The sequence below is a fragment of the Janthinobacterium sp. SUN118 genome (genome assembly GCF_030397695.1).
Classification (GTDB): Bacteria; Pseudomonadota; Gammaproteobacteria; order Burkholderiales; family Burkholderiaceae_D; genus Janthinobacterium.
The window spans coordinates 1,784,234-1,897,377 of sequence record NZ_JAPUBV010000001.1; the positions used below are offsets into that span (position 1 = coordinate 1,784,234).

Below are 113,144 nucleotides of genomic sequence, written 5' to 3' on the forward strand. Positions count from 1 at the left end.
ATGCCTGGCCCCGTGATTCGCGTCAGCAAGACGTCCAACCGCGGCAATGCCAACGTGGGCGACAGCATCATCTGGACGATTACCGCCGTCAACAGCGGCGGCGTGGCCAACCAGGGCGTGGTGACCCTGGCGGATATCCTGCCGGCGAACCTGACGGTGCTGGCGGTCAGCGCCGACGCCGGCGTGACGTGTCCGCCGCTGGCGAGCTGGGTGGCGAACAGCGTACAAAGCTGCAGCATTGCCGCAGGTCAATTGGCTATCGGCAATGGCACGCGCAGCGTGCGCGTGACGGCCACGGGCTTGCTGGAAGGCACGCTGTCGAACCGCGTCATGCCTGGCGGCCCCGATAATCCAGCCTGCGCGCAGGCGAGCAATTGCGAGTCCAGCATCGTGCTGACGGGACCCAAGGTGGCGGTGCGCAAAAGCGTCAACCGCGCGGCGGCCAACGTGGGCGATACCGTCGTGTGGACCATCACGGCCAGCAATACGGGCAGCGGTCCCACGCGTGCCGCGATGACCCTGGTCGACACCCTGCCGCCCGGCTTGACGAATGTGCAAGTGACGCCGCTGCGCGCCACCTGCGCAGCGGTGGCCGGCAATGTGCTGAACTGCAGCGTGCCTGCCGGCCTGATCGGCAATGGCGGCGAAGCCAGCGTGGAAGTGTCGGCCACCGTCACCCAGGCCGGCACGGCGCTCAACCGCGTCGTGCCGTCGGGTCCCGATGCGCCGCTGTGCCTGGCGCCGGCCGATTGCCAGACCAGCACCAATGTCACCAGCCCCAGCGTGATGGTGAAGAAAGTGGCGGACAAGGCCAATGCCAGCATCGGCGATACCGTCAGCTGGACGATTACCGCCACCAACGGCGGCAGCGGCGCCACCACGGCGGCCATCACCCTGACGGACGACCTGGCCGCCAGCCTGGCCGAGATCGTCGTCACGCCCGCCGCGCCCACCATTTGCGCGCCGCTGGCGTCGAACAAGCTGGTGTGCACGGTGCCGGCCGGCCTGGCGCCCAATGCCGTGGCCGCCGTCACGGTGAGCGCGAAAGTGGCCGCCAGCGGCGCCCTGAGCAACACCATCGTGCCGACCGGCACGGACCTGCCGCGTTGCGCGCAGGCATCCGACTGCACGGCCGTCACGGAAGTGGCCAATCCCGCCGTCGGTGCGGCGCTGGGCGTGGGCAAGGTGACCCAGCTGTCGGCCAAGGTCTTCAGCGTGCCGTACACGGTGGTGCTCAGGAACGTGGGCAAGGGCGCGGCGCAGAATGTGCAGGCGCTCGACAGCCTGCGCGCCGCCTTCCCCGAACCGGTGACGTGCCGCATCGCCACGCCACCTGCCGCGCCCGCCATTGGCGGCAGCAGGCAGCTGGCCGTCAACCCCGGCTTCGGCGGCGGTTGCGGCGGCAGTGACCTGCGTCTGCTCAGCGGCGACGCGGCCCTGGGCGAGGGCGAGTTCAGCGTCATCACCTTCACCGTGGAAATCACGGTGCAGGATGTGACCTTGCCGCAATATAACAACAGCGTGTTTGCCAGCGCACTGGCCGGCAATGTCGCCAATGCGGGCGGCAGCATCAGCGTGCCGCCGGCCCCGGCCGCAGGCGTCATCGCCGCCAATCCCGTCTATACGCCGCCCGTGGGCAGCCTCGTGTTTGACGCCTCCAACAATGGCGGCAGCCATGCGGGCGTGGTGGCGACGGCGGCCGACGTGGCCGCGCTGGTGGAAAAAGTCGATCCCAACCGCAACGGCAACGCCTCGGACACCGTCGGCGGCGTCGCCTTCACGGGCGAAGACACGCCCACGCCCGTGGTCTTGCTGCGGCAAGTGGTGGACGTCATCAAGGCGGTGTCGGCGCAACAGCAGGTCGATGCCAGCAAGTTCGAGATCAGCTACACCGTGCAGGCGGCCAACCGCTATCCTGCCGGTTACCCGACCTCGACCATGGTGCAGGTGGCGGAAAACCTGAAGGCGGTCTTCCCCACGGCCACCAGCGTCACCTTCAAGCCGGGCAGCCTGGCTGTCACGGCCCGGCCCGCCAGCGCCACGGCCTGCGTCGCGAATGCCGACTTCAACGGCGCCACCGTCTATGGCTTGTTGAACGGCAAGGGTGACTTGCAGCCGCAGGAAAGCTGCAACATCGTCTTCACGGTGCTGGTCGACTTCGGCAGCGTGGCGGCGATTCCCACCGTGCCGCAGCTGAACCAGGTATATGCGAGCACCATGCTGGGCACGGAAACGGGGGGCCGCAATATCGGCCACAGCTATAGCGGTACGGACGGCGGCAACACGCCGGTGGCGCCTGTCAGCGTGCTGGCCCTGGCCAGTTCGGCCGACACCTTGCTGCTGCCGGCCACGCCAGGCGCCACGCCGCCGAGCTTTACGCCCGTGGTGTTCAATACGACGGACAAGCCGATGTTATTGATCAGCAAGAGCGTCAACAAGACCCAGGCCGAGATCGGCGACAGCCTGCAATACACGATCGAGGTGAAGAACACGGGCGTGGCGACGGCGTTCGGCGTCAGCGTGCTCGATAAACTGCCGGCCGGCTTCCGCTACATCGACGGCACCACCACGCGCAACAATGTGGTGCAGCCCGACCCGGGCGGCAAGCCTGGCCCGCACCTGAGCTTCAAGCTCGAGTCGCTGGCGCCGAACGCCAGCGCCAGCTTCCGCTACCGCCTGCGCGTGGGCGTCGGCTCGCTGCAGGGCGACGGCATCAACCGCGCCCAGGCATCGACCACCAACGGCCCGCCCTCGAACGAGGCGCGCGCGAAAGTCAAGGTGACGGGCGGCGTGTTCACGACGGATGCCTGCATCGCCGGCAAGGTGTTTGTCGATTGCAACAACAACCACGTGCAGGACGCCGAGGAGCTGGGCATTCCGGGCGTGCGCCTGTACATGGAAGATGGCACGAACTTCACCACGGACGTGGAAGGCAAGTACAGCTATTGCGGCATCACGCCGAACAGCCATGTCATCAAGGTCGATGGCGCAACGCTGCCGCGTGCCAGCCGCATGATGGAAGCGTCGAACCGCAACCTGGGCGACCCGCACAGCCTGTTCCTCGATACCAAGAATGGCGAGCTGCTGCGCGCCGATTTCATCGAGGGCTCGTGCTCGAATCCCGTGCTCGAGCAAGTCAAGGCGCGCCGCGCGCAGGGCGAGGTGCGCAGTGTGGAAAGGGAGGACGGCAAGGGAGGAGGGGGCCTGAGTTTCAGCAGCCAGCCCGCCGCCGCCCCGGCGCAGGCGACGGACAGCGCGAACCAGCCCGTCGTCGCGCCGCGCGCCCCCGCCGCCACGCCAGCCACGGGAGGCAGCCATGCGCCATAAGCATCTTTCCCATCACTTGCCGCTTGCCAATGCTGCTAAAGAGAAACAGGCCATGAAGAGAACCCTCCCCGCGCCCCGGCGCATGGCCGCCGCGCTGGCCCTGCTGGCCTTCCCGGCGTTCGGCCACGCGCAGCTGCCCTTGCCGGACAATGCGGCAGGCTCCGCCGTGGCGGCGCCATCCTTCCTTGCCGGCAAGGTGGGCGGCACCGACTATGCGCTCAACCGCGGCGTGGCGCGCATCGCCGTCGAGACGGACCGCAACGACGTGCCGGCCGATGGTCAGAGTCCCGTCACGGTGACGGTCAGGCTGTACGACGAGCACGGCAAGCCCCTGGCGGGCACGGCCTTGCTCACCATCGAGGCCAGCGGCGGGCGCATCCTGCTGCCCGGCGCGCGTACGGACGAGCTGGGCCCCGAGCGGCGCGATGTCGACAGGGTCACGCCCGGCACGCAGCTGACGGTGGAGAACGGCGAAGCGAGCTTCAGCCTGCTGGCCCCTGCCACGCCGCAGGACGTGCTGCTGCGCGTGTCGGCCGGCAGCGTGGCGGCGCAGGGCACCATCAGTTTCCTGCCGGAACTGCGCGACATGCTGGCCGTGGGTTTGATCGACGGCATCATCAGCAAGCGCAGCCTGTCGAGCAGCGACATTGCGCCGTCGCGCTTCAATGACGGTTTCGAACGCGACATCGTGCGCTGGAGCCGCGCCTTCAACAATGGCAAGGCCAACGTCGCGGGTCGCGCGGCCATGTTCCTGAAAGGCACGATACGTGGCGACGCCTTGCTGACGGCCGCCTACGATTCGGACAAGGATACGCGCGCGCGGCTCTTGCGCGATGTCAATCCGGAAGAGTTTTATCCCGTGTACGGGGACAGTTCCGTGCGCAACTTCGACGCCCGCTCCAGCGACCGCCTGTACGTGCGCATCGACAAGCAGAAAAGCTATGTGCTGTACGGCGACTTTGCCACCGGCGACGGCTTCAGCCAGATGACGGGCGGCGGCGCCGTGGCCAACTTGCAGCAGAGAAAATTGGGCCAGTACAACCGCACGGCCACGGGCGGACGCGGCCATTACGAACACGATGGCATCGTCGCCAATGCCTTCGCCATCAACGATAGCCTGAAGCAGGTGGTCGAGGAATACCGCGCGAACGGCACCTCGGGACCGTTTGCCGTGCGCAACAACAACGCCATCGAAAACTCGGAAAAGATCGAGATCGTCGTGCGCGACAAGAACCAGAACGGCAATATCGTGCAGGTGACACAGCTGCGCCGTTTCGAGGATTACAGTTTCGAACCGTTCAGCGGGCGCATCCTGTTCAAGCAGGCGATCCCCGCGCTGACGCCGAATGGCGATCCGCAATCGATACGCATCAGCTATGAGGTGGACCAGGGCGGCGAGAAATTCTGGACCCTGGGCGTCGATGGGCAGGTGCAGCTGGGCAAGATGGTCTCGCTTGGGGGCTCGGCCGTGGAAGACAGGAACCCCTTGTCGCCGTACAAATTGCACAGCGTCAACGCGGGCCTGCGCTTCGGCGAGCACAGCCTGCTGGTAGTCGAGGTGGCGCGCACCACGTCCACCAGCTACAGTGCGGGCGGCAATATCTACACGACGCCGTCGGGCCAGGCGGGCGAGCTGCGCGATGAAGTGAGCGGCAATGCGGCGCGGGTCGAGCTGCAGCACAAGGATGAGAAGCTGGAAGCGAAAGCGTACTGGAGCCGCTCGGACCGGGACTTCAACAATACGGCGGCCGGCATCACGGGCGGGCGGGGCGAGGCGGGCGTGAAGGCTGGCTACAAGCTCAGTCCCGCCGTCACCGTGTATGGCGAGGCCATCCGCAGCGACGAGCGCAGCACGGACGCGCGCCGCGATGCGCAACGCCTGGGCGTGGCGTGGAACGCCAGCGAACGCTGGTTGTTCGACGTGTCCGTCCAGCACATGAAGGAGAGCGGCGGCATGCCGTCGACGGCCGGCATCGCGCCGAATACGTCGCCGCTGGGCACGGGCCTCAATCCCACGGGCGGCTTCTTCGGCAACGGTACGGCGAACACGGCCATCGACCCCGTGACGGGCGGCAGCATCACCACGTTTGCGCCGATCAATCCCGGCGCGGGCACGGGCACGACGGTGCCGCTGGACGCCACCACCGTGCGCCTGGGCGTGCAATACAAGGCCACCGAGCGCTGGACCCTGAATGGCGACGTGGAAAAAAGCGTCTCCGACACGGACCAGCACCGCTATGGCCTGGGCGCGCAATACCAGCTGGCCGAACGCAGCCGCCTGTACGCGCGCTATGAAAACCAGACGGGGCTGGCGTCCGCCTACTCGCTCAATCCGGCCGACCGCAGCACCAGCTTCGTCGCCGGCGCGGACACCGGTTACATGCCGGGCGGCACCGTGTTTGGCGAGTACCGCATGCGCGACGCCATGGATTACAGCCTCAGCAATCAGCGCGACCTGCAGCTGGCGTCCGGCTTGCGCAACACGTGGAACCTGGGCGAAGGGCTGGCGGCAAACACGAATATCGAATACCTGAAAGTCATGAACGGCCAGCAACAGCAAGCCGTGGCCGTGGCGGCGGGATTCGACTACTCGGCCAATCCGCTGTGGCGCGCCTCCGTCAAGCTTGAATACCGGCGCCTGTTCGACAGCGAGATTGCGCCGGGCAACCAGCGCCAGGATCAATGGCTCAACACCATCGCCTGGGCGCGCAAGCTGAGCCGCGACTGGACTTTCCTCGCCCGCAACTACCTGCTGTACACGCGCAACAACGACGACGCCAGCGGCGCGCCCGTCGGCAACGTGCTGCAGGACCGGGCACAGCTGGGCTTTGCCTGGCGCCCCGTGGACGACAACCGTTTCAACGGCCTGGCCCGCTACGAGTACAAGACGGTGCGCGACCAGTCGCAGATCGATGGCGACAATTACCGCGCGCATATCGTTTCCACCCACTTCGACTACCACCCCAGCCGGCCATGGTGGTTTACGGGCAGGGTCGCCGCCAAGCACAACAATGACAAGAACTTGCCTGTCGGGCAGGAAAAGTACACGGCGTGGCTGTTTTCCGGGCGCACCGTGTATGACATCAGCAAGAACTGGGACATCGGCGTGCTGGCGGCCGTGATGGGCAGTCCGCAGGGCGGCAGCCGCCAGTGGGCCAACGGCGTCGAAGTCGGTTATCTGCTGGCGCAAAACCTGTGGCTGTCGGCCGGCCACAACTGGTCGGGCTTTTCCGACCGCGACCTGACGGGCGCCGACTACACGGCGCGCGGCCCCTACCTGCGCCTGCGCTTCAAGTTCGATGAAAACCTGTTCAAAGGCAAAGACGCCACCATCAACCGTACCCTGGCCCGGCCATGACCTATACCATGCGAAAACTCTCCAATATGAAACTGACCCCGATACCGACGATGATGCTGCCGCTCGCCAGCCTGCTGGCCATGGGCCTGGCCCAGGCGGCCACGCCCACCTTGCCGGCGGCGCCGCTGGCCATGCCCGAGCTGCGCATCAGCGACCGGGCCGTCTCGGCCGACCAGCAGGCGTACCGCGTGCTGCAGGAACGCATCAAAAAGCTCAACGACGGCGGCGTGCGCGTGGGCGATTATTACCTGTCCAAGGCGCAATGCTGGCTCGACGTGTCGTTTCACGAATACACGCGCAACGACCGCTCGGCCTTTCCCCTGCAGGCGCTGCAGGAATCGGCAAAGATCGTTGCCGCGCTGGAAGACGGCAGCACGCCCAATCCCGGCGACGCCACGCCGCTGGTGAACGACGCCACGCGCTTGCGCGACGATTTGTGGCACAGCTTTACGCAGCTGCGCCAGTCGCCCGGTTTCGCCTGCGCGGCGCAGAAGGTGGCGTGCGGCGAAGTGGAGCTGGTGCATGCGGGCAATGAGTACAAGCAGCAGGGCTGGCGCCACGCGAACCCGTACGTGCAGCTGGCCGAGGATGCGCAGGCCGCCGCCCAGTCCGCCGCCGCCGCGTGCCCGGCCGACAAGCCGAAGCCGGAACCGCAGCCGGACATTTTGCCGCCGCGCATCGAGCATGAGCGCATCACGCTGGACATGGATGCCCTGTTCCGTTTCGACAAGGCGGGTGCTGCCGACATGCTGCCGCAGGGCATCGATAAAATCCGCGAACTGGCGGCGCGCCTGAAGCAGGGCTATGTGCAGATCGATACCCTGAGCGTGACGGGCCACACGGACCGCCTGGGTACGGACAGCTACAACCAGGCCCTGTCGGAGCGGCGCGCGCTGACGGTGAAGCAATTGCTGCGCGAGCAAGGCATCGCCAACGTCATCAGCGCATATGGCAAGGGCAAGGCGGAACCGCTCGTATCCTGCGAGAAGGTGGCGCCGCGCGCGGCCCTGATCGCCTGCCTGCAGCCGAACCGCAGGGTGGAGATTGAGTTGACGGGTATCAAGAGCGCGCGCAAGGACTGAACTTAACGCGTTTTCCCGTCGACAAACATCAGGATGGCGCCCGCCACGGCCTGCGGCGCTTCGCGCTGCGGGAAGTGGCCTATGCCTTCGAGCAACACGCGCTGGTAGGGGCCGCTGAAATGGCGCTCGCGTCCGGCCGAACTGTCCGGGTGGTTGCAGGCGTCGGCCGCGCCGTGCAGCACCAGGGTGGGCAGGTTGAGCACGGGCGCCGGCTGCAGTAGCGCTTCGTCGGCCGCATACGCGGGGTCGCCTTCGGCAAAGGCCCAGCGGTGGCGGTAGGAATGCAGCACCACCTCGGCCCAGTCGGGGCCGTCGAAGGCCTGGCTGGCCTGGGCGAAAGCGGCTTCGCCATACCAGCCGGCGGGCGACCAGCTATCCCACATCATGCGGGCAAAGGCGTGGCGGTCATGCTCGACCGCATGCCGGCCCCGGGGCGTGGCCATGAACCAGTGGTACCAGTAATTGCGCGCCTGCTGGTAGGACAGCGCTTGCCGCGGATCGTTCGTGCCATAGCCGACGGACAGCATGACCAGGCCGCAGGCCGCATCGTGGCGCAAGCCGCAGGCGTTGGCCACGGCGCGCGCGCCCCAGTCGTGCCCCACCAGCAAGGGCCGCTCCAGTCGCATGGCGTCGATAAAATCGAGCAAGTCGCGTCCCAGCGCGGCCAGCTGCCCGCTGCGCGGCGTGTCCGCCTGGCGGAAGCGCGTGGGCGCGAAGCCGCGCAGGGCGGGCGCCAGCACGCGGTAGCCGGCGGCCGCCAGCACCGTGGCCGTGCCGGCCCAGCTTTCCGGACTGTCGGGCCAGCCGTGCACGAGCACGGCGCAGCGCTGCCCGGCCGGGTTCCATTCCAGGTAAGCCACGTCCAGCAGCGGCGTGGCGATGTGTTGATAGTCTTGCATGGCATTTCCTGATGAAGGGTGAGCAGGTCTTCATCGTAGCGCCAGTAAACAATTTGATTCGTGATGAATTCGTCGATATTATGTTTATATCTTGATGAATTGGAGCAGCCATGCCTGGCTCGGAATCACTGACACTCGATATCGTCCTGCTGCGCAGCCTGCTTGAAGTGGTGGACGCCGGCGGCTTCGCGCTGGCCGCGCAAAACCTGGCACTGACGCCGTCGGCCGTCAGCGGCCATATCAAGCGCCTGGAGCGCAGCGCCGGTAAACAATTGCTGGTACGCACGACGCGCAGCCTGGAACTGACGGCTGCCGGCGAACTGCTGTATATGTATGCGCGCAATATCGTCGACCTGGAACGCGAGGCCCGTGCCAGGCTTGGCGGTGCATCGCTGCAGGGCCGGCTGGTCCTGGGGGCGTCGGAGGATTTCGCTGGCGCCTGGCTGCCGCAGGTGCTGCACACCTTCCAGCGCTGGCATCCGCAAGCGTCGATCGAATTGAAGGTGGGCATCACGGCCGACCTGCTGCGGCGCCAGGCGCACGAGCAGATCGACGTCATCTTCGGCAAGCAATGCAGCCGCACGGAAGGAGAAGGCGAGCTGTTGTGGTCTGAACCGCTGGTGTGGGCGTATGCGGCCGGCCGCTTGCCCGATGCCGCGCAGGCCTTGCCATTGGCATTGTTTCCCGCACCGTGCGTCTATCGCGAGGCGGCCATCGCCGCGCTGGCGCAGGCGGAGCATCGCTGGCGGCTGGCGTTTGACAGCGCCAGCATGGCCGGCTGCCTGGCGGCGGCGCTGTCCGGCTTTGCCGTGACGCCGGTGGCCCGTAGCCAGATGCGCGACGGCTTGCGCATCCTGGGCGCGGCGGAAGGCTTGCCGGCGCTGCCGGACGCCCGCTTTTATGCGTTTCCTCGCAACAAGACGCCCGCCGTGCTGGCGCTGGTCGAGGCCGTGCGCGGCGCCGGGCAGCGGCACCAGTTTCATGCCGCGTGAACACACCATTGTTTAGCCTGCGTCATGGGGCGGTCATATGCCGCTGTTATGATGTTCTTGTTGGCACACAGCATGCGTTGCGCAGATCACTACGCTCCGGGAGCGATAGGATGCAGGCATGACTCAACAGCTTAGCCGGTGAGCTCAACCATCGGCACCAGACAGGTCGGCGCGGCAAGAAATATTGCCGCGCTGACAAGCAAAACAGGGCAGGGCGGGGAAAAGACAGGAAACGGCCGGGGATTTAATGAAGTCCTAAGCCTGCTGCAGGGAAGGACTGGCATAGTGGATACATGGCGCACGGAAACCCCGGGCCCAAGGTTGCCGGACACCTCAATGACCGGCACGATTTCCACTTTTCAAGTGTTTTCCGTTTTATCCCTGCGCTCTGAAACAGCGTTTCAACCGGCTGCCGCGACTTGCGAAGCCGGTTTTTTTTGCCTGGATTTTCGTATGGGGAGGGAAAACGCCCGGCGCCGCTGGAGTGCGGTGCCGGGCATGGGGCCTTAGCCCGCCTGTTGCGCCAGCCACGCATCGACGGCCGGCAGGCGCTCGGCGCGCACCTTGATGCGGTACTTGATGCCGGCCACGGAGCTGTCGGCGTCGCCGCGCGCGCCTTCCGGCAGGTTCGCCTGCGCATACGCTTCCAGCTTGGCGATCATCTGCGGCTGCGCCGAGCCGGCGGCCAGGCGCGGGAAGTAGCGGCTGCGCGAGCTGGCGTCGACGCGCGCATTGACTTGCTCCAGGTGCGCCAGCGCAAAGTCGAAGGCCAGTTCCGGATGCGTGCGCGAGACGCGCGAGATCATGGCCGGGCTGTTGGTCACGCCCGGTTCATCCGTCAGCGCCAGCGCCAGCGCGCGCTGCGCCAGGGCCGTGTCGTCGCTGGAAGCGAGCAGGTCGTACAGCTGGTTCTTGATCAGCGGCGTCTTTTCCTGCTGCGCCTTGGCGCGCAGCTGCTCCCAGGTGGCGCTGTCGGCATGCTGCGCCACCACGCCCAGGATGGTGCGGCGCAACGGCGCGGGCATGGCGGCCGGATCCTGCTCGCTGGCCGCATAGCGACGGCGCGCTTCGGCGATCACGCCCGGCTCGCCCATGTCGCCGAGGATGGCGATCAGGCGCCCGCGCAGGGTCGCCACGCTCGACGCTTCGCCGGCGCGCGCTTCCCAGCCCGTCTGCGCCATCATCGGCGCCAGGCGCGCCATGGCGAAGCGGCCGAAAGCCTGCTGGCGCGCGGGGTCGCCCGCATACTGCTCATACAGGCCGTTCAGCGATCCGGCCACGCGGCCCAGCACCTGCGGGTCGGCCGACAGCGGCGTGGCTTTCACCAGTTCCAGGAAATCGGCCGGGTTTTGCACGCCCGCCATGCCCAGCGACTGGCTGTCGGCCAGCAGGCCCAGCTGGTCGATGGGCGCCAGGCGCGCGAAGCTGCCGGCCAGCGCGCGCGTGTTGGCCGGGGCGTACACGGTGCGGTAGTAGCCGCTCTGGCCAGCATTGACCAGCAGCGCGCCGCAACCGGGCACGTTCAGGGTCGCCTTGCCATCCTTGAGCACCACCTTGGCCAGCTTGCCGTTGCCGACCGTCGAGGCGATGACGGGCACGCGCCACGACAGCGGCTTCTTGTCCGGCTGGTCCTTGGAAAATTCCGTCTGCGTCAGGTTCACGCGCGTGCTGCCGTTCCTGCAGACGGCTTCGCCCACGGTGATCATCGGCACGCCCGGCTGCAGGGTGAAGTCGTGGGCGATGGCGCTGACCGGCTTGCCGGCGGCCGCGTCGACTTCGCGCCACAGGTCGTCGGACACCGTATTGCCGTAGGCATGCTTGCGCATGTAGCTGCGCACGGCCGTGCGCCACGTGTCGGCGCCCACATAGGCTTCGAGCATGCGGATCACCGCTTCGCCCTTCTGGTAGGTGATGCCGTCGAAGGCCTGGCTGGCCTGTTCCACGGTGGCGATGCGCTGCACCACCGGGTGCGTGGTGCGCAGCGCATCCTGGCTCATGGCCGATTCGCGGCCGGCCACGTTGGACAGGGCCGTGTTCCACTCCGGATGCAAACGCTCCGTGGTGCGGCTTTCCATCCACGAGGCGAAGCCTTCGTTGAGCCACAGGTCGTCCCACCAGCGCATGGTGACCAGGTCGCCGAACCACTGGTGCGCCATTTCATGCGACAGCGTGGTGTAGATGTTTTCCTTGTCGGCCTGGGTCGAGATGGCCGGGTCGAGCAGCAGCCCGTATTCGAAGGTGAAGACGGCGCCCCAGTTTTCCATGGCGCCGAAGAACTGGCTGCGCCCCGGCGCGGCGATGTTGTCGAGCTTGGGCAGCGGGTAGCGCACGCCGAAATAATCGTTGTATTCGCGCAGCAGGGCTGCCGATTCGTCGAGCGCGAAGCGGCTTTGCGCCAGCGCGCCTTTCTTCGTGATGACGCCCACTTCCGTGCCGTCGGAGATCGCCGTGGCGCGCTCGAAGTCGCCCAGGCCGAAGAACAGCAGGTACGTCGACATGCGCGGCGTGGTGGCGAAGCGCACGTGCTTGGTGCCATTGCCCAGTTCTTCGCTGCTGGCGATCGGCATGTTGCCGACGGCCATCTGATTGCTCGGCACGATCACGTCCAGCGCGAAGGTGGCCTTGTAGTCCGGTTCATCCCACGACGGCAGCATGCTGCGCGCGTCCGAATTCTCGAACTGCGTGTACAGCGCGCGCCGGCGGCCTTCGGGGGTGTCGTAGTCGAGCGAGAACAGGCCCGTGGCCTGCGTGCCGATCTTGCCGCTGTAGTCGATGCGCAGCAGGTACTCGCCCTTGGCCAGCGGCTCGGCGAAATGCACGGTGGCCGTCTGCTTGTCCGCATCGATATCGATCTTGCGCGTCACCTGCTTGCTGCCGCCCGCGCCTTCGATGGCGGCGGCGGTAAACGCCAGGTTCAAGGCATTGAAGGTGATGCTGCTCGTCGGCGCCTCGACGGCCACCTTGATGGCGGCTGCGCCCTTGAAGGTGGAGGCGGCGGCGTCCGGCGTGATCGACAGGATATAGTGCAAGGGCGTGACGCCGCGCGGCAGCTGCGTGGTGGTCGTGCTGGCGTGGCTGGCCGAGGCGTACCTGGCGGCGGGAGCGGCGTGGCCCGAGTTGAAGGCGGTGACTGCGGTCAGTGCGAGGACGCCGGCGGCCAGTTGGCTGCGGCGGAAGCGCGGAGTCGTTGTGCGATGCATGGTATGCCCTAGGTTCATGAGTAAAACGCCCGCCAGCCGGGTAGGCTGCGAGCGTCATGGCGGTTGGGGGACATCGCTGGAACTGAAAGCCAGCGTTCCCGTACAGCAATCTAAGACGAAATCCGGGCAAAGTCAACGCACTGTGGCCGGCGCGCCGCATCCTGGCGCTGGTATGATGGGCGCCTGACTTCATTCATGGGGGACGCATGACCGAACCGATGATCGACCTGTACACGGCCGCCACGCCGAACGGCCACAAGGTTTCCGTGGCGCTGGAAGAACTGGCGCTGCCCTATGCGCTGCACGCGCTGGAGCTGTCGCAGCACCAGCAAAAGACGCCGTGGTTCCTGGCCATCAATCCGAACGGCCGCATCCCGGCCATCGTCGACCGCGCGAACGACGATTTTGCCGTCTTCGAGTCGGGCGCCATCCTCGTTTACCTGGCGGAAAAGACGGGCCGGCTGATGCCGCAGGACGCCAAGGGGCGTTCGCGCGTGATGCAGTGGCTGATGTTCCAGATGGGCGGCGTCGGTCCCATGATGGGCCAGGCGAACGTGTTTTACCGCTATTTCCCCGAGAAGATCCAGCCGGCCATCGACCGCTACCAGGGCGAGAGCCGGCGCTTGCTGCGCGTGCTCGACACGCACCTGGCAAGCCACGAATACCTGGCGGGCGACTATTCGATCGCCGATATCGCCAACTGGGCCTGGGCGCGCACCTATAAATGGTCGGGCCTGGCCATCGACGACATGCCGCACCTGCGGCGCTGGATGGCCGCCATCTACGCGCGCCCGGCGGCGCAGCGCGGCATCCTGCTGCCACCGTCGCCCATCGACAGCGACGCCGATGCGCAAGCCACGGCCGCTTTTTCCGCGCGCGCCCGCGGCATGGTCGAAATGGGCAAGCCGCACTCCTGATTTTTCAACCACCATAACGATACCGAGACCAGCACATGAAACTGTATATCAGCCCCCGCACGCCGAATCCACGCCGCGTCACCATGTTCATCGCCGAAAAAGGCATCGCCGGCATCGAGGAAGTGGCGCTCGACCTGATGGCGGGCCAGCACCGCGATCCCGCCTTCCTGGAAAAGAACCCGATGGGCCGCGTGCCGGCGCTGGAATTGCCGGACGGGCGCGTGCTGGCCGAGACGCGCGCCATCTGCACCTACCTGGAAGGCCTGCAGCCGCAGCCCAACCTGATGGGAGAAGGTTTTGAAGAACGCGCCTTCATCGAAATGGCCGACCGCAGGGTGGAACTGCACCTGTTCATGGGTATCGCCAACTGCATCCGCCACAGCCATCCGGCCCTGGTGGCGCTGGAAAACCCGCAGTTCCCCGACTTCGGCGCGGCGCAGGGCGCGAAAATGCGCGAGACGGCGCAGTGGCTCGACCAGCTGCTGGCCAGCCAGCCGTATATCGCCGGCGACCGCTTCACCATCGCCGACATCACGGCCTTCTGCGCGCTGGAGTTTGCGCGCGGCCTGATGAAATACAAGCCGGGTGCGGAAGGCTTGCAGCATCTGCAGGCTTACCGCGACCGCATCGCCGAGCGTCCCAGCGCGCAGGCCAAATAAACGATTCCAGCAGAAAAAAACGCCTGCGCCGGAGGCTCCGGCGCAGGCGTTTGCGCGTACGGGCGGCGCGTCAGGCCGCGCGCGCCGGGCTTACTTCAGCTGCTTCAACAGGAAGGTGTAGGTCAGCGCCCACATCTGCGCCTGCTGGTCGTTGTTGGCGGCGCCCGCATGGCCGCCTTCCGTGTTTTCCCAGTACAGCACGTCGTGACCCTGCTCTTCCATCTTCGCCACCATCTTGCGCGCATGGCCGGGGTGGACGCGGTCGTCGCGCGTCGAGGTTGTCAACAGCACGCGTGGATATTTCTTGTCCTTGAAGACGTTCTGGTAGGGCGAGTACTTGCTGATGTAAGCCCATTGTTCGGCCACATCCGGGTCGCCGTATTCTCCCATCCACGAGGCGCCCGCCAGCATCTTGTTGTAGCGACGCATGTCGAGCAAGGGCACCTGGCTGACGACGGCGTTGAACAGGTCTGGCCGCTGCACCAGCACGGCGCCCGTCAACAGGCCGCCATTGCTGCCGCCCATGATGCCCAGGTGGCGCGGGCTGCTGACTTTGCGCTTGATCAAGTCCTGCGCCACCGAGATGAAATCGTCGTAGGCGCGCTGGCGGTTTTCCTTCAGTGCCGCCTGGTGCCAGCGCGGGCCGAATTCGCCGCCGCCGCGGATATTCGCCAGCACGTACACGCCGCCCTTGTTCAGCCATGCTTCGCCGATGATGCCGCTGTAACTCGGTTTCAGCGACACTTCGAAACCGCCATAGCCATACAGCACGGTGGGGTTGCTGCCGTTGAATTTCGTTGCCTTGTTCATGATGACGAAGTAGGGCACTTTCGTGCCATCCTTCGACGTCGATTCGAACTGCTCGACTTTATACGGCGCGGCGTCGAAGTAGGCGGGCAGCGACTTGATTTTCGTGCGCTGGTCGCTTTGCGCAGTGCCCAGGTACAGCGTGGTCGGATTGAGGAAGTCGGTCACCGTCAGGAAGTACTGGTCGGAGTCGACCGGGTCGAGCGCGCTGACGACCAGGGTGCCCAGCGCGGGCGCGTCGACGGCGCGGCGCAGCCACTTGCCATCCACATGGCGCAATTCCGTCAGGCGGTTCTTGACCTTGTCCAGGGTCGTCACTAGGATGGCCGATTTGGTCGCCGTGACGTTGTCCAGCGAGGACGTGGCGCTCGGCGCATACAGCACTTCCAGTTCCTGCCTGCCCTGCATGAAGGCATGGAAATCCGTGGCCAGCAGCGCGCCCTGCGGATAGGTCTTGCCGTTGACCTTCCATTCCGAGCGCAGGGTGATGACCAGCTGGTCGCGCACGGTGAAGGCCGTGGCGTCGTCCGGCTTCGGCACTTTCTTCAGGTTCGCGCCCTCGCGCAGGAACATTTCGCCGCTATAGAAATCGATCTGGCGCTCGATGAACTGGTGTTCGTAGCCGGGCGTGAAATCCTTGTAGGCGCCGGCGCTCAGGTCATCGGGTTTGGCTTCATACAGCATCTGCGCCTGCGCCAGCGGCGTGCCGCGCTGCCACTGCTTGATGATGCGCGGGTAGCCGGAGCTGGTCATCGAGCCGGGGCCGAAGTCGGTGGAGACGAACAGCGTGTCCTCGTCGATCCAGCTGGCGCTGCCCTTCGCTTCCGGCAGGCTGAAGCCGCCGTCGACAAACGCGCGTTTGGCCACGTCGTATTCGCGGATGACCTTGGCATCGCCGCCGCCGCGCGACAGGGAAATGAGGCAGCGCTCGCCCTTCGGATACAGGCAGGAGGCGCCGCCCCATACCCAGTTTTCCTGCTCGCCGGCAGCCAGCTGGTCGAGGTCGATCACGGTTTCCCACGCGGGTTCCGCCTGCTGGTACTGCGCCAGCGTGGTGCGGCGCCAGATGCCGCGCACGTGCTGGGCGTCGCGCCAGAAATTATAGTAATACGCGCCTTCCTTGCTGACGTAGGGGATGCGCTCCTTGGAATTGAGGATGGTTTTCAGGCGCGCCTGCAGGGCAGGGAAGCCGGGCTGGCTTTCCAGTTCCTTGACGCTGACGGCATTGTGCTGCTTGACCCAGGCCAGCGGCTTGTCGCCGAGGACTTCTTCCAGCCACAGGTAGGGATCGGCAGGGGCGGCGGCAGGGGCGGGCGCCTGTGCATGGGCGATGCCCGCTGCGGCCAGGCCGAACAGCATGCTGCGGGCGAAGGTGCGATATGACGACATATGGGGGTTCCTTGTTGGTCCGATGGAGGCCGCGTTGCAGGCAAAACGGCGCGCCCATGGTGCCACGGATTGCTGCGGGTAACCAGTATGTCGAGGATATTAGTAAAGAGAAGGCATGTTTTTCCTATAATATTTGCCGCTCGCCCGCCCAGCCGTATATTCTGCGGCTATTCTGCGGCGCGTATTTCCCGGCCTGCAGCGCTAGCTGGGCAACTTCGCCACCACCTTGATCTCGAACTGGAAACCATACAGCCACGTGACGCCCACGGCCGTGACGGTGGGATGGGGGGCGTCACCCCAGTACTCGGCCTGCACGATGTCCCAGATGCGCTGGAACGTCGCTTGCGGATCGACGATGAAGACGGTCACGTCGACCACGTCGTCGAAGGTGCAGCGGGCGGCGTGCAGGATGGCGTTCAGGTTGTCGAACGCCAGCCTGACCCGGGCTTCCAGTCCGGGTTCCGGCGTGCCGTCCGCACGGCTGCCCACCTGGCCGGAGACGAACAACAAGCCATTGGCCCGCACGGCGGGAGAATAGCGGTTTTTGTCGTACAGCGCCTGGCGTCCGGGCGGAAAGACGACGTCGCGTGTGGTCATTGCATTACTCATGGCATGGCTCCCTGGAGGTTGCCGCCCGACGGCGGCCTGGATGGAACTTTAGCGCCGGCAGCCGTACAGATAAAGGGGGAAACTCCCCCATGACTGTTTGTATAATCCAAACAATCGGGATGCGGAGGTGATGATGGACAAGTTGGATACGATGCGGGCCTTCGTGCGGGTGGTCGAGACGGGCAGTTTTACCCGGGCGGCCCATACCTTGCACATGAGCCGCACGAGCGTGACGCAGCTGGTGCAGCAGCTCGAGGCGCGGCTGCGCTTGAAGTTGCTGAACCGCACGACGCGCAAGGTCAATGTCACGGCCGATGGCGCCGCTTATTACGAGCGCATCGTGCAGGTGCTGGCCACCCTGGACGAACTTGAAGCCGGCTTGCCCGGCGCCGCGGCGCTGCCCCGCGGCCAGTTGCGGGTGGACGTGCCCAGTCCGCTTGCCAGCCTGCTGCTGGTGCCGGCGCTGCCGCAGTTTTACGCCCGCTACCCGGACATCCAGCTGGACATGGGCGCCAGCGACCGCATGGTCGACGTGATAGGCGATAACGTCGATTGCGTCATCCGTGGTGGCGAGTTGCGCGACCAGTCCCTGATGGCGCGCAAGATCGGCGACTTGCAGCTGGCCGTGTACGCCGCGCCCGCGTATCTGCGGCGCGCCGGCACGCCCAGCCATCCGCAGGAACTGGACGGCGCGCAGCACCGCATCGTGCGTTTTCGCTGGGGGCATGGCGGCAATGCTTACTGCGCCGTGATGCGGCAGGGTGGCAAGAGCGTGACGATCCGGGGCCAGTACGTGCTGTCGATAGACGATGGCAACGCTTACCTGGCGGCAGGGCTGGCGGGGCTGGGCGCCTTGTGGCTGCCGGACTATATGGCCAGGGCGCATGTGGCGACCGGGGCCCTGATTCCCCTGTTTGCCGGCTGGCAGATCGCTCCCATGCCGCTGTACCTCGCCTATCCGCCGAATCGCCATGTCAGCATGAAGCTGCGCGTCTTCATCGACTGGGTGGTCGAATTGATGGCGCGGCATGCGCCGCCGCAGTTCCATGAAACGGTGTCGGTGACGACACCAGGCACTCATTCGGGCAGTTGATTGACCCACACGGGCGCCGACCAGACGATATTGCCATCGTCCTGCGTCAGCCGCGCGTAATAGAAGTGGGGGCCGGGCGCGGGCGTGACGGTGAGCTCGGCCTGGTCCGATATTTGTGTGACGGAGCCATTGCCGCCAGGCACGCCGTGGAAAATGGCCACCACCGCCGCTTGCCGCCCCGCGCTGTTGCTGAAGCTGGTGGCCAGATGCAGCGGACCATGGCTGGCGAAGCGCTCGCCCATCAGCTTGCCATTGGCCGTGAACAGCAGTTGCGCGTGCTTGTCCATGGTGGCAAACACGCGGCGCGCGCGCAGCGCCTCGAGGAAACTGTCGCGTGACACGGGCGTGCCGGCAGCCGGGCTGGCCACCAGCACGGCCGTGCGGTTGCCATATGCCGCGCCCCAGTTGGCGCAGTGGTTGTCCTGGTTGCTGCTGAAGGCCACGTGGTAGCCGGCCGCCAGGGCCCGGTTGCAGGCCGCCTCGTAATTGCTGCGCCGGTTTTCCGTTTCCTGGTCATTCGTGGAAAACGCGGACGTGTTCATCACCTCGCACAACACCATGGCGGCATCGCCAGCGGGCGTATAGCCGAGCGGCTGGCCGTTGACGAGAAACTGGCCAGCGTAGGCAGGGTGGTTGAACTGGCCCAGCCAGCCGCGCTCGCGCATCAGCGCGTACAGGGCCGCGTAGTCGCCCTTGGGCGTCTCCACGTCGGCCAGCAGTTCGCCGCGGGCATTTTTTTCCCAGCCCAGCAGCTGGTCGCTGTTGAAGAGATTCAGGTGGCCGCCCTTGTTGATGACGCCCCATTCCATGCCGTACAGGGCCAGGAAGCCGGGGTGGGCGGCCGTATAGGCCGCCGCTTCGGCCAGGCCCGTCTGGTACAGGGCTTTCGCTTCGGCAGGATTGGCGAGTGGATTCGTGCCGTCCGAACCGTCATACATATGATTGTGCTCGGACGCCAGCAGCACGTCCAGCCCATGGTGTTGCGCATACAGATAGGCATCGATGGGGCCGAAGGGCGCCGTCTGCGGCTCCTGCGCGCCGCGGCAGGCGTCGAGTGCCGCGCCGCCATCGCTGTGGCGCGTCTGGCTGTGCAGGTTGGCGTAGACGATGCGGTAGTCCGCCTGGCCATCGAGGCTGGGCAACTGTTGCAGTCCGGTATGGAAGGCGGGCACGCGCGGTGCCGCGCTGCGTCCCCGCTGCACCTGGATTTGCCATTGCTGCTCCACCTGCGCTTCCTGCGGCGTGCCGGGATCGGCCACGGCCAGCAGGCGCAGCTGGTACAAGCCGTCGGCGACCTGCGCGCGCCGCCCGCGCGCATCGGCGTCGGCGCGGCCATCCCAGGACAGCGCCAGGCTCACGGTGCGGGCGCCGACGCTTGCGCGTCCCGACCACTGGCGCCGCACCGCCCCCTGCGGGCCGGGTCCCGACAGGGTCAGGCGCCAGGCGACCGGGTGTGCCATGTGTGCCGTGAGGGCGCCGGCGCTGCCCACGCTGCCGGCAGCGCCAGCACTGCCGACGGTGCCCCCGCCCGCCGCGCCCGCCGTGTCGCCAGAACCGGCAGCGCGGCCAGTGCCCCCTGTGTCGCCACTTTCAGCAGTGCGGCTGATGCCGCCAGGATAGGCGAGGCGCACGATGAAGGTGCGCGCCTGCGTGGCGCGGGCGCCGGGCGCGGCGTGGAAGGGCGCCTGCACCGTCGCATCGAGCTCGCTATGCTCGCCGGGCTCGACGCTGCCAGCAAGCGGTACCGGCGCCAGCGCCGCTTGCGCTGCGGCGCTATTGCTCCAGACAAGCATGAAGACGCCGATGCACGCGCACGCCACCCATTTGGCTTGCCGCCAGAGTTGCCCGCAGAGTTGGCCACGCATTTGGCCCTCCCGCTTCTTGCTGTTGATAATATTTAGACAAGCGTGATCCCTGGCGGTTCCCCGCATGCACCAACAAGTGGCGTGTTTGCACCGCCATCGGCCATGATCTGGCGCAAAGCCCGTGCAGATTGGGGCCAGAGCGCCTGGTTGCCCCGGAACCGATCTGGCACGGCGCTTGCTAAACAGGAGATACGGATCAACGGCGATCCCCTGAACACAACGGTCCAACGACGGACCACATGGACAACGGCGTCCGCCCAGGCTGATTCTCATCGGCAGGGGCGGGCGCCGTTTTGTATTTTTGTGATTAACGGGATACTTCGGGAACCATCATGGCCAGCCAAAAAGCAACGCGCATCGCGCTCTTCTCCCTCGCCACGCCGCCCATGCGCGCATTCCACCTGACGTGGATGGCATTTTTCGTGTGTTTCTTCGCCTGGTTCGCCTGCGCGCCCCTGATGCCCGTCATCAAGGGCGAATTCGGTCTGTCCCTGGCGCAAGTGGCGAATATCAATATCGCGGCCGTCGCCATCACCATCCTCGTGCGCCTGATCGTGGGGCCATTGTGCGACCGCTACGGCCCGCGCAAGACGTATACGGGCTTGCTGCTGCTGGGCGCCATTCCCGTGCTGGGCGTGGCCGCTTCGCAAAGCTATGAAAGCTTTCTGTTCTTCCGCCTGGGCATCGGCGCCGTGGGCGCCAGTTTTGTCATCACGCAATATCACACCTCCGTGATGTTCGCGCCCAGGGTCGTCGGCACGGCGAATGCGGCCGCCGCCGGCTGGGGCAATGCGGGCGGGGGCGCGGCGCAGGCGCTGATGCCGCTGCTGCTCGGTGCCGTGCTGATGCTGGGCGTGTCCGAATCGCTGGGCTGGCGCGTGGCCTTGCTGGTGCCGGGCGTCTTGATGCTGGTCATGGCCGCGCTGTACTGGCGCTATACGCAGGATTGCCCGGAAGGAAATTATTCGGATTTGCGCGCGGCCGGCACGGCCATCGAGGGTGGAAAAAAGGGCGGCTGGGACAGCTTCAAGGCGGCCAGCAGCAACTATCGCGTGTGGCTGCTGTTCGTCACCTACGGCGCCTGCTTCGGCATCGAGATCTTCATCCACAACATCGCCGCCGTCTATTACGTCGACCATTTCGGCCTGTCGCTCAAGTCCGCCGGCCTGGCCGCCGGCAGCTTCGGCCTGCTGGCCCTGTTTGCCCGCGCCCTGGGCGGCTGGCTGTCGGATAAATTGGCCCTGCGCGGCAACCTGAACAGCCGCGTGACCCTGCTGTTCATGCTGATGATAGGCGAAGGCGTGGGCTTGCTGTGGTTTGCCAAGGTCGACAGCGTCACCTGGGCCGTCATCGCCATGCTGGTCTTCGGCCTGTTCACCCACATGGCGTGCGGCGCCACCTACGCGCTGGTGCCCTTCATCGACAGCCGCGCCCTGGGCGGCGTGGCCGGCATCATCGGTGCGGGCGGCAACGTGGGCGCCGTGGCGGCCGGCTTCCTGATGAAGGGCACGGGCGACATCCGCCAGACCCTGATCATCCTCAGCGTGCTGGTCGTGCTCTCGGCCCTGTGCGCCATCGCCGTGCGCTTTACCCGCGAGGCGGCCGAACCAAACATGGCCGCGGCCTGAGGAGACAGTCATGAACCACCCCCTGAAGATCGTCGTCCTCGGCCATGGCATGGTCGGACACAAATTCCTCGAGCGCCTGGCGCTGGAGCATGCGCCGCAGCTGCAAGTCACCGTGCTGTGCGAAGAGCCGCGTCCCGCCTACGACAGGGTGCACCTGTCCGAATTTTTCAGCGGAAAATCGGCCGACGAGCTGTCGCTGGTGGCGCCCGGCTTCTTCGACAAGGACAACCTGATCCTGAAACTCAATGCGCGCGCCATCGGCATCGACCGCGCGGCGAAGACCGTCACGGCCAGCACGGGCGAGGTGCTCCCCTACGACAAGCTGGTATTTGCCACCGGCTCGACGCCGTTCGTGCCACCGCTGCCGGGCAAGGATCGCGACGGCTGCTTCGTCTACCGCACCATCGAAGACCTGCAAGCCATGCTGGCCTGGGGCGCCAAGTCCGCCACGGGCGTGGTGATCGGCGGCGGACTGCTGGGCCTCGAATGCGCGAAGGCACTGCGCGATTTGAAACTCGACACCCACGTGGTGGAATTCGCGCCGCGCCTGATGGCCGTGCAGGTCGACGAGGGCGGCGCGCGCGTCCTGCGCCGCAAGATCGAGGAACTGGGCGTGACCGTGCACACGCAAAAGAACACGCTGGCCATCGTCGACGGCGAATCCGCCACGCACCGCATGCAGTTTGCCGACGGCAGCCACCTGGAAGCGGACATGATCGTCTTTTCGGCCGGCATCCGCCCGCGCGACGAACTGGCGCGCGCCTGCGGCCTGGAAGTGGGGCCGCGCGGCGGCATCGCCATCGACGACAGCTGCGTCACCTCCGATCCCGACATTTACGCCATCGGCGAATGCGCGCTGTGGGGCGGCCTGGTCTTCGGCCTGGTGGCGCCCGGCTATGAAATGGCGCGCATTTGCGCGCGCCACGTGCTGCAGGAAGAGGGCGAGGCATCGTTCAAGGGCGCCGACATGAGCACCAAGCTCAAACTGATGGGCGTGGACGTGGCCAGCCTGGGCGACCCGCACGGCAATGCGCCGGGCAGCCGCTCCTACCAGTTCATGGACGAGCGCAAGCAGATCTACAAGAAGATCGTCGTCTCCGATTGCGGCAAATACCTGCTGGGCGGCGTGATGGTGGGCGACGCCAGCGAATACGGCACCTTGCTGCAGATGATGCTGAACAAGATCGAGCTGCCGGCGTCGCCGGAATTCCTCATCCTGCCGCAAGCCGATGGACAGCAAAAAGTCGGCCTGGGCGTGGACGCCTTGCCCGAGTCGGCGCAAATCTGCTCGTGCAACGACGTCTCGAAAGGCGCGCTGTGCGCGGCCGTCGCCGGCGGCGCCACCATGATCGGCGCCCTGAAAAGCTGCACCAAGGCGGGCACGGCCTGCGGCGGCTGCGTGCCCCTGGTGACGCAGATCATGAAGGCGGAAATGCAGAAGCAGGGTCTGGCCGTCAATAACCATGTGTGCGAGCACTTTGCGTATTCGCGCCAGGAGCTGCACCACCTGGTGCGCGTCGGCAAGCTCCGCAGCTTCGGTGCGCTGCTGGCCGCACATGGCCAGGGACTCGGTTGCGACGTGTGCAAGCCCGTGGCGGCGAATATCCTCGCCTCTTGCTGGAATGATTTCGTGCTGTCTCCCGTGCACGCCAGCCTGCAGGACAGCAACGATTACTTCCTCGGCAATATCCAGAAGGATGGCACGTATTCCGTCGTGCCGCGCATGCCCGGCGGCGAGGTGACGGCCGACGGCTTGATCGCCGTGGGCACGGTGGCGAAAAAATACGGCCTATACACCAAGATCACGGGCGGCCAGCGCGTCGACCTGTTCGGCGCGCGCGTCGACCAGCTGCCGGCCATCTGGGAAGAGCTGATCGCGGCCGGCTTCGAATCGGGCCACGCCTACGGCAAGTCGCTGCGCACGGTGAAATCGTGCGTCGGTTCCACCTGGTGCCGTTACGGCGTGGCCGACAGCGTGGGTTTTGCGATTCAACTGGAAAACCGCTACAAGGGCTTGCGCACGCCGCACAAGATCAAATTCGGCGTCTCCGGCTGCACGCGCGAATGCGCCGAGGCGCAGGGCAAGGACATCGGCCTGATCGCCACGGAAAAGGGCTGGAATCTGTACGTGTGCGGCAATGGCGGCATGAAGCCGCGCCACGCGGAACTGCTGGCGTCCGACCTCGATGAGGCGACCCTGGTGCGCTATGTCGACCGCTTCCTGATGTTCTACGTGCGCACGGCCGACCGACTGCAGCGCACCAGCGTGTGGCGCGACAACCTCGAAGGGGGGCTCGATTACCTGAAGCGTGTCGTCATCGACGACAGCCTGGGCGTGGCCCACGAACTGGAGGCGGACATGCAGCACGTGGTCGACACCTATGCCTGCGAGTGGCAAGCGGCCGTCACGGACCCCGCCGTGCGCCAGCGCTTCCGCCATTTCGTCAACAGCGACAAGAACGACGAGAACGTGGTGTTTGTCGAGGAGCGGGGCCAGATCCGTCCCGCCACGCCGGGCGAGCGCCGCAACGGCGTGATCCCCATCCTTGCCGTGGAGGCTTGAGCCATGAACGCGATTAACGAACTTTCCGGCGTCACCGCCGACAACTGGATGGCGATCTGCCCGCTGGCCGACATCGTGCCCGATACGGGCGTGTGCGCCTTGCTGAACGGGCGCCATGTGGCCGTGTTCCGCGTCGGCGATGCCGCGCCGCGCGTGTACGCCATCGACAATGTGGACCCGAACGCGGGCGCTTCCGTGCTGTCGCGGGGGCTGGTGGGCAGCATCGGCGAACGCATCGTCGTCGCGTCGCCCATCTACAAGCAGCATTTCGACCTGGCCAGCGGCGAGTGCCTGGAAGCGCCCGAGCATTCCGTCGCCACCTGGCCCGCGCGCGTGTTTGCCGACATGGTGTGGGTGGCGCTGTGAACGCGCCCGCGCGGCCGTCCCTGGTCGTCGTCGGCAACGGCATGGCCGGCATGCGCACGGTCGAGGAATTGCTGAAACTCGCGCCCGAGCTGTACGACATCACCGTGTTCGGCGCCGAACCGCACGGCAATTACAACCGCATCTTGCTGTCCCCGGTGCTGGCCGGCGAAAAGACGGTGGACGACATCATGCTGCACACGCGCGACTGGTATGCGCAGCACGGCATCACCCTGCACGCGGGCGACCCGGTGGTGCGCATCGACCGCCAGGCGCGCACGGTACAGGCCCTGTCCGGCATCGAGGTGCGCTACGACCGCCTGCTGCTGGCCACGGGATCGACGCCGTTCATCGTGCCCGTGCCGGGCCACCAGCTGCCGGGCGTGATCGGCTTTCGCGATATCGACGATGTCGACACCATGCTGCGCGCGGCGCGCCAGCACCGGCATGCGGTGGTGATCGGCGGCGGCTTGCTGGGGCTGGAGGCGGCCAACGGCTTGCAGCGCCAGGGGATGGACGTCACGGTGGTGCACATGAGCGGCAGCCTGATGAACCAGCAGCTGGATGCGCCCGCATCGATGCTGCTGAAAACGGCGCTGGAAGCGCGCGGCCTGCGTTTCCTGATGCACGCGAGCACCAGCGCGATCACGGGCACGCGGCGCGTCGAGGGCGTGCAGTTCGCGGACGGCAGCAGCATTCCCGCCGACCTGGTGGTGATGACGGCCGGCGTGCGGCCCAACATCGCGCTGGCGCAGGCGGCGGGCCTGCACTGCGAACGCGCCATCGTCGTCGACGACTGCCTGCAAAGCTACGATCCGCGCGTCTACGCCGTGGGCGAATGCGTGCAGCACCGGCGCGCCACCTTCGGCCTGGTGGCGCCCATCTGGGAGCAGGCGCGCGTCTGCGGCGCGCACCTGGCCGGCGCGGGCCACCGGCGCTATGTGCAGCAGGCCAGCGCCACCAAATTGAAAGTGACGGGCATCGACCTGTATTCGGCGGGCGACATCATCGGCGGCGAGGGCAGCGAAGACCTGGTGCTGCGCGATCCGCGCCGCGGCGTCTACAAGCGCCTGGTGGTGCAGGGCAGCCGCCTGGCCGGCGCCGTGCTGTATGGCGACGTGCAGGACGGCCCCTGGTATTTCGACCTGATCCAGCAGCGCCGCGACATCAGCAAGCTGCGCGCCCATTTATTGTTTGGCCAGGCCTTGTGCGCCCAGGCCGCATGACAGGAAACCCCATGACCAGCTGCATGCCCGTGAAAACCACCTGCCCGTATTGCGGCGTCGGCTGCGGCGTGGAAGCGACACGCCTGCCCGACGGCGCCATCCGCATCGCCGGCGACGGCAGCCACCCGGCCAACCTGGGCCGCCTGTGCGTGAAAGGCTTGGCGCTGGGCGATACCCTGGGGCTGGAGAACCGTTTGCTGCAGCCGCAGGTGCGCGTCGATGGCGAGTTGCGGCGCGTGTCCTGGGACGCCGCGCTCGACAAGGTGGCCGGAGGCCTGCGCGCCATCATCGACGCCCACGGGCCCGATGCGGTGGCCCTGTATGTCTCGGGCCAGCTGCTGACGGAAGATTATTACGTGGCCAATAAATTCATGAAAGGCTATGTGGGCAGCGCGAATATCGACACCAATTCGCGCCTGTGCATGTCGTCGGCCGTGGCCGGCCACAAGCGCGCATTCGGCGAAGACATCGTGCCAGGCTGCTACGACGACCTGGAGCTGGCCGACATGATCGTGCTGGTGGGGTCGAACACGGCCTGGTGCCACCCGATCCTGTTCCAGCGCATCGCGCGCCTGAAGGAACGCCGGCCCGAAGTCAAACTGGTGGTGATCGACCCGCGCCGCACGGCCACCTGCGAGCTGGCCGATGTGCACCTGCCGGTGAAGCCCGGCACGGACGTGTGGCTGTTCAACGGCTTGCTGTGCCATCTGGCGCGCGAAGGTGTGATCGACGATGCTTTCGTCACCCAGCACAGTCGCGGCCTGGACGAGGCGCTGGCGGCCGCGCACGTGGACTGTGGCGATCCGCTGCAGGTGGCGAAGATATGCAAGGTCGATCCGCACGCCTTGCTGGCGTTCTACCGCGACTTCGCCGCCACGCGCAAGGTCGTCACCGCCTTTTCGCAGGGCGTGAACCAGTCTTCCAGCGGCACGGACAAGGTCAACAGCATCATCAACTGCCACCTGGCCACGGGCCGTATCGGCCAGCCCGGCATGGGGCCATTCTCGCTGACGGGCCAGCCGAACGCCATGGGCGGGCGCGAAGCGGGCGGTCTGGCCAACATGCTGGCGGCGCACCTGGAGCTGGACAACCCGCTGCACCGCGACATCGTGCAAACGTTCTGGGATGCGCCGCGCATCGCCAGCAAGCCAGGCCTGAAGGCGGTGGACCTGTTCCACGCCATCGAGGCGGGCACGGTGAAGGCCGTGTGGATCATCGCCACCAATCCGCTGGTGAGCATGCCGGACGCGGAGCAGGTGCGCCGCGCGCTGGCCCAATGCGAGCTGGTGGTGGTGTCCGACATCAGCGAGCAGGCGGACACGAATGCCCACGCCGACGTGCTGCTGCCGGCCCTGGGCTGGGGCGAGAAGGATGGCACGGTGACCAATTCCGAGCGGCGCATCTCGCGCCAGCGGGCCTTCTTGCCGGCGCCGGGCGAGGCGCGCGCCGACTGGCAGGTGCTGTGCGCCGTGGCCACGCGCATGGGCTATGCCGGTTTCGATTTCGCGGCGCCGCAGGCCATTTTCGACGAGCATGCGCGCCTGTCCGCCTTCCGCAACGAGGCGGAAACGGCGCGCCTGTTCAAGCTGTCGCACCTGGTGGGGCTGAGTGACGCGCAGTACGATGGCTTGTTGCCGCAGCAGTGGCCGCAGGGCCGGGCGCGCCTGTTCGGCGATGGCCGCTTCGCGCATGCGGACGGCCGTGCGCGTTTCGTGCCGACGGCGCCGCGCGCGCCGCGCCATGCGCCGGACGAAGACTATCCGCTGATCCTGAACACGGGCAGGGTGCGCGACCAGTGGCATACCATGACGCGCACGGGCAAGGCGGCCAGGCTGTCGGACCATGTGGCCGAGGCGTTCATCGACATCCACCCGCAGGATGCGCTGCTGTACAGCGTGCGCGAAGGCGAGCTGGCGCGCGTTTCCAGCGCCTGGGGCGCGATGGTGGCCAGGGTCGTGCATGGCGGCGGCATCGCGCGCGGGCAGGTCTTCGTGCCGATCCACTGGAGCGATGCGAATGCCTCCGACGCGCGCGTGGGCGCCGTCGTCAACCCGGTGGTCGATCCGGTATCGGGCGAGCCGGAATTCAAGCATACGCCCGTGCGCATCGAGCAGTTCCGCGTGCACTGGCATGCGTTTGTCCTGAGCCGCACGCCGCTGAACCTCGACGGCGTGGCGCACTGGACGCGCATCCAGGGCGAGCAGTTCCTGCGCTACGAGCTGGCCGGGCGCCAGCGCGTCGATGACCTGGGCGCCTGGGCGCGTTCCCTGCTCGGCGTGGCGGACCCCGAGGCCGACTGGCTCGATTATGCCGACGCCAGCGCCGGCGTGTATCGCGCCGTGCACCTGGAGGCGGGGCGCATCGAACAGTGCGTGTTCATTTCGCCGCGGCCCGACCTGCCGTCGCGCGCCTGGCTGGCGGGCCTGTTTGCGCATCCGCTCATGGACGCGGCCGACCGCGCCGGCGTGCTGCTGGGCCAGCCGATCGGCAAGGGAGTGGACGCCGGTCCCACCGTCTGCTCGTGCTTTGGCGTGGGGCGCAACACCATCTGCGCCGCCATCCGCGAAAAAAGACTGACGACCGCGGCGCAGGTGACGGCTTGCGTAAAGGCGGGCGGCAACTGCGGTTCCTGCGTGCCGGAGATACGCCAGCTGCTGGCCGTCACCCTGGCCGAAACGCTGGCGCAGAGCGCGCCGTAGCGTTGCCGTAGGCCGTATGTATCGCGCTGCTCCCCGCGACTGTCTTTTTCCGGCTGCCTTTGTTATATTCGCCCTCACAGAGTCGGGGAGACAAGATGAGGGATTACACAGGGATGGCGCCGGCCACTGTCTGGCTGACGGGTCTGAGCGGCGCCGGCAAGACCAGTATCGCCCATGCGCTGGCACACCGCTTGCAAGCCGAGGGGCGCGCCGTCGCCGTGCTCGATGGCGACCAGCTGCGCCATGGCCTGAACCGCGACCTGGGTTTCACGCCGACCGACCGGCATGAAAATATCCGCCGCACGGCCGAAGTGGCCCGCCTGATGAACATGGCGGGCGTGCATGTCATCGCCGCCTTCATTTCGCCGTACCGCGCCGACCGTGCCATGGCCGCGAGCATCATCGGCGCAGGCAATTTCATCGAAGTGCATGTCAGCACGCCACTCGATGTGTGCGAGGCGCGCGATGCCAAGGGCCTGTATGCGAAGGCGCGCGCGGGGCAGATTGCGCAATTTACGGGCATATCCGCGCCCTATGAAGCGCCGCTGTCGGCCGCGCTGACGCTCGATACGCAGGCGCTGGCGCTGGACGAATCGGTCGAGCGGATTTGCCGGCACCTGCAGCGGCAATCGTGACGACCTGGCGAAAATGGCTGCGCCGGCGCTTGCCCGCCAGCCTGAAGGCGCGCATGAGCGTGGTCGTCTTCCTGCTGGTGTTGGGTGCCGTGGCGCTGCTGGCGCTGGCCACGCTGGCCGTGGCCGAACGCGGCATGCGCGACGTGACGGGACGGCAGCAGTACGTGTCGCTGGCCAGCGCCGCCGTTTTCATCGACGAGGAACTCAATGCCAAGCGCAACGTGCTGCGCGTGATCGCCGACAGCCTGGCGGCCAGCGGCGTGCATGACGGCGCCGGCCTGCAGCGCTTCCTGGCCGCGCAAACGGTGCTGGGGACGGAGTTTTTCACTGCCGGCGTGGTCGCCGCCGATGGTTCCCTGCTGGCCAGCCTGAGCCCCTTCAAGCCGCAGGCGGGGCTGAACCTGAAAGGCCGTTCTTATTTCGAGCAGACGCTGGCGACCAGGCGTTCCGTCATTTCCGCGCCGCTCAATGGCAGCATTTCCGGCATGCCCATCGTGGTCGTGACGCAGCCCGTGTTCGATGCGCAGGGCGCCGTGCGCTACGTGCTGGCGGCCAGCGTCAACCTGCGCCAGCCCGATTTCCTGGGCCGTCTCGAAGCGCTCAAGCCGGGCACGGGCGGCTACCTGTACATCATGACGGATGCCGGCATCATCGTCGAGCATCCCGACAAGTCGCGCATCATGCAGCATATCGAGGCGCATGGCCCGATCAGCATACCCACGCGGCGCGCCATGCAGGGCTACGAGGGCTGGCTGACCGGCACCACGACGAGCGGCGTCGACGCCCTGTTTGCCTACCAGCGCATCGCCTCGACGGGCTGGATACTGGCTTCCGTCTACCCCATGCGCGACGCCTTCGCGCCGCTGCATGCGATCCGCAGCAAGATCCTGCTGGCCGCCGTGCTGCTGGCGGCGCTGGCGGGGCTGGCCGGCTGGCGCGTGGTGCTGCGCCTGTTGCAGCCGCTGGAGCGCTTGCGCCGCCAGGTGCACCAGATCCGCCGCCAGCGTCTCGGCATCGAGGTGCTGCAAATCGAGCGGCGCGACGAAATCGGCGACTTGAGCCGCGATTTTTACTCGCTGGTGGCCGAGCGCGAAATCGCCGAGGCGCAGACGCGCGACAGCGAACGGCGATTGAAGCTGCTGACGGACCACGTGCCCGTGGTGATCGTGTACATCGACCGCGAGCACCGCTACCAGTTCATCAATGCGACGTTTGAAAAATGGTTCGGCCGCTCGCAGCAGGAAAGCCTGATGCAGTCGATCCGCGAGGTGCTGGGCGAAGAAGCCTACCAGCTGCGCGAGCAGTACCTGCAGCGCGCCTTTGCGGGCGAAGAGGTCGAATATGAATTCACCATCGATGGCGAGGGGGAAGGGGGGCGGCGCGCCTTCCAGACCAGCTATGTGCCCGATGTGGGCGAGAGCGGCGCGGTGGAGGGCGTGTATGGGCTGATCCACGAGATCACCAAGGTCAAGGCGGCGCACACGGCGCTGCAGTTTGCCGCCGCCACCGATACCCTGACGGGCATCGCCAACCGGCGCCGCTTCGATGAACAGCTGGCGCAAAGCATGCAGCGCACGCGCGCCACGCGCGCGCCGATGGCGCTGGCCTACCTGGACATCGACCGTTTCAAGGCCATCAATGACAGCCTCGGACACCATGCGGGCGACGAGGTGCTGAAGGAATTCGCGGCCCGCCTGGCGCGCAGCGTGCGCGCCAGCGACCTGGTGGCGCGCCTGGCCGGCGATGAATTCGTGATCGTCCTGGAAGGCGTGAAAAGCGCGGCCGAAGTGCGCCAGATCGGCGCCAAGATCATCGACGCCATCCGCCTGCCGTTCACCCTGGCCAGCGGCGCGCTGCCGGTGACGACCAGCATCGGCATCGCCATCTTCCGCGACGGCGCGCTGACGCCGGCGCAGCTGCTGGACCTGGCCGACCAGGCCCTGTACGAGGCCAAGGGGCAGGGCCGCGACAGCGTGGCGCTGATCGAGGCGGCCGCGCCGCCGTGATTGCCTACAGGCTGGCGGCCCAGTGGTCGAGCTGCTGCGCGGTGGCCGTCACGCCGCCGCAGACGATGACGAGCACATTGCGGTAGGGCGCCAGCTGCGGCGCCTTGCCGTAGACGGCCGCCAGGGCCGCGCCGCAGGCCGGCTCCACCACCAGGCGCTGGTCGCCGATGAAGCGCCGGCAGGCGTCGACGGCCGCCTTGTCCGACACCACCACGCTATGCAGCGGGCGCGTCTGGCTGATGGCGAACGCCTGGGCGCATACCTGGCGCGCGCCCAGCGAGGTGGCGATGCTGGTCACGGCCGGCAAGGCCACGTGTTCGCGCGCGGCCACGGCGGCGGCCAGGGAGGCCGCGCCTTCGGTTTCCACGGCCACCAGCGCCACGTCGTCCCAGCCATTGCGCCGCAAACCCTCGGCCACGCCGGCCAGCAGGCCACCGCCGCCCACCGACAGCACGACGGCGTCCGGCTTCAGGCCCGTGCGGGCCACTTCGTCGATCATGCCGGCATGGCCTTGCCACAGCAGCGGATCGTCGAACGGGTGCAAAAAGGCGTCCTGCGGCGTGAGCATCGATTGCGCCAGCGCGTTCGCTTCCTGCCAGGCGGCGCCATGCACGATCACTTGCGCGCCTTCCTGCACGATCAGCGCTTTGGCCCGCTCGCTGGTCGTTTCCGGCACCACCACGATGACGGGGATGCCCAGCTGGCGTCCCGCGTAGGCGACGGCGATGCCGGCATTGCCGCCCGACGAGGAAATGAAGCGGCTGGCGCCGCGCCGCGCGTATTCTTCGCAAGCCAGGCCGATGCCGCGGATCTTGAACGAGCCAGGCGGCTGCAGCGCTTCGAGCTTGAGCCAGATGGCGCGTTCGCTGAGCAGGCTCAGCGCGCGGGAATTGAGCAAAGGGGTTTCGATGTGCAGGGCCATGCTTTTTCCGGAAAAAGAGTCAGGCCGGCATCTTAGCGCAGATGGAGCGGCAGGCGGATTCGGCTGCCAGCCGGGAAAACCGTGTCGCCCAGCAAAATTTCCACACGGAAATATGTGAAGGTTGATAAAATAGAATTGGAATTTTTTCTACTTCAAAAAACAAAGGAACAGTAATGGCAACTCGTATTGCAATGAAGCACAAGGACACGGGCTTGATGAAAGACGGCTTTTACGGCTTTTCGTGGACGACGTTCTTCTTCGGCTTTTTCCCGGCCCTGTTTCGCGGCGACTTCATTACTTTTATCGGCGCCTTCGTCGTGACGGTGATCATCGGCCTGTTCACGGCCGGCTTCGGCATGTTCATCGTCGGCGTCGTGTGGGCCTTCTTGTACAACAAATACTACACGGGCAAACTGCTCGAGCGCGGCTATGTGCTGGCCGGCTCGCCCAGCGAGAACGCGGAAGCGGCGGCCGCCATCGGCATCGCCCTGCCGTCACCCGCCGCCTGAGGCGCAGGTCCGGACAGTCCAAAGGACGCTGCGGCGTCCTTTTTTATTACGTTTCTCTTGCCGGCGATCAGTTCAGCGGGGCGCTTTTCAGCTGGTGCGTGCGCGCCACTTCCTTCATCGCTTCGAGCAGGTCGTCACGCAGCTGGCGCGGCAGCTTGCCGAAGAATTCCTCGTCGTTCTGGTCGGCCATGTCGGCCAGCACGGGCACCAGGGCCTCGCCTTCCGTGGTCAGCTCGATCGAGTGCTGGCGGCGGTCGGCCAGCAGGATCGATTTGCTGACCATGCCCTTGCTTTCCAGGCGGTCGATCAGTTTCGATACGGCGCCCTTGCTCATGCCGGCCACTTGCGCCAGCACCGTGGGCGAGGTGCAGCCGAGGCGGAACATTTCGCGCAGCACCACCCACTCGGACACCGTCACGCCATTGGCTTCGGCTTTCTTCTGGAAGCTGTGGGAGACGTGGTTGGAGACGAAGCGCAGCCAGTAACCCAGGTGTGCTTCCAGTTCGCTGACGGCGACGCTGTTGGGATGGGAGATTTGCGGCGTAGCGGCCGCTTCAAAATTATGGCTCATTTCTTTTCCTTCACTGGGCGGCGCATCCGGCATGGTTAAGGCCTTCGCACTTGCTGTCGAGTGGTTTGTTTAGGGACGCAGCTTGCTTTGAGGTAGTTCTAACACTGATTTCACAGGAAATCATTTACGCTCAATGCGTTTTTCTTCATTTCCTTGCTCTGGATATATAAAAAGCAATATCAAGCAAATAATCGTATTACCAGAGAGGAAGATTAAAAAAATAACGCATGTTGCCTCAATGGTAACAGCATTTTTGCCGAATTGATAAATATTTCATATCATTCAGTGAAGTCGCCCACATATGGCGTATTGCCTGCGCGACAGGGCGTCTCCCATGCCGTCAGGCTACCACCACCTTCACGCCCGCGTCGCGCAAGACCTGGGCAAAGCGGGGCGGCGGCGGCGCATCCGTAAACAGCATGTCGACCTGGGCCAGGTCGGCCAGGCGCACGAGGGCCTTGCGGCCGAATTTGTGCTGGTCGGCCACCAGCCACACTTCGCGCGACTGTTCGATGATGGCTTGCGCCACCTTCACTTCGCGCGCGTCGAAGTCGCGCAGGCTGCCATCCTCGTCGATGCTGGAAATGCCGATGATGCCGATGTCGACCTTGAACTGGCGGATGAAGTCGATGGTGGCTTCGCCGACGATGCCGCGGTCGCGCCCGCGCACCACGCCGCCGGCCACGATCACTTCGCAGGCGGCATTGTCGGCCAGGATGGCGGCCACGTTCAGGTTGTTCGTCACCACGTGCAAGCCCGTGTGCTGACTCAGCGCGCGCGCCACTTCCTCGGTGGTAGTGCCGATATTGATCAACAGCGAACAGCCATGCGGCACCTGCGCGGCGACGGCGGCCGCGATGCGCCGCTTGGCTTCGCTGTTGAATACCTGCCGCTGGCTGTAATCGATGTTTTCCACGGACGAGGGCAAGCCGACGCCGCCGTGATAGCGGGCCAGCAGGCGCGCCTCTTCCATCTGCTTGACGTCGCGGCGCACGGTTTGCGGCGTCACGTCCAGCTGCTGGGCCAGCTCTTCGACCGACATGGTGACTTTCTGGCGCACCACTTCGAGCAGGCGGCGCTGGCGGGGATTCAAGATCATGGTTGTCTCTTTAAAAGTCAAAAACGAACAGAAACGAACAAATAGTATTAAAAATATGTTGCTATGAGTTCGAATTCTGGCGTATCTTATTCATATTGCATTCGTATTAGCTATATATTGATCTTAACGACAGTCGCCGGCGATGCCTAGTCTTTCCTCGCCAGCGCGTCCCCGACAAGCACGGAGTTCCGATGGCGGCAGCACAGCAGGACGTGGAAGCGGCAACAGGCACGATCGCATGCGACGTGCTGGTGGTGGGCGGCGGCATCAACGGCGCCGGCATCGCGCGCGACGCGGCCGGACGGGGCCTGTCCGTGCTGCTGTGCGAAAAAGACGACCTCGCTTCCCACACCTCGTCGGCCTCCACCAAGCTGATACACGGCGGCTTGCGCTACCTCGAATACTATGAATTCGGCCTCGTGCGCAAGGCGCTGATCGAGCGCGAAGTGCTGCTGCGCTCGGCGCCGCACATCATGCGGCCCTTGCGCTTCGTCATGCCGCACGCCCAGGGCCAGCGTCCCGCCTGGCTGATACGCGCCGGCCTGTTTCTCTACGATATGCTGGCGCGCCGCGAAATCCTGCCCGCCTCGAGCGGCATCGACTTGCGCCGCCACGTGGCGGGCCAGCCCTTGAAGCCCGAGTTCAAGCGCGGCTTCGTGTATTCCGATGGCTGGGTCGACGATGCGCGCCTGGTGGTCCTGAACGCCGTCGATGCGGCGCAGAAGGGCGCGCGCATCCTCACGCGCACGCGCTGCACGGCCCTGCGGCGCGATGGCGACGGCTGGCTGGCTACCTTGCTGCCAGGCGACGGACATGCGCTGTCCGTGCGCGCGCGCAGCGTCGTCAATGCGGCCGGGCCGTGGACGGCCGAGTTCCTGCAGCAGGCGGCGCCCGGCGGACAGGGCCGGCATTTGCGATTGATCAAGGGCAGCCATATCGTCGTCAAGCGCCTGTTCGCGCATGATCATGCCTACATCTTCCAGCATCCGGACGGCCGCATCGTGTTTGCCATTCCGTACGAGCACGATTTCACCCTGATCGGCACCACCGATCTCGACTATCACGGCGACAGCGGCAAGGTGGAAATCGACGACGAGGAAATTCGTTACTTGTGCGAGCTTTCCAGTTACTATTTCAGCAAGCCCGTCAAGCCTGCCGACGTGGTGTGGACGTATGCGGGCGTGCGCCCGTTGGTGGAGGACGCGGCGGCCGACGCCAAGGCCGTCACGCGCGATTACCGTTTCGAGCTGGACCAGGATGGCGCGCCGCTGCTGAGCATTTTCGGCGGCAAGATCACGACGTTTCGCAAGCTGGCCGAGGAGGCGCTTGATTTGCTGGCGCCGCTGCTTGGCAATGCGCGGCCGGCGTGGACGGAGCAGGCCTGCCTGCCCGGCGGCGACGTGTTCGGCAGCACGCCGCAGAACCGCGCGGTGCGCGAGTTTGGCCAGTTCGTGCAAGGCTTGCAGCGCGACTATGCGTGGCTGCCGGCGGCGCTCGTGGCCCGCTATGCGCGCGCTTACGGCACCCGCATCCACCTGCTGCTCGAGGGGCGGCGCGAGATGGCGGCCATGGGCGAGGAGCTCGCCGCCGGCCTGTACGCGGCGGAGGTCGATTACCTGCGGCGCCATGAATGGGCCGTGAGCGCCGCCGATATCCTGTGGCGGCGCTCCAAGCTGGGCTTGCACCTGCCGCGCGAGACGGCGGGCAGGCTCGACGGCTGGCTGTTGCAGCATCCGTTGTAACCTGGAACAAGATGACGCTGGCGACCGTGCTCCGCAGAGGGCGCGGCGAAGAATAAGAACACATCACTGGAGGAGAAGCGCGTGCAACTGGTACTGGACAAGATCAGCAGGAAGCAGGGGGCTGACGACTATTTATATCCGATGTCGCTGGCGTTGGTGCCGGGCGCCATCAACGTCTTGCTGGGCACGACGCGTGCCGGCAAGACGACCCTGATGCGCGTCATGGCGGGCCTGGACAAGCCCAGCGGCGGCAGCGTCACGGCCGATGGCGTCGATGTGACGGGCGTGCCCGTCAGCAAGCGCAACCTGGCCATGGTGTACCAGCAATTCATCAATTATCCGGCCTTCACCGTCTACGACAATATCGCTTCGCCCCTGCGCTTGCGCAAGGTGCCGGAAGAACGCATACGCGAGAAAGTGCTGGCGCTGGCCGAGCGCCTGCACATCACGCCCTATCTGCAGCGCACGCCGGGCGAACTGTCGGGCGGCCAGCAGCAGCGCACGGCGCTGGGACGCGCGCTGATCAAGGATGCGTCCTTGCTGCTGCTCGACGAGCCGCTCGTCAACCTCGACTATAAATTGCGCGAGGAATTGCGCCGCGAATTGACGGAATTGTTTTCCAGCGGCAGCACGACCGTCGTGTACGCCACCACGGAACCGCTGGAAGCGCTGCAGCTGGGCGGTCACGTGGCCGTCCTGCACGAAGGCCGCCTGCTGCAGCAGGGACCGACGCTCGACGTCTTCAACGCCCCCAATTCCGTCGATGTGGCGCGCACCTTCAGCGATCCGCCCATCAACCTGATTCCCGCCCGCATCGATGCGCACGGCGTGGCGCAGGCGGGCGACGGCCTGGCCATCCACCTGAGCGGCGAACAGCGCGCGCGCCTCGGCGCGCAGAGCAGCGTGATCCTCGGCGTGCGCGCCCACAGCCTGCACCTGGCGCCGCAATCCGATGGCGACGTGCCCATCGCGGCGCAGGTGGACCTGGCGGAAATCAGCGGCTCGGAAACCTATGTGCATGCGCGCCGCGGCGAACTGGCCCTGGTGGCGCAGCTCGGCGGCGTGCACAACCTGGAAATCGGCAGCGCCTGCACCGTGTATTGCCAGCCGCATGCCTTGCTGATCTTCGCCGAAGACGGCGGCCTGCTGTTCGCTCCGGGACAAGCCACGGCAGGGGGAGCCTGACATGGCGCGCATCGAACTGGTCGACCTGGCCCACGCCTATAAACCGAACCCGGCGGCTGCCGCCGACTACGCGCTGCGGCCCATGAGCATGGCGTGGCATGACGGCGGCGCGTATGCCTTGCTGGGGCCGTCCGGCTGCGGCAAGACGACCTTGCTCAATATCATCTCCGGCCTCGTGAAACCGTCGCATGGCAAGGTGCTGTTCGACGGCAAGGATGTCACGCAGTTGCCGACGGAAGCCCGCAATATCGCGCAAGTGTTCCAGTTTCCCGTCATCTACGACACCATGACCGTGCACGACAACCTGGCGTTCCCGTTGCGTAATCGCGGCTGGAAAGAGATCGAGGTGAAAAAGCGCGTGCAGCAGGTGGCGCAGATGCTGGAATTGACGGGCGACCTGAAGTTGCGCGCCAGCGGCCTGTCCGTGGACGCCAAGCAAAAGATTTCGCTGGGACGGGGGCTCGTGCGCCCCGACGTGGCGGCCGTGCTGTTCGACGAACCGCTGACGGTGATCGACCCGCATTTGAAATGGCTGCTGCGCAGAAAATTGAAGGAAATCCACCACGAACTGAAATTGTCCTTGATCTACGTCACGCACGACCAGGTGGAAGCGCTGACCTTTGCCGACCAGGTGGTCGTCATGACACAGGGCGAAGTGGTGCAGACGGGCAGCGCGCAAGCGCTGTTCGAGGAACCCGAGCACACGTTCGTCGGCTATTTCATCGGCAACCCGGGCATGAACTTGCTCGATTGCACGGTCGAGGATGGCGTGGCGCGGGTGGCGGGCCAGCCTTTGGCGCTCGCTGACGCGGCGCGCGCGGCCCTGCTGGGCGCGCAGGGAAAGATCACGGTGGGCGTGCGGCCCGAATTCGTCGAGTGCCTGAAGGCCATGCAGGGTGCCGAAGCGGGCAGCGGCGATACCGTGGCCGCCACGGTCACGGCCGTGCGCAACATGGGCACGCACTACCTGGCCGAGTTTCGCCTCGGCAGCGCCACGGTGGCGGCCAAGCTGCGCGCCATCGACGCCGTCGCCGGCGACGCTGTACGGCTGCGCTTTCCCCAGCAACGCACTTTGTTCTACGTCAACGACAAGCGGGTGGCCTGATGATCAATACTGGTAAAACCGATAATAACCGCCGCGCCTGGCTGCTGATCCTGCCCGTACTGCTGTGCGTGGCCTTTTCCGCCATCCTGCCCCTCATGACGGTGGTCAATTATTCCGTGCAGGATATCCTGAGCCCCACGCAAAAGGTGTTTGTCGGCACCGAGTGGTTCCGCATGGTCATGCTCGACGGCGACCTGCACAGCGCGCTGCTGCGCCAGCTGCTGTTTTCCGGCTCCGTGCTGGCCATCCAGATTCCGCTGGGCATCCTGATCGCCCTGTGCATGCCGGCCGACGGCTGGAAGGCGTCGCTGGCGCTGGTGCTCATCGCGCTGCCCCTGCTGATTCCCTGGAACGTGGTCGGCACCATCTGGCAAATCTTTGGCCGCGGCGACATCGGCCTGATGGGCTATACCTTGAACCAGCTGGGCTTTGACTACAATTACAACGGCAATTCGCTCGATGCGTGGCTGACCGTGATGGTGATGGATATCTGGCACTGGACGCCCCTGGTCGTGCTGCTGTGCTATGCGGGCTTGCGCGCCATTCCCGACGCCTATTACCAGGCGGCGCGCATCGACGGCGCCTCGCGCCTGGCCGTGTTCCGCTACATCCAGCTGCCGAAGCTGCGCAATGTGCTGATGATCGCCGTCCTGCTGCGCTTCATGGACAGCTTCATGATCTACACGGAACCGTTCGTGCTGACCGGTGGCGGGCCGGGCAATGCCACCACCTTTTTGTCGCAATACCTGACGCAAAAGGCCGTGGGCCAGTTCGACCTGGGGCCGGCCTCGGCCTTCTCACTGATCTATTTCCTCATCATCCTGCTGTTCTGCTTTGTGCTGTACACGTGGATGCAGCGCGTCGGCACGGGAGACCAGAAATGATGAACCGTAAAATCAGCGGCGCCATCCTCGCCGTCTTCCTGCTGGGTTCGCTGTTGCCCATCTACTGGATGCTCAACATGTCGCTCAAGACCAACGAGGAAATCGTCGGCGTGCTGAGCCTGTGGCCCGAGCAGCTGACGTTCGCCAACTACCAGACCATCTTCACGGACCCGTCGTGGTACAGCGGCTACATCAATTCCATGATTTACGTGGCGCTGAACATGGTGATGTCGGTGACGGTGGCCTTGCCGGCCGCGTATGCGTTTTCGCGTTACAACTTTGTCGGCGACAAGCATTTGTTCTTCTGGCTGCTGACCAACCGCATGACGCCGCCCGCCGTCTTCCTCGTGCCCTTCTTCCAGCTGTATTCGACGGTGGGACTGATGGATACGCACCTGGCCGTGGCGCTGGCGCACATGGTCTTCAACGTGCCGCTGGCCGTGTGGATACTGGAAGGCTTCATGTCCGGCGTGCCCAAGGAAATCGACGAGACGGCGTATATCGATGGCTACAGCTTCCCCCGCTTCTTCATCCGCATCTTCTTGCCGATGATCAAGTCGGGCGTGGGCGTGACGGCGTTCTTCTGCTTCATGTTCAGCTGGGTGGAACTGTTGTTGGCGCGTACCTTGACCTCGGTCAATGCCAAGCCCATCGCCGCCACCATGACGCGCACGGTGTCGGCGGCCGGCATGGACTGGGGCGTGCTGGCGGCGGCCGGCGTGCTGACCATCGTGCCCGGCGCGCTGGTGATCTGGTTCGTCCGCCATTACATTGCCAAGGGCTTCGCCATGGGGAGGGTGTGAGATGGAAAACAATATCGACAGCACCGCCAGCCTGTTCGGCTGGATGGCGTGGACGCCGGAAGTGGCGGTCTTTTTCATCGGCATCGGCCTGATGCTGGCCGGCATGACGATCTGGCAAATTCGTTCGCCCAGCATCGAGCGCAAGGGCTTTTTGCCCATGCCCACCACGCGCGGCGACCGGCTGTTCATCGGCCTCCTGCTGGCCGCGTATGTGAATCTGGCCTGGGCGGGATTCACGGAAATGCAGCAGGCGATCGGGGCTGCCATCAGTTTTGTGTTGTTGTTAATTGTAATGCGTTGGGGGTGAGGGCACCTGGCACAAGCTGCGCTTGCGTCAGGTGCTACAAGTTAGGTGTATGACGTCGTAGATGAAAAACCGGCCCGCCCATGGCAGGCCGGATGACAACTAAAAAGGAGATTCACGATGAAATTGAAGTTCACGGTCTTCGCGGCCGCGGCCATGCTCGTGTCGAATGCGGCCCTGGCCGACGCCAAGCAGGCGCAAACCTGGATCGACAAGGAGTTCCAGCCCTCCAGCCTGAGCAAGCAGCAGCAGCTTGCTGAAATGAAATGGTTCATCGATGCGGCCGCCAAGCTGAAAGCCAAAGGGATCAAGGAAATTTCCGTGGTCTCGGAAACCATCGACACCCACGTCTACGAATCGAAGACCCTGGCCAAGGCCTTCGAGGACATCACGGGCATCAAGGTGCGCCACGACATCATCCAGGAAGGCGACGTGGTGGAAAAGCTGCAGACGTCCATGCAGTCGGGCAAGAGCATCTATGACGGCTGGATTTCCGATTCCGACCTGATCGGCACCCACTATCGCTATGGCGCCGTGGAGCCGCTGTCCGACTACATGGCCGGCAAGGGCAAGGATTACACGAATCCTGGCCTCGACTTGAAGGATTTCATCGGCATCAGCTTCACCACGGCGCCCGATGGCAAGGTGTACCAGCTGCCCGACCAGCAATTCGCCAACCTGTACTGGTTCCGCGCCGACTGGTTCGCGCGCAAGGATTTGCAAGCCAAGTTCAAGGCCAAGTATGGCTACGAACTGGGCGTGCCGCAAAACTGGTCCGCGTATGAAGACATCGCCGACTTCTTCACGAATGACGTGAAGGAACTGGACGGCAAGAAAGTCTATGGCCACATGGATTACGGCAAAAAGGATCCCTCGCTGGGCTGGCGCTTCACCGATGCGTGGCTGTCGATGGCTGGCGCGGCCGACAAGGGTATTCCAAACGGCATGCCCGTCGACGAGTGGGGCATCAAGGTGGCGGCCGACAAGTGCACGCCCGTGGGCGCGTCGATGTCGCGCGGCGGCGCCACCAATTCGCCGGCCGCCGTGTTTGCGCTGACGAAATATATCGACTGGATGAAGAAATACGCGCCGCCGCAGGCGAACGGCATGAATTTCTCGGAATCGGGCCCCGTGCCGGCGCAGGGCGAAATCGCCCAGCAAATCTTCTGGTACACGGCGTTTACGGCCGGCATGACGAAACCGGGCTTGCCAGTGGTCAACAAGGACGGCACGCCGAAATGGCGCATGGCGCCGTCGCCGCACGGCCCGTACTGGAAGGAGGGCATGCAGAACGGTTATCAGGACGTCGGTTCCTGGTTCCTGTTCAAGTCCACGCCGGACGACCGCAAGGCCGCTGCCTGGCTGTACGCGCAGTTCGTCACGTCGAAAACCGTGTCGCTGAAGAAATCGATCGTCGGCCTGACCTTCATCCGCGATTCGGACATCCGCCACGATTACTTCACGAAACATGCGAACGAATACGGCGGCTTGATCGAGTTCTACCGCAGCCCGGCCAGGGTGGCGTGGACGCCGACGGGCAACAACGTGCCCGACTATCCGAAACTGGCGCAGCTGTGGTGGAAGAACGTGGCCACGGCCATCACGGCGGAAAAAACGCCGCAAGCCGCCATGGATAACCTGGCCGAGGAAATGGACCAGGTCATGGCGCGCCTGCAGCGGGCCGGCATGAAGGCGTGCGCGCCCAAGCTCAATCCGAAAGGCGACCCGAACCAGTACCTGTCGGACCAGCACGCCCCATGGAAAAAGCTGGCGAATGAAAAGCCGAAGGGTGAAACGATTGCCTACGACAAGCTGCTGCAAGCCTGGAAAGAAGGCAAGGTAAGGTAGTCGTGTAAACTCCTGCCGCCGTTGTTCCGGGGCACGGGCGTTTGCCCGTGCCTTTTTTACTGTATAGCCGTAGTAGCGACCATGACCAAATACATACTTGCTTTAGACCAGGGCACCACCAGTTCGCGCGCCATCCTGTTCGACCACGCTGGCCGGCCGCACGCCAGCGCGCAGCGCGAGTTCCGCCAGATTTTCCCCCAGCCGGGCTGGGTCGAGCATGACGCCGGTGAAATCTGGGGCTCGCAGGAAGGCGTGCTGCAGCAGGTGCTGCGCGACAGCGGCGTGGCGGCGTCCGACGTGGCCGCCATCGGCGTGACCAACCAGCGCGAAACGACGGTGCTGTGGGACCGTGCCACGGGCGAGCCTGTCGCCAACGCCATCGTCTGGCAAGACCGGCGCAACGCGGCCTTTTGCGAGCAGCTGGTCGAACAGGGCAAGGCGGACTTGATCCAGCGCAAGACGGGTCTCGTGCTGGACGCATATTTTTCCGCCACCAAACTCAAATGGCTGCTCGACAATGTGCCGGGCGCCCGCGCGCGCGCCGAGCGGGGCGAGCTGGCCTTCGGCACGGTCGACAGCTGGCTGATCTACAAGATGAGCGGCGCCCACATCACGGACACGAGCAACGCTTCGCGCACCATGCTGTTCAACATCCACACCTTGCAGTGGGACACGGACTTGCTGGCGCTGCTCGATATTCCCGCTTCCTTGCTGCCCGACGTCGCGCCATCGAGCGGCGTGGCCGCGCACACGCATGCGGCCTTGCTGGGCGTGCCCGTGCCCATCGCCGGTATCGCGGGCGACCAGCAGGCGGCCACGTTTGGCCAGGCCTGCCTGAAGCCGGGTATGGCGAAGAATACCTATGGCACGGGCTGCTTCATGCTGATGAACGTGGGGAAACGGCCGCTGCAATCGAAAAACCGGCTGTTGATGACGGTGGGCTGGAGCCTGGGAGCGGGCGCTGACAACACGGATTACCTGTTGGAAGGCAGCGCCTTCATCGCGGGCGCGGCCGTGCAGTGGATGCGCGACGGCATCGGCATCATCCGCGACTCGTCCGAAGTGGAGGCGCTGGCCACCAGCGTGCCCGATTCGGGCGGCCTGGTCTTCGTGCCCGCGTTCGCCGGCCTCGGTGCGCCGTACTGGGACCCGTATGCGCGCGGCACCCTGATCGGCATCACGCGCGGCACGGGCAAGGCGCACATCGCGCGCGCGGCGCTCGAAGGCGTGGCGTACCAGAACGTCGACGTCTTGTCCGCCATGCAGGATGACGCCGGCATTGCGCTGTCCGAGTTGCGCGTCGACGGCGGCGCGGCCCGCAACGACATGCTGATGCAGTTCCAGGCCGACATCTTGAATGTACCCGTGGTGCGTCCCGTGGTGACGGAAACGACGGCCCTGGGCGCCGCCTATCTGGCGGGCCTGGCCGTGGGCTTCTGGACTTCCGAGGAAGAAATCGCCGCCCAGTGGCAGGTGGGACGCCGTTTCGAACCGGTCATGGCGGCCGACGAGCGCCTGACGCGGCTGCACAAATGGCAGCGCGCCGTGGAGCGTTCGCGCGACTGGAGCGAGTGACCGCTTACTGGCCTTGCCACGCGTTTTAGCAGGCCCGGCGTTGCGCCAGCGCGCCAACGGCGGCGATGCAGACGCCCAGCATCATGGCGCCAGACGGGGCCAGACGGGGCCAGGCAGGCAGCGGCGCCCAGCGGCTCCGCATCGGCGGCACGGCACAGGCGGCCACCAGGATAAAACTGGCTGTAAAGGCGAGTATTGTCGCGGTCAGGATTTCACGTAATACACAAGGTAGCCCACCGTTTCACGGGGGATGGAATACAGGTCGCGCAGCTCGAAGTAGGGCGCGTGCACGTTGCCGCTGACATCGATGCCGCTGCGCTCCAGCGCCAGCCGGAAGCGGGGCACGTGAAAATATTGCGTGGCGACCATGGCCGTGCGCCAGCCATGCGCGCGCATGAGCAGCGCCGCGTTGCGTGCCGTGGCGTCCGTGGTCCAGCCTTGATTATCTTCAAGAATGGCGCCGGCCGGCACGCCGCGCGCTTGCAGGTAGCGCGCCATGGAAGCGGCCTCGTCGAAGCCTTCCTTGCCCGTGGCGCCGCTGACGAGGATGCGCGGCGCCCGGCCCGCCTGGAATTGCGCCAGGGCCGCATCGAGGCGCGCCCGCAGGCGCGGGCTGGGCGTGCCGTCCGGGGCGATGGTATTGCCCGGCACCACGATCACGTCGGCGGGCGCCAGCTTGTCGTCGAGTCCCGTCAATACCAGTGCTGTCGTGGCCAGCAGGAAAGTGATCAGCGCCAGCAGGGCGGTCCATCGTATTGTTCGCATCGCTATACATCCAGCAGGTTTTTCGTGAGCGCGACTGTAGCAGATGGCGGATGACTTGCGCGTTCTCAAGCCAGCGCAAAGGGATGTTCGTCTATGCTAAGCTTGGTTATCTGGCAACCCTGGACCACCCACCCTGTATTGGAGAAGCAGCATGACAGCCGTATCCAGCATCCTGATCGCCATGGCCTTCGCCGCGCAAACGGGCCAGTCCGACCCTTCGAACCAGTATGACCGCGCCGGATCCGCCGGGCGCGGCGACGATATCCAGCTCGTGTGTTATGGCGAAGCGGAAAAAATTGTCATGGAAAACCGTTCCGGCATGGAATGGGACAACGACAGGCACAAGTATGTGCAGAAATCCACCCTGGAGACGGGCAAGAGCAATTTCGATACGGCCGTCAATGTGTCCATCCACGGCGGCGCGGCGCAAATCCGCTTGCCGAAGCAGCTGATTCCACCGATCCATGGCGACAGCAGCGATGGCTGGTGGGACGTGATGGACCTGGTCGTCGGCCACGATGAAATCCGCGGCCGTTTCCAGCTGAACGCCTTGAACCGTCCCACCGTCGTCATCAACCGCCGCAGTGGCGTGATCACGGTCGATGGCATGATCAAGTTCAGCGGCCGCTGCGACGCCGATGACGGGCACCGGCGCTTTTAACATCTGCGCTCAGACGATGCCGCCCACGCCCCGCGCGCGCTGGTTCGACAGATAAATATTATCCTTATCCAGCGGCTTGCCTGCGCGCACGGCATCGAGCCAGTCGCGCGTGCTGACGACGGCGGCGAAATTCGAATGGAATACGGCGCTGAACACGCGGTGGATTTCCTCGGCGCTGGCCGTGCCGCCCGCATTGGCGTAGGGCAGGGTGCCGGTGGCGTCCTGCAGGAACTCGACCTGCAAGCCGTCGTGCGCGGCCTGATAGATGGTGGCGGCGTTGCAGTTGTGCGTCATGTAGCCGATCACGCTCAGGGTGTCGATGCCGTGGCTGCTTAGCCAGGCGCTTAAGTCCGTGCCGGCAAATGCGCTGCCCATGTTCTTGTTGATGCGGTGGTCGGCGGCAAAGGCGGCCACCTGCGGGTGCAGCTGCCAGCCGTCGCTGCCCTTGGCGAAGATGGGCGAGGCTTCCGGCGCATCGTGCTGGACGACGATGACGGGCACGCCGGCGGCGCGGGCGGCATCCATGGCCTGGACGATGTTTGGCAGGGAAATGTCGACGGACGGATATTCGATGGGCATCTGACCCGTGAAGTATTCATTCTGTACATCAATGACGAGCAGGGCACGGCGTGGTGCGGTAGCGGCTTGGGTGGACATGGGTTCTCCTGGAAGGGGTGACAGAGGAAATGGCTCCTCGATAAGGCCATTGTCAGGCCGCGCACTGCAAATAAAAAGTGGCCCGAAGGCCTATCTGCGATAAAATCGGGCCATGTCTATTTCCATCTCCCATTGCGCCCCCTTGACGGTGGCCGTGATTGCCTTCGACGGCATGACGCCTTTCCACCTGTCCGTGCCTTGCCTCGTGTTTGGCGCCCAGACGGACGAGATCGACCTGCCGCGCTTCCACGTGCGCGTCTGCGCCGCCGACCCCGCGCCCCTGCGCACGGCGGCTGGCTTTGCCATCACGCCCGAGTTCGGCCTGGAAGGCCTGGACGGCGCCGATATCGTCATCATGCCGGCCTGGCACGACGATTGCCGGGAGGCGCCAGCCAGCTTGCTTGACGCGCTGCGGGCAGCCAGCGGGCGCGGCGCGCGCATGGTGGGCCTGTGCCTGGGCGCGTTTCCCCTGGCGCAGGCCGGCTTGTTGGATGGCAAGAGCGCCGCCACGCACTGGGGCATGGCCGATCAACTGGCGGCGCGCTACCCGGCAGTGCGGGTCGCGCGCGACATGCTGTACGTGGACGATGGCGGGATGCTGACGTCGGCCGGCGTGGCGGCCGGCCTCGATTGCTGTCTGCACCTGCTGCGCCAGCTGGCGGGCGCCGAGGTGGCCAACCGGGTGGCGCGCCGGCTGCTGGTGGCGCCGCACCGCCAGGGCGGCCAGGCCCAGTTCATCGAGCGCCCGCTGCCCGTGTCCGGCAGCGAGGGGCGCTTTGCCGACGTGCTGGCCTGCGTGACGGCCAATCTGTCCATGGTCCACAGCATCGATGCGCTGGCCGAGCGGGCCGCCATGAGCCGGCGCAACTTCACGCGCCACTTCCGCCAGGCGACGGGCACGTCTTTTAAGCAATGGCTGCTGAACCAGCGCCTTGCGCATGCGCAAGGCATGCTCGAGAAAAGCGCGGCGTCGATCGATGTGGTGGCGCAGCAAGCGGGCTTCGGCACGGCCCTGTCGCTGCGCCAGCATTTCCGCGCGCACTTGCAGACGTCGCCGTCGGCCTACCGCAAGCTGTTCCGCGAGAAACTGGCGCTACCCGCTTAGGCGTCGCGGGTGGCCGATAGCCTTGCCGTGTCGCGGCTGCCGTCGGGCAGCTTCGCGCTGACGGCGATCTGCCGCGCGATGAAGGCGGCCGTGTCGAAACCGTGACGCTCGCGGAACGACACGGTTTCGGCGCTCATGAGTTCCGCATACGTCTGCATCAGGGTCGAGGCGGCAATCACCTTGCCTTGGGCCAGGTAGTCGTCGATGGCCCCCAGCAGCACGGGGTAATCCGCATTGTCCTTGCTGCCGCCGAACTGAAGCGACAGCTGCCCGCATGCGCGCCAGATGGGGTCGGCCGCGCCGGAGGCGGGAGCGGGCTGCGCGCGCAGCCACTGCAAGGCTTTCAGCGGCCTGGCGCCGAAGCAGGGCGGCGAGATGATGGCCTGGATGGCCACCTTGCGCGCCTCCTCGCTTCTGCCTGCGCGCACGTATAGTCCATGCAGCAGCGCCAGCGCGTCCGTGTATTCGGGCAGGATGGCCAGCGCCGCTTCCAGCAAGCCGATGGCGGCGGCCGGCTCGCGCTGCGCGACGTGCTGCTTTGCCGCCAGGAAGGCGGCGCGCGGCGAGGCGGGGTCGTCGGCTAGCGCAGGCATTTCCACGACGCCGTCCTCTTCCGACGCGGCGTAGGCGCGCAGGAAAGCGGCAAGGCTGGAAAAGTTCGGCTGCAGGCGCCATTCGTCGTGCCACGTATCAACTACGATGGGTTCGCTCGCTTCGCGTCCGATGGGCCAGTACAGGCCGAAAGTGTCGCCGTTGCCCAGCGCGCCTTCGAAGAAAGGGCTGAAGCCGAGCGGCGGGTAGGGCGTGTCGTGCCGCCAGTCGTGGTCAGTGGAAATGTGCGTGAGGTGTGCGGGTAATTGCATGGAGGTAGCGGAGGATAAAACGCCAGTGTAGAGCAAGAGGGCGTCGTGGGGCGCCCTGCATCGGCGCTTGCCGCTGCAGGCGGGCCTGGCGCGCCTTGCTCAGCGCCCGCTCGATGGGCTGGTCAGCGAGCGCAGGGTATTGATGGTGGTCACCAGGTCGGAGAAGGAATCGGCGTGCATCTTGCGCATGACGCTGGCGCGGTGCAATTTGATCGTGTGTTCCACCGTGCCCAGTTCGGCCGCGATCTGTTTGTTCAGCCGGCCGGATACGACGAGATCCATGACTTGATGTTCGCGTTTCGTCAGGCTGCCCAGGCGCAGTTCTATCGAACGCAGCAGGGCCTGGTCCGCGATCAGCCTGCGGTTCAGCGCCAGCGCCAGTTGCACGGTCTCGAGCAGGCAGTGGGCATCGACGGGCTTGGTCAGGAAATCAAACGCGCCCAGTTTCATGGCCTTGACGCTGCTGGCCACGTCGCCATTGCCCGTCAAAAATATGACCGGCAGCAACGACTTGTTGCGCAGCAGGTGCTCCTGCAGCAGGGAGCCGGACATGGCGGGCATGGACAGGTCGAGCACGAGGCAACCCGCTTGCTGCAGGTCGGCCGTGGCCAGGAAATCCTCTGCGGAAGAAAATGTCTGGACAGAATAACTACTGCTGGAAAAGATCCTTTCCAGCGCACGCAGGATGGACAGGTCGTCATCGACGAGGAAAACGCGGGGGGCGGCGGCGCTGGATTTACTCATCGGTGGGCAGGGTAAATTCGATGATGGAGCCGAAGGGGTAGGAGGAGCGGGCCCAGATTTCGCCATAGTGGGCCACGATGATTTTCTTGCAAATATTCAGGCCCAGTCCCATGCCGCCTTCCTTGGTGGTAAAGAACGCATCGAATATCCTGTCGTGTTGATCGGGAGGCAATCCCACGCCCGTATCGCTGATGGTAAATAGCGCGTATTTCCCCAGATAGGCGCGTACCGACAGGTACACGCATTTGCGCTCGTCGGGCAAGTCCTTGACCGCTTCGATCGCATTGGCCAGCAGGTTGATCATCACTTGCTGGATCTGTACCAGGTCGCCGCTCACATGCAGCGCATGGTCGCCATATTCCGTCAGGCGGATATTCTTGAGCGTCAAGTCGTGCTGGAGAAATAACCGGGCGCTGGCCAGCACGTCATTGACGCGGATGCGGTCGGTACTTCGTTTGCCGGGATAAAGCAGCTTCCTGATTTTCGCGATGACCGTGGCGGCCAGCTTGGCCTGGTCGATGATGTCGCGCGTGATGGCCAGTTGTGCCGATTCATTGAAATGCCGGTTGCGTATCATGAATTCGGCAGCCTGGGCATTGCTGAGGATGGAGGTGAGCGGCTGGCTTAATTCGTGGGCGATCGCCCCGCTCAACTCGCCTGCCAGGGTGACGCGCGACAGATGCAGCAGCTTGAGTTCATTGTCTTGCAGCGCGATCGTCGATTCCAGTTCGCGCGACCTGGCTTTTTCCATCGCCAGCCGCATGATTTTCATGGAATGGGCAATGGAGAAACTCAGGGCCACCACGGAAAAAATCGTGCTTTCCGCCAGATAGAAATTATTTTCAATCAGATGCTGAACGGTGATGAAATTGTCCAGACTAAGCAGTTTCAAGGAAAGGGATGTTCCAAGTGGAAAGAACGCGATAAATAAAAAAATGGCATTCATATTTTTTTTCCAGCATAGGCGAATGGTCAATAGCAGAAGAATCAATATGTTGCATAGCACGAGAGTGGCATTGGCGGCATAGGCAATGGCATAGCCAAGAAGAAATGACAGGGGCGATATCAGTAACAGCAGCGTAATGATGACATTGTAGGTTTCGATGAGAATATTGGGCGGCTGGTCCGGTATTTTCAGATAGGTTCTGGCAAAAATGAAAAAAAAGAACATGCACAAAGAAAAAAAGAAGGGCAGCAGTGCATTATTGAAATCGGCATTGATGGAATGAAGGATTCCGGTGCTGGCGCCATAATAGATGAAAGTGGTAAGGCTCAGCAGGAGAAGAAATGCCGCATAGGTGATATGAATATTTTCTTTGGTTGAAATAAAAAGAAAGATACTGTAAATGCAGAATGCCAGCAGGCAGCCAAAATACATGCCTGTTAATAACTGCTCCCTGGACTTTGCGAGGGAAAAGGCGTCGCTGCTGCGCACGGCAAGGGCCAGCGGTTCCTGAAAGCCGTCAAAGCTGGCCAGCCTGGCATACACGGCCAGTTGTTGTCCGGCAGCCATGGCCAGCGGCAATGCCAAGGTCAGCGATTGTTGATAGCGGAAATTGAAGTCGCGCCGGTCGCCACTATGGACGCTCGTCAGGAGGCGGCCATCGCTCCTGTCAAGCACATGCCAGTCAACAAAATCCTGCAAGGGCGTGCCCAGGTCGACCGTCACTTGCGCCGGCTGCGGGCCGGAATTGTCGAGATTGAACCTGATCCACCAGCAGGCGCTGGTGAAGCCGAAATTGGGTGACCGATCCGCCACGGCGATCCAGTGCTGGCTAGACCTTGCCGCCTCGAGGTGCAGTGCACAGCCGCTGTCTTCCAGCGCCTGATAGCGCTGGACCACGCCCAGGCTCGCCGCTTGCCCGGCATCCATCGCAGCCCCTTCCTGCGGCCCGGCATGTGCCGCAAACCCAACGATACCGATAAGTGTTGAAAAGATGATGTAGGTAATGAAGAGGCAGTAATTTCGCTTGAAAATAATTTTCTCATATTCCCCAAAAAGCAACATTGTAATTATTCCCATGAATGAAGCGATTGAGTTGAAATTGCCGAGCGCGATGCTACGGGTTTCGGGTGCCACTATCAATAGAACCAAAGTGTAGTACCGCTTGTTTAAGGATAAATGTACCGTGTTCAGGTTGGCTTTCCAAGAAGAAATATTTTAAATATGTGGCAAATAAGAAAATATTAATGAATTTTAATTTATCAAAAACACACTCTTGCTTGAATGGGAAGTGGATTTTTGCCGATAGCGGCCAGGTGGGGGAGCAGCGATGCATGCATTACACAGGAAAATGGCGGAGATATGCAGGGTGGTGGTCCATGCCGGGGTACATGAGATCTCGCAGCAGCGATATTTTCATCGGGAATTAAAGGCGCCGAGCCTGGCGTTGCAGGGCATGGCCTTTGTGGGCGTGCTGGCGTCATATTTTTTGGCAAGGAAATTGTTTTATGTGGTGGGGTGCGAGTATTTAATCTGTATTGCCGGTGTCTTTCTTGGAATTGTCATCAGCTACAAGGCATGCAATTTACGCTATTTGAATATTGGCGGCCTGGTGACCACGATTTTTTCATGTGTCGGCTTTCGCCTGCTGCTGTCGGCGAGCGGCATAGGCGAATACTGGCTGTTTCCGCTGGGAGTCCTGATGACGGTTTCCATTTCGGCCATCGCCAGCGATCCGTTGACCTACCTGGTCCTGATACTGGTGGTGTGGCTGTTATTGGGGCTGGGAGGTTTCGAGCAGGCGCTGCTGGCCAGTGGTGACTGGTCGGCGATGTATGTGGTGGCGGCCGTGCTGATCGGCCTGCTCTTCAGCGGTTATTTTTTCCGCCTGCGCTATTCGAATCATGTCGCCACGGCACGCCTGGAAGACATGGCTTACCGCGATTATCTGACCGGCATACCCAACCGCCGCTGTTTTCTCGACGCGCTGCATGCGGCGGCCAACGATGGCAAGCCATCGCCTGGTTACCTGCTGATGGCCGATGTCGATGATTTTAAAAAAATCAATGATGAATTGGGACACGATGCCGGCGATGTCGTCCTGCGCGAACTGGGGCGGATTATTGCCGCGTCGGCAGCCGGCTGTCCGCACGGGCGCATCGGCGGCGAGGAATTTGCCATGCTGATCGATGCCGACCTGGCCTGCGTGGCGTTCATGGCGGATCAGTTGCTGGACGCGGTACGGCACTCAACGGTGGTCAGGCGGGGCGTGACGATCAGCGTCGGCATTGCGCGCGTGCAGGGAAAGGCGGTGGCGGAGAGCTTGCGCCAGGCCGATGAGGCGCTCTACGGCGCGAAACTGTCCGGCAAGGATTGCGTGGTCTTTTTTTCCAATGCGCCCGGCAGGATTGACGCCAGCCTGGATACATGAACGCAAAAGAATGTGCCGACAGGTGCGCGGGGCGCCGCAGCCAGCTTGCTTAGCTTCATTACGGGGAGAATGAGATGAATATCAAGACGATCAAGGGTAAATTGGCCATGGCGTTCGCCGCACTGGCGCTGATGGTATTAGTCGTTTCCGGCATTTCCATCAAATCGCTGCACGATGCGAATGCGCGTTTCGATACCTATCTGTCCGAAACGAATACCCGCCTGGTACTGGTGAATAAATTCATCGACGCCGTGAATAACCGGGCCATTGCCGCGCGTAATTTGCTGTTGTTTACAAAGGCGGAGGCGCTTGCATTGGAAGCCGAACGGGCAAAGCAGGCGCATGCTGACGTAGGCTCGTATTTGCGCCAGTTGCAGCGCAGCTTTGCGCAGGCGGGTGGCCGCGGCGATGCCGGCCTGGAGCTGTTCAAGGAAATGGAGCGCATCGAGGCCATTTACGGCCCTGTTGCGCTCGATATCGTTGCCATGGCTTCGGCCGGCCAGAATGCGGCCGCCATTCAAAAGCTCAATGATGAATGCCAGCCTTTGCTGCTGGGGCTGGGCAAGGCGACAAATGCCTATTCTCAATATGCCCAGGCGCGGGCGGGCGAGCAGGTGGCGGCTGGCACGGCCGCCTTTCTCGCGCAGCGCGCGCTGCTCGTGGGCGTTTGCATGGCCGCCTTTTGCGCCGCCGCCGCCGCCGGGATCTGGATTGCGCGTACGCTGTTTCGTGCGCTGGGCAGTGAGCCTGCGTTGCTCGGTGCAGCCGCGACAAAAGTCGCCAGCGGCGACTTGAGCCGGGTGCGCGGCCTGGCATCGCCGCCGCCGGACAGTGTCATGGATTCCTTGCTGACAATGCAGGGGGCACTGGCGCAGATGGTGGGACAGGTGCGCGAGGCGTCGCAGGCGATTTCCACGGGATCGGCGGAAATCGCCACGGCAAATACCAGCCTGAGCCTGCGTACCGAAGAGCAGGCATCCAGCCTGGAGCAGACGGCGGCCTCGATGGAGGAATTGACTGGCGCGGTCAGCAACACAGCCAGCGTGGCCAGGAAGGCCAGCGAGCTGGCCACGTCCGCCTCGCAGGTCGCCTGCCGGGGCGCCGACGTCGTCTCCCGCGTCGTCGAGACCATGACGGCAATTAATGCCGGCTCTCAACGAATTGCCGATATTCTCGGCACCATCGACGGCATTGCCTTCCAGACCAATATCCTGGCCTTGAATGCGGCGGTCGAGGCGGCGCGCGCGGGGGAAGAAGGACGGGGCTTTGCCGTGGTGGCCAGTGAAGTGCGCAACCTGGCGCAGCGCAGCGCGGTGGCCGCCAAGGAAATCAAGGTGCTGATCGACGCCTCCGTGGCCAGCGTGGCCTCGGGCAGCCGCCTGGTGCAGGATGCGGGCGTGACCATGGGGGAAATCGTCGACAGCGTCGGCCATGTGGTGGCCATGATAGGCGAAATCAGTACTGCGGCCCGGGAGCAGAGTGAAGGGATCGGGCAGGTCAACGTGGTGGTGAGCCAGCTCGACCGCATGACGCAGGAAAACGCGGCGATGGTGGAGCAAACGGCGGCCGCGGCCGAGCAACTGAAGGAGCAGGCCACCCAGATGGCGGCGCTGGTCGGCACGTTCAGGCTCGGGGACGAGCGCGATGGGGCGGGCAGTGCGGGCCCGGCGCTGGCCAGGAATCCTGGCGCGCGCAGGGTTGCCCTGGGCGCAGTGGGCGCGTCATAGGCGGGCTGAGCCGCTCGCCGAACCGCTTACTTGCGCGGCTCGTGGATGCGGTACTTGCTGACCACGCCCGCCTGGTCGAACACGACGGCTACTTCGCGCGTGCCTTTCTGGCCCAGCAGGGGCAGCAGGCGCGCCACGCTCGGTGTCTGCAGCTGGTTCTTGTAGACCCACACTTCATAGCCAGGATCGAAGCTGACGACGGTGGCGTTGCCCAGGGCCGCGTCGAGGTCGAGGCGGGTGGTCTTGCCGACGGTAATGCTTTGATAGATGGCGCCGTTGGCTGGCGCGCGGTTGACTTTGTATTCACTGGCGGTGCACATGGCCACGGCCAGGCCCGCGAGGCAGGAAAATGCCAGTTTCATCAATGTGTTCATAAGGACTCCCGGTGTGCATCACTGCTTCCAATCTCAGAGGGGACGGGCGTGATGTCATGACAGGAGTGTGCTTGCGAAGCGGCTAATGTGCTACCAGATTATACAAAGTCGCAAAATTCGATGCTGTCGGTACCGGTAACCGGTACCTTTACCGGTTCTGCAGCACCTCGGTCGAGAGGGCCAGGGTTTCCTTGATTTCTTCCATCACCACATAGCTTTTCGACTGGGCGGCACCGGGCAGCTGCAGCAGCATGTCGCCGAGCAACTTGCGGTACTCGGCCATTTCATGGATGCGCGCCTTGATCAGGTAATCGAAGTCGCCCGACACCAGGTGGCATTCCTGCACTTCGGGAATTTGCAACACTTCGCGGCGAAATTGCTCGAAGGCGGACGCCGATTTCTGATTCAGCGTAATCTCCACAAAGACGAGCAGCTTGGCGCCCAGCGCGGCCGGGTTCACCTTGGCGTGATAGCCGGTGATGACGCCGTCGCGCTCCATGCGCTTGACCCGCTCGATGCAGGGTGTGATGGACAGGCCCACCTGTTCGCCGAGGTCTTTCATCGAGATACGGCCATCCTGCTGCAGGATGCGCAGGATATGGCGGTCCAGCTTATCCAGTCCGCGTGCCGATTCTTTAAGTATTCTCATGATTTATTGCTGAAATTCTCGATTTATACGTGAACAAATACTGGGTCATTCCCAATATGATAGCGGTAAATCTGGCACTAGCCTAAAAAATATAATGAGGAAACTATGCGTATCGTGATTCTGGGTAGCGGCGTCATCGGCGTCACCAGTGCTTACTATCTGGCCAAGGCAGGACATGAGGTCACCGTCATCGACCGCCAGCCGGGCCCGGCACTGGAAACCAGCTTCGCCAACGCGGGGCAAATCTCGCCCGGCTACGCGTCGCCCTGGGCCGCGCCCGGCATTCCGCTGAAGGCCGTGAAGTGGATGATGCAGCGCCACGCGCCGCTGGCCATCTCGCTCGACGGCAGCGCCGCCCAGCTGAAATGGATGTGGCAGATGTTGCGTAATTGCACACCGGAAGCGTATGCCGTCAACAAGGAACGCATGGTGCGCCTGGCCGAATACAGCCGCGATTGCTTCAAGGTGCTGCGCGCCGAAGCCGGCATCACATATGAAGGCCGTCAGCAAGGCACGATGCAATTGTTCCGCACTGAAAAGCAATACAACGACGCGGCCAAGGATATCGAAGTGCTCAAGGATGCGGGCGTGCCGTATGAAGTGCTGCAGCGCGATGAACTGTCGCGCGCCGAGCCGGCCCTGGAAGCCGTGAAAGGCAAGCTGTTCGGCGGCCTGCGCCTGCCCAACGATGAAACGGGCGATTGCCAGCTGTTTACCACGCGCCTGTCCGAGATGGCCGTGGCGCTGGGCGTGAAGTTCCGCTATGGCGTGGCGATCGATGCGTTGCTGACGCAGGGCGATGAAATTGTCGGCGTGCAATGTGGCGCGGAAATCGTCAAGGCCGATTCCTACGTGGTGGCGCTCGGTTCCTACTCGACGGGCTTCATGAAGCCGCTGCTGGACATCCCCGTGTATCCGCTGAAGGGCTATTCGATCACCGTGCCTATCGTCAACGCGGCCAAGGCGCCCGTGTCGACCATCCTCGATGAAACCTACAAGATCGCCGTGACCCGTTTCGACGACCGCATCCGCGTCGGCGGCATGGCGGAAATCGCCGGCTACAACCTGGGCTTGAACCCGCGCCGCCGCGAAACGCTGGAAATGGTCGTCAACGACCTGTTTCCAGGCGGCGGCAACACGGCCGAGGCCACGTTCTGGACGGGCTTGCGCCCGATGACGCCGGATGGCACGCCCATCGTCGGCCGCACGCCGCTGCGCAACCTGTTCCTGAACACGGGCCACGGCACACTGGGCTGGACCATGTCCTGCGGTTCGGCGCAATTGCTGGCCGACCTGATGTCGTCGAAAAAGCCGGCCATTCTGGCCGACGACCTGTCCGTCAGCCGCTACAGCGGCGCGCAGGGCAATGGCAAACTGCAACACGCGGTGGCCTGAGATGGCGGCCAGCATGCCCCCGAAGGAACGTAGCGGCGCTATATTGACGGTGGACCTCGATGCCGTGCGCGCCAACTACCGCTTGCTGCGCGACAAGGCCCACCCGGCAGCCTGCTCGGCCGTCGTGAAGTCCGACGCGTACGGCCTGGGTGCCGCGCAAGTGGGCGCGGCCCTGTATGAAGAGGGTTGCCGCCACTTTTTCGTGGCCCACCTGGAAGAGGGCATCAGCCTGCGTCCGCACGTGGCGCCCGACGCCGACATCTTCGTGCTGCACGGCCCGCCTGTCGGCACGGAAGGCGAGTTCACGGCCCATGGCTTGACGCCCGTCCTCAACAGCGAACCGCAGGTGGCCGGCTGGCGTGCCCACGCAAAAGCGCTGGGTACCACCCTGAACGCCATCGTGCAGGTCGACAGCGGCATGTCGCGCATGGGCCTGTCCCCGCAGGAAATCGACGGCTGGCTGGCCGATGAACACTTTCTTGACGGCATCAAGGTGCGCTACATCATGAGCCACCTCGCTTGCGCCGACGAGCGCAGTAACCCGATGAATGGCGAGCAGCTGGCGCGCTTCATCGCCATCCGCGCCCGTTTGCCGCAATACCGCGCCAGCCTGGCCAATTCCTCGGGCATCTTTTTGTCGCCCGATTTTCATTTTGACCTCGTGCGGCCCGGTGCCGCGCTGTACGGCATCGCCCCGCACCCGGATGCGCCGAACCCGCTGCGGCCCGTGGTGCGCCTGCAAGGCAAGGTCATGCAGACGCGCACGATCGCCGCCGGCGACCACGTGGGCTACAGCCGCCGCTACACGGCCAGCGAGCCGCGCCAGGTGGCCACCGTGTCCGTCGGCTACGCCGATGGCTGGCTGCGCAGCATGAGCAACCAGGGCCTGGCCATCGTCGACGGGGTGAAAGTGCCGCAGATCGGCGCCATCTCGATGGATTCCATCACCCTGGACGTCAGCGCCATCGCCCGGGAGCGCGTCGCGCCGGGCAGCCTGGTCGACCTGATCTGCGCCGAACACCCGGTCGACGCCGTGGCGGCCATGGCCAATACCATCGGCTATGAAGTGCTGACCAACCTGGGCGGGCGTTATTACCGCGAATACCGGGGCCTGGCCCAGAGCGCACGCTAGGCAGCGCGAAACCGATGATTGTGTGGCAAGATAGCCCCGGTGTGAGCTTCACTCCGGGGCTTTTCTTTAACCATCAGCGGGGATTTCTATGAGTCAATATAACGTTGCGATCATCGTCGGCAGCCTGCGCAAGGATTCCTTCAACCGCAAGCTGGCCGACGCCATCATCAAGTTGGCGCCGCCCGAGTTTTCTTTCAAGCATATCGAGATTGGCGACTTGCCGCTGTATGACCAGGACGACGACGGCGCGCAGGCCGAGCAGGTGCTGCGCCTGAAAACGGAAATTTCCGACGCGCAAGCCTTGCTCTTCCTTACTCCCGAATACAACCGTTCGATTCCCGGCGTGCTGAAAAACGCCCTCGACCATGGCTCGCGTCCGTATGGCCAGAGCGTGTGGGGCGGCAAGCCGGGCGCCGTGCTCGGCGTCTCCGTGGGCGCCACGGGCACGGCCCTGGCGCAGCAGCATTTGCGCAATGTGCTGGCCTACCTCGACGTGCCGCTGCTGGGCCAGCCCGAGATGTTTATCCAGGCCAAGGACGGCCTGTTCGACGAGCATGGCGGCATCGGTCCCGCCAGCCTGGGCTTCTTCCAGGGCTGGATGCAGCGCTATGTGGACTGGGTCCGCAAGCACGCGATCCACGCCTGAGGCGGCGTGCTGGAAGGCGCGGGCTCGATGCCTGGCCTTTGACGCAGATCAAGGCGGCAGCGCCTGTCGTTGCCGCCTGTACACATTCCCCGCTGATTGATGCCAAGATTTCAATGTTGGCACGGCTGTCTCGGTATAATGCGCCCTTTCTTTAGCGCAACACCACCCGTACACTACCTACTTCCCGCTGACGCCATGTGGACTAAACCTGTTCTGCGCATGAACTTGCGCCGCCTGATCGTGCTCGTGGCCTTTGCCAGCGCCCTGGTTGCGCTGGCCAATACGTTTTACGCCAGCTACCGCGTGCAGCGCCAGTTGCTGATCGACACCACGCTGGAAGCGAACCATGCGTATGCGAGCAAGCTGGCCAGCACGGCCGAGGATTTCCTGCAGTCGGCGCGCCAGCAGCTGGCCTACAGCGCCGGCGGCCTGCCGTCGCGCATGGCCGACGACGCCTGGCTGACGGCCGAGGCGCAGCGGCTGCGCCTGCAAACGAACAGCTTCAATTCCGTGCTCATCGTCGACGCCCATGGCAAGGTGCTGGGCGTGTCGCCGGAAACGCTGGCCCTCAAGCACCGCCAGCTCGACTCGGCGGGCGCCGTGCAGGCGCTGCGCGAACGCCGGCCCCTCGTCACGCAGCCGTACGTGTCCTCGGCAGGCAACCTGGTCGTGTTCGTCTCGCATCCCATCGTCGGCAAGGACGGGCGCTACCTCGGCTATGTGGGCGGCAGCATCTACCTGAAACAGAAAAACATCCTGTACACCATGCTGGGCCAGCACTACTACCGCGACGGTTCCTACCTGTACGTGGTGGACCAGAAGCGGCGCCTGCTGTACCACCCGGATCCCGAACGTCTGGGCGACCTGGCGGGCCGCAATGAAGTGATCGACGCCATCATCGCGCAGCAGGGCGGCGGCAACCGGCGCATGGACAACAGCCTGGGCGTGGACATGCTGGCCGGCTACGCCGTCATGCCGTCGACGGGCTGGGGCATCGTCGCGCAGCGCCCGACGGCCATGACCCTGGCGCCGCTGAACCAGCTGATGCTCAACACGCTGTGGCATTCGCTGCCGATCGCCTTGCTGAGCCTGCCATTCATCTGGTGGCTGGCCAGCCTGATTTCGCGGCCGCTGGTGCAGCTGGCCGACGGCGCGCGGCGCATGGATGCAGCGGGTACGGCCGAGCACATCGCGGCCATCCGCTCCTGGTATGTGGAGGCGGCGCAGATCAAGAAAGCCTTGCTGAAGGGCTTGGCCTTGTTGCAGAACAAGATCGGCAAGCTGAAGTCCGACGTGCAGACGGACCCGCTGACGGGCCTGTCCAACCGGCGCGGCATGGCGGCGGCGCTGGACGCCTGGCAGGCGCAGGCGCGGCCGTTTTCCGTGATCGCCATCGATATCGACCATTTCAAGCAAGTCAACGACCGCTGGGGCCATGGCGTGGGCGACGACGTCATCCTGCGCCTGGCGCAGCTGATGCGCGCCTGTTCGCGCGATGCCGACGTGCTGTGCCGCAACGGCGGCGACGAATTCATCATGCTTTTGCCCGACGCCGACCTCGACGTGGCCATGCAGGTGGCCGAGCGCCTGCGCGCCAGGGTGGCCGACGCCGTCATTCCCGGCGCGGGAGCCGTGACGGTATCGCTGGGCGTCGTCTCGTCCGAGCAGGCGGCCGGCGATGCGGATGCCGTGCTGCGCGCCGCCGATGCGGCCCTGTATGTCGCCAAGGAAAACGGGCGCAATTGCGTGGGCATCACGGAGCCCGCCTGAGGCGCTTTCGCTTCGATCGGTTTGGCCTTGTCATGCGAGAAACGCCAAACTGATCCTATGTTTTCTCCCGATTCTGAGTCTGTTATGTTTTACCGCGAAAGCCTAGAGTGGAGGCCTGGGTAATACAAAGACGACAGACGTCGGGAAGGCATCATGTTAGGGCTTACTGCTTTGGAACTGGCGCGCGTCCAGTTCGGCTTCACCATCTCATTCCACATCATTTTTCCTGCCATTACCATCGGCCTGGCCAGTTACCTGACGGTGCTGGAAGCGGCGTGGCTGCGCACGCGCGACGGCGTGTACCGCGACCTGTACCATTTCTGGTCGAAGATTTTCGCCGTCAACTTTGGCATGGGCGTCGTCTCGGGCCTCGTCATGGCTTACCAGTTCGGCACCAACTGGAGTTTCTTTTCCGACTATGCGGGCAGCATCACGGGTCCGCTGCTGGCCTATGAAGTGCTGACGGCCTTCTTCCTGGAAGCGGGCTTCCTCGGCGTCATGCTGTTCGGCTGGCACCGCGTCGGCCCCGGCCTGCACATGTTCGCCACGGCCATGGTGGCGCTGGGCACCCTGATCTCGGCCACGTGGATCATCGCTTCGAACAGCTGGATGCAGACGCCGCAGGGCCATGCCATCATCGACGGGCGCGTCGTGCCCGTCGACTGGCTGGCCGTCATCTTCAACCCTTCGTTCCCGTACCGGCTGCTGCACATGAGCATGGCCGCCTTCCTCGCCACGGCGCTGCTGGTGGTGGCGTCGGCCGCCTGGCATTTGCTGCGTGGCAATGACAACGCGGCCATCCGCAAGATGATGACGATGGGCCTGGCTATGCTGCTCGTCGTCGCGCCGCTGCAGGCCGTCATCGGCGACTTGCACGGCTTGAATACGCTCGCGCACCAGCCGGCCAAGATTGCCGCCATGGAAGGCCACTGGGAGAATACGGGCGAGGCGGGCACGCCGCTGATCCTGTTCGGCTGGCCCGACATGGCGCGCGAGGAAACCCTGTACAAGGTGGAAATCCCCCGCCTGGGCGGCCTGATCCTGGCGCATGACTGGCATGGCACGATCCCCGCGCTGAAGGAATTCGCGCCGCGCGACCGGCCCAATTCGCCCGTCGTGTTCTGGTCCTTCCGCATCATGGCGGGGCTGGGCATGCTGATGATCGCCCTGGCCGCGTGGGGCGCGTGGCTGCGCCGGCGCGGCGCGCTGTGGCGTTCGCGCGCCTTCCTGCGCTGCGCCCTGTGCATGGGGCCGAGCGGGCTGGTGGCCATGCTGGCCGGCTGGTACACGACGGAGATCGGCCGCCAGCCGTGGACCGTCTACGGTTTGCTGCGCACCGAGGACGCCGTCTCCGCGCATGGCGCCATTCAGCTGGGCATCACCCTGGTCTTGTTTGTTGTCATCTATTTCGCCGTGTTTGGCGCCGGCATCGGCTATCTGCTGCGCCTGATCAAGGTGGGGCCGCAGCCGCACGAAGGCGAACGCGTCGAGCACGGCGGGCCGGGCCGGGAACGCACGCCTGCGCGACCCATGTCGGCCGCGCATCTTGAAGAGCAGGCACAAGGAGGAAATTCTCATGGGCATTGATCTGCCACTGCTGTGGGCCATCATTATCCTGTTCAGCATTATGATGTATGTCGTGATGGACGGCTTTGACCTGGGCATCGGCATCCTGTATCCGTTTTTCCCGGAGAAGAGCGACCGCGACGTGATGATGAATACGGTGGCGCCCGTCTGGGACGGCAATGAAACCTGGCTGGTGCTGGGCGGCGCCGGCATGCTGGCGGCCTTTCCGCTCGCCTATTCCGTGGTGTTGAGCGCCTGCTATTTGCCGCTCAGCTTCATGCTGATGGGCCTGATCTTCCGCGGCGTGGCGTTTGAATTCCGCTTCAAGGCGCGCGAGCACGAGCGCCATTTCTGGGACAAGGCCTTCATCGCCGGCTCGGTGGCGGCCGCCTTCTTCCAGGGCGTCACCCTGGGCGCCTACATCCAGGGCATGCCGGTGGCGGGCCGCAGCTATGCGGGCGGCGCGCTGGACTGGCTGACGCCGTTTTCCCTGTTCACGGGCGCCGGCCTCGTGGTGGCGTATGCCTTGCTGGGCAGTACCTGGCTGATCATGAAGACGCAGGGCAGCCTGCAAGACCACGCCTATCGCGTCACGCGCGTGCTCGCGTGGCTGCTGCTGGCCGTCATCGCCGTCATCAGCGCCTGGACGCCGCTGGTCGACCCGGCCATCGCCGCGCGCTGGTTTGCGCTGCCGCAACTGTTCTGCTTCCTGCCCGTGCCGCTGCTGGTGCTGGGCGCGGGCTGGTTGCTGCAGCGCGCCGTGCGGCGTCGGCGGCAGGCGGCACCATTCCTGGCCACGCTGGCGCTGGTGTTTCTCGGCTACAGCGGTCTGGGCATCAGCGTGTGGCCGCACATCATCCCGCCGTCCGTGACGATCTGGCAAGCCTCGTCGCCGCCGCAAAGCCAGGGCTTTACGCTGGTGGGCGCGCTGTTCATCCTGCCCGTGATCCTGATGTATACAGTGTGGTCATATTATGTGTTTCGTGGCAAAGTCCGGCCGGAAGATGGATATCATTGATGAAACAATTTAAACAAGGACAACAAGCATGGTGGAAACGACTGGCCTGGATGGCCGGCATCTGGCTGGCCAGCGTGGCGACGCTGGGCCTGGCCGCCTGGGCGATGCGCCTGCTGATGCGGGCGGCGGGGATGGGCAGCTGATGGCGGACGGCCCGGCATCCGGCATTCGCTGCCAGGTCGGTGGCCGGTTGCACCCGCTGGCCTTCCTCGACTGCCGCGAACTCAACTATGGCCAGCACAGCGTGCTGCCGCTGCACCCGTTTCGCCTGAGCGTGCCGGAAACGGCGCTGGCGGGCCTGCTCGACGGGCCGTTCAACAGTTTCATCCAGACTTGCCGCGAAGACGACCTGCGGTACGAGGAAAGCGACTTGCCCCAGCTGATGCAGGCCGGCTATCCCGACATCACGGCCATGCTGGCGGGCCATCGGCCCCTGCTGGCCGAGATGCTGGACGACTTCATGATCGGCGACCTGATGGGGGCCATCGGGCGCGCCAGCGGCTACTGCCGGCCCCGCGCCCGCTACTGGGGCGACGTCGAGGCGGCCGATGGCCGCGCGTATTTCACCGTCAATCAAGTGGAGAAAATCCATTTTGCCGATGGCCAGGTCCTATTTGAAGGGCAGGGCTACTACGGCGTGTACCTGATCTGGCTGACGCACGGCAAACGAACTGAAATAGGGACTTGACCTTCCTCGTGTGGGAAGGTTTATAGTCATGCCATGAACCGTGCCTTTTTCCGCTTTCTCGCCCGCTCGCTGCTCTGGCTGCTGGCCGTCACGCTGCCCCTGCAGGGCTTTGCGTCGGCCATGCGCAGCTGCTGCGTGGACGAGCTTGCGGTGGCCGTCAGCGTCGCCGCCATGCAGGCGCCGGCGCAGGCGCAGGCTCCCGAGTGCCACGACATGGGCGATATGGCCGGCATGCACATGCAGGACCAGCCGATGAAAATGGCCATGGACGATGGCGGCGCCACGCACCATGGCCACGATTGCAGCAACCATGGCGCCTGCACGGCGGGTGCCACGGCTCCGCCCGGCATGCCGCCGCTGCAAGCCTTGACCCTGCGCGCGCCGCCCCCGGCGCTGGCGCCCGATTCCCTGTTCGCCGGGCACATACCGTCCGGTCCCGAACGTCCCCCGAGAAGCACGCACTCCGCCTGACCGCCCGTTGAACCTGGCGGCGCCGCCGTCGCACGTCCCTGCACGTCGCGGCGGCCGCCCCGGCGTTCCTCCGGCGCGCTTGCCGCGCCATACCCTGTCATTCTAGGAATATCATGAAACACCTGTTCAGCCTTGCGCTGGCCACCGGCGTTGCGCTTGCGGCGCTACCGCTGGCCGCCAGTGCCGCCAGCCCTGCCGCCGCAACGCCCGGCCCCGCCGCCCCGCAAGCGGCGCAAGCAGCCGTGCCGGCCACCACTTACCGCTCCGCCTTCGCCGGCTACCGTCCCGCCGCCGAAGACGAGGCCACGCCGGACCAGTCCTGGCGCGCCCTGAACCGGAAGGTTGGCGACGCCGGCGGCCACATGGGCATGATGAAGATGGACGGCCACAAGATGGACGGCCATGCCATGCCGGGCCACACGATGCCGATGGGGCACGCCATGCCCAAGCCCGATGCCAAGCCGGCCGACCAGCCGGCCCCGCAACACCACCATGAGGGGCATTGAGATGAGCCGTTTCAAGACATCGTATTGCCTGACGCCGCTGGCCCTGGCTGCCGCCCTGCTGCTCGGCGGCTGCGCCAGTTTCAGCCAGGATGGCGGCATGCAGGCCGTCGCCGCACTGGCCGATGCCCGCACGGGCGCTCCCGCCGCGCTGGCGGACAAGGGCGGCGAGGACAAGCTGGCGCAGCTGCTGGCCCAGCCGCTGGATGCCGACAGCGCCGTGCGCATCGCCCTGATGAACAACCATGGCATGAAAGCGGCACTGGCCCAGCTGGGCGCGTCCGAGGCCGACCTCGTGCAGGCGGGGCGCTTGCGCAACCCGGGACTGTCGTTCGGCCGCTCGCACGGCAGCCATGGCAATGAAATCGACCGCGGCGTCAGTTTCGACCTGGCCGGCTTGCTGACCATGCCCCTGCGCGTGAATATCGAGCGGGGCCGATTCGAGCAAGCCAAGCTGCAGGCGGCATCGTCTGCCGTGCAGCTGGCGGCGGACACGCGCCGCGCCTACTTCACCGCCGTCGCGGCCGTGCAGACGGAAGCGTTCATGCAGCGGGCGCTGGTGTCGGCCGAGGCGGGCGCGCAGCTGGCCACGCGCCTGCAGCAGGCGGGCAACTGGAGCCGCCTCGACCAGGCGCGCCAGCAAGTGTTTTACGCGGACGCCGTGGGCGACCTGGCGCGCGCGCGCCACCAGGCGACGGCGACGCGCGAGCACCTGACGCGTTTGCTGGGCCTGTGGGGCAAGCAGACCAGCTTCACCTTGCCGTCGCGCCTGCCCGACTTGCCGGCCACCCCGGCCGACGCCGGCAATATCGAGGCGCAGGCCATGGAGCAGCGCCTCGACGTGCAGATGAGCAAACTCGACGCGCACGCGACGGCCGACGCGCTGGGCCTGTCGAAGGTGACGGGCTTCATCAACGTGCTCGACGTGGGTTATACCAACAAGAGCAGCAGCGGAGCGCCGCGCGAGAATGGCTACGAGGTCTCGCTGGAACTGCCCCTGTTTGACTGGGGCACGGCGCGCAACGCCAGGGCGCAAGCCTTGTACGAGCAGTCGCTGCAGCGCACGGCGGGCACGGCCGTACGGGCCCGCTCGGAAGTGCGCGAGGCCTACTCCAGTTACCGCACGGCTTACGACCTGGCGCGCCACTACCGCGATGAAGTCGTGCCGCTGCGCAAGACGATCTCGCATGAAGTATTGCTGCGCTACAACGGCATGCTGGCCAGCGTGTTCGAGCTGCTGGCGGACGCCCGCGAGCAGGTGAGCAGCGTGAATGGCGCCATCGAGACCCAGCGCGATTTCTGGATCGCCCAAACGGCATTGCAATCGGCCATCAATGGCAGCGGCCCTGCCGACAAGGAATAATGATGATTACACGTAGAAACTTTTTCATGAATGCGGGCGCCGTCGCCCTGAGTGCGGCTGCCGTCAGCCGCGTCGGCGCGGCGTCGCTGCCGGAAGCCGTCAGCATGGCCGGTGCGGCAACGACAGCGCCGCCACCGCCGCCGAACGGCCGCCCCTTCCATCCCGTCGTCACGCTGAATGGCTGGTCCTTGCCCTGGCGCATGAACAACAACGTCAAGGAATTCCACCTCGTGGCCGAGCCCGTCGTGCGCGAACTGGCGCCCGGCATGCAGGCCAACCTGTGGGGCTACAACGGCCAGTCGCCGGGGCCCACCATCGAAGTGGTGGAGGGCGACCGGGTGCGCATTTTCGTCACCAACAAATTGCCGGAGCACACGAGCGTGCACTGGCATGGACAGCGCTTGCCGAACGGCATGGATGGCGTCACGGGGCTGACGCAGCCAGGTATTCCGCCTGGCAAGACCTTCGTCTATGAATTCGTTGCCAAGCGGCCCGGCACCTTCATGTACCACCCTCATGCCGATGAAATGACGCAGATGGCGATGGGCATGATGGGTTTCTGGGTGACGCACCCGAAAGACCCGAATTTCATGAAGGTGGACCGCGATTTCGTCTTCTTGCTCAGCAACTACGACATCGACCCCGGCAGCTACACGCCGAAGATCATGACTATGACGGATTTCAACCTGTTCACCTTCAACAGCCGCGTCTTCCCCGGCATCGACCCGATGGTGGTGCGCCAGGGCGACAAGGTGCGCGTGCGCGTGGGCAACCTCACCATGACGAACCACCCGATCCACATGCATGGCCATGAATTCGAGGTGACGGGCACGGATGGGGGCTGGACGCGCCCCGAATCGCGCTGGCCCGAAGTGACGACGGATATTGCCGTGGGTCAGATGCGCGCCGTGGAATTCACGGCCACGGACCTGGGCGACTGGGCTTTCCACTGCCACAAGTCGCACCACACGATGAATGCCATGGGGCATGACGTGCCGACCATGATCGGCGTCGACCACCAGGGCGTGGCGGCAAAGATCAACCAGCTGGTGCCCGGTTACATGGTGATGGGCGAGCGCGGCATGGCCGACATGGGCGAGATGCAGATGCCGATTCCCGACAACACCTTGCCGATGATGGCCGGCGACGGCCCGTTCGGCGCCATCGGCATGGGCGGCATGTTTACCACGGTAAAGGTGCGCAAGGACCAGAAGCCCGGCGATTACCGCGACCCTGGCTGGTACAAGCATCCGGCCGGCAGCGTGGCCCATGAATGGACGGGCGCCTTGCCGGAACCGGTGCGCGCCCAGGGGGCGGGCAAGCCGGCAGCCAGCCGTGGCGTCGAGATGACGGTACGCAAGCCGGGCGGGCACGCGGGACATTAATCCGCAGGAACGGCTTGCCTAGCATGGCAAGCCGTTTTGCATGTTGCTCTAAATCAAGGAATTGTCGTTTGGTGACAATCCGAGCATTTTTTCTGCCCTTTTTTCTTTATATTCAAGCTATTACGTTTCTTGTAAACGCTGATCGTCCCCGTTGTGCCGCCGTACCAGGCGGTGGCGCCGGGCAAGGTGAAAAGGGGAAATCATGCTGAATCAGATGAAGGTGGGAACGCGCTTGCTGGCGGCATTTTTCTGTGTCGCCCTGATGGGGGCCATCGTGGCCGGCATCGGTATCTTCAACATGGGCAAGATCGACACCATGGCTGGCCAGATGTACAACAATGAATTGCTGGGTTTGTCGTATATCAAGGAAGCCAATATCGCCTTGATCAAGGTGGGCCGGGCGCGCAGCAATTTCCTGCTGGCTACCACGGCCGAGGAGCGCAGCCGGCGCCAGGCCGATATCGCCAAATTTCTCGAAACCAATAAAAGCAACCTGGCCAAGGCCCAGCCCCTGTTCGTCACGGCGGCCGCCAAGGAGCTGTTTGCCCGCTTTGCCACTGTCGAAGCCGAATACACGGCGACCATGCAGCAGGCGCTGACCCTGGCGGCAGCCGAGCCGCTGGCCCAGCGCAGCACCGCATTGACGGAGCTGCTGAACAAGACGCGCCAGCATGCCGACGAACTCGATGGCGTGCTGGAAAAACTGTCCTTGCAGAAAGAGGAACGGGCCAAGGCGGCGGCCGACCAGGCGTCCAGCGTGTACCAGGCCAGCCGTACTTTCATGATTGCGCTGGTGCTGGGCAGCATGGCCGCCGGGCTGGCCCTGGGCGCACTGATCACGCGCGCCCTGACGCGCCAGCTGGGCGGCGAACCCGCGTATGCCGTCCGGATCGCGGGCGCCATCGCCGAGGGCGACCTCACCGTGGATATCCGCACGGCAAGCCACGACAGCGCCAGCCTGCTGTACGCCATGAAAACCATGCGCGACAAGCTGGTGGGCATCGTCAGCCAGGTGCGCTCGGGCACGGATACCATCAATACGGCGTCCGGCGAAATCGCCCAGGGCAACCTCGACCTGTCGTCGCGCACGGAAGAGCAGGCCAGCTCGCTGGAAGAAACGGCTTCGTCGATGGAGGAACTGACGTCGGCCGTGCGCCAGAACGCGGACAATGCGCGCCAGGCCAATGTGCTGGCCGGCGCCGCCTCGGACGTGGCCGGCAAGGGCGGCGCCGTGGTGGGGCAGGTGGTGCAGACGATGGAATCGATCAACGCCTCCTCGCGCAAGATCGTCGACATCATCAGCGTCATCGACGGCATCGCCTTCCAGACGAATATCCTCGCCTTGAACGCGGCAGTGGAAGCGGCCAGGGCGGGCGAGGAGGGGCGCGGCTTCGCCGTCGTGGCGGCCGAAGTGCGCAACCTGGCGCAGCGCTCGGCCAGTGCCGCCAAGGAAATCAAGATCCTGATCGGCGACTCCGTCGAACAGGTGGAAATCGGCTCCAGGCTCGTGCATGACGCGGGCAGGACGATGGATGAGGTCGTCACCAGCGTGCGCCAGGTGGCCGACATCATGCAGGAAATCACGGCCGCCAGCGCCGAGCAGAGCGCCGGCATCGAGCAAGTCAACCAGGCCGTGCTGCAAATGGACCAGGTGACGCAGCAAAACGCGGCCCTCGTGGAAGAGGCGGCGGCCGCTGCCGAATCGCTGCAGGATCAGGCGCAAACCTTGACGGAGCTGGTGGGCGTGTTCCGCCTGCATGCCCAGGCCGAACGCATCGCCGTGCCGCCGGCCAGCAATGTGACGCCGCTGCGCCGGCCGGCGCCAGCGTTCAGGCACGGCGTGCGCCGGCTGGCCTGACAGCCGTTGGCCAGGCATAAGTGGCGCAGCGGTGGTAGGCTGTCGCCATCGCCTACTCTTGCCGGGACTCGTATGCCGCCGCTGTCACGCCTCTTGCCGCTCTTGAGCCCGCTATTCATGCTTTCCCTGCTGCTGGCGCCGCCGGCGCAGGCGCAGGACGGCGATCCCGTCCTGCCTTACCGTCCTTCCGTCGCCAGTCCCGCCCAGCTGCCCGCGCCGGGCCAGCTGGAATTCGAGGCCGGCGGCCTGCTGTCGAAAACGGACGGCGCGCGCCGCGCCAGCCTGCCGTACACCTTCAAACTGGCGTTCAGTCCCGAGTGGGGCATCTTGCTCGAAGGCGAGGCTTTCGTCCGCGCGCGCGATGAAACGGGGCGGCGCGAAACGGGCGTGGGCGACACGACCGTCGTGCTCAAGCGGGCATTCGTGCTCGACAGCGCCACGGCGCTGGGCCTGGAACTGGGCTGGAAGGCGCCGACGGCCAAGGACGCCATCGGCAGCGGCAAGAGCGACCTGTCGCTCAATGGCATTTTCAGCCGCGACCTTGGCGCCGTGCACATGGATATGAACCTGAACGCCACGCGCCTGGGCGCATCGGAGCCCGGCACGGGCACCGTGCAAACGGGCTGGGCGGCGTCGTTTTCCACGCCCGTCAGTACGCGCTGGGGCGCCACGGCGGAAGTGTCGGGCACGCGCCTGCGCGGCGCGCCAGCCACGGCACAGCTCTTGCTGGCCGCCACCTACAGTCCCACGCCGCGGCTGGCCATCGATCTCGGCGTGGCGCGCGGCCTGACGGGGGCGTCGCCGGACTGGTCGCTGTTCAGTGGCTTGGTCGTACCCCTGGGCAAGTTGTGGTGAAATGGACACGGCTATCCCTATGTGTCCTTGCGAACAAACGGCATGCTGCACAAGGTCTACAATTGAGACATAACTGATAAAAGGAGTGTCTCCATGAAAACCCTCATTCTCGCCGCCGTCCTGCTGTCGGCAGCCACCGCAGCCGTTGCCCAGGTCGGCGTCTCCGTCACCGTGGGCCAGCCCGGCTTTTACGGACGCCTCGACATAGGCGACTATCCCGCGCCGCAATTGATCTATGCCCAGCCTGTCATCGTGCAGCGCCCCCAATACTATTCGGCCCGCCCCATCTATTTGCGCGTGCCGCCCGGCCATGCGAAAAACTGGTCCAAGCACTGCCGCAAGTATAATGCCTGTAACCAAGAAGTATATTTCGTCCAGGATAGTTGGTACAACAACCAGTATGTGCCCCGTTACCGCCAGCAGCATGGCGACCATGGCCGTCCCGATTACGGCGACCGCGGCCGTCATGACGACAGGCACGACAAGCATGACAAGCACTTTGACAAGCATGATGACAAGCGCGATAAACATGAAGGCAAGCGCGACAAGCATGATGACAATCCGGGCAGAGGCCATGGCAACGGTAACGGGCGCAGGGACTAAACAAGCAAGCAGGAGGATCTTTGCATAGTAAAATCGTAATCGTAGGTGGCGGAGCAGGCGGCCTGGAGCTGGCCTGCAAACTCAGCCGCAAGCTCGGCGCCGGTCAGGTAACCCTGGTCGACAGCCGCCTGTACCATATCTGGAAACCGTCGCTGCATGAAGTGGCGGCGGGTACGCTGGACATTCACCAGGAAGGCCTGTCGTACCAGATGCTGGCGCACGACAATGGCTTTACCTATGTGTATGGTCCCCTGATCGCGCTCGACGCGGCATCGAACAGCCTCACCGTGGGCGCCATCGCCACCGACAAGGATGAACAATTGTTGCCGCAGCGCCAGGTCAGCTACGACCAGCTGGTGTTGGCCGTGGGCAGCACGTCGAATTATTTTGGCGTTCCCGGCGCCCAGGAAAACACGATTTCCCTGAATGCGACGGAAGATGCCGAGCGTTTCCGTCTGACCCTGCTCAAGCTGCTGGCCATGGCCGAGCAGCGCCAGGGCGACGCCGGCCATCCCGGTGTCGACATCGTCATCATCGGCGGCGGCGCCACGGGCGTGGAGCTGGCCGCCGAGCTGCGCGAAGCGAGCGGCGTGTACGCGGCCTACGGTTTCCAGAATCTGAACGCCATCAAGGATGTGCGCATCACCCTGCTCGAAGGGGCGCCGCGCATCCTGGCGCCGCTGCCCGAGCGCGTCTCCATCGCCGCCTCGAAGCTGCTGCACAAGCATGGCATCACGGTGGTGACGGACACGCGCGTGACGGCGATCGAAGCCGACCAGGTGACGGTGGCCAGCGGCACCAGCTATGCGGCCGATATCTGCGTGTGGGCCGCCGGCATCCGCGCGCCCGAATTTCTCTCGACCCTGGGCTTGCCGACGAACCGCGCCGGCCAGCTGGAAGTGACGGGCATGCTCAATGTGCAGGGCCATGCGAATATCTATGCGCTCGGCGATTGCGCCGCCTGTGCCGGCGCCGATGGCAAGCTGGTGCCGCCGCGCGCCCAGGCCGCCCACCAGCAGGCCGATTACCTGCTGAAGACTTTCGTGCTGCAGGCGAAGGGCAAGCCGCCGCAAACCAAGCCATATGAATACCTGGACTACGGTTCGCTCGTGTCGTTCGGCCGTACCACCTCGGTCGGTACCCTGATGGGTTCGCTCAAGGGCTTGAGCTGGTTCGTCGAAGGTTTTGTCGCGCGCATGATGTATGTCAGCCTGCACCTGATGCACCACAATGCCGTGCTGGGCAGCGTGCGCACGGCCGTCATGGCCATGGGCCGCTTCCTGATCAAGCGCAGCACGCCGCAGGTCAAGCTGCATTAATCAAGCTGCTCTAAGCGGCTTGTTCTGGATCAGAAGAGGGGCCTTGCGGCCCCTTTTTTTATTTGGCGCGCGTAAGCGGCGCCGCCTCGCAGCGGCCCCGCGTCATGGGGAAGTCGATGGTGGCGGGCTTGCCCTTCAAGCTGCCGGTGATGCTGGCGTGCAAGATGCGCTCGCTGTCGCGGCGGTAGATGATGCGGCTGGGGAAGTCGTTGTCCAGGTTGGCGAAGATGAATTCATTCGGTTTGTCCTGGCGCAACAGATTGAAGACGACGGGCGGCTGGCCCGACGGTTGCACGATGTAGGCCAGCTGGCCCGGCTCGGTGAGGCGGATCTGCACGAATTCAAAGGCCGTCGTCTTGCCGCCCTTGACGGTGCGGCTGGTGCCGAGGATGGTGCCGCCGGCGGCCGTGCTCCATTGTTCGCCGGAACCGGGTTCGGCGCCGTCGACCAGCCAGCAGCCGGCCAGCCACGCCAGCTTGTCGACCGTGTCCGGCGGCGGCGCGGCTTTTTCGGCGGCCTGGGCGGCGCCCATGCCCATCAGGGCTGCCAGCAAGGTTGTGATGAGTCGCTGCATGCCATCTCCTGTCGTTGATTGCTTGATGTCCCAAGGGCGCGCCGGGGGCGCACCTGCCCAGTGTAGCCGATGCTGGGTTGCACACTGCAAACACTTTATACTCAGGCAAGATGCCAGCCTTCCCCACCACCATGCAGAGGACAACCATGCAAGACACTTCCACGCAGCCGTCCGGCGCCGCCATGCCGGCCCCGTTCGATTACCGCTTCATCAGCCTGGCCAGCCTGGGCCTGGAGCCGGCGCAGCTCGACTTTTACCAGTTGCTGCTGTCCTGCGCGGGCGAGGATCATGCGGAAGAGAAAATGCGGCAGGTATTGCGTTTCCGCATGGATGGCTATGGAAGGGCCAGCTTCATCGGGCGCCTGGATGCGCTGCCGGCGCCGCTGGCGAGCTTCCCCCAGTGGCGTCCCGAACTCGAAGGCTGGCTTGGCGAACTGGCGCGCGAAGACTTGCTGGCGCGCGCGAGTGTGCTGCTGGGCCAGCCTGTCGGCGCCTTCCTCGCCTCGGCCGGCTGGCGGCAGGCGCTGCCTGATGTCTGGCAAAGCCTGCTGGCGCTGGCCTGGACGCAGGCGGGTAATCCTGCCGATGCCGCCCTGGCGGCGCCATTGACGGAGGTGCTACGTGTTGGACATTTTTTGCACGTGCTGGCCGGCGACCGGGCCAGCCTGGCAAGTCAGGGCGAACGCCGCGCCGCGCTCGCCGCGCAGCTGGTGCTGCCGGACATGGTGACGCCGCCGCGCTGAGGCGGCGGGGGATTATGCTTTTGGCGTGATGCGTGGCAAGACCACGGTCAGGGCCGTGCCGCCTTGCGGGTTGGCCGCCAGGCTGAGGCTGCCGCCCAGGTAATGCACGCGCTCGCGCACGGAACGCAGGCCGTGCTTGCTCATTTCGACCGCTTCGCTGGCCGGCAAGCCCACGCCGTTATCCTTGATGGTCATCATCAGCGCTTCCTCGTTGTCGTCGATGATGATGTCCACTTCCGTTGCCTGGGAATGGGTGGCGATGTTGCTGAGCGCCTCTTCCAGGGTGCGCAGCAGGGCCACGCCCACGTTGCGCGGACAAATCAGTTCATCTTCGGGCAAGCTGCAGCGCACGGTGATCTTGTGCTGTTCGGCAAATTGCGCGGCCAGTTCGCCCAGCGCCACATTCACGCCCAGAAACTCCAGCTTGTCGTTCCACAGCTTCATCTGCATCTGGCGATTGGTCTCGATCACATTCAGCAGCAATTGCTTCATGGTCGCCGCGCGGTCGAGCAGGGCTGCTTCCTGCGGCATCTTTTGCGTCAGCAGCGACAGGTGCATGGTCAGCGCCGTCAGCGAGGAACCGAGGCTGTCGTGCAGCTGGCGCGACAGGGCGCGCCGCTCATTGTCCCAGCTGGTGTTGACATGTCCCAGCAACTCGCTGAGATCGGCGGCGCGTTCCGCATCGGCCTGGGCCGCTTCCTTGTTCGGATCTGTGTGTGCGGACATAGCGCCCCGTGAATGGTGAGAGGAGAGGACCAAATTCAAGTTGTGGATCATACATGAGGATTTCATCGCAGGGCGCATGGATGGAAAATTTCTGTCTTTTCGGCAATTTTAATCTCTTCCCATCATTTTTATGCTAAGCACAACATTATGTTACATGCACGGCGGCAAATTTTCATCGGCTCCTTGCGTACGGCTCCGCACATACCGGCCCGCACGCTGCTGCCATAGTGTGGCTGTGCGTCATCTCAGTGCAGCATCGCCGCCATCGTGGCGCAGGGCGCGGTACCGGCCCTTTTACCGTAATGAAAGGATATGCCATGAATATCGATACCATCGTAGACCAGGACTATGCCGGCAAAAGCTTCCGCGACATCGTCAATGCCCCCATCAGCGCCTTGCGCGGCGTCAGCGCGAAGGACGCCAAGGCCTTGCAGCAGGCGTTTGGCGTGACCACCGTGCGCGAATTGTCCAACCTCAATTTCGTCAAGTGGGCCAGCGCGCTGGCCATCCTGGCCGATGAGGAAGGCATGAGCGGCGAGGAGCGGGCCAAGGAGGCATTGCTCGACGATGCCGTGGAAATGACGTTTCCCGCCAGCGACCCGATTTCCGTCGATGCCGGCATCACGCGCATCGAAGTATCGCCGGACACCGTGAACGCGCAGACGGACCATCAGCATGCGGGCCAGCATGAAGTGACGGCCGGTAAGAAATAACGTGGTGTAACAGGCAAAAACCGGGTCGCCGCATGGCCGCCCGGTTTTTTTTGCGTGCGTCATGGCAACGCGGGTCAGGCGATCGAGGGGATACTGCTTTTCTGCATGTTGACTTGCGGTACGATCACTTCGTGCGGCGAGCAGCAAAAGCGGTTCTTGCCGGCGCGCTTGGCTTCATACAGGGCCGTGTCGGCCGCACCCAGCAGCGATTCGACGGAGCTGGCGTCGTCCGGATAGATGGCGATGCCGATGCTGGTCGACAGGCGCAAGGTCAGGTCGTTGATGAAATACGGCTCGGAAATGACTTCGATCAGCTTGGCGGCCGGTTCGCGCGCGTCGCCCTTGCCGGCCAGGTTGCCCAGCACGATGACGAATTCGTCGCCGCCGATGCGCGCCACCGTGTCTTCCTTGCGCGAGGCGCCGACCAGGCGCGTTGCCACCATTTTCAGGATTTCATCGCCATAGCCGTGGCCGTAGCTGTCGTTGATGGCCTTGAAGCCGTCCAGGTCCAGGTACAGGATGGCCGACTTGCCGCGGTTGCGGGCCGAATGCTGCAAGGTGTGCTCGATGCGGTCTTCCAACAGGCGCCGGTTGGGCAGGCCCGTCAGCGGGTCATGCAGCGCCAGTTCCTGCTGCTGCTTGCTGTATTGCGCCAGTTCCTTGTACAGCAGGCGCACTTCCAGCATGTTGTGGATGCGCTTGTGCACTTCCATCAGGTCGAAGGGCTTGCTGATGAAGTCGCGCGCGCCCGCTTCCAGGGCGGCGATCTTGAAGCTTGGCTGTGCCGTCAGCGCCAGCACGGGCAGGTAGCCGCCATGCTCGATTTCTTTCAAGCCTTTCATGACCTGGAAACCGTTCAGTTCAGGCATTTGCAAGTCCAGCAGGATCAGGTCGTAGCAATGCTCCAGGTGCAGCGGGCAGACCTGGGCTGGCCGCATGGTGGCCGTGACGTTGGTATAACCGGCATCGCGCAGGATTTCCAGCATCAGGTCGACATTGTCGGGTGAATCGTCGACGACCAAAATTTTGGCTTTCAAAATCTCATCTTGGCTGGGCATGTGTGGTCTCGGTTAATACGGTCAATGCAACGCTGGCTTTCACCGCAGCGTATGGGCTGGCGGCGCGGCTGACGGCGGGTCGGAAAGATAGTAGCGCCTTGCAACAAGATAGGGCGCACAACAGCGCATGAACTCGCCGTCGCCGCTCTTGGCAGCCAAGGTCGCCTGTCTCCAGCCTGCCGTACAGGTGTACTTCTACGTTTCAGTGTAGCAAAGTTGACGTAAGTTGCTTGTAGGACAGTGCCGCGTGTGCAAGTAGGAAGGCTAACCCATAGCAATGATCATTTTGTTCTGGGTAATTTGTTTCTTTACATCATCTTTGTGGGCGGTTTCAGGACTGGGCGTCGGCCAGGCGGGATGCCGCCAGCTGCGCCACGGCCGCCAGCAGCTCGAGCGGGTCCAGCGGCTTGGAAATGTAGGCCTGGAAGCCGCTGTCGAGCGCCTGCTGGCGGTCTTGCGGCCGCGCAAACGCCGTCAGCGCCAGCGCGGGCAGGGCGTCCGCGGGCACGCAGGCGCGTAGCTGCGCCAGCAAGTCGAAGCCGTCGACGCCTGGCATGCCGATGTCGCTGACCAGCACATGCGGTTGCACGCTGGCCAGCAGTTGCAGCGCTTGTGCGGCGCTGTCGGCGCTGTGTACGTCAGCATGGCTGTCGCGCAAGATGCGCTCCGTCAGCTCGCGCGCATCGGCCTCGTCATCGACCAGCAGCACCGTGACGCCGCGCAAGTCGCGCAAGGCGGGCGCGCCGCCGTCGGGCCTGCGTACCGCCGCGGCTGGCGGATTCACGGGCAGGCGCACGGTGAAACTGGCGCCCTGCATGTCGCCGGCGCTGCTGGCCGTGGCCGTGCCGCCGTGCAGCTCCACCAGATGTTTGACGATGGCCAGTCCCAGCCCCAGCCCGCCATGCTTGCGCGTGGTCGAGGCGTCGGCCTGGCGGAAGCGGTCGAACACATGGGGCAGGAACTCTTTCTTAATGCCGATGCCGTTGTCGGCCACCGTGATGGCCAGGCGCGCGCCATCGCGGCGCACGCCGATGTCGACCTGTCCCCCTTGCGGCGTGAATTTCAGGGCATTCGACAGCAGGTTCCAGATCACCTGCTGCATGCGGCTGGGATCGGCCGTGATGGTGCCGGCATCGCTGGCGATGTCGCTGTGGATGGCGATGTGCTTGGCGTCCGCCGCCGGGCGCAGGGTTTCGATGGCCGAGGCGATGATGTTGGCGGGCACGAGGGTTTGCAGGTCGAGCAATACCTTGTCGGAAGTGATGCGGCTCATGTCGAGCAAGTCTTCGATCAGCTGCGCCTGTGCGCGCGCATTGCGTTCGATGCTTTGCAAGCCGCGGTGCAGGTCGGCCTGGTCGCGCGTGCCGCGCCGCAGCACCTGGGCCCAGCCGAGGATGGCCGACAGGGGCGTGCGCAGTTCGTGCGACAGGGTGGCCAGGAAATCGTCTTTCAGCTGATTCGTGCGCTCGGCCTCGGCGCGCGCCTCGCGTTCACTGTCGAGCAGTGCCTTGCGTTCCTCGGCGGCGCGCGTGGCGGCCGCATACAGGCGCGTGTTGTCGAGCGCGACGGCGGCCTGGGCCGCGATGGCCGAGACGATGCGTTCGCTGCGGGCGCTGAACATGCCCGGCTGCGGGTGGCCCAGCAGCAAGCGCCCCAGCAGCTGGCCCGAGCGCGAGCTGACGGGCAGGCTCAGGCAGCTGCGCAGCGGTGGCGCGCCGTCACCGTTGCCGTCCGGCGCCGTCTGCAAGTCATTCTGGCGCGTTGCCGGCCCCAGGCGCAGTTCGGCGGCGATGGCGTCGGCCTGGGCCAGGCTGATGCCGCTCACGGCGCGCGCCGCCGGCAAGGCTGGCGTCTGGGCGCCGCGCGCCGCGTTGTGGCGGTGTATGGCGTGCTCGTCGCCATGGTAATAAAAGGCGCCGAAGCGCGCGCCGCTGATGTGCGTGGCCGCATCGACGGTTTCCTGCAGCAGGGCGGGCAGGTCGAGCGTGCCGGCCAGCGCTGCGCCCGTGTTATTGAGCAATTCCAGCACGCGCGTCTCGTCGCGCAACGCTTCCTGCGCCCGCTTGACCTGGTCGACGTCGGTACTCGTGCCAAACCAGCGCAGCAGCTGGCCGCCGCGGTCGTGCACGGGATTGGCGCGCGTCAGGAACCAGCGGTACTGGCCGTCGCGGCCGCGGATGGGGAATTCCATCTCGAACGGCGTGCCGTCGCGCAGGGCGGCCTTCAAGCCCAGCAGCATTTGCGGCAGGTACTGCGCGTCATAGGCGATGCTCCAGCCGTCGCCCGCCATCTGTTCGGCGCTGGTGCCCGTATAGTCGTGCCAGCGCTGGTTGTACCAGGAAAGCGTGCCATCGAAGCTGGCGATCCATGCCAGCTGCGGTATGGAGTTGGCCAGCACGCGCAAGTTTTCCTCGCTCTGGCGCAGGCTTTCCTCGGCCGCCTTGCGCTGGCTGATATCTTGGATATACGCGGTCAGTCCTTCACTGGAGGGGAAGATGCGCATTTCCAGCCAGCGCCCCAGCGGCGGGTAAAACAGTTCGAAGCTGCCGCCGTGCTGCTGCGCCATGGCGTGCCGGTACTGCGTTTCCACTTCCGTGCCCGGCAGCCCGGGACAGGCATGCCACAGGCTGCTGCCGGCCAGGCTGGCGCCCAGCGGCCGCTGCGGCGCCAGCATGTCGGCGCCGCGCGTGTTGATGTAGCGGATGGTCCAGTCGTGGTCGAGCAGGCAAAAACCGTCGGTGATGCCTTCAAGCAAGTTGCTCAGGTGCTCGTCCGATAGGCTCGGCAGCGCCGATGGCGGTAGCAGATCTTGCTTGCGTTCATGCTTGGCCATCGGAAATCCTGCAACAGTTAGTCTGCCGCACAAGCTGCCTTGCCCTGCCGGGCCGCCGTTTCCCGGCGGGCCGGCACGCCGCGCTGCCGTCGCTGAGCTCAGTTAAATGGGTCATGATGGGAAGTGCCCGCCGTCATGTCAGTGTGTAAGTGCAAGCGCCCTTATCTGGCTGGTATTGTAGCCCCAAGCGGCGCGCCGCCACCACACGCTTGCGCGCCCGGGGCCCGGCCCGTGGCGACCGATGCCGGGCCCACTTCGCGGCGGCGTGCAGATAGCACTGGACAGGCTGGAAAGCAGTCCCTATAATCCCGCTTCTTTCGAGACAGCAACTTCTCGATTCGCTGGATGCCCCTGTGAAAGCAGAAGTGTTCGGCGATAAAAAGGCGCAAGCTTTTTGGCGGTGAAAAGGTAGTCGATCGTGCGGGGCGGTATTCTGCAAAATCAGCTAAGCGATTGAAAAATCGAACTTTTCAAAGCGAAATGAATACGCTATAATGTTTGCCTGCGCGGCTGTAGCTCAGCTGGATAGAGTACTTGGCTACGAACCAAGGGGTCGTGGGTTCAATTCCTGCCAGCCGCACCAGAATACTGAAAATCAGACTTGGCCTGGTTTTGTTGTAACAAGTTTGACCTCCATGTTGTTATATGGAATGTTGTAGAAGTTTTGCGGCTGTAGCTCAGCTGGATAGAGTACTTGGCTACGAACCAAGGGGTCGTGGGTTCAATTCCTGCCAGCCGCACCAGTATTGCCAGAGCCGGGCTTGCCCGGTTGTGATGAAAGTTTCAAGCTTCGCGCCGTCCGGCGAAGTGTGTCAGAGTTTGCGGCTGTAGCTCAGCTGGATAGAGTACTTGGCTACGAACCAAGGGGTCGTGGGTTCAATTCCTGCCAGCCGCACCAGTATCAGTAGTAAAGAAAAGCCCGGAGAGTTTGCTCTCCGGGCTTTTTGCATTGCCGCCCGCGTGCCGTCGTTATGGCACGACATTGACCAGGTTGGACAGGCTCAGGATTTTGCCCAGCGTTTCGCCATTGGCGCTGTGGCTGGGGTCTCTGTTGACGGAAAGAAATTTCCCTTCCTGATTCGAGATGCTGAGCGCCCCCGACATCATGCCGCCGGCCGTCAGCAAGGTGCCCAAGACCGTCGTGTACTTTCCTGCATTGCCCGCCACGCCGCCGCCGACGAAGCTGCCTTCGTAAATGCTGCTGCTGATGAAGGTATTGCTGTAGGTATTCGATTTCATATTGATGCCATGCTGCACCTGCTCGAAGCGGGGCGCAATGATCGTGTTGTGGCTGAAATGGTCGACGTCGATGCCGTTGACGAGGCTTTCGAAGCCGATGTTATAGAACTTGTTGCCGTTGAAGTAATCCGTCTGGTTCGGTCCTTTCTCCGCCCGCAAGCCGGTTTCGCCCGCGATGCGGCCACCCGTGAAGGTATTTTCATTCACCCAGTTCAGGCTGCCCGTGCTTTCCGTCGTCAGGTAGATGCCCACCGCATTCTGGTACAGGAAATTGAACTGCACCTTGTTGTACTGCGAGCCCTTGGCCGTGCCGTCGCCCGTGACCTTGATGCCATTCCTGAAGCCCTCGACCCAGCGCGCGTTGAGATTGGTATTGCTGGCATTGAGCAGGGTGACGCCCGATCCGCTGTAGCTGCTGTAATCGGGCGTGGCGCTGGTCCAGCTCAGGCCCACGACTTTTTCCAGGTACACATCGTGTGTATTTTCAATGATGATGCCGTCGCCCGGTCCGAAAAACAGGGTGCCCAGCGCAGTCAGGCGGATGCGTTTGTTCGCGGGCAGGTGCAGTGCGCCCTGGAATCGGTACTGGCCCGTGTCGATCACCAGTTCCTGGCCCGCTTTCAGCCTGCCGATGGCGGCGGTGACGGCCGGCGTATTGTTGTTCGACGCTTCCGACAGGCCAAACCACTTGGCGTGCAGGGCGCCGCTGTACGAACGCCGGTACAGTTTGTTGCCGCTGAGGATGGCCGTGGCGCCGTCCGCATCGGCGGCGGAACCCGTGCCGGACAGGTAAAACAGGCCTTCGCGGCCCGGATCGGAAATGAATACCACGGGCGGCGGCGCCGCATCGCCTTGCAGGGCGCTGATGCTCATCATGGTCTGCGCGTGCAGGGCCGGTGTCAGGGTGATCGCGGCGAAGGCGAATGTCGATAGGGTCAGGCGCATTGTTTCCTCTGGTGCTAGGGTGGATGGCGGTACGGGCGTTTAATCATTGCAAATATAGCATTTTAAAATAACAATGTTATGTTTTAATGTCAAAAAAGAACATTGTGCCGGCCAGGCAGCGTGTCCATGCGATGCGGGCACGCTGGCCCCAATTGTGAAATTCTCGCGCCATGCCCTTTGCCATTCTGCAAAGCCCTGCTATAATCTTGTCTTAGGCGGCTGTAGCTCAGCTGGATAGAGTACTTGGCTACGAACCAAGGGGTCGTGGGTTCAATTCCTGCCAGCCGCACCAGAATATTGGGGGTCAGATTGTAAAATCTGATCCCCTTTTTCGTTTCCGCTCCCTTTATGCCGTGGTTTTGCCGGCGCGCCGGTATTGCCGGCGAAACGCGCGCGGCGTGGCCTGCTTGGCGGCGCGGAACTGGCGGTTGAAATGCGCGAGGTTGCGGTAACCGGCCTCCTGCGCGATGACGGCGATGGCCAGATCGCTCTCGATCAGCTGTTGGCAGGCGCGGCCGATACGCAGCCGCGCCAGGTAGTCGCCCGGCGTGCAATGCGCGTGGCGCTTGAAAAAACGGTGAAACGCGCCCAGCGACAAGGCTGCCTTGCGCGCCAGCGTGTCCAGCGCTATATCTTCCCTGAAATGCGCATGCATGAAATCGAGCACGCTTTCCATGCGCTTTTGCTGCCCGTCGGCATGCCTCGGCGCCTGCGCCATCGACGCCAGCGGCCGTGCATCCCCATCCGCCGCCAGTTCCAGCAGCACGTCGAGCAGCAGCGGCAGCCGTTGCGGCACGGGCAGCCCGTTCAATTGCAGCAGCCTGGCCGCGCTGCGCGCGCTCGTTGCCGGTGAAAAATGCAGGGCAGGGCCGGCGCGGGCCGCCAGGTGCCGCAGGCTGTGCAGCTCGGGAAAGCTGGCCGCCAGCCGCTCCACCCACTCGAGCGAAAACCACACGACGACGGCCAGCATGGGCCGGCTGCCATCGATGCGTTCGCTGGCCGACCAGGTGTGCGGCAGGTTCGGCCCCAGCAGCACCAGGTCGCCCGGCTCGAAATCGCCCAAGTGGTCGCCGATGTAGCGTTGCCCGCGCGCATTGACGGTGAGGGTCAGCTCGAACTGCGGGTGGTAATGCCAGATGAAGGGAATGGTGTCGAGTTCGCGCCACAGCAAGCCCCAGGAGTGGCCGGCCGGTAGGGTGACTTGTTCGAATAAAGGCGTCATTGTGACGTTTTGAGCGTATGGATAGTCACGATAGTATCAGTATTGGTCGCTCCGCACGTATTTCACCGCAATCTTCCATCGCACAATCTGTCCATACCAACACAGGAGACAGCGATGCAAGACCAGGTTCAGTATGTCAATCCGCAGTACGGCGAAGACCGTCCCGGCAATCCGTCCGTGGCCTACACGGCACAGACCCAGTTGCGCGATATCAAGAAACAGCTGCCGCTGCGCGTGCTGTCCGACAGCGATTTCTTGCACTGGCAAACCTACGGCTACGTCATCGTCAAGGATGCGGTTACTCCCGAACAGGTGCGCCGCACAACCGATTTCCTGTGGGAATTTCAGGGGCTGGACCAGCGCGACCCTGCCACCTGGAACCAGGACCAGCTGCGCGACCACGCGATGAAGGAGCTCAACGGTTCCGGCATGGTCGAGGCTTACCACAACCAGACCCTGTGGGATAACCGCCAGACGCCGCGCGTCTACGACGCCTTTGTCGACATCTGGGACCGCGAAGACCTGTGGGTGACCATCGACCGCGCCAACCTGAACACGCCGAACAATGGCAAGCGCAAGTTTGGCGGCTTCATCCACTGGGACGCCGACACCTCGCTCGACCCGCTGCCCGTCAACGTGCAGGGCGTGCTGGCCCTGTCCGATACCTCGCCCGCGAGCGGCGGCTTTCAATGCTATCCGCAACTGTTCAATCATTTGCTGGCATGGCGCAAGACGGCGCCGCAAGACCGCAATCCGTGGCAGCCGGATCTGGCGACGGTGCCGTACCCGATGGAATTCATCGCCATGAAGAAAGGGGAGTTGTTGATCTTTAACAGCCTGCTGGCGCACGGCATCCGCCCGAACACGTCGACGGACCAGGTGCGCCTGGCGCAATACATTTCCTTCACGCCGGCGCAGCAAGATAATCACGCCCTGCGCGACTGGCGCGTGCAAAGCTGGCGCGAACGCAGCGCGCCGCAGGGCTATGCGTTTCCCGGCGACCCCGAGGAAAAGGAAAGCCGGCGCTATCCGCAGGCGCAGTTGAGCGAACTGGGCGAGAAAATCCTCGGCGCGCGCGACTGGCAAGCCACGTTCCCGGTGGCGGACTTGCCTGTCGGATAGACAATTGCGGGCAAATGCACGATCATGGTTCGACTTGCCATCGACCGAGGAAACGCATGAGTATCATCACCTGCATCGAAGACTTGCGCGTGCTGGCCCAGAAACGGGTGCCGCGCATGTTTTACGACTATGCCGATTCCGGCTCCTGGACGGAATCGACGTATCGCGCCAACAACAGCGATTTCGCCAAGATCAAATTCCGCCAGCGCGTCGCCGTCAACCTGGAAAACCGCAGCCTGGCCTCGACCATGGTGGGCCAGCACGTGTCGATGCCGGTGGCCCTGTCGCCGACGGGCTTGACGGGCATGCAGCATGCGGATGGCGAAATCCTCGCGGCCCAGGCCGCTGAAAGATTCGGCGTGCCGTTCACTTTGTCGACCATGAGCATCTGTTCGATCGAGGACGTGGCGGCGAACACGACAAAACCGTTCTGGTTCCAGCTGTACGTGATGAAGGACCGCGAATTCATCAACCGCCTGATTGACCGCGCCAAGGCGGCGAAATGCGGCGCGCTGGTGCTGACCCTGGACTTGCAGGTGCTGGGCCAGCGCCACAAGGACTTGCGCAACGGCCTGTCGGCGCCGCCCAAGCTGACCATTCCCAACCTCATTAACATGGCCACCAAGCCGCGCTGGGTGGCGGGCATGTTGGGCACGCAGCGGCGCGGCTTCGGCAACATCGTCGGCCACGCCACGTCCGTGTCCGACATGTCGTCGCTGTCCGCCTGGACGCAGCAGCAATTCGACCTGAGCCTGTCGTGGGCCGACGTGGAATGGATCAAGCAGCGCTGGGGCGGCAAGCTCATCATCAAGGGCATCATGGATGCGGAAGATGCGCGCCTGGCGGTGGAAAGCGGCGCCGACGCGCTGATCGTCTCCAACCACGGCGGGCGCCAGCTCGATGGCGCGCAATCGTCGATCGAAGCCTTGCCGGCCATCGTCGACGCCGTCGGCAGCCAGATCGAAGTGCACATGGATGGCGGCATCCGCTCGGGCCAGGACGTGATCAAGGCCGTGGCCCTGGGCGCGAAGGGCGTGTACATCGGCCGCCCCTTCCTGTACGGCCTGGGCGCCATGGGCGGGCCGGGCGTCACCAAGTGCCTGGACATCATCCGCAACGAGCTGGACCTGACGATGGCGTTTTGCGGCTTGCGCGACTTGCAGCAGGTGGACAAGAAGATCTTGCTGCCGGGGACGTTTTAAGCTGCTATCCGCACGACGTGAAAGCCTTCTGAAGCCTCGGGCGGCACGAAGTGGCGCGTGATGTCGTCAAATTGCGCATCGCTGGTGGAGAACGGGTGCAGTCCGCTTGCATTGCGCTGGCGCAAGCGCGCCTTGCATTGTTCGTCCGGCACGTCCAGGTAATGCAGCACGTGCGGCGTGCCCGCCTGCTGGAACAGTTCGCGCATCCAGGCACGGCTGGCCGGCGTGTTCGCGGGGAAATCGAGGACGACGGATACGCCCGCCTGCAGCATCTGCAGGGCCAGAGGCGCGATGGCCGCGCGCAGCCGCGCCGCGCACGCCACATAGTCGGCCAGGCTGGCGATCTGGCCCGCATACAGCTGCGCCAGCAAGGTATCTTCGCTGATGCGCACCGTGTGCGGCGCGCTGGCCAGCCGGGCGCTCAGGGTGGATTTGCCCGAGGCGATCTTGCCGCACACGAGGTGCAGGGTAGGGGCGGAAGGGACGGTAGGACTGGACGTGGTTTGCATGGGCGCTCGCTAGAAAGGGAAATCAAGCCTGCGAGACGTTTTGACCAGTGACTGCAAATCAAAGCCGCCTCTCAGGCGGCTTTGGCAATGACTATCCTGCTAAGCCACCATGGTTCGAATGGCGGCAATAATGGAGGGCAGGGGGCTGTAGGTCGATTGCATGGCACAACGATGCCATGTGATGCATCGTGCTGTCAAGCTTGCCCGATGCGCGTCCATGGCTCGCGGAACGCCTGCGCATCGAGCGGATGCGCGTGCGGGTCGTCTTGCCGGAACAGGCCGCCGATCAGCATATCCTGGACGGCGTCCGTGAAGCCGCCGTGAGCGGCGCGGCCCCACTGGCGCCGCGTGCGGGCGAAGACGACGGCCTCTTGCCGCGCGGCCAGCTGCGCCAGCGATGTTTGCAGGGCGGCCGCCGCATCGGGTCCCATGTCCGCGGCGATGGCGCAGACCAGGCGCTGGCCGAATTGCAGGGTCTTGCCTGCGCGGCCCAGCAGCGATTCGTTGGCCAGGGCGAGGAACAAATCGGGCGCCTGGTCGTCTTTCTCGCACGTCGTCCAGGCGGGCGCCCACGCTTCCAGGCTCATGAAGCGGGCTTCGGTGGTCACCGGCGTGTGCATCCACTTCGCGTGCGACTTGTCGTCCCAGCCCAGGCGGCCAAAGGCAAGCGGCTTGCCCTTGGGATTGTATTGCAGGCTGCGCACGCCGGCCTTGCCCCGCGTTCCCGCCTGCGCCACGAGGCCATCGAGGCTGGCGGCAAACGGCGTCCATTGCGCCGCCTCCCATAGCGGCGCAGCGCCGGGCGCGGCCAGCAGCAGGAACACTTCATAATCACGTGAAAAAAACGCCATGCACACCTCTTAACAGGTCGACTGGAAAATTTGCCACAGGATTATAGTTGCATGAAAGCATAATCCCTGTTCCGGCTGTTCTACGCGGCCGCATCGGCAGGCGCCAGGGCCGCGCGCTGGCTGGGGCGCAGCAGGTAGACGCCATACAGGCACAGGGGCAGCACCGCCAGCAGGGCGATATAGGGCAGGATCGATACGCCGTCTTCGGCCGGGTGCGGCAAGGTCGCCGTCACCAGCGCGTAGTCCCACAGCCCATGCACGAGGACCATGGGCCATATCGAGCGCGTGCGCAGGCGGATGGCCGCATACGCGATTCCCTGCAGGAAGGCGGCCACGGCTTGCCAGAGGGCGCCGCTGACGTCGCCCGTGGCCAGGCCGTTGGCGGTGTGGGACAGGCCGAACAGCGCCGACGACATCAGGACGGCCGGCCAGACGGCGTAGCGATCCAGCATGCCCTGCAGCAAGATGGCGCGGAACATCAGCTCTTCCGAGATGGCCACCAGCGCCGTATTGCAGGCCACGATCAGCAGCACGCGCGGCTGCGGCCAGCCGCCGGCCCAGGCCAGCAACAGCATCAGCAGCGCATACAGCAGGGGCGGCCAGACCAGCCACAGCGTTTTCCATGGCTGCGGCGCGCACAGGCCCGCGGCGCGGCGCCGGTCGGATGCCCGCAGCAGCGCCAGCGCGAACACGGCGGCCAGCGCCCACGACAGGCCGATGCCGCCGGTGACCGTGGCGGCCACGGGCGCGCGGATGGCGGACTCGAGCCAGCGGCCGCCCACGGTCAAGCCCAGCCAGACGGCCAGTGCGATGATGGCCAGCGGCATGCCGAGATGGAGGCCCTGCCTGGATGCGGTCGGCGTCATGCTGCTGGCGCCTCCGTGCTGACGCGGTTGCGGCCGCTGTTTTTCGACTGGTACAGCAATGCATCGGCTTCGCGTATCAATTCACTGCTGTCGGTACGCCGCTCCTGCCCGGGCCGCAGCGTGGCCGCGCCCAGGCTGACGGTGACGACGCCGTTGGCGCTGGCCGCGTGGGGGAGTTGCAGCGCTTCCACGGCCGCGCGGATGGCTTCGGCAACGTCCCGCGCGCCTGCGGCGCCGGTGCCGGGCATGATCACGGCGAACTCTTCGCCGCCGTAGCGCGCCGCCAGGTCTTCGGCCCGGCCGACGCTGCGGGCCACGGCGCCCGCAACGGCTTGCAGGCAAGCGTCGCCGGCCACGTGGCCATACTGGTCGTTAAATTTCTTGAAGAAATCCACGTCGAGCATGATCAGCGACACCACGTGCCCGCTGCGCTGGGCGCGGTTCAGTTCATGCGCCAGCGTTTCATCGAAACAGCGGCGGTTGGCCAGCCCCGTCAAGCCATCCTGCGAAGCGCGCGCCGCCAGGTCCGCATTGGCGCGCTGCAATTGCGTGCTGGCCTGGCGCAGGCTGGCCTCGATGCGGTCGCGTACCGCAATCTGCCGCATCACCTTGCGGAACAGATAAATCAGCGCCGCCCCAGCCGCCAGCGACGCCAGCACGATTTGCGTGCTCAGCCATCGCCACTCGGCAAAGATGTCTTCCTTCGATAGCCCCGCTGCAACGATGACGGGAAAGCGCCGCAGATGGCGATAGCTGTACAGCCGTTCGGTCTCGTCCACCTTCGCCGTCATCATGGCCGTGCCGACCGGTCCTGTTTCGCGGTAGGCGCGCAAGATGGCGCCCGACGAAATATCCATGCCGATGAGCTCGGCCTGGAACGGCCGCCGGTAGATCAAGGTGCCGTCATCGAGGGCAAAGAATGCCGTGCCCAATTTGCCAAGATTGAGGCTGTCGTAGATGCGTTCGAAGGAAGCGAGCCCCAGGGTGACGAGCACCACGCCGGCAAACGAGCCGTCCGCCGATGCCACCCGGCGCGACACGGGCAAGACCCATTGCCCGCTCGATTTGCTGAGCACCGGCGCGCCGATATGGCTGCCCGGCTGCGCATGTGTCTTGTGATAGGTAAAGTAATCGCGGTCGGCATTGTTGCCGTCCCGCCCCGCGCCGGACGAGCTGGCAAGCCACTCTCCCTGCCTGTCAAAGATGAAGACGCCCGTGATTTCCGCTATATTCCTGGGCAACTGTTCCAGCCGGGATTGCAGCCGCTCGCCGCTAGCGTCCATATTGCCGTCGTGGCGTATTTGTTCGACAATATCGTCCAGCATCACATCGGCGATTTCCAGCTCCATGTACGCTTGTGCGGCCAGGGTGCGCGCCATGTTTTCCGTCGTCGCCTTCGCTTCGCGCAAGCGCACCTCGCGCGAAGACCAGACGATCCAGACGGTCATGCTCAGCAGCATGGAACACATGACGAAAAAGGCGATGCTGGCCAAGGCGGTCACCGGCCGCTTATGTTGGCGCAAGACCTCGGGCTGCGCCGGGACGGCGTCGGTATTGGCTGCTTCCTTGTCTGCTGCGTCCTTTACTGCGTGCATAAGCGAAGTTGCATCAATGATATGGTGGAAAATGTTGCCATACTACATTAAACCGCGCTGCTTCATGCGCCATGTACCCGCGAAAGGTCGACTGGCAAAGTCGATTCGCCTGGCGGCATTGCCCCCACAACATGGCAACATGCGCTGATCCGCCTGCAAACCGGCGTCATCGGCAAATGGCAGCGGCGTCTTGCCCGCGCGGCGCTCCTGGCGCCGTCCTTGCGGCCGATGTGCCGGCGAATGTAATGGCAGGCAATCCTGCAATGGTACTCAGGTTTACGTGCCCGCCCCTGATGCCAATATCATCGACTTTTTGCAATCACGCCACTCATATACTGGTTCAAATCGCGAAAATCCTGCACCCTCCAGGCATACGGCGCTACTTTTACGCCGTTCTCTTTCAGCGTTTTTGGAATCAAGTCGCCATTGGGACGCAGTATTACCGATGACACGATAACGCCCGGATAATCCTTCAGGCGTTTTTTGAAAGCCGATGTTGTCAGATCAGGTGTCGGAGGATTGCTTTTATTTGCCAATGGCCCGGTTCCCTTGATATCTGCGCCGTGGCACATGGAACAGCGCTGTATGAAGAGATTTTTCCCGTTGATATTTTCCGCGAAGGCGGGCGACGTTTGAACCAGCGATAACATTCCCAGTGCGGCGATGAATACTATTTTCATTTTCATTTGTTATATGGACTTGTTGTATAAATCAGATCTGAAACGAGAGAAAACCCCGCAGGCGCCGCGGCAATACTGAATTGTCTCGAAACATGTGCGCCGAGATGCGCCATGTATCCGCGTCACGCGAGAGGTAGACTTGCTCGCCGGCATTGTCCCACAAGCCCTCAAATCATGGCCTTCGTTTGCGTGCGATGCCCAGGCGCAAGCTGAAAGCACGCTTACAAAGTTGCCACATCATTACAGTTGCATGGAATAATAAGAGTCGTTTTTTGAACCATCGATTGGAGTTGCATGGCCTACACGAAAACCATCACCACCGAGCGCCTGATCCTGCGCAAACCGCAACCATCGGATGAGGCGGACTTGTTCGCCATGCATTCCGACCCTGAAGTGATGCGCTATTTCAGCGAACCGCCCTGGCAAGATGCCAGCATCGCCGCCAGCAAGCTGGCCGAGGATATCGCCGCCTTCGAGAGGGAAGACTACTTCCGCTTCGCCGTCACGCTGAAGGCGACGGGCGAATACATCGGCAGCTGCAGCCTGTTTTCCGAGCACCGCCAGAACCGCCGCGCCGAAATCGGCTACGCGCTGGCGCGTCCGCACTGGGGCAAGGGCTATATGCAGGAAGCGCTGACGGGGCTGCTGGAATACGCGTTCGTCGAGCGCGACCTGAACCGCCTGGAAGCCGATATCGACCCGCTCAATACGGGGTCGGCCAGCGCGCTGGAGCGCCAGGGCTTTAACAAGGAAGGCTTCTTGCCCGAGCGGTGGATCGTCGCCGGCCAGGTCAGCGATACGGCCCTGTACGGCTTGCTGCGGCGCGCATGGGAAGCGCGCCGCAAGGGCGCCGCGTGAGCGTGCAAGACATCGACGCGGTCCAGCGGGCGCTGGGCTGCGCCTTGCCGGCCGGCTACGCGGCCTTTCTTCAGGACTGGGAGGAAGGCCTGTGCGGCGCACAAGTGCTGCTGTATGGCGCGGACAGTTTGATGGAGCGCAATGCCACCTACGAGACGTCACTGTCATGCCCCGGCTACATCGCCATCGGCGACGACAGCGGCGGGCGCGCCGTCATGCTGGCGCTCGATGGCGAGGATCGCGCCGTCTATCTGGTGGGGCATGGCTCCATGCAGCGCGACGATTTCGAGCTGGCCGCCGCCGATTTCGCCGCCTGGCTGGCGGCCGATTGTCCCGTCGACTGAGCAGGCAAGGCGATGCAAGCTGCCGATCTGCCCATGTCCGACCATCCGTTGGTGACCTTCCGCCACCTGGTGCGCGACGATGCGCGCGCCTGGCATGCATACCTGGACGATCCCGCCGTCATCGAGCACACGAGCTGGGACTTGCGTTCCATCGATGACCTGCTGCCCAATTTCGACGGCTACGAATCGGCCGACCCGTGCTCGCCGGTGCGGCTGGCCGTGGTGCTGCGCGAGGGGGGCCAGCTGGTCGGTACCATCGGCTTCAATGCCGTTTCCCCGCAGCACCGCACGGCGGAAATCGCCTACGACCTGGCGCCCGCGATATGGGGGCAGGGCGTGGCCACGGCCATCGTCGCCTCGCTCGTGGACTGGGGTTTCCGGCGTCTCGGCTTCCTGCGCATCCAGGCGACCGTGTTGGAGAGCAATAGCCGCTCGCTGCGCGTGCTGGAGCGCTGCGATTTTGCCCGCGAAGGCTATCTGCGCAGCTACCGGCAGATTCGTGGAAGATCCGGCAATTTCTGGCTGTACGCGCGCATCGCCGAAGCTCGATGAACAAGCCAGCCCTGAGCATCCTGCTGGTGGAAGACCACCTGGCCATCGCGCGCCAGGTGCTCGACTTCCTCGAAGGCTTGCGCTGGCAGACCGACCACGCGGGCACGGGCGCGCTGGCCGTGCAGCTGGCGACGCGCAACCGCTATGACGTGGTGCTGCTGGACCTGAACCTGCCCGATATGGATGGCTTGCAAGTGTGCCGCGCCATCAAGGCTGCCGCGCCCAGCAATGTGCCCATCCTGATGCTGACGGCGCGCGATGCCTACGAAGACAAGGCGCGCGGCTTTCGCGACGGCGCCGACGATTACCTGACCAAGCCCTTCGACTTGCGCGAACTGGCCTTGCGCTGCGAGGCGCTGGCGCGCCGGCAGCAGCTGCATGTGCAGCAGGAAATGCGCGTCGGTCCCTTCACCTTGCTGACGCGCGAAGGCCGCGCCCTGTGCCGCGATGCCCCGCTGCCGCTGACGCAGACGGGTTTCAAGATTTTGCTGCTGCTGTGCCGCGAACACCCGCATGCCGTATCGCGCTCGGCCTTGCTGCAGCACCTGTGGGGCAGCCAGCCGCCCGACAGCGACGCGCTGAAGTCGCACGTGTACGCGCTGCGCAAACAGCTGGAACAGGCCGGCGGCGCGCACATGCTCGTCACGATCCCGCAACTGGGTTACCGCCTCGCGTTCGATACCCGAGCAGAGCATGGCTAAGTCGATACGGCGCCGCCTGTTCGCCGCGCTGGCCGGCTTTGCCGTGCTGCTGTGCGTCTGTTACACTGGGCTGGCGCTGGTGATCGCGTATGTGACGGAAGACATGCTCGTGCAGCACCTGCTTGAGCGCGAAGCGGCGGCCGTCAGCCAGCGCTTGCAGCAACAAGGTGAGCTGTCGCCTAGCGGCAGCGACCTCATCACGGTTTATGGCCGCTACCTTGATCTGCCGCAAGTGGTACGCGAGCAGGTGCCGCCGACCGCCCCGCGCGCGGAAGTGTTTACCACGACGGGCCAGCATTATCATGTGCTGGCGCTCGATATCGTTGCCGATGGCACGCGGCAGCGCTGCTATCTGCTGGCCGACGTGGCGCCCGTGCTCGTCGTCTCGCGCCTGGCGCAGGAAGTGGGCGGCGTCGTGCTGGGCGTGGCGCTGGCGCTGATCGGCCTGGCGCTGCTGCTGGCCTACTGGCTGGCGCGCCGCCTCGTGCTGCCCCTGCAGCGGCTGGCGCGCGAGGCACGGGCGCTCACGGCCGGCAGCGCCGTGCATTTCAGCGAACGCGACCGGCCTGACGAGATCGGTTTCCTGGCGCGCCGCCTGGAAACCACGTTCGCCGAACTGCAGGCGGCCTTGCGGCGCGAGCATGCGTTTGCGCGCGACGTCAGCCACGAGCTGCGCACGCCGCTGACCTTGATGCACAACACGCTGGCGCTGGCCGAGGCGCAACCGCTGACGGCGCAAGGGCAGGTGCAGTTGCAACAGGGCGTCGACGACATGCGCGCCACCATCGAAGTGCTGTTCGCGCTGGCGCGGGCCGAGCAGCTGCCCGGTGACGTGGTGGAGTTGCGCAGCTGCATGGAACAATGCCTGTTGCGCCTGCTCGAGGAATGGGCATGGGATGCCAGCCTGCTGGCGCTGGACCTGCCCGAGCGGCTGGACGTCGCCGGCAACCCGCAGCTGGTGATGTTACTCATCAATAATTGCCTGGCGAATGCGCTGTTCCACGGCGGCCCCGATTGCCGCATCAGCATTGCGTTTGCGCAAGGCAGTCTGCACATCGTCAACACCGTGCCGGCGGGACAGCCGCGACGCGTGCAGGGCTTCGCCCATGGGCAGAACCTGCTGCTGCGCCTGGCCCAGGCCATGGCCTGGGAGATCGCCTTCCATCCGGGCGAAAGCGCATATCGCGTGGTCATCGTGCCCGTCCCGGCGCAATAAAGCGGCCGGATTTCACCGCGATTTCACCTGTCCCTGCTTATGCTGGCGGCTCTTTTACTTGAAGGGAAGCCCATGAAAATCGCCATCAGCCTGCTGATCCTGTCTTGCCTGTGCACGTCCGCGCTGGCCCAGGTGCAATCGTTGCAGCACAAGGACGACAAGCGCCGCTACATCGTCTACACGCCCGCCGCCTACCACAGCCAGCCGCAGCAGGCGTTTCCCGTCGTTTTCAATTTCCATGGCGGCGGCATGAGCATGGCCGAGCAGATGCTGTACACGCAGATGAACAAGACGGCCGAGCAGCAGCAGTTCATCGTCCTCTATCCGCAAGGCATCAAGCAGGACTGGAACGTGGGCTTCGGCATGGATTACCTGACAGGCACGGACGACATCGGCTTCACGCAGGCGATGTTGAGCAAGCTCAAGCAGGACTACCGCATCGACGACAAGCGCATCTATGCCACGGGCCTGTCGCGCGGCGGTTTCTTTGCCCTGCGCCTGGCGGCCGAGCTGCCCCAGCATTTCGCGGCCGTCGCCTCGGTGGGCGCGCCGATGCCGGAGCCCGTGGTGCAGCACCACCGGAAGGCGGACAAGGTCGGCATGCTGCTGATACAGGGCACGGCCGACAAGGTGGTGCTGTACGAGGGCAAGGCGGCCAGTTATCTGTCGGCCGAGGACACGTTTCGCTACTGGCGCAAGCACAACGGCATCGACGGCGCCACGCCGCAGCCGCGCCTGATCGCTGGCGCGGCCGGCGATGCCACGCAGGTGAGCTGGCTGGAGCAGGGCGCGGGCGCCGCGGGCGCCAGCGTGGCATTGATCACGGTCAAGGACGGCGGCCATACGTGGGCCGGCGCCGATGCCTTCAATATCGGCCTGCCCATCGGCAAGACGACGCGCGCCATCGATGCGAACGAGGTCATCTGGGAATTTTTCAGCCGCCATCGCCGCTGAGGCGCATGCCCGCGCGCGCGGGCGAGCCGCCATGCTAGGATGGCGGCCATCGCCGCAGGCGGCAAATCAAGGGAAGGGGGCACGGTGGGAATGTCAGAAGCAGGTATCGCGGCCATGGCCGAGGCGATCTTTGCCAAGCCCGGCGCGGCCGTGGCGCAGGCGTATTCGGCGCCGGAACGGGAAACGCTGCATTTCCACACGCCCGCCGAGCTGTGCGCGCATGCGGCCAGGCTGGAGGCCGAAGGGGCCAGCGAGGTTTTCCTGGCCGTCCATTACCCCGACATGGCCGGGCAGTTCGCGCCGCGCCGCATCGCGCTCGACCCGGCCAAGTGCGGCGGCCTCACCTACCGTCATGTTTGCGAAGGCTGGGGCGTCATCCGCGTGTATCTGCGCTTGTCCGGCGGCAAGGGGCTGGACTCGAACGTGGGCGCCAATTCGCAGAAGCGCGCGGAAAAATGGCAACCCCATTACCCGGAATTCGGCCCCACCGATGCCTGGGACTGGGATGCCGTGGGTCGCCATGAACGCCGGCTGATCCGCGTGCTGAAGAAGGTCGCCGCGCAGGATGCGGCGGCGCAGGGGAGCCTGGCATGACGGAGGTGATGCAGATCAATCCGGCCACCGTGTTTTGCCGCGCCCTGCGCCAGTTGTCGGCCATGCTCGACAAGCTGGACGGATGCGGCAGCGAGCCGCCGATCCTGGCGGCGCGCCTGCACCCGGAGATGCTGCCGTTTGCCCAGCAGGTGCGCGCGGCCGTGAGTTTTTCGCTGCGCGGCTGCTGTCCGCTGGCGGATCTGGCCGTGGCCGATTTCAGCGCCGCCGCCAGCCTGCAGGAACAGATCGCGCAGACCGTGTGCTACCTCGAAGCCATCGCGCCTGAGCGCTTCGCGGGCGCGCCCGAACGGATCTGCCGCGACCGCGCCGGCTTTGCCGACCTCGCGCTGCCGGCCGATGAATTCCTGCACCTGTATATCCTGCCGAATTTCTACTTTCATTTCGGCATGGCGTATGCGATCGCGCGCAGCCGTGGCGCGGCCATCGGCAAGGGCGATTTCGATGGCTATCACGCGTATGCGCCGGGTTTTTCCTTCGAACGGCCGGCCGCGGCCTAAGACGCTACAGTCCCGCTTGCTTCCATGACGCCAGGCCCAGCCGCTTCAGCAGCCGGCCCGACAGGCCGCAGCTCCAGCAGCTCATCTGGATTTTCCGGTGCTGCGCCGGTGTCGCCTGCCAGGCTTGCTCGGCAAAGTCCAGCAGGGCGTCGCTGAGCGGGGAAGCATCGGCCACGGGCGGCAACCGGCCCATCAGCGTCAACACGCCATGTCCCGCGTGCTGGATCTGCAGCAAGCCGGCCAGCAGGGCGCGCAGGACGGCGCCGTCGATGGAGGCGCTGGCCTGCGCAAGCCGCTGCTGCCAGGATGGCCCGCGTGCCTGCCACAGGGCCAGCAGCGCCGGCACATCGGCGGGCTGGAGTTGCCCGATCAGCTCGTCCGCCTCGAGGAACAGGTCGAGACGGTCATACTCGCCGTCGTCCAGGCCCAGCAGCTCGTCCAGCTCGTCCAATATGGCCACGCTCATGCCACCACGTTGGTCGGCGCCCCGCGCTCGAACGCTTCGATGTTGCCGATCAGCATGTCGGCCAGTGTCTGCATGGCTTCGCCGCTGGCCCAGGCCGTGTGCGGCGTGAGGATGAAGTTGGGCAGGCGCAAATTGAGCAGCGGATTGTCGGGCAGCGGCGGCTCCTTGCTCAGCACGTCGAAGCCGGCGCCGGCGATCACGCCCTTGCGCAATGCCTCGGCCAGCGCCGCTTCATCGACGAGGCCGCCCCGCGCCGTGTTGATCAGCAGCGACGTCGGCTGCATGCGCGCCAGTTCCTGCGCGCCGATGATGTTGCGCGTGGCCTCCGTCAAGGGCAGGTGCAGGCTCAGCACGTCGGAAGTGGCCAGCAGCGCGTCGAACGTCACTTCCGTCACGCCGTCTTCGTCGATGGGCGAACGGTTGTGCACCTGCACCTGCATGCCGAAGGCGCGCCCCAGCTGCGCCACGGACTTGCCCAGCTTGCCGTAGCCGAGCAAGCCCAGGCGGCTGCCGGCCAGGTCGCGGACCGGATGGCCGAACAGGCAGAAACGCTCCGAGGCCTGCCACAGGCCCGCTTCCACGTCGGCGCGGTAGGCGATCAATTGCCGGCGCAGGGCCAGCATCAGCGCCAGCGTATGTTCGGGCACGGTGGCGCGCGCATAGTCGCGGATGTTGGCGACGACGATGCCCCGTTCGCGGCAGGCGGCCAGGTCGAGGATGTCCGTGCCGGTGGCGGCCACGGCGATCATCTTCAGGTCCGGCAGCTGCGCCAGTTCGGCCGCGCGCAGCGGCACCTTGTTCGTGATGGCGATGGTGGCGCCTTGCAGGCGGGCCACCGTCTGTTCGCTGCCCTTGGTATGGGCATGGTCCTGCCAGCTGTGCGCGAAGGCGGGCGGGCGCACGCTGGCGATCAGGCTGTCGCGGTCGAGAAAGACGATGCGGTGCGGGTGCGGCGATGTGCTTGCTGCTGTCATGGCTGGGCCTCGGTCAGGTTGGCGCGCGCGCTGGCGGGACTGCTCTTGCCCTTGAGCTGCGTGGCCGGGTGATTGGTAAACATGTCGGCGACCCATTCGACAAACACGCGCACCTTGGCGGACAAATGGCGGTTGGGCGGATAGATCACATGGATGGGCAGCGGGTCGGATTCCCACTCGTCGAGCAATTCCACCATTTTGCCCTGTTCTATCAGCGGCGCAAGCATGAAATGCGTCATTTGCACGATGCCCAGGCCCGCCAGGCCGGCGGCCGTGTAGGCGTTCGAATCGTTCAGGGCGATATGGCTGGGCATGACGATCTGGATGCGTTCGCCGTCGCGCGTGAAATCCCAGTCGAAGGTCTTGCCCGTCTTGGCGGAGAAAAAATTCACGCCACGGTGCTGCGCCAGGTCGCTCGGGTGCAGCGGCGTGCCGTGGCGCGCCAGGTAGGCGGGCGAGGCGCACGTCATGAAGTGCAGCACGCCGACGCGGCGCGCGATCAGGTTCAGGTCGCCCAATTCGCCGCCGCGCACGGCGCAGTCGACGCCTTCCTCGATCAGGTCGACGGGGCGGTCGCTGCAGCCGAGTTCGAGCACGATGTCGGGGTAGCGGGCGAAGAAGTCGGGCAGGGCGGGGATGATCAGCTCGCTGGCCAGGGCCGTGGGGGCGTCCACGCGCAGCCGTCCGCTGGGGCTCAGTCGCGTGCGCGACAGCGATTCCTCGGCTTCGCGCACGTCCGACAGGATGCGCACGCAGCGCTCGTAGTAGGCGGCGCCGTCGGACGTGATGCTGACGTGGCGCGTGGTGCGGTTCAGCAACTTAACCGACAGGCTCGCTTCCAGCGACTGGATCAGGGTCGACACGGTCGCTTTCGGCAGCTGCATGTTTTCCGCCGCGCGCGTAAAGCCGCCCGCATCGACAACCTGGATGAAAACTTCCATTGCTTGCAGCTTGTTCACTTGATTCCTTATCATGTTGCGCCAGATTGTTCGTAATTCTGAACAATCAATTCGTCATTGCACTCTTTATCAGATTGTAGATCAAGTCTATAGTTGTTGTACTGCAGCATAAATGTGAATGCCGCAGGAAGTTCACAGGAGAAAAATCATGGGTCATCGGAATGGAATCTTTGCAGTGCTCGCTCTCGCTATGAGCTCGCTCGCTCTGGCCGCGATGGTATCGACGGACGCATACTCGATGGCGGCGCAAAGCGAAGCCAGCGGTTATAGCGCCCTGACCCATGAAGTGGGCGGCGTCGCCCTGTTGTGCCTGAACGACACGGTGCTCGATGCTGCGGTGCAGCCGGTGGTGGCGCAATGAGCGTTGCCGACACGGCGGTCGAACTGGCGCCTGAACAGTCGCTGAAGATACGCGACATCCAGGTACAGGGCGCGCAGGATGCGCTTGCCGCGCGGGTCTACACGGCCGGCGTGCCGGGCGCTAGGCAGCCGAACCTGATGGTCTTCTTCCATGGCGGCGGTTTCGTCGATGGCGACCTGGACGACGCGGACGATTTCCTGCGCTGCCTCGTGCTGAGCAATCCCGACCACGTGGTGCTGGCCTCGAACTACACGCTGGCCAAGGTGCGGCCTTTCCCCGCCGCCGTGGAAGACGCGCACGCCGTGCTGCTGTGGGCGAAAAAGAACAAGTCCAAGCTGGGCTGGACGGGCAAGCAGATGGTGGTGTCCGGCATCGAAGCGGGCGCCAACCTGGCTGCCGTGTGCGCCATGATGTCGCGCGACCGTGGCGGGCCGCCGCTGGCGGGCCAGGTGCTGATCATGCCCATGCTCGACCCGGGCCTGTCGACCTGTTCGATGCGCACCCTGCCGACCTGCCCGGACCTGGCGGAAGTGGCCGACCAATGCGCCGCCGCCTACCGTGGCTACCTGCCGAATGCCGCCGACCGCAGCCATCCTTACGCGTCGCCATTGCAGTCGAGCCGCCTGAAGAACCTGCCGCCGGCGCTGATATTGTCCAGCGAAGATGACCCATTGCGCGATGAGGCTGAACAATACGGTAGCAAGCTGATCGCCTGCGGCATCAAGACCACCGTGCGGCGCATGGCCGCCGCGCCGCTGCAGGATGCGGGCGCCCGCAATGAATGTGCCTGCAAAGTCCAGGTATTGGGCGAGATCGCCAGCTTTGTCGCCGGATTGGGGCAAGAGCCCGAATCATGACGCCGCCATGTGCGGCACCATAAAAAACTTACACTAATCAGTTTACTTTTTAAGTTTTGGTTGTTACACTACCGAGTGTAGATTCTCATTGTAACGCCATTCCTGTCTGCGCTGTGCACTCGCACAGCCGGTTTCGTCGTCCCCGTCTGCTTTTAACCAGCTGGCGGCCTGTTTACCTTTGATCGAGCGCCGTCGGGCGCCATGGCAACACCATTCACTGCAGTTTCCACCTTTTAGCTGGGTTGCTTCCTGCCGCCCATACCATTAGAAATTTTCATAAAACAGGGAAATAAAATGAAAAACGCTCAACAATTTTCCACTTTGGGAACTTTACTCAAGCCCCTGGCCGCCTCGCTCGCGCTGGCCGGACTGGTGGCCGTGAGCCTGGCCGGATGCGATTCCGCCAACAGCAAGGTGCCCGACGCGCCAGCGGCCGGCGGCCCGCCCATCTCGGCCGCCGCCGTGGTGGAAAAACAGATCACGGAAACGCAGGAATTCTCGGGCCGCCTGGAAGCGATCGAGCGCGTGGAAATCCGTTCGCGCGTCGGCGGCTTCATCACGGCCGTCAATTTCAAGCCGGGCAGCGAAGTGAAGAAGGGCGATGTGCTGTTCGTCATCGACCCGCGTCCCTTCCAGGCGGAAGTGTCGCGCGCCGAAGGCACGGCGGCCTCGGCCCGCGCCAAGGCGGAACTGGCCAAGCTGGAACTGTCGCGCGCTGAAAAGCTGCTGGCTGAAAAAGCCATCGCCCAGCGCGAATTCGATGAAAAAGCCTCGGGCCTGAAAGAGCTGGACGCCAACGCCCGCTCGGCGCAAGCCGCGTATGAAGCGGCCAAGCTGAACCTGTCGTACACGCAGGTGCAGGCGCCGATCAGCGGCCGCGTCAGCAAGGCGGAAATCACCGTCGGCAACCTGATCGACGCGTCCGCCATCCTCACCTCGGTGGTGTCGACGGACCGCATCTACGCCAGCTTCGACGGCGATGAAGATACCTATCTGCGCGTGGCCGGCACGGCGCAAAAGGGCACGCCGGTCACCGTCAAGGTGGGCCTGGCCAACGAAACGGGCTTCCCGCATGAAGGCAAGCTGGAATTCGTCGACAACCAGCTCGACCCTGCGACGGGCAGCGTGCGCATGCGCGCCACCTTCGCCAATGCCGAGCGCCAGCTGGTGCCGGGCCTGTTCGCGCGCATCCAGCTCGATGGCGGCAACGGCCCGCAGGCGCAAAGCACGGCGCTGTTGATCTCCGACCGCGCCGTCGGCACGGACCAGAGCCGCAAATACGTCTACGTGGTGGGCGCCGACAACAAGGCCGAGTACCGCGCCGTCAAGCTGGGCCCGAATTCGGACGGCTTGCGCGTGGTGCGCGAAGGCTTGAAGGCGGGCGAAAAGATCGTCGTCAACGGCTTGCAGCGCGTGCGCCCCGGCGCACCGGTGACGCCGCAGATGGTGGCCATGGATTTCGACCCGACCGCGCCTGTCGCCCCCGCAAAACCTGAAGCAAAAGACGCCAAGATCGCCGCGAAAGCAGCATCGACTTCCAAGGAATAAACATGAACTTTTCCCGCTTTTTCATCGACAAGCCGATTTTCGCGGCGGTGCTGTCGATAGTCATATTCGTGGCCGGGCTGCTGTCGATTTTCGGCCTGCCCATCTCCGAGTATCCCGACGTCGTGCCGCCGTCCGTGGTGGTGCGCGCGCAGTACCCGGGCGCCAACCCGAAAGTGATCGCCGAAACCGTCGCCGCGCCGCTCGAAGAGCAGATCAACGGCGTCGAGAACATGCTCTACATGTCCTCGCAAAACACGTCCGACGGCGCCATGATGCTGACCGTGACCTTCAAGATCGGCACCAACGTCGAGCAGGCCGAGACGCAGGTGCAGAACCGCGTGCAGCGCGCCTTGCCGCGCCTGCCCGAGGAAGTGCGCCAGATCGGCGTGACGACCGTCAAGTCCTCGCCCAACCTGACCATGGTGGTGCACCTGGTCTCGCCGAACAAGCGCTATGACGACATGTATCTGCGTAACTACGCCGTGCTGAACGTCAAGGACCAGCTGGCCCGCCTGCCCGGCATGGGCGACATCCAGATCTTCGGCGCCGGCGACTACGCCATGCGCATCTGGCTCGACCCGCAAAAAGTGGCGGCGCGCGGCATGACGGCCAATGACGTCGTCGACGCCATCCGCGAGCAGAACGTGCAGGTGGCTGCAGGTGTCATCGGCGCTTCGCCGGCGAAGAACTCGGACTTCCAGCTGACCGTCAATACCCAGGGCCGCCTGCAGACGCCCGAGGAATTTGGCGCCATCATCGTGCGCACCAATGCCGACGGCGCCGTGACGCACCTGAAGGACGTGGCGCGCGTGGAAATGGGCGCCAACAGCTACTCGCTGCGTTCGCTGCTGAACAATAATCCGGCCGTCGGCATGGGTATTTTCGAAGCGCCGAACGCCAACGCGCTGCAACTGTCGTCCGACGTGCGCGCCAAGATGGACGAACTGAAAAAAGACTTCCCGCAAGGCGTGGAATACCGCATCGAGTACGACCCGACGCAGTTCGTGCGCTCGTCCATCGAAGCCGTGATCCATACCCTGCTGGAGGCCATCGCCCTGGTGGTGCTGGTGGTGATCATCTTCCTGCAAACCTGGCGCGCATCGATCATCCCGCTGCTGGCCGTGCCCGTCTCCATCGTCGGCACCTTTGCCGTGATGCTGGGCTTTGGCTTCTCGATCAACACCCTGTCGCTGTTCGGCCTCGTGCTGGCCATCGGTATCGTCGTCGATGACGCCATCGTCGTGGTGGAAAACGTCGAGCGCAACATCGAGGAAGGCTTGTCGCCGCGCGACGCCACCATCCAGGCCATGAAAGAGGTCAGCGGTCCTATCGTCGCCATCGCCCTGGTGCTGTGCGCCGTGTTCGTGCCGATCGCCTTCGTGCCCGGCCTGTCGGGCGAGTTCTATCGCCAGTTCGCGCTGACCATCGCCATTTCGACCGTGATCTCCGCTTTCAGCTCGCTGACCCTGGCGCCGGCCCTGTCGGCAGCGCTGCTGCGTCCGCACGATGCACCGAAAGACGCGCTGACGCGCGGCATGGACAAGGTCTTCGGCCGTTTCTTCGCCTGGTTCAACCGCTTCTTCGGCCGCGCTTCGCACCGCTATGAAGCGGGCGTGAAGGGCGTATTGGGCCGCAAGAGCGCCTCGCTGGGCGTGTACGCGCTGCTGGTGGTGGCCGCCATCTTCACCTTCAAGGCCGTGCCGGCCGGTTTCGTGCCGGCGCAGGACAAGCAATACCTGGTCGGTTTCGCGCAATTGCCTGACGCCGCCTCGCTGGACCGCACGGAAGATGTCGTGCGCCGCATGTCCGACGTCATCAAGTCGGTGCCTGGCGTCGAGTCGACCATCGCCTTCCCGGGCCTGTCGATCAACGATTTCACCAATGCGCCGAACGCCGGCATCGTCTTCGCCACCCTGAAACCGTTCGACGAACGCACCAGCAAGGAGCTGTCCGGCGGCGCCATCGCGGCCGAGATCAACAAGCGCCTGGGCGGCATCCAGGACGCCTTCATCATGGTCTTCCCGCCGCCGCCCGTCAACGGCCTCGGCACCATCGGCGGCTTCAAGATGATGATCGAAGACCGCGGCAACCTCGGTTACGACGCGCTGTACAACGCCACCCAGGCGCTGGCCGCGAAAGCGTACCAGACGCCGGAACTGGCGGGCGTGTTCTCGGGCTACCAGATCAACGTGCCGCAGCTGTTTGCCGACGTCGACCGCGTGAAAGCCAAGCAGATGGGCGTGCAGCTGCAAACGATTTACCAGACCTTGCAGATCAATCTCGGCTCGCTGTACGTGAACGACTTCAACCAGTTTGGCCGCACCTACCAGGTGCGCGTGCAGGCCGATGCCGCGTTCCGTTCGCATGCCCAGGATATCGCGCAGCTGAAGGTACGCAATGACAAGGGCGAAATGATCCCGCTGTCGTCGCTGATGCGCGTCAAGGATAGCTATGGTCCTGACCGCGTGCAGCGCTACAACGCCTACGCCGCAGCCGACTTCAACGGCGGCGCCGCGCCTGGCGTGTCGAGCGGCCAGGCGCAAGCCGCGCTGGAACGCATCGCCAAGGAAGTGCTGCCGCAGGGGATTTCGTACGAGTGGACGGAACTGACCTACCAGGACATCTTGTCCGGCAATACGATGATCTACGTGTTCCCGCTGTGCGTGCTGCTGGTGTTCCTCGTGCTCGCCGCCCAGTACGAAAGCTGGACCCTGCCGCTGGCCGTGATCCTGATCGTGCCGATGTCCATCCTGTGCGCCTTGCTGGGCGTTAAACTGACCGGTGGCGACAACAATGTGTTCACCCAGATCGCGCTGTTCGTGCTGGTGGGGCTGGCGTCGAAGAATGCGATCCTGATCGTGGAATTTGCGCGCGAACTGGAAGACCATGGCCGCAGCGTCGTGCAAGCGGCGCTGGAGGCGTGCCGTTTGCGTCTGCGTCCGATCCTGATGACGTCGATCGCCTTCATCATGGGCGTGGTGCCACTCGTGTTCTCGCACGGCGCCGGTTCGGAAATGCGCCATGCCATGGGCGTGGCGGTGTTCGCCGGCATGCTGGGCGTGACCTTCTTCGGCCTGTTCCTGACGCCCGTGTTCTATGTATTGCTGCGCACCCTGGCGCAGCGTTTTGAGAAAAAACCAGCCGCCGCTGCCGCCAAGCCTTCCGCTGCGCCAGTGCTGGACCTGGAAGGAGATATATATTGAAAACCAACGCAACTACACGGGTAACCGTCCTGCGCACGGCCTTGACGGCCATGGCCGCCGCCGTGCTGCTGGCCGCCTGCGCGGCGCCCGAGTTCAAGCAGCCGCAGATCGAGACGCCGGCCGCGTTCAAGGAAGCGCAAAGCCTGCCCGCCGTGCAGACGGCGGCCGACGGCACGCGCTGGAAGCAAGGCGTGCCGGCCGAACGCCAGGCGCGCGGCGAGTGGTGGCTGGCCTTCAATGATCCGGCCCTGACCAGCCTGATCAATGAGGCCACGCAGGCGAACGCCAACCTGGCCGTGGCCGCGGCCCGCGTCAAGCAGGCGAGGGCCATTGCCGGCATCGCCGAAGCGGACCGCATCCCGCAAGTGGGCGTCAACGTGGGCGGCCAGCGCAACCGCGCTTCCGCCGTGTCGCTGGGCTTGCCGAACGGCGCGCCCGTCGCCGCCGGCAACGTCTACCAGGCCAACCTGACGGCCAGCTACGAAGTCGACCTGTTCGGCCGCGTGGCATCGAATGTCAGCGCCTCGCGCAGCGATGCGCTGGCCGTGGAAGCGACTTACCGCTCCGTGCTGCTGTCCCTGCAGGCCGACGTGGCGCAAACCTACTTCCAGCTGCGCGCCACGGACGCGGAACTGGCGACCCTGGAGCAGACGGTGCGCCTGCGCGAGGAAAGCGTGCATGTGAACCAGCGCCGCTATGACCTGGGCGACATCGGCGAATTCGATTTGTCGCGTGCCCGCACGGAGCTGTCGACGACGCGCGCCGAGGCCATCGGCCTGCAGCGCCAGCGCGCCACCAGCGAGCATGCGCTGGCCGTCCTGCTGGGTAAACCGGCCGCCAGCTTCACGGCGACCGTCAACCCGCTGCAGGATAGCGGCTTCCTGCCCGTGATCCCGGCCGGCATGCCGTCCTCGCTGCTGGAGCGCCGTCCCGACATCGCGTCGGCGCAGCGCACCATGGAAGCGTCGAATGCGCGCATCGGCGTGGCGAAATCGGCGATGTTTCCCGCGCTGACCCTGAACGCGTCCGGCGGCGGCGCGTCCGACACGTTCTCGGACATCTTCAAGTGGAGCAGCCGCTCCTGGCTGCTGGGCGCCCTGATGTCGATGCCGATCATCGACGGCGGCCGCAACAAGGCTGCCGTGACGCGCAGCGAGGCGCAGCTGGAAGAGTCGGTGGCGACGTATCGTCAGAGCGTGCTGGTGGCGTTCGCCGAGGTGGAAGACAACCTGGCCGGCCTGCGCATCCTGTCTGGCCAGACGCAGCAGATCGACGAAGCCGTCGTCTCGGCGCGCCGCTCGGCCGACCTGGCGCAAAAGCTGTACGACGCGGGCCGTTCCAGTTACCTGGACCTGCTCGACGCGCAGCGCAACCTGGCGGCCATCGAGCGCAATGCCGTGCAGCTGCGCGGCAACCGCGCCGTTACCACGGTGGCGCTGATCCGCGCCCTCGGCGGCGGCTGGGGCGAGACGGAGCCGCAGGTGGCGGCCAACTAGATTCCCGGCACCGCGGGCTGGGGAATCCGGCCCGCGGCAAGGGAGGCAGATCGGGAACGGCGTCGTGCGCTTGCACGGCGCCGTTTTTTTTGTGCGCCGCAAGTTGAATCCGTTTGCGGCAAGGCCGCGTAAGTAGTCCTGCAATCATGCAAACGCAGTCATCCAGGAGATATCATCATGCGCACCTTCGTTCCCGCAGCACTGTTTGTCGCTTCCATGCTGGCCGCCAGCGCCCCTTTTGCCGCCGACATGACGACCATGGTGGGCGGCCAGAGCATGTATCCGAGCAAGGATATCGTCGACAACGCCGTCAATTCGGCCGACCACACGACCCTGGTGGCCGCCGTCAAGGCCGCCGGCCTGGTCGATACCTTGAAAGGCAAGGGACCGTTTACCGTGTTCGCGCCGACGAATGCGGCGTTCGGCAAGCTGCCGGCAGGCACGGTCGACACCCTGGTCAAGCCCGAGAACAAGGCGACCCTGACGAAAATCCTCACCTATCACGTGGTACCTGGCAAATACGACTTCAAGGCGCTGGCCAGGGAAATCAAGATGCATGACGGCAAGGCGACCCTGCCCACGGCCAGCGGCGGCAAGCTGATGTTCGCCATGAACGGCATGCACAATATCGTCGTGATGGATGAAGGCGGCAACAGCGCCAACATCAGCACCTATGACGTGTATCAATCGAATGGCGTGATCAATGTCATCGACACGGTGCTGATGCCGAAATAAGTGGACGAAGAAGTGGACGAAAAAAAAGACAGGGAAAACCCTGTCTTTTTTGTCTGCATGCTGCCGATTACTTGGCTGGCGCTGGAGCCGCTGCAGCTTCCGCAGGGGCTGCCGGCGCGGCCTTGTCTGCAGGCGCCGCTTTCTTTGCCTTGTGGTGCTTGGCTTTCTTGTGCGCGGCCGGCTTGACGGCGGCTGGCGCTTCGGCCTTGGCTGCCGGCGCTGCGGCGGCTGCGGGAGCGGCCGGTGCAACTGGTGCTGGCTGGGCGGCTGGCGTCTGGGCGAAAGCGGCGGTGGCGAACAGGCTGGCGATCAGGGTGGCGATAACTTTTTTCATGGCGAGATCCTTGGTTGTTTGTCGGGGCAATGCAGTGAAAGGGAATTACTTCGCTGGCGCGGCTTCGGCGGTGGCCGATGCCAGTTTTTCGTCAGCCTTGGCCTTGGTTTTCTTGGCCTTGTGGTGCGCCTTGGCCTTGGCGGCGGTCGCTTCCGTTTTCGCGCTGGCGACTTCCGTTTTTGCGGCGACGACAGCCTTGGCTTCTTTCGCATCGGCTTTGACGACGGCTTGCGCTTCCTTGGCGTCGGCCTTCACGACGGCCTTGGTGTGGGCCGCTTCCACTTTGGCGGGTACCGAGGCTGCCGCAGCGGCAGGCGCTGCTGGCGTCTGGGCAAAGGCAGCGGTTGCGAACAGGCCGGCGATCAGGGTAGCGATTACGTTTTTCATGGTGCAGTCCTCAGTGGTGGTTTGTCTGGTACGTCTGTTGGTGCCGGGATGATTCCCGTGTCACTGAGCATAAAACGCGTGCCCGAATGCTTGCGTTGACGACCATTACAAACGCTTACATCTGCTTGCCATCGGCCGTCAGGATGGCTTTCAGGATGTCTTCCGAACGGCGCTGTCCATAGCCCTTGCCGTACGCGCTGGAAGCCACGCTCACCACCATGCGGCGCGTGGGGATCACATAGATCTTGTTGCCGCCATTGCCGGAGGCGAAGAACACGGGAATCTTCTGGCCGGCGATGTCCTGCGTCTTCGCATACCAGAAATAGCCGTAGCTGTCGGCGTAGCGGTCCACCGCGCCGATGGCCACGCGCGGCGCCAGCGCGGCCTTGAGCCAGCTGGCGTCGATCACGCGCCGGCCGTCGAACATGCCGTCGTCCAGCACCATCTGTCCGATTCGTGCCGTGTCGCGCGCGCGCAGCGACAAATTGCCCTGGCCTTTAGGATGGTTTGCCACGTCGCGGCCCCAGCTCCAGCGCGTGATGCCCAGCGGCGCGAACAAGGCCTTGGCGGCATAGTCTTCCAGGTCGGCGCCGCCGGCGTTTTCCACCACGCGCCCGGCGATATACGAGCCCAGCGAGTTGTAGCGGTATATGCCGCCCGGCGCGGCGGCTGCGGGCACGCCGCGCACGAAGGCGGCGGGATCTGGCGCTTCATCGAGCTTGTCTTCATTGCCCGGCGAGGCTGCGTCTTCGTCGAAGGCGGCCAGGCCGGAACGCATGGTCAGCAAATCGTCGAGGACGACCTTGCCCGCGGGGCTGTCGGCCACCTCGGGCCAGTAGTGGCCCACTGTTTTGCTTGTTGTCAGCTGGCCGCGCGCCACGGCCGCACCCACCAGCAAGGCGGTGATGCTCTTGCCGGCCGAACGGATGTCGTGCAGGGTCTCGGCCGTTTCGCCGTTGTAATAGCGCTCGGCCACGATGGCGCCGTCGCGCAGCACCACCACGGCGCGCAGGTCGCCATGGCCGTCGCGGTCCTGGGCTTGCAGTACCTGGTTCAGGGTGGGCTGGGGCGCGTCTTGCGCCACGGCGGCGCACGACAGGAGTAGGGTGCTCAGAAGTGACAGGGACAGGCGGCGCATGCGAGGAACTCCGTATGATGGCGGGAGTGTCAGTGTCTCGCATGCGCGCCGCTTTGTCGCGCGCTATCTGGCCTGCTGGATGAAGTTCGCATGAAGGCCATGCGGAAAAGGCAGCACATGGCCGTCGCGCCATGCAAAAGGACAGCCGAAGCTGTCCTTGTTATTGCCGCGGTCGAAGTCACGCAAGCACCGACCCGGCGGAGGCGCTCCCGTGACAACTGCCTCGATTACTTCGCTGGTGCCGCAGGAGCAATCGCCTCAGCCGCTTTCGCTTCGCCTGCCGCCAGCTTGGCTTTATTGGCCTTGTGGTGGGCCTTGGCCTTGCTGACCTTGGCGTCGGCCTTGGCGCTGGCGACATCGGCTTTCGCATCGGCGGCGACGGCTGCTTCCTTCGCTTCGGCTTTCACGACGGCCTTGGTTTCCTTGGCATCGGCCTTGGCGACGGCTTTCGTGTGGGCCGCTTCCACTTTCGCTGGAACCGGGGCTGCCGGAGCGGCAGGGGTTTGGGCGAAGGCGGCGGTGGCGAACAGGCTGGCGATCAGGGTGGCGATAATTTTTTGCATGATGAGGTCCTTGGTGTTTTGTCGGGGTAATAAAGTGAGAGGGAATTACTTCGCTGGCGCGGCTTCGGCGGTGGCCGATGCCAGTTTTTCGTCAGCCTTGGCCTTGGTTTTCTTGGCCTTGTGGTGCGCCTTGGCCTTGGCGGCGGTCGCTTCCGTTTTCGCGCTGGCGACTTCCGTTTTTGCGGCGACGACAGCCTTGGCTTCTTTCGCATCGGCTTTGACGACGGCTTGCGCTTCCTTGGCGTCGGCTTTCACGACGGCCTTGGTGTGGGCCGCTTCCACTTTGGCGGGAACCGAGGCAGCCGGGGTGGCAGGTGCTGCTGGCGTTTGGGCGAAGGCTGCGGTAGCGAACAGGCCGGCGATCAGGGTAGCAATTACTTTTTTCATGGTGCAGTCCTCGGTGGTGGTTTGTCTGGTGTGCCGGGATGATTCCCGTGTCACTGAGCATAAAACGCGGCCAGGAAGCATACAGTTGACCTCGTTTACACTTTCTTACAATCGCGTGAATTAAGCACCGTTGATGCAAAATGCGGGCATGAAAATGCAAAAAGACAGCCGAAGCTGTCTTTTTGCGTGGCGCGGAACGTGCGCGGATTACTTGGCTGCTGCGGTCGCTTCAGCTTTTTCTTCGGCGGCTTTCGCTTTCGCTTTTTTGGCTTTGTGATGGGCCTTGGCCTTGGCGGCGCCGGCGTCAGCCTTGGCGCTGGCTACATCGGCCTTGGCGTCGGCGGCAACAGCGGCTTCCTTGGCGTCGGCCTTGACGACGGCTTTGGTTTCCTTGGCTTCTGCTTTAGCCACTTCCTTGGTGTGCTTGGCTTCGGCCTTGGCAGGCACGGCTGGCGTTTGAGCAAAGGCTGCGGTAGCGAACAAGCCGGCGATCAGAGTAGCGATTACTTTTTTCATGGTGCAGTTCCTCGAGAAGTGGGGTTGTAGTTCAGGAGATCAATCCCCTGTCACTGAGGCAAAAACGCGCCGCAGGGCAATAGCGTTGACAGCTATTTCAGGTAATTACAAACACTTACATTTGCCGCCCCGGGCACTCTGTTAGCTGGCGCACCGCGCCGCCGCCCCCTGCGGCCTAGACTCGGGACCATCATCATTGCATGGGTTCGCCATGAAAGCCGCCTTGAAGACCTACCGCTCCAAGCGCAACTTCGCCGTCACGCCGGAACCGGCCGGCGGCGATGAGGAAGCGGGCGCGGCGCTCGCTTTCGTGATCCAGAAGCACTGGGCCAGCCGCTTGCATTACGATTTCCGGCTGGAACTGGACGGCACCATGAAAAGCTGGGCCGTGCCGAAAGGCCCCAGCTACGACACGCACGACAAGCGCATGGCGGTGCAGGTGGAAGACCATCCCGTTTCGTACGCGAGTTTTGAAGGCACGATTCCCGCAAAACAGTATGGCGCTGGCAAGGTCATCATATGGGACAAGGGCACGTGGCAGCCGCAAGCGGCCACGCCGGACGCGCGCAAGGCGCTGGCGGCCGGCGAGCTGAAATTCACCCTGCACGGCCACAAGATGCATGGCAACTGGGTGCTCGTGCGCATGAAGGGCAAGGGCGACCAGCGCAGCGAAAAGCAGCCGGCCTGGCTGCTGATCAAGGAAAGAGATGCATACGCGCGGCCGGCTGTCGAATTTTCCGTCGTCGACGAGTTCCCCGACAGCGTCAGGAACAAGGCCATGCCCAGGCCACGGAAGGCCGCCGCTCCGCCTGCGGCGCCGCTGCCCGCCACCTTGGCGCCGCAGCTCGCCACCCTGGCCGATGCGCCGCCGCCCGATGCGCAGGACTGGATCTTCGAGCTGAAATTCGACGGCTACCGCATGCTGGCCCGCTGCGATGGAAAGCATGTTGATTTGATCACGCGCAACGGCAATGACTGGACGGCCAAATTGCCGGCATTGCGGCAGGCGCTGGAAAAGCTGGGCTTGCCGCCGGGCTGGTATGACGGCGAGATCGTCGTCAACGGGATGGACGGCCAATCCGATTTCGGTGCCCTGCAGCGCGCTTTCGACGCGGCAGCCACCAGCGCTATCGTGTATTACCTGTTCGACGTGCCGTATTTCGACGGCCACGACTTGCGCGGCCAGCCCGTCGAGGCGCGCCGCGCGCTGCTGGAGCAGTTGCTCGGGCAATTGCCGGCCTCGCCCCTGGTGCGCTTCAGCGCGGCGCTCGACGCCGGGCCGCGGGAGTTGCTGGCCCATGCCTGCAAGCTGGGGCTCGAGGGCGTGATCGGCAAGCGGCGCGGCTCGCCGTACGTGGCGCGCCGTTCCGGCGACTGGATCAAGCTCAAGTGCGGACTGCGCCAGGAATTCGTCATCGGCGGCTATACGGCGCCGCAGGGTGGGCGCGAAGGCATCGGCTCGCTGTTGCTGGGCGTGTACGACGCCCACGGCCAGTTGCGCTATGCGGGCAATGTGGGCAGCGGCTTTGACGATGCCACTTTGCGCGAGGTGCGGCGCCGGCTCGACGCGCTGGCCGTCGATGCCAGCCCGTTCGCGGGCAGGGCGGGCGGCGTGCGCCAGCCGCTGTGGGTACGGCCGCAACTGGTGGCCGAGGTCGGTTTTGCGCAATGGACCAGCGCTGGCGCCGTTCGCCATGCCGTGTTTCACGGTTTGCGCCTGGACAAGAAGCCGGCCGACATCGTGCGCGAGCGGGCGCAACGGATCAAAAAGGAGGCGGCGATGCAGGAGAAACAGGAGAAACAGGAGAAACAGGATGCCGAATCGGACGGCATGCTGCCGGCCAGCTTCAAGGTCAGCCATGCCGGGCGCGTGATCGACAGGGACAGCGGCGCCACCAAGATCGACCTGGTGCGCTATTACGCGCTGGTCAGCAAGCTGATGCTCGTGCATTTGCGCGGGCGGCCCGTGTCGCTGGTGCGCGCGCCGGCCGGCGTCGGCGGCGAGCTGTTTTTCCAGAAACATGCGGATGCGTCCAGCATGCCCGGCGTCAAACAGCTCGATGCGCGGCTGGACCCGGCACATGCGCCCATGCTGGAAGTGGCGACCATGCAAGGCCTATTGTCGGCGGCGCAATGGAATGTGGTGGAATTCCACACGCAAAACGCGCTGGCCAGCGCCTACGACACGCCGAACCGCCTGGTGTTCGACCTCGACCCGGGCAAGGGCGTGGCCTGGCCCGCCATCCGGGAAGCGGCCGTGCTGCTGCGCGCCTTCCTGACGGAGCTGGGCTTGCCCGCGTTTTTGAAGAGCAGCGGCGGCAAGGGCTTGCACGTGGTCGTGCCGATCCGGCCGAAACACGATTGGGACACGGTGAAACGGTTTTCACAAGCGATCGTCGAACACATGGCGCAGCTGATACCACAGCGCTTCGTCGTGAAAAGCGGTCCGGCTAACCGCGTCGGCAAGATTTTCATCGATTACCTGCGCAATGGGCGCGGCGCCACCACCGTGTGCGCGTGGTCGGCCCGCACGCGCTCGGGCCTGGGCATTTCCGTGCCGCTGGCCTGGGAGGAACTCGATGCATTAACAGCGGGCGACGCGTGGAACGTCGGTAACGTGCACGGCCGTCTGGACGTCGGCAATGCGCCGTGGGCCGGCTATGCGCGCAGCGCGAAAGGCCTCGACGCGGCCATGAAAAAACTCGGCGTCGACGCTTGACGCGGCTGCGGATGGCAATAAATGCAGTTTACTTGCGTTTATTCTTATTCGTAACTATACTTGTTACATGAAAACACCGAGCCGCCTCTCCACCGTCCTGCATGGCCTGCTGCACATGGCCGGGCAGGTGGAACCCATGACGTCCGAAACCCTGGCGCAATGCCTGCACACGCATCCCGTGGTGGTGCGGCGCAGCATGGCCAGTCTGCGCCAGGCCGGCCTCGTGCACTCGCTGCGCGGCCATGGCGGCGGCTGGTCGCTGGCGCGGCCCCTGTCGGCCATCAGCCTGCGCGACGTGTACGCGGCCCTGCAGGAAACGCTCAGCGTGAAGGTCGACATCGGCGCACCCCATGCGCAATGCCTGGTCGAGCAAGCCGTCACGCGCGTGCTGGCCGACGCCTACCTCGAAGCGGAAGCCCTGCTGGTGGCGCGCCTGGGCGAGATCAGCCTGCAAGCTCTGCTGCTCGACATAGGCAATGGCGCGCCGTTCATCGCCGGCGGGCCGCCGCCGGCAGGCTTGCTGGCCCATCCCCCCACCCCATCCTGAGGAATCGACCATGTTTGACGTCATCATCATCGGCGGCAGCTTTGCCGGCCTGTCGGCCGCGCTGCAACTGGCGCGCACGCGCCGTCCCATCCTTGTCATCGACGCGGACGCGCCGCGCAACCGTTTTGCCGCCCACGCGCACGGCGTGCTGGCGCAGGACGGCAAGCCCGGCGGCGTCATCCTGGCCGAAGCGCGCGCGCAGCTGGCCGCCTACCCGAACGTGACGCAGTTGTCGGGCACGGTGCGGCAGGCAGAAGCTCTTGCTTCCGGCAAGATCGCCTTCGCCGTCACGCTGGACGATGGCAAGCGCGTCGCAGGCCGGCGCCTGATCCTGGCCACGGGCGTGCGCGACGTGCTGCCCGAACTGCCGGGCGTGGCCGAACGCTGGGGCCGGACGGTCTTGCATTGCCCGTATTGCCATGGCTATGAAATCGGCGCCGGCCCCATCGGCGTGCTGGGCCGGCTGCCCGCGTCCGTGCACCAGGCCAGCCTGATCGCGGACTGGGGCGACGTGACCTTGTTTACGGCCGGCATGCCGCCGCTCGACGGGGAAGCGCTGCAATTGCTGGCGCGGCGCAAGGTGACGACAGAGAGCGTGGCCGTCACGGCCATCGAGGGGGCGGCGCCGGCCATCGACGGCCTGCGGCTGGCCGACGGCCGGCTGGTGCCCTTGCGCGCGCTGTTCCTCGCCGCACCCGTGCAGCAAGCCAGTGCCCTGGCGCAGCAGCTGGGCTGCGTGCTGGAAGAGGGCATGATGGGGCCCCTCGTGCAAGTGGACGCCATGAAGATGACATCCGTGCCGGGCGTGCATGCGGCCGGCGACGCGGCGCGCGCCATGGCCAATATCACGTTTGCCATGGCCGATGGCGTGATGGCGGCCGTGGGCGCCCACCATGCGCTGATCACGGAGGAGGGGCAGGCTTGATACCGGTCAAGCGGCCTTGCGGCGGGACGCGGCCGGCTTGCGCGCGGCGGGCTTGGCCACGGTGTGCGCCGCCCGTTTCCCGCTAATGCCGGCAGCGCTTTTGCGCGCTGCGGCGGGGGCTTTCCTGCCCAGGCTTTGCTGCAGCAGGGCCACCAGGTCGATCACATTGCTGCCGCGGTCTTCCTCCGGTTCGGGCGCGGGCGGCGTGATGGTCTTGGTCTGCTTCGCCTTGATTTTCTTTTTGACCAGCGCCAGCACGTCTTCGCGGTAGCTGTCGTGGTATTGCTCCGGGTCCCAGGCTTCGCTCATGCCATCGACGAGGGACAGCGCCATCTTGAGTTCCTTGTCGCTGATGCCGGCCGCTTTCAGGGTGCTGCCGGGCAAGTCCAGGTCGTCCGTGGGACGCAGCTCGTCGGCATAGCGCAGGGTGTTGAGCACGATGGCGTCCTTGACGCACACGAGCGCGCACAGGTGCTGCTTGGTGCGCATGACCACGCTGGCGATGCCCACTTTGTTGGCTTTGCGCAAGGTTTCGCGCAGCAGCGCGTAGACTTTCTCGCCCCCTTTCGCGGGCAGCAGATAGTACGGGTGTTCATAAAACGTCAGCGGCACTTCGGCCGCATCGACAAAGGTGAGGATGTCGATGGTTTGCGTGGCTTTCACGTTGGCCTGCTTCAAGTCTTCCTCGGACAGCACCACGTATTCATCCGTCTTGTATTCATAACCCTTGATGATGTCGTCCCATTCGACTTCCTTGCCCGTCTGCTTGTTGTAGCGCTTGTAGCCGATGGGCGCGAAGTCGCGCCGGTCCAGCATGGACAGATCCAGTTCATGGTCGAGACTGGCTGAAATCAGCTCGACGGGGATATGCACGAGGCCAAAGCTGATGGCGCCTTTCCACAGTGCGCGCGCCATCGCCTATTCCCCCACGCTGCCGGTGACGGGCAGGACGATGCCCGTGATGTAGCTGGAACAGGCGGGCGAGGCCAGGAAGACGTAGGCGGGCGACAGTTCCTCGGGCTGGGCCGGGCGGCGCATGTCCGTGTCCGCGCCGAATGT

Annotated in this window: 102 protein-coding genes and 4 tRNA genes (2 of these 106 running past the window's edge); 69 read left to right on the plus strand and 37 right to left on the minus strand. The window is 64.6% G+C overall.

The features are described 5' to 3' along the window. The 3 genes in view from O0880_RS08135 to O0880_RS08145 are tightly spaced (at most 52 nt apart) and all read left to right on the plus strand, a layout consistent with a single transcriptional unit that may run on beyond the window. A protein-coding gene (locus O0880_RS08135) for a hypothetical protein (RefSeq protein ID WP_289885934.1) crosses the window boundary here: on the plus strand, positions 1–3,327 show its 3' portion. The gene continues 8,322 nt to the left of window position 1, outside the view; 3,327 of the gene's 11,649 nt are visible here — the last part of the coding sequence; the start codon falls outside the window, past its left edge; its stop codon occupies positions 3,325–3,327. A 52-nt stretch (positions 3,328–3,379) separates the two neighbouring features. After that, a complete protein-coding gene (locus O0880_RS08140; protein ID WP_289885935.1) occupies positions 3,380–6,685 on the plus strand; it encodes a hypothetical protein in 3,306 nt (1,101 codons plus the stop codon). A gap of 8 nt (positions 6,686–6,693) precedes the next feature. Then, a complete protein-coding gene (locus tag O0880_RS08145; RefSeq protein ID WP_289885936.1) occupies positions 6,694–7,767 on the plus strand; it encodes an OmpA family protein in 1,074 nt (357 codons plus the stop codon). A 2-nt stretch (positions 7,768–7,769) separates the two neighbouring features. Here the strand turns inward: O0880_RS08145 and O0880_RS08150 are convergent, their stop codons facing one another. Next, complete coding sequence (locus O0880_RS08150; protein WP_289885937.1) at positions 7,770–8,666, minus strand: alpha/beta hydrolase; 897 nt, start codon at positions 8,664–8,666, stop codon at positions 7,770–7,772. Positions 8,667–8,776: 110 nt separating this feature from the next. On the opposite strand from O0880_RS08150, the gene O0880_RS08155 reads away from it, so the two are divergent. Next, on the plus strand, positions 8,777–9,658 hold the full coding sequence (locus tag O0880_RS08155; RefSeq protein WP_289885938.1) for a LysR substrate-binding domain-containing protein: 882 nt from the start codon (positions 8,777–8,779) through the stop codon (positions 9,656–9,658). Positions 9,659–9,796: 138 nt separating this feature from the next. Beyond that, positions 9,797–10,168 (plus strand): hypothetical protein, encoded by a 372-nt coding sequence (locus tag O0880_RS08160; RefSeq protein WP_289885939.1) that lies wholly within the window; start codon positions 9,797–9,799, stop codon positions 10,166–10,168. On the opposite strand, the gene O0880_RS08165 is transcribed toward O0880_RS08160, so the two are convergent. Further along, complete coding sequence (locus O0880_RS08165) at positions 10,165–12,858, minus strand: M1 family metallopeptidase (protein ID WP_289885940.1); 2,694 nt, start codon at positions 12,856–12,858, stop codon at positions 10,165–10,167. The genes O0880_RS08160 and O0880_RS08165 overlap by 4 nt on opposite strands. Positions 12,859–13,064: 206 nt before the next feature. On the opposite strand from O0880_RS08165, the gene O0880_RS08170 reads away from it, so the two are divergent. Further along, a complete protein-coding gene (locus O0880_RS08170; RefSeq protein WP_289885941.1) occupies positions 13,065–13,775 on the plus strand; it encodes a glutathione S-transferase N-terminal domain-containing protein in 711 nt (236 codons plus the stop codon). A gap of 35 nt (positions 13,776–13,810) precedes the next feature. Continuing rightward, complete coding sequence (locus O0880_RS08175; protein ID WP_071322972.1) at positions 13,811–14,434, plus strand: glutathione S-transferase family protein; 624 nt, start codon at positions 13,811–13,813, stop codon at positions 14,432–14,434. A gap of 90 nt (positions 14,435–14,524) precedes the next feature. Here the strand turns inward: O0880_RS08175 and O0880_RS08180 are convergent, their stop codons facing one another. Together O0880_RS08180 and O0880_RS08185 are read right to left on the minus strand one after the other, a co-directional pair. Continuing rightward, a complete protein-coding gene (locus O0880_RS08180; RefSeq protein ID WP_289885942.1) occupies positions 14,525–16,630 on the minus strand; it encodes a prolyl oligopeptidase family serine peptidase in 2,106 nt (701 codons plus the stop codon). Positions 16,631–16,831: 201 nt separating this feature from the next. Then, entirely contained in the window at positions 16,832–17,227 is a 396-nt protein-coding gene (locus tag O0880_RS08185) for a RidA family protein (RefSeq protein WP_289887323.1), read from the minus strand. Between the two features lie 145 nt (positions 17,228–17,372). On the opposite strand from O0880_RS08185, the gene O0880_RS08190 reads away from it, so the two are divergent. Further along, complete coding sequence (locus O0880_RS08190; protein WP_289887324.1) at positions 17,373–18,332, plus strand: LysR family transcriptional regulator; 960 nt, start codon at positions 17,373–17,375, stop codon at positions 18,330–18,332. Here the strand turns inward: O0880_RS08190 and O0880_RS08195 are convergent. Further along, on the minus strand, positions 18,317–20,197 hold the full coding sequence (locus O0880_RS08195; protein ID WP_289885943.1) for a CehA/McbA family metallohydrolase: 1,881 nt from the start codon (positions 20,195–20,197) through the stop codon (positions 18,317–18,319). The genes O0880_RS08190 and O0880_RS08195 overlap by 16 nt on opposite strands. A gap of 332 nt (positions 20,198–20,529) precedes the next feature. On the opposite strand from O0880_RS08195, the gene O0880_RS08200 reads away from it, so the two are divergent. The 7 genes from O0880_RS08200 to O0880_RS08230 all read left to right on the plus strand — a co-directional run bounded on the left by O0880_RS08200 (position 20,530) and on the right by O0880_RS08230 (position 31,317). Next, a complete protein-coding gene (locus O0880_RS08200; RefSeq protein ID WP_289885944.1) occupies positions 20,530–21,825 on the plus strand; it encodes an MFS transporter in 1,296 nt (431 codons plus the stop codon). 10 nt (positions 21,826–21,835) lie between these two features. Next, positions 21,836–24,388, plus strand: coding sequence for a nitrite reductase large subunit NirB (nirB, locus tag O0880_RS08205; protein ID WP_289885945.1), 2,553 nt, complete (start codon positions 21,836–21,838; stop codon positions 24,386–24,388). A 3-nt stretch (positions 24,389–24,391) separates the two neighbouring features. Continuing rightward, the gene (gene nirD / locus O0880_RS08210; RefSeq protein WP_071322976.1) at positions 24,392–24,754 is read left to right on the plus strand and encodes a nitrite reductase small subunit NirD; all 363 of its coding nucleotides are present in this window, start codon (positions 24,392–24,394) and stop codon (positions 24,752–24,754) included. Then, entirely contained in the window at positions 24,751–25,977 is a 1,227-nt protein-coding gene (locus O0880_RS08215) for an FAD-dependent oxidoreductase (RefSeq protein ID WP_289885947.1), read from the plus strand. The genes nirD and O0880_RS08215 overlap by 4 nt, the downstream gene beginning before the upstream one ends. Before the next feature lie 11 nt (positions 25,978–25,988). Further along, a complete protein-coding gene (locus O0880_RS08220) occupies positions 25,989–28,676 on the plus strand; it encodes a nitrate reductase (RefSeq protein WP_289885948.1) in 2,688 nt (895 codons plus the stop codon). Positions 28,677–28,771: 95 nt separating this feature from the next. Beyond that, the gene (gene cysC, locus O0880_RS08225) at positions 28,772–29,311 is read left to right on the plus strand and encodes an adenylyl-sulfate kinase (RefSeq protein WP_289885949.1); all 540 of its coding nucleotides are present in this window, start codon (positions 28,772–28,774) and stop codon (positions 29,309–29,311) included. Continuing rightward, positions 29,308–31,317, plus strand: a complete 2,010-nt coding sequence (locus O0880_RS08230) for a diguanylate cyclase (protein WP_289885953.1) — start codon at positions 29,308–29,310, stop codon at positions 31,315–31,317. Before cysC ends, O0880_RS08230 begins: the two co-directional genes overlap by 4 nt. A 4-nt stretch (positions 31,318–31,321) precedes the next feature. Here O0880_RS08230 and O0880_RS08235 read toward each other — a convergent pair whose 3' ends face one another. After that, a complete protein-coding gene (locus O0880_RS08235) occupies positions 31,322–32,239 on the minus strand; it encodes a pyridoxal-phosphate dependent enzyme (protein ID WP_289885954.1) in 918 nt (305 codons plus the stop codon). 173 nt (positions 32,240–32,412) lie between these two features. On the opposite strand from O0880_RS08235, the gene O0880_RS08240 reads away from it, so the two are divergent. Next, entirely contained in the window at positions 32,413–32,748 is a 336-nt protein-coding gene (locus O0880_RS08240) for a hypothetical protein (protein ID WP_071322981.1), read from the plus strand. Positions 32,749–32,815: 67 nt separating this feature from the next. Here the strand turns inward: O0880_RS08240 and O0880_RS08245 are convergent, their stop codons facing one another. After that, the gene (locus O0880_RS08245) at positions 32,816–33,319 is read right to left on the minus strand and encodes a MarR family transcriptional regulator (RefSeq protein ID WP_071322982.1); all 504 of its coding nucleotides are present in this window, start codon (positions 33,317–33,319) and stop codon (positions 32,816–32,818) included. A 340-nt stretch (positions 33,320–33,659) separates the two neighbouring features. Beyond that, positions 33,660–34,418: a DeoR/GlpR family DNA-binding transcription regulator gene (locus tag O0880_RS08250; RefSeq protein ID WP_289885956.1), complete on the minus strand. Its 759-nt coding sequence runs from the start codon at positions 34,416–34,418 to the stop codon at positions 33,660–33,662. Between the two features lie 191 nt (positions 34,419–34,609). On the opposite strand from O0880_RS08250, the gene glpD reads away from it, so the two are divergent. The 8 genes from glpD (at position 34,610) to glpK (ending at position 43,864) form a co-directional block, all read left to right on the plus strand. Continuing rightward, positions 34,610–36,160: a glycerol-3-phosphate dehydrogenase gene (gene glpD / locus O0880_RS08255; protein ID WP_289885957.1), complete on the plus strand. Its 1,551-nt coding sequence runs from the start codon at positions 34,610–34,612 to the stop codon at positions 36,158–36,160. A gap of 81 nt (positions 36,161–36,241) precedes the next feature. Further along, complete coding sequence (locus O0880_RS08260; RefSeq protein WP_289885959.1) at positions 36,242–37,345, plus strand: ABC transporter ATP-binding protein; 1,104 nt, start codon at positions 36,242–36,244, stop codon at positions 37,343–37,345. A gap of 1 nt (position 37,346) precedes the next feature. Then, positions 37,347–38,450, plus strand: a complete 1,104-nt coding sequence (locus O0880_RS08265) for an ABC transporter ATP-binding protein (RefSeq protein ID WP_289885961.1) — start codon at positions 37,347–37,349, stop codon at positions 38,448–38,450. After that, positions 38,450–39,334, plus strand: coding sequence for a sugar ABC transporter permease (locus O0880_RS08270; RefSeq protein ID WP_071322986.1), 885 nt, complete (start codon positions 38,450–38,452; stop codon positions 39,332–39,334). The genes O0880_RS08265 and O0880_RS08270 overlap by 1 nt, the downstream gene beginning before the upstream one ends. Beyond that, positions 39,334–40,137 carry a carbohydrate ABC transporter permease gene (locus O0880_RS08275; RefSeq protein ID WP_071322987.1) on the plus strand — a complete coding sequence of 268 codons (804 nt, stop codon included), beginning with the start codon at positions 39,334–39,336 and terminating at the stop codon, positions 40,135–40,137. The genes O0880_RS08270 and O0880_RS08275 overlap by 1 nt, the downstream gene beginning before the upstream one ends. 1 nt (position 40,138) lies before the next feature. After that, positions 40,139–40,444: a DUF2160 domain-containing protein gene (locus O0880_RS08280; RefSeq protein WP_083411707.1), complete on the plus strand. Its 306-nt coding sequence runs from the start codon at positions 40,139–40,141 to the stop codon at positions 40,442–40,444. A 117-nt stretch (positions 40,445–40,561) separates the two neighbouring features. Further along, positions 40,562–42,289, plus strand: a complete 1,728-nt coding sequence (locus O0880_RS08285; RefSeq protein ID WP_071322988.1) for an extracellular solute-binding protein — start codon at positions 40,562–40,564, stop codon at positions 42,287–42,289. A gap of 81 nt (positions 42,290–42,370) precedes the next feature. Next, entirely contained in the window at positions 42,371–43,864 is a 1,494-nt protein-coding gene (gene glpK, locus O0880_RS08290; protein WP_289885964.1) for a glycerol kinase GlpK, read from the plus strand. A gap of 204 nt (positions 43,865–44,068) precedes the next feature. On the opposite strand, the gene O0880_RS08295 is transcribed toward glpK, so the two are convergent. Next, a complete protein-coding gene (locus O0880_RS08295) occupies positions 44,069–44,629 on the minus strand; it encodes a YdcF family protein (RefSeq protein ID WP_289885965.1) in 561 nt (186 codons plus the stop codon). A gap of 151 nt (positions 44,630–44,780) precedes the next feature. Here O0880_RS08295 and O0880_RS08300 point away from each other — a divergent pair, with 151 nt between their 5' ends. Further along, positions 44,781–45,290: a hypothetical protein gene (locus tag O0880_RS08300; protein WP_289885966.1), complete on the plus strand. Its 510-nt coding sequence runs from the start codon at positions 44,781–44,783 to the stop codon at positions 45,288–45,290. Between the two features lie 9 nt (positions 45,291–45,299). Here O0880_RS08300 and O0880_RS08305 read toward each other — a convergent pair whose 3' ends face one another. After that, positions 45,300–45,947, minus strand: a complete 648-nt coding sequence (locus O0880_RS08305; protein ID WP_289885967.1) for a cysteine hydrolase family protein — start codon at positions 45,945–45,947, stop codon at positions 45,300–45,302. Between the two features lie 112 nt (positions 45,948–46,059). Between O0880_RS08305 and O0880_RS08310 the strand changes: the two genes are divergently transcribed. After that, complete coding sequence (locus O0880_RS08310; RefSeq protein WP_289885968.1) at positions 46,060–47,052, plus strand: helix-turn-helix domain-containing protein; 993 nt, start codon at positions 46,060–46,062, stop codon at positions 47,050–47,052. On the opposite strand, the gene O0880_RS08315 is transcribed toward O0880_RS08310, so the two are convergent. The 3 genes from O0880_RS08315 to O0880_RS08325 form a co-directional block, all read right to left on the minus strand. After that, the gene (locus O0880_RS08315; RefSeq protein WP_289885969.1) at positions 47,049–47,915 is read right to left on the minus strand and encodes a tetratricopeptide repeat protein; all 867 of its coding nucleotides are present in this window, start codon (positions 47,913–47,915) and stop codon (positions 47,049–47,051) included. The two genes, O0880_RS08310 and O0880_RS08315, sit on opposite strands and share 4 nt — an antisense overlap. Positions 47,916–48,014: 99 nt before the next feature. Beyond that, positions 48,015–48,659 (minus strand): response regulator, encoded by a 645-nt coding sequence (locus O0880_RS08320; RefSeq protein WP_289885970.1) that lies wholly within the window; start codon positions 48,657–48,659, stop codon positions 48,015–48,017. After that, entirely contained in the window at positions 48,652–50,739 is a 2,088-nt protein-coding gene (locus tag O0880_RS08325; RefSeq protein ID WP_289885971.1) for a sensor histidine kinase, read from the minus strand. The genes O0880_RS08320 and O0880_RS08325 overlap by 8 nt, the downstream gene beginning before the upstream one ends. Positions 50,740–50,932: 193 nt before the next feature. Between O0880_RS08325 and O0880_RS08330 the strand changes: the two genes are divergently transcribed. Both O0880_RS08330 and O0880_RS08335 read left to right on the plus strand, forming a co-directional pair. After that, complete coding sequence (locus O0880_RS08330; RefSeq protein WP_289885972.1) at positions 50,933–52,033, plus strand: GGDEF domain-containing protein; 1,101 nt, start codon at positions 50,933–50,935, stop codon at positions 52,031–52,033. A 74-nt stretch (positions 52,034–52,107) separates the two neighbouring features. Continuing rightward, positions 52,108–53,760: a methyl-accepting chemotaxis protein gene (locus O0880_RS08335; RefSeq protein ID WP_289885973.1), complete on the plus strand. Its 1,653-nt coding sequence runs from the start codon at positions 52,108–52,110 to the stop codon at positions 53,758–53,760. Positions 53,761–53,786: 26 nt separating this feature from the next. Here the strand turns inward: O0880_RS08335 and O0880_RS08340 are convergent, their stop codons facing one another. Further along, a complete protein-coding gene (locus tag O0880_RS08340) occupies positions 53,787–54,134 on the minus strand; it encodes a hypothetical protein (protein WP_156894739.1) in 348 nt (115 codons plus the stop codon). Between the two features lie 148 nt (positions 54,135–54,282). Further along, entirely contained in the window at positions 54,283–54,783 is a 501-nt protein-coding gene (locus O0880_RS08345; RefSeq protein WP_071322999.1) for an Lrp/AsnC ligand binding domain-containing protein, read from the minus strand. Between the two features lie 105 nt (positions 54,784–54,888). Here O0880_RS08345 and O0880_RS08350 point away from each other — a divergent pair, with 105 nt between their 5' ends. The 16 genes from O0880_RS08350 to O0880_RS08425 all read left to right on the plus strand — a co-directional run bounded on the left by O0880_RS08350 (position 54,889) and on the right by O0880_RS08425 (position 71,355). Beyond that, the gene (locus O0880_RS08350; RefSeq protein ID WP_071323000.1) at positions 54,889–56,178 is read left to right on the plus strand and encodes a D-amino acid dehydrogenase; all 1,290 of its coding nucleotides are present in this window, start codon (positions 54,889–54,891) and stop codon (positions 56,176–56,178) included. A gap of 13 nt (positions 56,179–56,191) precedes the next feature. Then, positions 56,192–57,310, plus strand: a complete 1,119-nt coding sequence (gene alr, locus O0880_RS08355) for an alanine racemase (RefSeq protein ID WP_232251193.1) — start codon at positions 56,192–56,194, stop codon at positions 57,308–57,310. A gap of 88 nt (positions 57,311–57,398) precedes the next feature. Continuing rightward, positions 57,399–57,956, plus strand: a complete 558-nt coding sequence (locus O0880_RS08360) for an NAD(P)H-dependent oxidoreductase (protein WP_071323002.1) — start codon at positions 57,399–57,401, stop codon at positions 57,954–57,956. A gap of 219 nt (positions 57,957–58,175) precedes the next feature. Continuing rightward, complete coding sequence (locus O0880_RS08365) at positions 58,176–59,726, plus strand: sensor domain-containing diguanylate cyclase (RefSeq protein WP_289885974.1); 1,551 nt, start codon at positions 58,176–58,178, stop codon at positions 59,724–59,726. A gap of 153 nt (positions 59,727–59,879) precedes the next feature. After that, entirely contained in the window at positions 59,880–61,313 is a 1,434-nt protein-coding gene (locus tag O0880_RS08370; protein WP_289885975.1) for a cytochrome ubiquinol oxidase subunit I, read from the plus strand. Beyond that, a complete protein-coding gene (cydB, locus tag O0880_RS08375) occupies positions 61,303–62,310 on the plus strand; it encodes a cytochrome d ubiquinol oxidase subunit II (RefSeq protein ID WP_289885976.1) in 1,008 nt (335 codons plus the stop codon). The genes O0880_RS08370 and cydB overlap by 11 nt, the downstream gene beginning before the upstream one ends. After that, positions 62,310–62,453: a DUF2474 domain-containing protein gene (locus O0880_RS08380; RefSeq protein ID WP_289885977.1), complete on the plus strand. Its 144-nt coding sequence runs from the start codon at positions 62,310–62,312 to the stop codon at positions 62,451–62,453. Before cydB ends, O0880_RS08380 begins: the two co-directional genes overlap by 1 nt. Then, complete coding sequence (locus tag O0880_RS08385) at positions 62,453–62,998, plus strand: hypothetical protein (RefSeq protein ID WP_289885978.1); 546 nt, start codon at positions 62,453–62,455, stop codon at positions 62,996–62,998. The genes O0880_RS08380 and O0880_RS08385 overlap by 1 nt, the downstream gene beginning before the upstream one ends. A 33-nt stretch (positions 62,999–63,031) precedes the next feature. Beyond that, complete coding sequence (locus tag O0880_RS08390) at positions 63,032–63,469, plus strand: hypothetical protein (RefSeq protein WP_071323005.1); 438 nt, start codon at positions 63,032–63,034, stop codon at positions 63,467–63,469. Between the two features lie 113 nt (positions 63,470–63,582). After that, complete coding sequence (locus O0880_RS08395) at positions 63,583–63,975, plus strand: hypothetical protein (RefSeq protein ID WP_289885979.1); 393 nt, start codon at positions 63,583–63,585, stop codon at positions 63,973–63,975. 1 nt (position 63,976) lies between these two features. After that, positions 63,977–65,335 carry a TolC family protein gene (locus O0880_RS08400; protein WP_289885980.1) on the plus strand — a complete coding sequence of 453 codons (1,359 nt, stop codon included), beginning with the start codon at positions 63,977–63,979 and terminating at the stop codon, positions 65,333–65,335. A gap of 2 nt (positions 65,336–65,337) precedes the next feature. Continuing rightward, positions 65,338–66,720 (plus strand): copper oxidase, encoded by a 1,383-nt coding sequence (locus O0880_RS08405; protein ID WP_289887325.1) that lies wholly within the window; start codon positions 65,338–65,340, stop codon positions 66,718–66,720. Positions 66,721–66,922: 202 nt separating this feature from the next. Next, the gene (locus tag O0880_RS08410; RefSeq protein WP_289885981.1) at positions 66,923–68,578 is read left to right on the plus strand and encodes a methyl-accepting chemotaxis protein; all 1,656 of its coding nucleotides are present in this window, start codon (positions 66,923–66,925) and stop codon (positions 68,576–68,578) included. Positions 68,579–68,695: 117 nt separating this feature from the next. After that, the gene (locus tag O0880_RS08415; protein WP_289885982.1) at positions 68,696–69,433 is read left to right on the plus strand and encodes a transporter; all 738 of its coding nucleotides are present in this window, start codon (positions 68,696–68,698) and stop codon (positions 69,431–69,433) included. Positions 69,434–69,526: 93 nt separating this feature from the next. Next, the gene (locus O0880_RS08420; RefSeq protein ID WP_071323010.1) at positions 69,527–70,036 is read left to right on the plus strand and encodes a hypothetical protein; all 510 of its coding nucleotides are present in this window, start codon (positions 69,527–69,529) and stop codon (positions 70,034–70,036) included. Between the two features lie 20 nt (positions 70,037–70,056). Then, positions 70,057–71,355, plus strand: a complete 1,299-nt coding sequence (locus O0880_RS08425; RefSeq protein ID WP_071323011.1) for an NAD(P)/FAD-dependent oxidoreductase — start codon at positions 70,057–70,059, stop codon at positions 71,353–71,355. Between the two features lie 58 nt (positions 71,356–71,413). On the opposite strand, the gene O0880_RS08430 is transcribed toward O0880_RS08425, so the two are convergent. Further along, positions 71,414–71,929 (minus strand): DUF6265 family protein, encoded by a 516-nt coding sequence (locus O0880_RS08430; RefSeq protein WP_289885983.1) that lies wholly within the window; start codon positions 71,927–71,929, stop codon positions 71,414–71,416. A 146-nt stretch (positions 71,930–72,075) separates the two neighbouring features. On the opposite strand from O0880_RS08430, the gene O0880_RS08435 reads away from it, so the two are divergent. Then, positions 72,076–72,672, plus strand: a complete 597-nt coding sequence (locus O0880_RS08435) for a hypothetical protein (protein WP_289885984.1) — start codon at positions 72,076–72,078, stop codon at positions 72,670–72,672. 12 nt (positions 72,673–72,684) lie between these two features. On the opposite strand, the gene O0880_RS08440 is transcribed toward O0880_RS08435, so the two are convergent. Further along, positions 72,685–73,398 (minus strand): ATP-binding protein, encoded by a 714-nt coding sequence (locus O0880_RS08440; RefSeq protein WP_071323014.1) that lies wholly within the window; start codon positions 73,396–73,398, stop codon positions 72,685–72,687. Positions 73,399–73,715: 317 nt separating this feature from the next. Between O0880_RS08440 and O0880_RS08445 the strand changes: the two genes are divergently transcribed. After that, the gene (locus O0880_RS08445) at positions 73,716–74,111 is read left to right on the plus strand and encodes a hypothetical protein (protein WP_289885986.1); all 396 of its coding nucleotides are present in this window, start codon (positions 73,716–73,718) and stop codon (positions 74,109–74,111) included. 74 nt (positions 74,112–74,185) lie between these two features. Here O0880_RS08445 and O0880_RS08450 read toward each other — a convergent pair whose 3' ends face one another. Then, entirely contained in the window at positions 74,186–75,169 is a 984-nt protein-coding gene (locus tag O0880_RS08450; RefSeq protein WP_071323016.1) for a diguanylate cyclase, read from the minus strand. Between the two features lie 331 nt (positions 75,170–75,500). Beyond that, positions 75,501–78,002, minus strand: a complete 2,502-nt coding sequence (locus O0880_RS08455) for an ATP-binding protein (RefSeq protein ID WP_289885987.1) — start codon at positions 78,000–78,002, stop codon at positions 75,501–75,503. Positions 78,003–78,508: 506 nt separating this feature from the next. Between O0880_RS08455 and O0880_RS08460 the strand changes: the two genes are divergently transcribed. The 3 genes from O0880_RS08460 to O0880_RS08470 all read left to right on the plus strand — a co-directional run bounded on the left by O0880_RS08460 (position 78,509) and on the right by O0880_RS08470 (position 78,900). Then, positions 78,509–78,585, plus strand: a tRNA-Arg gene (locus O0880_RS08460). Positions 78,586–78,668: 83 nt separating this feature from the next. Beyond that, positions 78,669–78,745: transfer RNA gene (locus O0880_RS08465), tRNA-Arg, on the plus strand. 78 nt (positions 78,746–78,823) lie between these two features. Beyond that, positions 78,824–78,900 (plus strand) — tRNA-Arg (locus O0880_RS08470). 71 nt (positions 78,901–78,971) lie between these two features. Here O0880_RS08470 and O0880_RS08475 read toward each other — a convergent pair. After that, on the minus strand, positions 78,972–80,186 hold the full coding sequence (locus O0880_RS08475; RefSeq protein ID WP_071323018.1) for a hypothetical protein: 1,215 nt from the start codon (positions 80,184–80,186) through the stop codon (positions 78,972–78,974). Positions 80,187–80,401: 215 nt separating this feature from the next. Here O0880_RS08475 and O0880_RS08480 point away from each other — a divergent pair. Continuing rightward, positions 80,402–80,478: transfer RNA gene (locus O0880_RS08480), tRNA-Arg, on the plus strand. Positions 80,479–80,532: 54 nt separating this feature from the next. Here the strand turns inward: O0880_RS08480 and O0880_RS08485 are convergent. Next, a complete protein-coding gene (locus O0880_RS08485) occupies positions 80,533–81,408 on the minus strand; it encodes an AraC family transcriptional regulator (protein WP_289885988.1) in 876 nt (291 codons plus the stop codon). 114 nt (positions 81,409–81,522) lie between these two features. Between O0880_RS08485 and O0880_RS08490 the strand changes: the two genes are divergently transcribed. Continuing rightward, the gene (locus tag O0880_RS08490; protein ID WP_289885989.1) at positions 81,523–82,530 is read left to right on the plus strand and encodes a phytanoyl-CoA dioxygenase family protein; all 1,008 of its coding nucleotides are present in this window, start codon (positions 81,523–81,525) and stop codon (positions 82,528–82,530) included. Positions 82,531–82,586: 56 nt separating this feature from the next. After that, on the plus strand, positions 82,587–83,732 hold the full coding sequence (locus tag O0880_RS08495) for an alpha-hydroxy acid oxidase (RefSeq protein WP_289885990.1): 1,146 nt from the start codon (positions 82,587–82,589) through the stop codon (positions 83,730–83,732). Here the strand turns inward: O0880_RS08495 and O0880_RS08500 are convergent. From O0880_RS08500 to O0880_RS08520, 5 genes are all read right to left on the minus strand, one after another. Next, positions 83,729–84,241 (minus strand): ATP-binding protein, encoded by a 513-nt coding sequence (locus O0880_RS08500; RefSeq protein WP_289885991.1) that lies wholly within the window; start codon positions 84,239–84,241, stop codon positions 83,729–83,731. The genes O0880_RS08495 and O0880_RS08500 overlap by 4 nt on opposite strands. A 194-nt stretch (positions 84,242–84,435) precedes the next feature. Beyond that, positions 84,436–85,092, minus strand: coding sequence for a hypothetical protein (locus tag O0880_RS08505; protein WP_289885992.1), 657 nt, complete (start codon positions 85,090–85,092; stop codon positions 84,436–84,438). An 80-nt stretch (positions 85,093–85,172) separates the two neighbouring features. Next, positions 85,173–85,958: a CPBP family intramembrane glutamic endopeptidase gene (locus O0880_RS08510; protein WP_289885993.1), complete on the minus strand. Its 786-nt coding sequence runs from the start codon at positions 85,956–85,958 to the stop codon at positions 85,173–85,175. Continuing rightward, entirely contained in the window at positions 85,955–87,553 is a 1,599-nt protein-coding gene (locus O0880_RS08515) for a sensor domain-containing diguanylate cyclase (protein WP_289885994.1), read from the minus strand. Before O0880_RS08515 ends, O0880_RS08510 begins: the two co-directional genes overlap by 4 nt. Before the next feature lie 302 nt (positions 87,554–87,855). After that, positions 87,856–88,233 (minus strand): cytochrome c, encoded by a 378-nt coding sequence (locus O0880_RS08520; RefSeq protein ID WP_289885995.1) that lies wholly within the window; start codon positions 88,231–88,233, stop codon positions 87,856–87,858. Positions 88,234–88,527: 294 nt separating this feature from the next. Between O0880_RS08520 and O0880_RS08525 the strand changes: the two genes are divergently transcribed. The 8 genes from O0880_RS08525 (at position 88,528) to O0880_RS08560 (ending at position 93,970) form a co-directional block, all read left to right on the plus strand. Then, positions 88,528–89,091: a GNAT family N-acetyltransferase gene (locus O0880_RS08525; protein ID WP_289885996.1), complete on the plus strand. Its 564-nt coding sequence runs from the start codon at positions 88,528–88,530 to the stop codon at positions 89,089–89,091. Beyond that, positions 89,088–89,435 (plus strand): SMI1/KNR4 family protein, encoded by a 348-nt coding sequence (locus O0880_RS08530; RefSeq protein WP_289885997.1) that lies wholly within the window; start codon positions 89,088–89,090, stop codon positions 89,433–89,435. Before O0880_RS08525 ends, O0880_RS08530 begins: the two co-directional genes overlap by 4 nt. 12 nt (positions 89,436–89,447) lie before the next feature. Then, positions 89,448–89,987, plus strand: coding sequence for a GNAT family protein (locus tag O0880_RS08535; RefSeq protein WP_289885998.1), 540 nt, complete (start codon positions 89,448–89,450; stop codon positions 89,985–89,987). Continuing rightward, positions 89,984–90,688, plus strand: coding sequence for a response regulator transcription factor (locus O0880_RS08540; RefSeq protein WP_289886000.1), 705 nt, complete (start codon positions 89,984–89,986; stop codon positions 90,686–90,688). Before O0880_RS08535 ends, O0880_RS08540 begins: the two co-directional genes overlap by 4 nt. Continuing rightward, the gene (locus O0880_RS08545) at positions 90,681–91,904 is read left to right on the plus strand and encodes a HAMP domain-containing sensor histidine kinase (RefSeq protein ID WP_289886001.1); all 1,224 of its coding nucleotides are present in this window, start codon (positions 90,681–90,683) and stop codon (positions 91,902–91,904) included. Before O0880_RS08540 ends, O0880_RS08545 begins: the two co-directional genes overlap by 8 nt. A gap of 72 nt (positions 91,905–91,976) precedes the next feature. Beyond that, a complete protein-coding gene (locus O0880_RS08550; RefSeq protein WP_289886002.1) occupies positions 91,977–92,858 on the plus strand; it encodes an alpha/beta hydrolase-fold protein in 882 nt (293 codons plus the stop codon). A gap of 90 nt (positions 92,859–92,948) precedes the next feature. After that, complete coding sequence (locus O0880_RS08555) at positions 92,949–93,452, plus strand: hypothetical protein (RefSeq protein ID WP_289886003.1); 504 nt, start codon at positions 92,949–92,951, stop codon at positions 93,450–93,452. Then, on the plus strand, positions 93,449–93,970 hold the full coding sequence (locus tag O0880_RS08560) for a DUF1993 family protein (RefSeq protein ID WP_232251195.1): 522 nt from the start codon (positions 93,449–93,451) through the stop codon (positions 93,968–93,970). Before O0880_RS08555 ends, O0880_RS08560 begins: the two co-directional genes overlap by 4 nt. 4 nt (positions 93,971–93,974) lie before the next feature. On the opposite strand, the gene O0880_RS08565 is transcribed toward O0880_RS08560, so the two are convergent. Genes O0880_RS08565 through O0880_RS08575 form a run of 3 tightly spaced genes read right to left on the minus strand, consistent with a single transcriptional unit; the run spans position 93,975 to position 96,369 of the window. Further along, entirely contained in the window at positions 93,975–94,436 is a 462-nt protein-coding gene (locus tag O0880_RS08565) for a hypothetical protein (protein ID WP_289886004.1), read from the minus strand. Continuing rightward, positions 94,433–95,410, minus strand: coding sequence for a D-2-hydroxyacid dehydrogenase (locus tag O0880_RS08570; RefSeq protein ID WP_289886005.1), 978 nt, complete (start codon positions 95,408–95,410; stop codon positions 94,433–94,435). Before O0880_RS08570 ends, O0880_RS08565 begins: the two co-directional genes overlap by 4 nt. Continuing rightward, the gene (locus tag O0880_RS08575; RefSeq protein WP_071323034.1) at positions 95,407–96,369 is read right to left on the minus strand and encodes a LysR family transcriptional regulator; all 963 of its coding nucleotides are present in this window, start codon (positions 96,367–96,369) and stop codon (positions 95,407–95,409) included. Before O0880_RS08575 ends, O0880_RS08570 begins: the two co-directional genes overlap by 4 nt. A gap of 190 nt (positions 96,370–96,559) precedes the next feature. Here O0880_RS08575 and O0880_RS08580 point away from each other — a divergent pair, with 190 nt between their 5' ends. The 6 genes from O0880_RS08580 (at position 96,560) to O0880_RS08605 (ending at position 104,569) form a co-directional block, all read left to right on the plus strand. Then, complete coding sequence (locus O0880_RS08580) at positions 96,560–96,730, plus strand: hypothetical protein (protein WP_156894740.1); 171 nt, start codon at positions 96,560–96,562, stop codon at positions 96,728–96,730. Further along, positions 96,727–97,587, plus strand: coding sequence for an alpha/beta hydrolase (locus O0880_RS08585; protein ID WP_071323035.1), 861 nt, complete (start codon positions 96,727–96,729; stop codon positions 97,585–97,587). The genes O0880_RS08580 and O0880_RS08585 overlap by 4 nt, the downstream gene beginning before the upstream one ends. A gap of 294 nt (positions 97,588–97,881) precedes the next feature. Beyond that, positions 97,882–99,135 carry an efflux RND transporter periplasmic adaptor subunit gene (locus tag O0880_RS08590; RefSeq protein ID WP_289886006.1) on the plus strand — a complete coding sequence of 418 codons (1,254 nt, stop codon included), beginning with the start codon at positions 97,882–97,884 and terminating at the stop codon, positions 99,133–99,135. A 2-nt stretch (positions 99,136–99,137) separates the two neighbouring features. Further along, positions 99,138–102,338, plus strand: a complete 3,201-nt coding sequence (locus O0880_RS08595) for an efflux RND transporter permease subunit (RefSeq protein ID WP_071323037.1) — start codon at positions 99,138–99,140, stop codon at positions 102,336–102,338. 50 nt (positions 102,339–102,388) lie between these two features. After that, entirely contained in the window at positions 102,389–103,834 is a 1,446-nt protein-coding gene (locus O0880_RS08600; protein ID WP_289887327.1) for an efflux transporter outer membrane subunit, read from the plus strand. 216 nt (positions 103,835–104,050) lie between these two features. Further along, the gene (locus O0880_RS08605) at positions 104,051–104,569 is read left to right on the plus strand and encodes a fasciclin domain-containing protein (RefSeq protein WP_156895024.1); all 519 of its coding nucleotides are present in this window, start codon (positions 104,051–104,053) and stop codon (positions 104,567–104,569) included. A gap of 67 nt (positions 104,570–104,636) precedes the next feature. Here the strand turns inward: O0880_RS08605 and O0880_RS08610 are convergent, their stop codons facing one another. The 6 genes from O0880_RS08610 to O0880_RS08635 form a co-directional block, all read right to left on the minus strand. Then, positions 104,637–104,903 carry a hypothetical protein gene (locus tag O0880_RS08610; RefSeq protein WP_071323040.1) on the minus strand — a complete coding sequence of 89 codons (267 nt, stop codon included), beginning with the start codon at positions 104,901–104,903 and terminating at the stop codon, positions 104,637–104,639. Positions 104,904–104,948: 45 nt separating this feature from the next. Further along, positions 104,949–105,290, minus strand: a complete 342-nt coding sequence (locus tag O0880_RS08615; RefSeq protein ID WP_071323041.1) for a hypothetical protein — start codon at positions 105,288–105,290, stop codon at positions 104,949–104,951. A gap of 115 nt (positions 105,291–105,405) precedes the next feature. Then, positions 105,406–106,428: a serine hydrolase gene (locus O0880_RS08620; RefSeq protein WP_289886007.1), complete on the minus strand. Its 1,023-nt coding sequence runs from the start codon at positions 106,426–106,428 to the stop codon at positions 105,406–105,408. 227 nt (positions 106,429–106,655) lie between these two features. Next, positions 106,656–106,991: a hypothetical protein gene (locus O0880_RS08625; RefSeq protein ID WP_289886008.1), complete on the minus strand. Its 336-nt coding sequence runs from the start codon at positions 106,989–106,991 to the stop codon at positions 106,656–106,658. Positions 106,992–107,036: 45 nt separating this feature from the next. Continuing rightward, entirely contained in the window at positions 107,037–107,378 is a 342-nt protein-coding gene (locus tag O0880_RS08630; protein ID WP_289886009.1) for a hypothetical protein, read from the minus strand. A gap of 207 nt (positions 107,379–107,585) precedes the next feature. Further along, positions 107,586–107,894, minus strand: a complete 309-nt coding sequence (locus O0880_RS08635) for a hypothetical protein (RefSeq protein WP_071323044.1) — start codon at positions 107,892–107,894, stop codon at positions 107,586–107,588. A 211-nt stretch (positions 107,895–108,105) separates the two neighbouring features. Between O0880_RS08635 and ligD the strand changes: the two genes are divergently transcribed. The 3 genes from ligD (at position 108,106) to O0880_RS08650 (ending at position 112,085) form a co-directional block, all read left to right on the plus strand. Then, positions 108,106–110,613 carry a DNA ligase D gene (ligD, locus tag O0880_RS08640; protein WP_289886010.1) on the plus strand — a complete coding sequence of 836 codons (2,508 nt, stop codon included), beginning with the start codon at positions 108,106–108,108 and terminating at the stop codon, positions 110,611–110,613. Between the two features lie 67 nt (positions 110,614–110,680). Then, positions 110,681–111,160 carry an Rrf2 family transcriptional regulator gene (locus tag O0880_RS08645; RefSeq protein WP_289886011.1) on the plus strand — a complete coding sequence of 160 codons (480 nt, stop codon included), beginning with the start codon at positions 110,681–110,683 and terminating at the stop codon, positions 111,158–111,160. 10 nt (positions 111,161–111,170) lie between these two features. Continuing rightward, positions 111,171–112,085, plus strand: coding sequence for an NAD(P)/FAD-dependent oxidoreductase (locus O0880_RS08650; RefSeq protein WP_289886012.1), 915 nt, complete (start codon positions 111,171–111,173; stop codon positions 112,083–112,085). A 6-nt stretch (positions 112,086–112,091) separates the two neighbouring features. Here O0880_RS08650 and O0880_RS08655 read toward each other — a convergent pair whose 3' ends face one another. Continuing rightward, entirely contained in the window at positions 112,092–113,000 is a 909-nt protein-coding gene (locus O0880_RS08655; protein ID WP_289886013.1) for a Ku protein, read from the minus strand. 3 nt (positions 113,001–113,003) lie between these two features. Then, a protein-coding gene (locus O0880_RS08660) for an SDR family oxidoreductase (protein WP_289886014.1) crosses the window boundary here: on the minus strand, positions 113,004–113,144 show its 3' portion. Its footprint extends 846 nt past the window's final position; 141 of the gene's 987 nt are visible here — the last part of the coding sequence; its start codon lies off the right edge, out of view; its stop codon occupies positions 113,004–113,006.

Bases quoted from the DNA above. Each gene is read 5' to 3' on its own strand.
- O0880_RS08250 (WP_289885956.1), bottom strand. From the start codon at position 34,418: ATGATCTTGAATCCCCGCCAGCGCCGCCTGCTCGAAGTGGTGCGCCAG.
- O0880_RS08555 (WP_289886003.1), top strand. From the start codon at position 92,949: ATGTCAGAAGCAGGTATCGCGGCCATGGCCGAGGCGATCTTTGCCAAG.
- O0880_RS08180 (WP_289885942.1), bottom strand. From the start codon at position 16,630: ATGTCGTCATATCGCACCTTCGCCCGCAGCATGCTGTTCGGCCTGGCC.
- O0880_RS08475 (WP_071323018.1), bottom strand. From the start codon at position 80,186: ATGCGCCTGACCCTATCGACATTCGCCTTCGCCGCGATCACCCTGACA.
- O0880_RS08420 (WP_071323010.1), top strand. From the start codon at position 69,527: ATGAAAACCCTCATTCTCGCCGCCGTCCTGCTGTCGGCAGCCACCGCA.
- O0880_RS08395 (WP_289885979.1), top strand. From the start codon at position 63,583: ATGAAACACCTGTTCAGCCTTGCGCTGGCCACCGGCGTTGCGCTTGCG.
- O0880_RS08195 (WP_289885943.1), bottom strand. From the start codon at position 20,197: ATGCGTGGCCAACTCTGCGGGCAACTCTGGCGGCAAGCCAAATGGGTG.
- O0880_RS08535 (WP_289885998.1), top strand. From the start codon at position 89,448: ATGCAAGCTGCCGATCTGCCCATGTCCGACCATCCGTTGGTGACCTTC.
- O0880_RS08370 (WP_289885975.1), top strand. From the start codon at position 59,880: ATGTTAGGGCTTACTGCTTTGGAACTGGCGCGCGTCCAGTTCGGCTTC.
- O0880_RS08635 (WP_071323044.1), bottom strand. From the start codon at position 107,894: ATGAAAAAAGTAATCGCTACTCTGATCGCCGGCTTGTTCGCTACCGCA.
- O0880_RS08655 (WP_289886013.1), bottom strand. From the start codon at position 113,000: ATGGCGCGCGCACTGTGGAAAGGCGCCATCAGCTTTGGCCTCGTGCAT.
- O0880_RS08445 (WP_289885986.1), top strand. From the start codon at position 73,716: ATGAATATCGATACCATCGTAGACCAGGACTATGCCGGCAAAAGCTTC.
- alr (WP_232251193.1), top strand. From the start codon at position 56,192: ATGCCCCCGAAGGAACGTAGCGGCGCTATATTGACGGTGGACCTCGAT.
- O0880_RS08245 (WP_071322982.1), bottom strand. From the start codon at position 33,319: ATGAGCCATAATTTTGAAGCGGCCGCTACGCCGCAAATCTCCCATCCC.
- nirB (WP_289885945.1), top strand. From the start codon at position 21,836: ATGAACCACCCCCTGAAGATCGTCGTCCTCGGCCATGGCATGGTCGGA.
- glpK (WP_289885964.1), top strand. From the start codon at position 42,371: ATGACCAAATACATACTTGCTTTAGACCAGGGCACCACCAGTTCGCGC.
- O0880_RS08265 (WP_289885961.1), top strand. From the start codon at position 37,347: ATGGCGCGCATCGAACTGGTCGACCTGGCCCACGCCTATAAACCGAAC.
- ligD (WP_289886010.1), top strand. From the start codon at position 108,106: ATGAAAGCCGCCTTGAAGACCTACCGCTCCAAGCGCAACTTCGCCGTC.
- O0880_RS08435 (WP_289885984.1), top strand. From the start codon at position 72,076: ATGCAAGACACTTCCACGCAGCCGTCCGGCGCCGCCATGCCGGCCCCG.
- O0880_RS08440 (WP_071323014.1), bottom strand. From the start codon at position 73,398: ATGTCCGCACACACAGATCCGAACAAGGAAGCGGCCCAGGCCGATGCG.
- glpD (WP_289885957.1), top strand. From the start codon at position 34,610: ATGGCGGCAGCACAGCAGGACGTGGAAGCGGCAACAGGCACGATCGCA.
- O0880_RS08550 (WP_289886002.1), top strand. From the start codon at position 91,977: ATGAAAATCGCCATCAGCCTGCTGATCCTGTCTTGCCTGTGCACGTCC.
- O0880_RS08190 (WP_289887324.1), top strand. From the start codon at position 17,373: ATGGACAAGTTGGATACGATGCGGGCCTTCGTGCGGGTGGTCGAGACG.
- O0880_RS08310 (WP_289885968.1), top strand. From the start codon at position 46,060: ATGTCTATTTCCATCTCCCATTGCGCCCCCTTGACGGTGGCCGTGATT.
- O0880_RS08280 (WP_083411707.1), top strand. From the start codon at position 40,139: ATGGAAAACAATATCGACAGCACCGCCAGCCTGTTCGGCTGGATGGCG.
- O0880_RS08200 (WP_289885944.1), top strand. From the start codon at position 20,530: ATGGCCAGCCAAAAAGCAACGCGCATCGCGCTCTTCTCCCTCGCCACG.
- O0880_RS08485 (WP_289885988.1), bottom strand. From the start codon at position 81,408: ATGACGCCTTTATTCGAACAAGTCACCCTACCGGCCGGCCACTCCTGG.
- O0880_RS08320 (WP_289885970.1), bottom strand. From the start codon at position 48,659: ATGAGTAAATCCAGCGCCGCCGCCCCCCGCGTTTTCCTCGTCGATGAC.
- O0880_RS08410 (WP_289885981.1), top strand. From the start codon at position 66,923: ATGCTGAATCAGATGAAGGTGGGAACGCGCTTGCTGGCGGCATTTTTC.
- O0880_RS08150 (WP_289885937.1), bottom strand. From the start codon at position 8,666: ATGCAAGACTATCAACACATCGCCACGCCGCTGCTGGACGTGGCTTAC.
- O0880_RS08145 (WP_289885936.1), top strand. From the start codon at position 6,694: ATGCGAAAACTCTCCAATATGAAACTGACCCCGATACCGACGATGATG.
- O0880_RS08545 (WP_289886001.1), top strand. From the start codon at position 90,681: ATGGCTAAGTCGATACGGCGCCGCCTGTTCGCCGCGCTGGCCGGCTTT.
- O0880_RS08565 (WP_289886004.1), bottom strand. From the start codon at position 94,436: ATGAGCGTGGCCATATTGGACGAGCTGGACGAGCTGCTGGGCCTGGAC.
- O0880_RS08515 (WP_289885994.1), bottom strand. From the start codon at position 87,553: ATGCACGCAGTAAAGGACGCAGCAGACAAGGAAGCAGCCAATACCGAC.
- O0880_RS08165 (WP_289885940.1), bottom strand. From the start codon at position 12,858: ATGCATCGCACAACGACTCCGCGCTTCCGCCGCAGCCAACTGGCCGCC.
- O0880_RS08430 (WP_289885983.1), bottom strand. From the start codon at position 71,929: ATGCAGCGACTCATCACAACCTTGCTGGCAGCCCTGATGGGCATGGGC.
- O0880_RS08505 (WP_289885992.1), bottom strand. From the start codon at position 85,092: ATGGCGTTTTTTTCACGTGATTATGAAGTGTTCCTGCTGCTGGCCGCG.
- O0880_RS08220 (WP_289885948.1), top strand. From the start codon at position 25,989: ATGACCAGCTGCATGCCCGTGAAAACCACCTGCCCGTATTGCGGCGTC.
- O0880_RS08585 (WP_071323035.1), top strand. From the start codon at position 96,727: ATGAGCGTTGCCGACACGGCGGTCGAACTGGCGCCTGAACAGTCGCTG.
- O0880_RS08365 (WP_289885974.1), top strand. From the start codon at position 58,176: ATGAACTTGCGCCGCCTGATCGTGCTCGTGGCCTTTGCCAGCGCCCTG.
- O0880_RS08330 (WP_289885972.1), top strand. From the start codon at position 50,933: ATGCATGCATTACACAGGAAAATGGCGGAGATATGCAGGGTGGTGGTC.
- O0880_RS08175 (WP_071322972.1), top strand. From the start codon at position 13,811: ATGAAACTGTATATCAGCCCCCGCACGCCGAATCCACGCCGCGTCACC.
- O0880_RS08170 (WP_289885941.1), top strand. From the start codon at position 13,065: ATGACCGAACCGATGATCGACCTGTACACGGCCGCCACGCCGAACGGC.
- O0880_RS08390 (WP_071323005.1), top strand. From the start codon at position 63,032: ATGAACCGTGCCTTTTTCCGCTTTCTCGCCCGCTCGCTGCTCTGGCTG.
- O0880_RS08605 (WP_156895024.1), top strand. From the start codon at position 104,051: ATGCTGGCCGCCAGCGCCCCTTTTGCCGCCGACATGACGACCATGGTG.
- O0880_RS08405 (WP_289887325.1), top strand. From the start codon at position 65,338: ATGATTACACGTAGAAACTTTTTCATGAATGCGGGCGCCGTCGCCCTG.
- O0880_RS08490 (WP_289885989.1), top strand. From the start codon at position 81,523: ATGCAAGACCAGGTTCAGTATGTCAATCCGCAGTACGGCGAAGACCGT.
- O0880_RS08345 (WP_071322999.1), bottom strand. From the start codon at position 54,783: ATGAGAATACTTAAAGAATCGGCACGCGGACTGGATAAGCTGGACCGC.
- O0880_RS08380 (WP_289885977.1), top strand. From the start codon at position 62,310: ATGAAACAATTTAAACAAGGACAACAAGCATGGTGGAAACGACTGGCC.
- O0880_RS08625 (WP_289886008.1), bottom strand. From the start codon at position 106,991: ATGCAAAAAATTATCGCCACCCTGATCGCCAGCCTGTTCGCCACCGCC.
- O0880_RS08340 (WP_156894739.1), bottom strand. From the start codon at position 54,134: ATGAACACATTGATGAAACTGGCATTTTCCTGCCTCGCGGGCCTGGCC.
- O0880_RS08335 (WP_289885973.1), top strand. From the start codon at position 52,108: ATGAATATCAAGACGATCAAGGGTAAATTGGCCATGGCGTTCGCCGCA.
- O0880_RS08650 (WP_289886012.1), top strand. From the start codon at position 111,171: ATGTTTGACGTCATCATCATCGGCGGCAGCTTTGCCGGCCTGTCGGCC.
- O0880_RS08615 (WP_071323041.1), bottom strand. From the start codon at position 105,290: ATGAAAAACGTAATCGCTACCCTGATCGCCGGCCTGTTCGCAACCGCT.
- O0880_RS08645 (WP_289886011.1), top strand. From the start codon at position 110,681: ATGAAAACACCGAGCCGCCTCTCCACCGTCCTGCATGGCCTGCTGCAC.
- O0880_RS08520 (WP_289885995.1), bottom strand. From the start codon at position 88,233: ATGAAAATAGTATTCATCGCCGCACTGGGAATGTTATCGCTGGTTCAA.
- O0880_RS08295 (WP_289885965.1), bottom strand. From the start codon at position 44,629: ATGCGAACAATACGATGGACCGCCCTGCTGGCGCTGATCACTTTCCTG.
- O0880_RS08240 (WP_071322981.1), top strand. From the start codon at position 32,413: ATGGCAACTCGTATTGCAATGAAGCACAAGGACACGGGCTTGATGAAA.
- O0880_RS08455 (WP_289885987.1), bottom strand. From the start codon at position 78,002: ATGGCCAAGCATGAACGCAAGCAAGATCTGCTACCGCCATCGGCGCTG.
- O0880_RS08385 (WP_289885978.1), top strand. From the start codon at position 62,453: ATGGCGGACGGCCCGGCATCCGGCATTCGCTGCCAGGTCGGTGGCCGG.
- O0880_RS08450 (WP_071323016.1), bottom strand. From the start codon at position 75,169: ATGCCCAGCCAAGATGAGATTTTGAAAGCCAAAATTTTGGTCGTCGAC.
- O0880_RS08415 (WP_289885982.1), top strand. From the start codon at position 68,696: ATGCTTTCCCTGCTGCTGGCGCCGCCGGCGCAGGCGCAGGACGGCGAT.
- O0880_RS08140 (WP_289885935.1), top strand. From the start codon at position 3,380: ATGAAGAGAACCCTCCCCGCGCCCCGGCGCATGGCCGCCGCGCTGGCC.
- O0880_RS08235 (WP_289885954.1), bottom strand. From the start codon at position 32,239: ATGGCCCTGCACATCGAAACCCCTTTGCTCAATTCCCGCGCGCTGAGC.
- O0880_RS08600 (WP_289887327.1), top strand. From the start codon at position 102,389: ATGGCCGCCGCCGTGCTGCTGGCCGCCTGCGCGGCGCCCGAGTTCAAG.
- O0880_RS08620 (WP_289886007.1), bottom strand. From the start codon at position 106,428: ATGCGCCGCCTGTCCCTGTCACTTCTGAGCACCCTACTCCTGTCGTGC.
- O0880_RS08350 (WP_071323000.1), top strand. From the start codon at position 54,889: ATGCGTATCGTGATTCTGGGTAGCGGCGTCATCGGCGTCACCAGTGCT.
- cysC (WP_289885949.1), top strand. From the start codon at position 28,772: ATGAGGGATTACACAGGGATGGCGCCGGCCACTGTCTGGCTGACGGGT.
- O0880_RS08560 (WP_232251195.1), top strand. From the start codon at position 93,449: ATGACGGAGGTGATGCAGATCAATCCGGCCACCGTGTTTTGCCGCGCC.
- O0880_RS08315 (WP_289885969.1), bottom strand. From the start codon at position 47,915: ATGCAATTACCCGCACACCTCACGCACATTTCCACTGACCACGACTGG.
- O0880_RS08590 (WP_289886006.1), top strand. From the start codon at position 97,882: ATGAAAAACGCTCAACAATTTTCCACTTTGGGAACTTTACTCAAGCCC.
- O0880_RS08360 (WP_071323002.1), top strand. From the start codon at position 57,399: ATGAGTCAATATAACGTTGCGATCATCGTCGGCAGCCTGCGCAAGGAT.
- O0880_RS08610 (WP_071323040.1), bottom strand. From the start codon at position 104,903: ATGAAAAAAGTTATCGCCACCCTGATCGCCAGCCTGTTCGCCACCGCC.
- O0880_RS08580 (WP_156894740.1), top strand. From the start codon at position 96,560: ATGAGCTCGCTCGCTCTGGCCGCGATGGTATCGACGGACGCATACTCG.
- O0880_RS08155 (WP_289885938.1), top strand. From the start codon at position 8,777: ATGCCTGGCTCGGAATCACTGACACTCGATATCGTCCTGCTGCGCAGC.
- O0880_RS08525 (WP_289885996.1), top strand. From the start codon at position 88,528: ATGGCCTACACGAAAACCATCACCACCGAGCGCCTGATCCTGCGCAAA.
- O0880_RS08275 (WP_071322987.1), top strand. From the start codon at position 39,334: ATGAACCGTAAAATCAGCGGCGCCATCCTCGCCGTCTTCCTGCTGGGT.
- O0880_RS08595 (WP_071323037.1), top strand. From the start codon at position 99,138: ATGAACTTTTCCCGCTTTTTCATCGACAAGCCGATTTTCGCGGCGGTG.
- O0880_RS08630 (WP_289886009.1), bottom strand. From the start codon at position 107,378: ATGAAAAAAGTAATTGCTACCCTGATCGCCGGCCTGTTCGCTACCGCA.
- O0880_RS08305 (WP_289885967.1), bottom strand. From the start codon at position 45,947: ATGTCCACCCAAGCCGCTACCGCACCACGCCGTGCCCTGCTCGTCATT.
- O0880_RS08300 (WP_289885966.1), top strand. From the start codon at position 44,781: ATGACAGCCGTATCCAGCATCCTGATCGCCATGGCCTTCGCCGCGCAA.
- O0880_RS08285 (WP_071322988.1), top strand. From the start codon at position 40,562: ATGAAATTGAAGTTCACGGTCTTCGCGGCCGCGGCCATGCTCGTGTCG.
- O0880_RS08500 (WP_289885991.1), bottom strand. From the start codon at position 84,241: ATGCAAACCACGTCCAGTCCTACCGTCCCTTCCGCCCCTACCCTGCAC.
- O0880_RS08400 (WP_289885980.1), top strand. From the start codon at position 63,977: ATGAGCCGTTTCAAGACATCGTATTGCCTGACGCCGCTGGCCCTGGCT.
- O0880_RS08570 (WP_289886005.1), bottom strand. From the start codon at position 95,410: ATGACAGCAGCAAGCACATCGCCGCACCCGCACCGCATCGTCTTTCTC.
- O0880_RS08270 (WP_071322986.1), top strand. From the start codon at position 38,450: ATGATCAATACTGGTAAAACCGATAATAACCGCCGCGCCTGGCTGCTG.
- O0880_RS08540 (WP_289886000.1), top strand. From the start codon at position 89,984: ATGAACAAGCCAGCCCTGAGCATCCTGCTGGTGGAAGACCACCTGGCC.
- nirD (WP_071322976.1), top strand. From the start codon at position 24,392: ATGAACGCGATTAACGAACTTTCCGGCGTCACCGCCGACAACTGGATG.
- O0880_RS08185 (WP_289887323.1), bottom strand. From the start codon at position 17,227: ATGACCACACGCGACGTCGTCTTTCCGCCCGGACGCCAGGCGCTGTAC.
- O0880_RS08510 (WP_289885993.1), bottom strand. From the start codon at position 85,958: ATGACGCCGACCGCATCCAGGCAGGGCCTCCATCTCGGCATGCCGCTG.
- cydB (WP_289885976.1), top strand. From the start codon at position 61,303: ATGGGCATTGATCTGCCACTGCTGTGGGCCATCATTATCCTGTTCAGC.
- O0880_RS08495 (WP_289885990.1), top strand. From the start codon at position 82,587: ATGAGTATCATCACCTGCATCGAAGACTTGCGCGTGCTGGCCCAGAAA.